The sequence below is a fragment of the Nocardioides marinus genome (assembly GCF_013408145.1).
In the GTDB taxonomy this organism is placed as follows: Bacteria; Actinomycetota; Actinomycetes; order Propionibacteriales; family Nocardioidaceae; genus Nocardioides; species Nocardioides marinus.
This window is the reverse complement of the sequence record NZ_JACBZI010000001.1, coordinates 2,632,655-2,745,025: the sequence shown is the minus strand read 5'-3', so window position 1 is coordinate 2,745,025 and position 112,371 is coordinate 2,632,655. Positions and strand designations below refer to the sequence as shown.

Sequence of the window (112,371 nt, the reverse complement as noted above, 5' to 3'; positions counted from 1 at the left end):
GCGCGAGCTGGTCGCGCGCATCGTGTCGCGGCCGCTGGACCGCTCCAAGCCGCTGTGGGAGGTCTACTTCGTCGAGGGGCTCGCCGAGGGTCGCGTCGCGCTGCTCTCCAAGTCCCACCAGGCACTGGTGGACGGGGTGAGCACCGTCGACCTGGGTCAGGTCCTGCTCGACAAGAGCCCCGAGGTCAAGAGCCTCGGCGGCGACCAGTGGGCCCCCCGGCGGGCGCCGTCGCCCGGTGGGCTCGCGGTCGGCGCGGTGCGCGACACCCTGCGCTCGCGCCAGGTCGCCTCCGACTCCGTGCGGGCCCGCGCGGCCTCGCTCCTGCGCACCGCCGACGCCGCGGCCGAGACCACCGGTCGGGTCCTCGGGGGAGTCACCGGCCGGCGTGCCGCCCACGAGGGACCGCTGGTCGGCACCCACGGCCAGCAGCGACGCGTGGTCTCCGTGCACACCGACCTCGCCGACCACCGGGCGATCCGCGACGTCCACGGTGGCACCGTCAACGACGTCATCCTCGCGACCGTCGCCGGCGGGCTGCGCGGGTGGCTGATGACCCGGCACGAGTCGCTGGGCGGCCTGCGCCGGGTGCGTGCGGTGGTGCCGGTCTCGGTGATCGACTCCGAGCTCGAGGCCACCTCGCTCGGCAGCCAGATCGCGCCGCACTTCGTGGACCTGCCCATCGGCGAGCCCAGCCCGGTCGTGCGGCTGCACCAGGTCTCCTACTCCTTCAAGGTGCACAAGGAGACCGGCCGCGGCGTCGCCGCCAACCGGCTCGCCGGCATCGCCGGCTTCGCGCCGGCCACCTTCCACGCCATCGGCTCACGGGTCGCCGCGGCCGAGGTGGGACGGGGCATGCAGCTCAGCGTCACCAACGTCCCCGGGCCGCAGTCGCCGCTCTACGCCGCGGGCGCCCGGATGGAGGCGACCTTCCCGGTCCCCCCGCTGCCGCCCCACCACCTCCTGGCGATCGGGGTGACGTCGTACGACGGTGGCGTGGCGTACGCCATCACCGCCGACCGTGACGCCGTGCCCGACGTCGACGTCCTGGGGCAGTGCCTCTCCGAGGCGCTGGCCGAGCTGCTCGACACGGTGTCCGGCTCGCGCCCCCGCGTGCCCCGGGGCCGCAAGGGCGGATCTGCCCGGGCCAAGCCCCGGACCACCAAGAAGACCACCTCGTCCGGCTCGAAGAACGGCTCGACGACCGGCGCCAGGACCGGCTCGGGCGCCGGCAAGGGCACCGGCGGGAGGACCTCATGACCGTGCGCGCCTACGTGCCCGCGACCTTCGACCTGCTCGCGCGCTTCCATGCCGAGGGCGAGGTGCCCACCGCGGGTGCGGTCGTCGCCGTCGACGAGTCCGAGGACGCCGAGTACGCCGCCCTGGTCGAGGCCGCCGAGGTCTCCGCCGAGATGAGCGGGGGCGGGCGCCGCGTGGTCGTCGTCGCGGAGGTGCCCCACGAGGGCGCGGTGGCCCCGCTGCGTGACGTCGCCTCCGTCCACGTCGACACCCAGGACGGCGCGGACCCCGACGACGAGCTCGCGTGGTTCGCCACGCAGGAGATCCCCCACCTGCTCGAGTAGGCGCCGGAGGCGGACGGCCGGCCCGGATGAGTACTCGTGCTCTACCCGGTCGCGCCCCGAGGGCGCGACGATGCGGGCATGAGCGCCTCCGAAGTCCTGTGCCCTGCCTGCCGGGCGCCGTTCGCCCCCGGTGCTGCCGCCTGCCCCGCCTGCGGCATCCGACTCGTCGGGCCCGACGCGGTGCGGCTGTGGCAGGTGGACCAGCAGATCGCCGCCCTCCGCGCCGAGGCCGCCGGGCTCCTGGAGTCGATGCGCGCCCCGCTGCCTGCCGGGTCGGTAGGGGCTAGCGCTGCCGCGCACGGTGCGGCACAGCCGGAACGGCGTGCCGCGACCCTCACCGGTCAGGGCCTGCTGCTCGGCTTCGGCGCGCTCCTGCTGCTCTCCGCGGTCTCGGTCTTCGTGCTGGTCGCCTGGACGCTCATCGGGGTCGTCGGCCAGGCCGTGCTCCTCACCGGCGCCACCGTCACGGCGGCGCTCGCGTCGCGGGCCGCCTCGACCCGGGGGCTGCGGGCCGCGGCCCACACCTCGGCCGTCATCGCGGTCGGGGTCTCCGTGCTGATGGCCCAGGGGGCCTACTCGCTCGACGTCGCGGGCCTCGCCGACCTCACCGGCACGCGGTACGCCGCCGTCGCCGCCCTCGTGCTCGCCGGCCTCTGGTGCGGCTACGACGCCCTGACGGGGCGGTCGTGGTCACCGACAGGATGGACGTCGGCGTACCTCCCGGCCGCCGTGCTGGCCGTCGCGGTGGCCGCTGTCTCGCTGCTGGTCTCCATCGAGCCCGGCGGCCTGGTGCTCGGCGTCGGCCTGCTCGCCGTGGCGGCGCTGATGGGCGGCCTGGCGGTCGTGCTCCACGCGGTCCTGGACACGCGGCGCCGGCGGCAGCCGGTCGGCGTCGCGGTGCTGCTCGCCGTCTCGTCGGGCGTGCTCGGGGCCGTGGTGCTGGTGCTCACCGCCTACGACCTCGACCTCGGGCGGCCGGAGCGCTACGTCTCGGGCGCGGTGCTGGTCCTGCTCGCGGTGGTGCTGTCCGGCGCACCGGCGTACGTCGCCGAGCGGCTCGGTCGCAGCAACGCGAGGCCGGACCTGTGGACGACCGGCACCCGGCTCCCGGCCGCCCTCGCGGCCTCGCTCGGGGCGGGCACGGTGCTGCTCGACGTGCCCGGGTGGGGCTGGGCGGTCGCCTCGGTCGCCGCCTCGCTCCTCCTGGCCGCGTCCGCGCGGACGTTGCCCCGGCTCGTCGCCCGAGCCGCGGCCCTCGTCGCGCCGCTGGCCGCGACCCTCGTGGTGCTCACCGTGGAGACCAGCACCCGCAGCGTGGCCGCCCTGGTCCGTGGTGGTGCAGGTGTGGTCGACACCGTCCCGGTCCCGGTCGAGGTCGCGCTGCTGGGGCTGTGGGCGCTGGCCTGCCTGGTGCTCCTCGTCCTCACTCCCAGCTGCGGGTACGCGCGGGCCGGACTGTCGCTCGGCGGGACGGCGGCACTCCTGCTCGCCGTGGCCCACGGCCCCTGGGAGGCCACGGTGCCCGCGGGCATCGCCTGGGTGGTGCTCGCGCTGGCCGCCGCCCGTGCCGCAGCGGTCCGCGGCCGGGCCACCGACCACCTGGTCGCCGGTCTCACCGCCTGCTACGGCGTCGTGCCGCTGGCCCAGCTCCTGGTTGAGGGGGCCGACCCGGTGCTCCAGGCCGCCGGTGCGTGGGCCCTCGCGGGCGGGGTCGCCTGGTACGCCTCGGCGCCGGGCCGGCTCGCCGTCGGGCACCTCGCCGCACTGCTCGTCTCACTGGGCCACGTGCTGCTGGTCAGCCGCTGGGACGGTGCGGTGCTGGAGGCCTACACGCTGCCGGCGGCTGCCGCCTTCGCGGTCCTCGGCGTCCTGCAGCACCGGGCGGGCCGGCCGGCGCCGGGGTCGGTGCTCACCATGGGCCCGGCCCTCTCCATCGCGCTGACCCCGACGCTGGTGCTCGCCGTGGGCACCGACGACCTGCCCCGGCTCGCGCTGGTGCTCGTGGCCGGCATCGCCTGTCTCGTGGTCGGAGCGGGCCGCGGTCTGCGGGCGCCGCTGTTGGCAGGGGCGGCGACGCTCGGTGTGGTCGCGCTGATGCAGGGCAGCCCCTACCTGGCCTACGTGCCGACGTGGCTGCTGCTGGGCCTCGCCGGGGCCGTGCTCCTGACCCTGGGGGTGGCGTGGGAGTCGGCGCTGAACGCGGGTCGCCAGGTGGGGCGCTGGGCGCACGCCCTGCGGTGAGTCCCGCAGGCTTTCGCCCGGCGCGGTCCGGCTCGCTATCGTCGCAGGCATGGACGCCATCAGCTTCCCCCCGGCTCCCACGAACGAGCCCAACCTGACCTATGCGCCCGGCACCCCGGAGCGCGAGTCGCTGCTCACCGAGATCGCCGCGCTCGAGTCCGAGTCGCGCGACCTCCCGGCGTACGTCGGAGGGGAGTGGCGGGCCTGCGGCGGCGAGGAGATCCAGGTCGTCCAGCCCCACGACCACCAGCACGTGCTGGGGGTGACCCGCAACGCCACGACCGCGGACGCCCAGGCCGCCGTCGACGCGGCGCTCGACGCGGCGCCGGCCTGGCGGGCCATGTCCATCGACGACCGGTGCGCGATCCTGCTCAAGGCCGCCGACCTGCTCGCCGGCCCGTGGCGCCAGCGGCTCAACGCCGCGACGGTCCTCGGCCAGTCCAAGACGGCGTTCCAGGCCGAGATCGACGCCGCCTGCGAGCTGATCGACTTCTGGCGCTTCAACGTCCACTACGCCAAGCAGATCCTCACCGACCAGCCGATCGCCAACAGCCCCGGCATCTGGAACCGCACCGACCACCGCCCGCTCGAGGGCTTCGTCTACGCGATCACGCCGTTCAACTTCACCGCGATCGCCGGCAACCTGCCCACCGCCCCGGCGCTGATGGGCAACACCGTGGTCTGGAAGCCCAGCCCCACCCAGCAGCTGGCCGCCTCGCTGACCATGGAGCTGCTGATCGAGGCCGGCATGCCGCCGGGCGTGATCAACATGGTCCCCGGCGACGGCCTCGCGGTCTCCGAGGTGGCGCTGCCGCACCGCGACCTCGCCGGCATCCACTTCACCGGCTCGACCCCGACCTTCCAGCACCTGTGGCGCTCGGTCGGCGAGAACATCACCGGCTACCGCTCCTACCCGCGGATCGTCGGCGAGACCGGCGGCAAGGACTTCATCGTCGCCCACCCCTCCGCCGACCCGGCCGTGCTCACCACCGCGATGATCCGCGGCGCCTTCGAGTTCCAGGGCCAGAAGTGCTCGGCCGCCTCGCGGGCCTACGTGCCGCGCTCGGTGTGGAACGTCATCAAGGACGACCTGGTCGCGCAGACCGAGGCGATCTCGATGGGCGACCCGACCGACCTGTCGCACTTCATGGGCGCGGTCATCGACGCCCGCGCCTTCGCCAAGCACAAGGCCGCGATCGAGCGGGCGCAGGCGACCGACGGCCTCGAGGTGATCGCGGGCGGTCAGGTCGACGACTCGGTCGGCTACTTCGTGCGGCCGACGATCGTGGAGATCGCCGACCCGACCGACGAGATGTTCGCGACCGAGTACTTCGGTCCGATCCTGGCCGTCCACGTCTACGACGACCGGGTCGAGGGGGCCTTCGAGTCGGTCGTGCGGCAGATGGAGTCGTTCGCGCCGTACGCCCTGACCGGCGCGATCATCAGCCAGGACCGCGCGGCCGTCGCCTGGGCGCGCGAGGAGCTGCGCTTCGCGGCCGGCAACTTCTACATCAACGACAAGCCGACCGGTGCGGTCGTCGGGCAGCAGCCCTTCGGCGGTGGTCGCGCGTCGGGCACCAACGACAAGGCCGGTGCCGCGGTCAACCTGCTGCGCTGGACCAGCCCGCGCTCGATCAAGGAGACGTTCGTCCCGCCGACGGACTACCGCTACCCCTACATGGGCTGAGCGTGGCCCCGACGCTGCTGACGGTCCTCCTCCACCTCGGTGCCCTGCACCCGGCGGAGAAGGGCCTGACGCTGCTGCTGGCCTTCGGGCCGTTCGTGGTGCTCGCCGTCGTCGTCGCCGTACGACGCCGGCAGGACGCCGCGGCGCAGGCCACCTCCCACGAGCCCACAGATCCCACAGACCCCCACCGCGACTGATCGACTCGCCGAGCCGGCGTATTGATGCGCCGGTTCGGCGGGGGTGGTGGGTCGAGCCGGCGTATTGATGCGCCGGTTCGGCGGGCGGGGTGGGTCGAGCCGGCGTATTGATGCGCCGGTTCGGCGGGGCGGTGGGTCAGCCGAGGGCGGCCCAGGCGCGGCGGAGCTCGCCCTCGATCGGGGCCCAGCCGGTGTCGACGGCACTGCCGACGACGTCGCCGAGCCGCTGGGGCAGGGCGCCGCCGTCGATGCCGACGGTGCTGCACAGGGTGTCGGTCAGGTCGGGGGACCCAGCCGCGACGCCGTGGTCGAGGCACCACCGGAGGCCGTCGACCCGGTCGTAGGCGGCATCGCTGAGCAGCGCGAACGCCGGCACGGCCATCAGGCCGAGCAGCAGACGCATCCAGTGGTGGAGTGGCACGCCCTGCTCAACGAGCCACCCACCGCCGGGTCACTGGGCCGACCGGGTGAGGAGGACCTCAGCCGACCGGGACCGGTCAGCGGGCGAGGTACTGCTGACCCACCTTGTGCTCGGCCTTGAGCGCCTTGAGCAGCAGGTCGGCGATCAGGCCCTCGATCTTGCCGCCGACCAGCGGGATGTTGACCTTGATCGTGAGGTCCACGGTCTCCACGCAGGTCTCGCCGGAGCCGGCGACGGCGGCCGTGCCGGACATCTCGCCGGGCTTGCCGGGGATGGTCACCGTGACGTCGCCGGTGGGGCCGTGCCAGGACTCGGTCTGGACGATGTTGATCTCGTCGCCGACGAACTTCTTGGCGAAGGACGGGATGCCTTGGGCCGCCTGGTACTGGTCGATGGTGACCTCGAACCCGTCGGCGGTCTCCGTCGCGGTGACCTCACGACGCAGCACCCGCTGGTAGTCGCAGACCTCCTCGCGGAACGCCGGGTCCGCCAGCATGGCAAGGACCTTCTCCGCGGGGGCGTCGTAGGCCATCTCGTGCACGAGCCGCTTGCTCATCGCTCTCCTCCGAGCCAGGCGGTGCCGATGGTCTGCTCGACCTCGAGACCGCTCTTGATGTTGTCGGCCATCAGGCCCTCCAGCTTGCCGCCGATGACCGGCACCTTGACCTTGACGTCGAGCTCGACGACCTCGGCGGTCCCGGCGCCGCGGGCCTCGAGCCGGACGGTCCCGGTCGCGGTGGTCGGCTTGCCGGGGGCGGTCACCGAGACGGTGCCGCCCGTGTGGGAGGTCCAGTGCTCCTCGATGATCGCCCTGGTGGTGTCCCCGGCGATCTTCTTCGCGATCGCCGGCAGGCCGGCGGTGTTCTGCACCTGGTCGTTGACGAGGGTGAAGCCCTCGTCGGTGGGGGTCAGGTCGATGTCGTGGGAGACCACGCCCTGGGCGTCGCAGACTTTCGCGCGGAAGGCCGGGTCGGCCAGCATCGCGAAGACCTCGTCGGGTGGGGCGTCGTAGGTCAGCTCGTGTCGAAACTTCACGGCGCTCATCATGCCGTGCCGCACCCACGGGGTGGCGCGTGTGGGACGTTGTGGACATGAGTGGCGAGAACTTCGTGTCCTTCGGCGAGCAGGGTGCACAGCTGACCTACGGCTCCTACCTCCAGCTCCCGAAGCTGCTCGACGCCCAGCGCTGCGAGTCCGGCGGCGACGGCGCCCCGCCGGCGCACGACGAGCTGCTCTTCATCACCATCCACCAGGTCTACGAGCTGTGGTTCCAGCAGCTGCTGCACGAGGTCGGGGCGGCGCGCGACGCGATGCTGGCCGGGCCGGGCGGTCAGGGGCGCGGTCGCCTCTGGTGGGCCCAGCACCTGTTGCAGCGGGTGCACGTCATCGAGCGCACCCTGGTCCAGCAGGTCGACGTGCTGGAGACGATGACGCCACAGGACTTCCTGCAGTTCCGCCAGCGGCTGGCGCCGGCCAGCGGCTTCCAGTCGGTGCAGTTCCGCGAGCTCGAGTTCGTCTCCGGTGCCAAGGACGCGGGGTACGTCGAGCGGTTCCGCGGGCTCACCGCCGAGGAGCAGGCCCGGCTCGCGCGCCGGCTCGAGGAGCCGACCCTGTGGGACGCCTTCCTCGCCGCGCTCGCCTCCGCCGGCCTGGCGGTCGGCTCCGACGAGGAGATCTCGGCCTCCCTGCGGACCGTCGCGCACGACCGGGACCAGCACGCCGCGCTGTGGGCGCTGGCCGAGGCGCTGCTGCAGCACGACGAGCTCGCGGCCTCCTGGCGCGCGCGGCACGTCGTGATGGTCGAGCGGATGATCGGCGCGAAGTCCGGCACGGGGGGCAGCTCGGGGTCGACGTACCTGCGCTCGCGGCTGCCGCTGCAGTACTACCCGCTGCTGTGGGAGCTGCGCAGCAGCCTCTAGGTCGGTGGGTCCGGGGGCCCCTCCGTCCGGGCGCCCGGGCGTGGCGTGGGCGCGCCCGGTTGGCCCGGGCGTGACGTGGGTCCTAGTGTCGGAGACGTGTCAACGACGACGCACGACAGTGAGCTGAAGGACCTGATCGCGAAGGCGACCGAGCTGGCGAGAGCCGGGAAGGGGACGGGAGGGCCGCCGCACGACGAGGTGGGCGCGCTCCTGACGGCCTACTACCGTCACGTCGCCCCCGAGGACGTCTCCGGCCGGGCCGACGTGGACGTCTACGGCGCCCTCGCGAGCCACTACCGGCTGGCGGCCGAGCGCCCCCAGGGCACCGCCCGGGTGCGGGTGCTGACCCCGACGCTGGCCGAGGACGGCTGGTCGGCCGGCGGGCACAGCGTCGTGGAGGTCGTCACCGACGACATGCCCTTCCTCGTGGACAGCCTCACGATGGAGCTGTCCCGCGAGCTGCGCGACGTGCACGTGGTGGTGCACCCGCACTTCGACGTACGCCGTGACATCACCGGGTCGCTGCTGCACGTCGCACCCGTCGACGACGGCGCGCTCGAGCCCGACGACGACTCGGTGCGCGAGTCGTGGATGCACGTGGAGATCGACCGGATCGCCGACGGGGACGCCGCGGCGATCGTCGACGACGTCCAGCGGGTGCTGCGCGACGTGCGCGAGGCCGTCGAGGACTGGCCGCGCACCCGGCAGCGGATGCTCGACGTGGTGGGCGAGCTGCGCGGGCAGGTGCCGGCCGGCCTGGACCCGGAGGAGGTCCGGCAGGGCGCCGAGCTGCTGGAGTGGCTGACCGACGACCACTTCACCTTCCTCGGCTTCCGGGAGTACGCCCTGGAGCAGCACGACGGCGAGGACGTCCTGCGTGCGGTGCCCGGCACCGGGCTGGGCATCCTGCGTGCCGACCAGGACACCTCCGAGGCCTTCGCCCGGCTGCCCGAGCCGGTCAAGGCCAAGGCCCGCGAGAAGACGTTGCTGGTGCTGGCCAAGGCCAACTCCCGCGCGACCGTGCACCGCCCGGCGTACCTCGACTACGTCGGGGTGAAGACCTTCGACGCCGACGGCGAGGTGACGGGGGAGCGGCGCTTCCTCGGGCTCTTCTCCTCCTCGGCGTACGCCGAGTCGCTCATCCGCATCCCGCTGCTGCGCGAGAAGGCCCGCGAGGTGCTGCGCCGCAGCGGCTTCGACCCCCGCAGCTACGCCGGGCGGGCGCTGATGGACACCCTCGAGGGCTACCCCCGCGACGAGCTGTTCCACACCACCGTCGACGAGCTGGCGCCGATGGCCGAGGCCGCGATGCACGCCCGCGAGCGCCGCGCCGTCCGCGCCATCACCCGCGCCGACACCTACGGCCGCTACGTCAGCGTGCTGGTCTACCTGCCGCGCGACCGCTACAACACCGCGGTCCGTGAGAAGTTCAGCGAGATCCTGCTGGACCAGCTCGGCGGGGAGTCGGTCGAGTTCACCGTCCGCATCAACGAGTCGACCACGGCGCGCGTGCACTTCGTCGTGCACCTGCCCCGGCAGGTCGGCGACCCGACGGTGACCGGCACCCTGCGCGCCCTCGACACCACCGACCTCGAGCGGCGCCTCGCCGACGCCTCCCGGTCCTGGCGCGACGACTTCCTGGCCGCGGTGCTCTCGGAGTACGGCGAGCAGGTCGGCGCCACGCTGGGCCGGCGCTACGTCGACTCCTTCCCGGAGGCCTACAAGGAGGACTTCCTGCCCCGGGCGGCGGCGGTGGACGTCGGGCGCCTGGAGGGCATCGAGGGGGAGGAGGGGCTGGACCTCTCGCTGGCCCAGCACCTCGACGCCGGGCGCGGCGAGGCCCGCCTCAAGGTGTTCCGGGTCGGCAGCCCGCTCTCGCTCTCGGCGGTGCTGCCGATGCTGAGCAGCCTGGGGGTCGAGGTCGTGGACGAGCGGCCCTACGAGCTCGACGACCTCGACCGCCCGACCTACGTCTACGAGTTCGGCCTGCGCTACGGCACCGCGCTGCCCGACGACGCACGCGAGCTGTTCGTCGACGCGCTGCGGGCGGTGTGGGACGGCCGCGCCGAGGTCGACGGCTTCAACCGGCTGGTGCTCGGGGTGGGGCTGGGCTGGCGCCAGGCGATGCTGCTGCGCGCGTACGCCAAGTACATGCGCCAGGGCGCCTCCCCGTTCGCCGTCGACACCATCGAGGAGGCGCTGGCCGCCAACGTCGACATCACCCGGATGCTCGTGCGGCTCTTCGAGGTGCGCTTCGACCCGGCCGTGACCGACCGCGAGCAGCAGACCGAGACGCTGGAGGCCCGGCTGGGTGCTGCGCTGGACGACGTGGCCAGCCTCGACCACGACCGCATCCTGCGCGGCTACCTCACCCTGATCCGCGCGACGCTGCGGACCAACCACTTCCAGCGCGCCGCGGACGGCAGCCCGAAGGACTACCTCAGCCTCAAGCTGGAGCCCTCGGCGATCCCGGACCTGCCCTCGCCACGGCCGAAGTTCGAGATCTTCGTCTACTCCCCGCGGGTGGAGGGCGTGCACCTGCGCTTCGGCTCTGTCGCGCGCGGTGGCCTGCGGTGGAGCGACCGCCGCGACGACTTCCGCACCGAGGTGCTGGGCCTGGTCAAGGCGCAGATGGTGAAGAACACCGTCATCGTCCCGGTCGGCGCCAAGGGCGGCTTCTACGCCAAGAACCTCCCCGACCCGGGCGACCGCGAGGCGTGGATGGCCGAGGGCATCGCCTGCTACCGCACCTTCATCTCCGGGTTGCTCGACATCACCGACAACCTCGTCGAGGGGAGCACCGTGCCGCCGGCCGACGTGGTGCGCCACGACGGCGACGACGCCTACCTCGTCGTGGCCGCCGACAAGGGCACCGCGACGTTCAGCGACATCGCCAACGAGGTCGCGATGTCCTACGGCTTCTGGCTCGGTGACGCCTTCGCCTCCGGCGGGTCGGTGGGCTACGACCACAAGGCGATGGGCATCACCGCCCGCGGCGCCTGGGTCTCGGTCCAGCGGCACTTCCGCGAGCGCGGCATCGACTGCCAGGCCGAGGACTTCACCTGCGTGGGCATCGGTGACATGTCCGGCGACGTCTTCGGCAACGGGATGCTCTGCTCCGAGCACACCCGGCTCGTGGCCGCCTTCGACCACCGCGACATCTTCCTCGACCCCGACCCGGACGCCGCCACGTCGTACGCCGAGCGCAGGCGGCTCTTCGAGCTGCCGCGCTCCTCCTGGCAGGACTACGACACCGCGCTGATCTCCGAGGGCGGCGGCGTGTGGTCGCGCTCGCGCAAGTCGATCCCGCTCAACGACCACGTGCGCCGCGCGCTGGGCATCGACGCCGGGGTCGAGCAGATGACGCCGAACGAGCTGATGCGCGCGATCCTGACCGCACCGGTCGACCTGCTGTGGAACGGCGGCATCGGCACCTACGTCAAGGGCAGCGAGGAGACCCACGCCGACGTCGGTGACAAGGCCAACGACGCGATCCGCGTCGACGGCGGCCAGCTGCGCGCCGCGTGCGTCGGCGAGGGCGGCAACCTCGGCCTCACCCAGGCCGGTCGCATCGAGTACGCGCGGGGCGGCGGTCGGCTCGACACCGACTTCATCGACAACTCCGCGGGCGTGGACACCTCCGACCACGAGGTCAACATCAAGATCCTCCTCGACCGCGTCGTCGCCGACGGGGACCTGACGCACAAGCAGCGCAACACGCTGCTGGCGGAGATGACCGACGAGGTCGCCGCGCTGGTGCTGCGCGACAACTACGAGCAGAACCTCGCGCTGGCCAACGCCCTGCACCACGCGCCGTCGATGCTCCACGTGCACGAGGCGCAGATCAAGAAGCTGGAGGCCGACGGCGTGCTCGACCGCGAGGTCGAGGGGCTGCCGTCGGCGAAGGTGATCAAGCGTCGCGCCGAGCGCGGGGAGGGGCTGAGCGCCCCCGAGCTGTCGGTGCTGATGGCGTGGACCAAGATCGTGCTCGCCGACGAGCTGGTCGCCTGCGACCTGCCCGACGACCCCTACCTCGTCCAGGACCTCACGGCCTACTTCCCCTCCGCGATGCGCGAGCGGTTCCGCACCCAGATCGGCGACCACCCGCTGCGGCGCGAGATCATCGTGACCCAGGTGGTCAACGACCTGGTCAACGGCGCGGGCATCACCTTCCTCGCGCGACTCGGCGGCGAGACCGGGGCCAGCGCCCCCGAGCTCGTGGGGGCCAACTTCGTGGCGCGCGAGGTGTTCGCCTCGCTCCCGCTGCGCCAGGAGCTGAGCGCCTGGGACAACCGGATCGACGCCGCCGTGCAGACGCGGATGCGACTGGAGATGCGCACGCTGGTCGAGCGGGCCAGCCGGTGGTTCGTCGCGAACCGGCGGCCGCCGATGGAGAGCCAGGCCGTGGTCGACCAGTTCGCCGGGCCGGTCCAGGCGACGATGGCGCAGCTGCCCTCGCTGATGAGCGGGTACGAGCTCGCCGCCTTCGAGGAGCGCCGCGAGCGCCTGCTCGCCCAGGGGGTCCCCGAGGAGCTCGCGGAGCGGGTGGCGGTGCTGCCACCGGCGTACATGGTGCTCGGCGTGGTGGACACCGCGCAGCGCGACGGCCTGAAGCCGGCCGACGTGGCGCGGGTGCACTTCGCGCTCGGGGAGCGGCTCGGGCTGCCGGTGCTGGTCCAGCGGATCCTCGCCCTGCCGCGCGACGACCGGTGGCAGACCATGGCGCGCGCGGCGCTGCGCGACGACCTGCACCAGGTCCACCTCCAGCTCACCGGGCAGGTGCTCGCCGGCACGGACTCCGAGGAGAGCGCCACGGCACGGATCCAGGCATGGGAGGACGCCGATGCCGTGCAGGTCGACCGGGCAGCCCGGACGCTGCAGGACATCTGCTCCGACGACGCCACCGACCTGGCCCGGCTCTCGGTCGGGCTGCGGGTGGTCCGGGGGTTGCTGGCCACGGGGTAGTCGTCGGACCTAGAGGGCCGCGGGGCGCGCGACGACGCTCCCGTCCGCCGGCACCCCCGGCGGAGGGGAACCACCCCTTCCGCTCCTTCGTCGCTCCAGGGGGGCCAGGCCCATCCACCCTCCGCCGGGGGTGCCGCCGGCCGTGCGCGGCCTCGCGCGGGGCCTCGAGGCTCCTCGCTGGCGCCGTCGCACCTCGACCAGCGGTGGGCTCAGCCGGCTGGGTCGCGCAGGGTGACCTCGAGCAGGGCGCGGACCAGCCGCATGGCGCGGTCCAGCGGGGGCGGGTCGCCGATGATGACCGGCGCCCACTCGAGGGCGGTGCCGACCTGGACGAGGATGTCGACGATCTCGTCGCTGATCCGGTCGTGCTGGTCCGGCAGGGTCTCGCGCAGTGCCGCGGCGACGCCGTCGCGCAGGCTCCCGGCCACCGGGCCGTCGGGCTGCATGAGCAGCTTGAGCGCGAGCGCCGGCTCGCGACGGGCGAAGTCTCGCAGTGCGGGGAACTGCGAGGTGTGGTCCATGAAGCGGCGAAAGGTGTCCAGCGCGCGCTCGACGCCCTCGCCCGTGGCGTGCGCCTGGCAGCCCGCCCAGACCTCGCGGGACAGCGAGGCGAGCACGTCGCCGAGCACCTCCTCGCGGCCGCCGACCCAGCGGTAGAGCGTGGTGCGGCCGACGCCGAGGGCAGCGGCGAGGGTCTGCATGTCCAGCCGCTCGCCCGACACGAAGATCCGGGTGGCGTACTCCATGGCCATCTCGGGGTCGGGGCGTCGAAGGGGAGCGGGGAATGGCACGGAGCCGGCCGTGCGGGCCGCGCTGGAACCGGTGGTGGGGTCGGGGGAAGAAGTCATCGTCAGGCCGTAACCCTGGTGACGGTCGCCTCGTTGTGGAACATTGTACGAAGATGTTCCATCTGCCACACCATGGCTCAGTGTCCCACGCGGAGGTCCCGTGCGCCGAACGATCCGTCCCCTGCTCGCTGCTGCATCCGTGCTCGTCGCGGGTCTCCCGGTCGGGCTGGGCGCGCTCGCGCCGACCCCGATCGCACCGCCCGCCGCGGCGGCCGGTGTCGACCTCACGTGCAGCTTGGCGCTGACCAAGACCGACCCGGACACGATCAACCTCGCCTACCCCGACGAGGCGGCTGACTACTACAGCGTCGTCTTCCCGAACCTGCCGGGCATGCGCCTGCGGATCACCGGGGAGTTCCCGCACGCGCGCTACGCCTCGTTCAACGTCTACGACCCCCAGCTCCGCCCGATCGACGCGATCGCGGACGTCGACATCACACCCGACCCCGGGTCGAGGAACCCGTTCGAGGCCGGCGCCCGCCGCGGCGCCAAGGCACGGACCTACACGGCGTACGTCGACTTCGGCGCAGCCCCGGACCGCCGTCGCGACCGCGAGCCGAACACCATCTACTCCGGGGAGATGGCCGACGGGACCCCGCTGCCCGGCAGCGGCCTGATCTACCGGATCTACACACCCGATCGCGGGCGCGACGACTTCGGGGACGTCCCCATCCCCACGGTGACCCTGGAGCGGGTCGACTCCACCGATCCCGTCACCCCGTCGATGTGCGAGCAGGTGACCAAGCCCGCCGTCACCTTCCTCACCGCGCTCACCCAGGAGAGCGAGGCACTGTCGGAGCACGTTGACTCGGCGCTCCCGTTCGGCTACGAGACGCCGCGGTGGCGGCGGTTCGAGAACCTGCCGGCCGCCGTGGCGGACAACGCATTGGAGAACCCCACACTGGAGCAGGTCCGTCCGCTGCTCGACCCGCTGACGCCGTACTTCGGCCAGGGAGGCTTCCTCTCCAACATCCACAACTCCTACGTGTACGCCGCCACCAACCGTGCATACGGGAAGGTGCTGGTCACCCGCTTCCGGACCCCGACCTTCCCCGACACCCGTGAGGGGGCCCGACGGATGGACGCGGCGCAGGTGCGCTACTGGTCGATCTGCCAGACCGAGTTCTACTCCCAGCGCTACATCGCCTGCCGCCAGGACGACCAGGTTGTCGGCCGCGGCGGGTGGGCGACCGTCGTCGTGAGCACCCCCAGCCAGCGACCCGCGCGGGCGACGCGTCGCTGCGGGGTCACGTGGATGCCCTGGGGGCCGGTGCCGGAGGGTGCGCTGCTGCTGCGCCACATGCTGCCCTCCGACGACTTCGAGCAGACGGTGGCCGTGGCGGAGTACCGCAAGGAGCGGCGCACGATGAGGGGCTACCTGCCCCGGTCGACGTACTTCGCCGACGCGGAGGACTTCGACGCGCACGCGAAGGTGCGCTGCCGCTGACCGGCGCCTCGCTGGGCGAGGTGCGAGGCCGGTTGACGGGGAGGTCCGAGACCTCCCCGTTATCGGTTTTACCGTTGTCGTAGGGCCGACCTAGGCTGCTTGACGATGACAACGGAATCTCGGGAAGCGCCACAGGCGGCGGGCGTGCACTCGCTGTGGCGGTTGCGCGGCTACCTGCGGCCCTACGTGTGGTCGCTCTCGCTCATGCTGGTCGCGTCCCTGGGCGGGGTGGCGCTGGCCATCGGCATCCCGCTGGTGACCCGGGCGATCATCGACGGCCCGATCGCCGAGCGCGACCTCTCGGCGCTGTGGCCGCTGGCCGGCCTGGCGCTGCTGCTCGGCGTCACCGAGGCCTTCCTCGTGTGGATGCGCCGATGGGTCCAGTCGGCTGCCGTGCTGGGGCTGGAGACCACGATGCGGCGCGACCTCTACGCGCGGCTGCAGGAGCTGCCGATGGCCTTCCACGGGCACTGGCAGTCCGGCCAGCTGCTCTCGCGGGCGACCACCGACCTCTCCGCGATCCGACGCTTCTCCGGCTTCGGGCTGCTCTTCCTGCTCATCAACGTCGTGCAGCTGACCGCGACCACCGTGGTGCTGCTGCACATGTACTGGCCGCTCGGGCTGGTCGTCGCGGCTGCCTCTGCGCCGATCGTGTGGCTCTCGATGCGCTTCGAGAAGCGCTACGTCGTGATCTCCCGGCGGGTGCAGGACGAGCAGGGCGACCTCGCGACCTACGCCGAGGAGGGCGCCGTCGGCATCCGCGTCATCAAGTCCTTCGGCCGCAGCGAGCACGTCTCCCAGGGCTACGAGCGGGCCGCCGACCGGCTGCACGCCACCAGCATGGAGAAGGTGCGGCTCTCGGCCCGCTTCTGGACCTTCCTCGAGGTCATCCCCAACGTCGCGGTCGTCATCGTGCTGGCCCTCGGCGCGTACGGCGTGGGCCGCGGCGCGCTGACCCCCGGCGAGCTGGTCGCCTTCATCACCTTGATGCTCAGCCTCGTGTGGCCGGTCTCCTCGCTCGGCGTCATCCTGGCGATGGCCCAGGAGGCGATGACCGCCTCCGCGCGCATCCTGGAGATCTTCGACACCGAGCCCTCCATCGTCGGTGGCGACAAGACCATCGAGGCCCCCCGCGGTCACGTGCGCTTCGAGGCCGTCGACTTCGCCTTCCCCGACACCCCGGACCAGCCGGTGCTCTGCGGGCTCGACCTCGACATCGCCCCCGGTGAGACCGTCGCCCTCGTGGGCGCCACCGGGTCGGGCAAGACCGTGCTCACCGCCCTGGTGCCGCGGCTGTGGGACGTCACCGGTGGGCGGGTCACCATCGACGGGGTCGACGTGCGCGAGCTGCGCCTGGAGCACCTGCGCTCCCTGGTCGCGACCGCCTTCGAGGACCCGACCCTGTTCTCGATGAGCGCCCGGGAGAACCTCACCCTCGGGCGCGCCGACGCCACCGACGAGGAGGTCGCCGAGGCGCTGGAGATCGCGCAGGCGCAGTTCGTGCACGAGCTGCCGTGGGGGCTGGACACCCGCATCGGCGAGCAGGGCATGGCGCTCTCCGGCGGTCAGCGTCAGCGCCTCGCCCTGGCCCGCGCCGTGCTGACCCGCCCCACCGTCCTGGTCCTCGACGACACCCTCTCCGCCCTGGACGTGCACACCGAGAAGCTCGTCGAGGACGCCCTGCGCCGCGTGCTGGCCGACACCACCGGCGTCGTCGTCGCCCACCGTGCCTCCACCGTGCTGCTGGCCGACAAGGTCGCCCTGCTCCAGGACGGCCGGATCACCCACGTGGGCCAGCACAGCGAGCTGCTCGCCACCGTGCCCGCCTACCGGGAGCTGCTGGCCGCGGAGGCCGGGTCGGTGGCCGGGTCGGTGGGCGAGGAGGTGTCGGCATGAGCGGCACGCCCGACCCCAGGACCTGGCGCGGCGAGGCCGCGGTCGACGCCGACGAGGCAGCCGAGCGGCTGACCGCCGGCCGGCTCGGCGGAGGCTCCCGCCGCCTCCTGCGCGAGCTGCTGGCGCCGTACTCAGGAGCGCTGAAGCTGCTCCTGCTCGTCGTGGTCGTCGAGAACGCCGCCCGGCTCTCGATCCCCTACCTCGTCAAGGTCGGCATCGACTCCGGCATCCCGCCGATCCGCACCGACGACGACCTCACCCCGCTGATCACCGTGGTCGCCCTGGTGCTGGGCGCCACGCTGACCCAGGCCGTCGCGCGGAACCGGTTCCTGGTGATGCAGGGCCTCATCGGCCAGGACGTCCTGCACGCCCTGCGGCGCCGGGTGTTCCGGCACTTCCAGGCGCTGGACCCGCAGTTCCACGACACCTACACCTCCGGTCGCGTCATCTCGCGGCAGACCTCCGACGTCGACGCGATCTACGAGATGCTCGAGACCGGGTTCGACGGGCTGGTCACGGCAGCGCTCACGCTGGTCGGCACGGCCGGGATCCTGCTGTTCCTCGACGTCGAGCTCGGGCTGGTCGCCCTGCTCTGCTTCCCGTTCCTGGCGCTGCTGACCAACTGGTTCCGCAAGGCCTCGGCGTCCTCCTACCGCGTGACGCGGGAGAAGGTCGCGCTGGTGATCGTGCACTTCGTGGAGTCCATGGGCGGTATCCGTGCGGTGCAGGCGTTCCGTCGCGAGGACCGCAACCAGGCGATCTTCGACGACGTCAACGACCAGTACCGCCGGGCCAACCTGGTGGCCTTCCGCCTCGTCGCGTGGTTCATGCCCGGTATCCGGCTGATCGGCAACGTCACCATCGCCGGGGTGCTGCTCTACGGCGGCTACCTCGCCTACAACGGCGACGTCACCGTCGGCGTGCTGGCCGCGTTCCTGCTCTACCTGCGGCAGTTCTTCGAGCCGATGATGGAGATCAGCCAGTTCTACAACACCTTCCAGTCCGCCTCGGCGGCGCTGGAGAAGCTCGCCGGCGTGCTGGAGCAGGAGCCCGGCGTGCCCGAGCCCACCGAGCCCACGCCGCTGGGCCGCGCGACCGGGGAGGTGCGCCTCGACCACGTCGGGTTCGCCTACGTCGAGGGGCGCCCGGTCCTGCCGGACCTCGACCTGGTGATCCCCGCCGGTCAGACCGTCGCGCTAGTCGGCACCACGGGTGCCGGCAAGACGACGATCGCCAAGCTCGCCACCCGCTTCTACGACCCGACGTCGGGGCGTGTCCTCCTCGACGGCATCGACCTGCGCGAGCTGGCCGGTGACACGCTGCGCGACAACGTGGTGATGGTGACCCAGGAGAACTACCTCTTCTCCGGCAGCGTCGCCGACAACATCCGCTTCGGCCGCCCCGACGCCTCCCTGGACGAGGTGGTCGCGGCGGCCCGGGCGCTGGGGGCGCACGAGTTCATCGAGGCGATGCCGCAGGGCTACGACACCGAGGTGACCAACTCCGGTGGTCGGCTCTCGGCCGGCCAGCGGCAGCTGGTGGCGTTCGCCCGGGCGTTCCTGGCCGACCCGGCTGTGCTGATCCTCGACGAGGCGACGTCGTCGCTCGACATCCCGTCGGAGCGGCTGGTGCAGCGGGCGCTGCGCACGGTGCTGGCCGGCCGGACGGCCGTGATCATCGCCCACCGGCTCTCGACGGTGGAGATCGCCGACCGGGTGCTCGTCCTCGAGCACGGCCGGATCGTCGAGGACGGCAGCCCCGCCGAGCTGGTGGCCGGGGGAGAGGGCCGCTTCGCAGGTCTCCACCAGGCGTGGGCCGACTCGCTGGCCTGAGTGGTCGAGGTGGGCCTCGGGGCGGCCGGGGGCTGAGGCGGGGCGCGGAACGGCCCCCGCGCCCCCTTCGTCGGAACCAGCCCCCTCGCTCGTCCCTCACGAGGGGGCGGCCAGGCCCATCCACCCTCCTCCGGGGGCGCCCGGGCCGTCCCGCGCCCCGCCGGCGGCCCCCGGCCGCCCCTCCGTCGGAACCAGCCCCCTCGCTCGTCCCTCACGAGGGGGCGGCCAGGCCCATCCACCCTCGTCCGGGGGCGCCCGGGCCGTCCCGCGCCCCGCCGGCGGCCCCCGGCCGCCCCTCCGTCGTCGCCAGCCCCCTCGCTCGTCCCTCACGAGGGGGCGGCCAGGCCCATCCACCCTCCTCCCGGGCCGTCCCGCCACCCGCGAGCACCGAGCTGCGCCCGGCGGCTAGGGTCGGCGCCATGAGCGAGCTGCACCTCCTCGACGCTGCCGAGACCGCCCGCCGCACGAGTGCGGGGGAGGTGAGCGCGGTCGAGGTCGCGCGGGCATCCCTGGAGCGGATCGCCGCCCTCGACCCGGGGCTCAACGCGATGTCGCAGGTGGTGGCGACCGAGGCACTGGCCGAGGCCGAGAGCCGGGACACCGCGCTGGCGGCGGGCGAGCCGTGCGGCCCGCTCCACGGCGTACCCGTCGTCATCAAGGAGGAGGTCGACGTCGCCGGTACGGTGACGACCTTCGGCGGCGAGGGCAACAGCACCCCGGCCGCCGCCGACGCCGAGGTGGTGCGCCGGCTTCGCGCGGCCGGCGCGGTCGTCGTGGGCAAGACGACGATGCCCGAGTTCGGGGCGTGGCCCTACACGGAGGGCACCTCGCGCGGCCTGACGCGCAACCCGTGGGACCCCTCGCGCACGCCGGGCGGCTCCAGTGGCGGCACCGCCGTCGCGGTGGCGACCGGCATGGTGCCGGTCGGCCTGGGGGGCGACGGCGGTGGCTCGATCCGCATCCCCAGCGCGATGTGCGGTCTCTTCGGTCTCAAGCCGCAGCGCGGCCGCGTGACGACGGCCCCGCACCCGCACCTATGGTGGGCCCTGGGCACCGCCGGCCCGTTGACCCGCACCGTGCTGGACAGCGCGATCTTCTACGACGCCGTGCGCGGCAACGTCGCGACCGACCTGTACGCCGCCGGCGACACCGGGTCGTTCACCGAGGCGGCGCGCACCGACCCGGGCCGCCTGCGGATCGGCTGGTCCACCGAGCCGGTCACCCTCGGCGTACGCCCCGACCCCGCACACGTACGCGCGGTCGAGGCCACCGCCCGCCTGCTCGCCGACCTCGGCCACGACGTGCGCGAGGTCGACCCGCGCTACCCCGACCCCACGCTGGCGTTCGTGCCGCAGTTCTTCGCCGGCATCCGTGACGAGGCCGCGATGGTCGAGCACCCCGAGCGGCTCGAGCGGCGCACCCGGGAGACCCGCCGCCTCGGGGCGTGGGTGACCCCGCGGGTCCGCGACTGGGCGCTGCGGCAGACCGAGGAGATCTCCGGGCTCGCCAACCGGGTCTTCGACGACGTGGACGTGCTGCTCACACCCACCGTGGCCCACCGCCCGCCCCGGGTCGGGGTGATCGACGGCCGCGGCACGGTCGGCTCGACCCTCAAGGCGATGCCCGCGATCGCGTACTGCGCGCTCTGGAACGTCGCCGGCAACCCCGCCGCCAACGTCCCCGCGGGCCTGGCCGACGACGGCCTCCCGATCGGCGTGCAGCTGGTCGGTCGCAGCAACGACGAGACGACGCTGCTCAGCCTGTCCGCCCAGCTCGAGCAGGCGCGTCCGTGGTCCTTCCCGCGATGGTGAGCGACGTGGCGGCTGCTCGGCTGTTCCGCTGGGAGACGGTGTGATCGCGCCGACGCTGGCCACCGCCGCCCGGCTCCGCCGCCGGCTCACCGGTGCCCCGAGCCCGCTGGCCGGCCGGGTCGTGCTGGTCACGGGTGCCTCCTCCGGCATCGGTGAGCACACGGCGTACGCCGCCGCGCGGGCCGGCGCCCGGCTGCTGCTCGTCGCGCGCCGTGCCGACGAGCTCGAGCGGGTCGCGGAGGCGGTGCGGGGACTGGGGGCGGAGGCCTCGACGTACACCTGCGACCTGACCGACGGCGACGCGATCGACGCGCTGGTCGTGCAGGTGCTCGCCGAGCACGGGCACGTCGACCACCTGGTCAACAACGCCGGTCGTTCCATCCGCCGCTCCCTGGCGGCCAGTGCCGACCGCTTCCACGACGTGGAGCGGACGATGGCGATCAACTACTTCGGGCCGGTGCGGCTGACCATGGGCCTGCTGCCGGCGATGCGCTCGCAGGGCTTCGGGCACGTCGTCAACGTCGTGTCGTGGGGCGTGCAGCTCAAGGCGCCGAAGTTCTCCGCCTACCTCGCCTCCAAGGCCGCGATCGACACGTGGGGCCGCATCCTGGCCCGCGAGGCGCGCTCGGACGGGGTGCACGTGACCAACATGCGCTTCGGGCTGGTGAAGACGCCGATGATCGCCCCGACCAAGGAGTACGAGAACCAGCGGGCGATGACCGCCGAGCAGGCCGGCGAGCAGGTGCGACGGGTGATGGAGGACCTCCCACCCACCTGGGGCCACCCCGTGGGCTACGTCGGTGAGGCCTTCGGCCTGCTGGCGCCGCGCATCACCGACGCGGTGATGCACCGGCTGCACCAGAAGATTCCCGACGCCCGCTGACCGCGGGGTCGGTGGCGGGTCGCCGGGTCAGGAGGCCTTCTTGGCCGCGGTCTTCTTGCTCGTCGACCTCTTGGTCGTGGTCTTCTTGGCAGCGGACTTCTTCGCCGGAGCCTTCTTGGCCGGAGCCTTCTTGGTGGCCGTCTTCTTCTCGGGAGCCTTCTTCGCGGTCGTCTTCCTGGCCGGTGCCTTCTTGGCCGGCTTCTCCTCTGCCGCCTCGGAGGTGTCCTCGCCGCGGCCCTTCTTGGCCGCGTCGACCGAGCGCTGCAGGGCGGCGAGCAGGTCGACCACCTCGCCGGAGGTCTTGGTGGAGGTGGGGGTGCGCTCGACCTCGCCGCCCTCGATCTTGGCCCTGACCAGGGTCTCGACCGCGTCGGCGTAGTCGTCGGAGAACTCGCTGGCGTCGAAGTCGCCCGACAGCGTCTCGACGAGCATGTGGGCCATCTTGACCTCGGCGTCCTTGACCTCGCCGACCTCGACGCTGAAGTCGGGCACGCGGATCTCGTCGGGCCACATCATCGTCTGCAGCACGATCACGTCGCCGGCCTCGGTCTCGCGCACGCGCAGCACCGCCACGGTGGTGCGCTGGCGCAGCGCGACGGTGACCACGGCCATCCGGTCGGCGTCCTGCAGGGCCTGGCGCAGCAGGGCGTAGGGCTTGGCGCCGGACTTCTCCGGCTCGAGGTAGTAGGACTTCTCGAACAGCAGCGGGTCGATCTGGTCGCTGGGCACGAACTTCTCGACCGCGATCTCGCGCGAGGACGTCACCGGCAGCTCGGCGAGGTCGTCGTCGGTGAGGATGACCATCTCGCCGTCCTCGGTCTCGTAGCCCTTGGCGATGTCGGCGTAGGCCACCTCCTCGCCGTCGAGGGAGCAGATGCGCTGGTAGCGGATGCGTCCGCCGTCCTTGGCGTGCACCTGACGGAAGGAGACGTCGTGGGACTCCGTCGCGGAGTACAGCTTCACGGGGACGTTGACCAGGCCGAACGACACCGAGCCCTTCCAGATGGCACGCATGGTGCCCAGTGTGACCGCTGGGGCGGGTGAAAGTCATCGCCCCGGCGGTCACAATGCGTGGGTGCCCGTGCCCCGCCCGATGCTCGCGACCAAGACCGACGCCGTCCCCGTCGGTGAGGAGTGGTCCCACGAGGTGAAGTGGGACGGGGTGCGGATCCTGGCCGACGTGGCCGACGGTCGGGTGCGGCTGTGGAGCCGCAACGGCAACGACGTGACGGTCGCCTGGCCCGACGTCGCCCTGCCGCACGAGGGCCTGGTGCCGGGGTCGGCCCGGCCCCGCGACCTGCTCGTGGACGGCGAGATCATCGCGCTCAACGACCGCGGTCTGCCGGACTTCCGGGTCCTGCAGGACCGGATGCACGTGCGCCGCGCGAGCACCGCGACCCGGCTGGCGGCCGGGCTGCCGGCCACCTACATGGTCTTCGACCTGCTCCGCGTCGACGGGGAGGACCTGACCGACCTGCCGCTGGTCGAGCGCCGCGCGCGGCTCGCCGGGTTGGACCTGGCGCCCTGGCAGGTCCCCGAGCCGTACGACGACGGACAGATGCTCCTGGAGGCCACCCGCGCCCAGGGGCTGGAGGGCGTCGTGAGCAAGCGGCTGTCCTCGCGCTACACCTTCGACGCCCGCTCGCCGCACTGGCGCAAGCTGGCCCACCGCCACCGTCGCTCCTACGTCGTGGGTGGCTGGCGTCCCCAGGAGGGCACCTCGGACCGGTTGGCCGCGCTGCTCGTGGGGGAGCCGACCGCGGACGGGCTGGTCTACCGCGGGCGGGTCGGCAGCGGCATCGGGGGCAAGGTGTCACGCCGGCTCACCGAGGCGGTCGCCGGGCTGACCCGGGCGAGCAGCCCGTTCGCGGACGAGGTGCCGCGCGTGGACGCCGCGGGTACCACCTGGGTGGAGCCGGTCCTGGTGGTCGACGTGGACACGCACGGGGTCGGCTACGAGCGGTTGCGCCAACCGTCGTACCGCGGGTTGCGCGAGGACCTCGATCCCGCCGACCTCGAGGGCCAGTCATGAGCCCGGCCAGGGAGGAGGTGCACGTCGACGTCGAGGGGCGCACGCTGCGGCTGAGCAACCTCGACAAGGTGCTCTTCCCGCGCACCGGCACCACCAAGGGGGAGGTGCTGCACTACTACGCGCAGGTGGCACCCACCCTGCTGCCGCACCTCGCGGACCGCGCGGTGACGCGCATCCGCTGGCCGCACGGGGTGGCGGAGGGCAGCTTCTTCGAGAAGAACGTCCCGCAGGGCACCCCGGCGTGGGTGAGGACCGTCAGCGTCCCCACCACCGGGTCCCGCGGGGAGAGCCGGCACGGTGACCGGCTGGTCTTCCCCGTGGTCGACGACCTCGCGACGCTGACCTGGTTGGTCAACCTCGCCGCGCTGGAGCTGCACGTCCACCAGTGGCGGGTGGGGCGCAACGGCCGTCCCCGCAACGCCGACCGGATCGTCATCGACCTCGACCCCGGCGAGCCCGCCACGCTGCACGAGTGCTGCCAGGTGGCGCTGATGGTGCGGGAGAAGCTCGCCGAGCGCGACCTCGAGGCGCGGCCGGTGACCAGCGGCAGCAAGGGCCTGCACCTCTACGCCGAGCTGTCGCGCCGGCTGCCGGGGGAGGAGTCCACGGCGCTGGCCCGCGAGGTGGCCGAAGAGCTGCAGGGCGAGCACCCGCGGCTGGTGACCGCGACGATGACCAAGGCGCGTCGCAGCGGCAAGGTCTTCCTGGACTGGTCGCAGAACGCCTCGTCGAAGACGACGATCACCCCCTACTCCCTGCGCGGGCGTGACAAGCCGTTCGTCGCCACGCCCGTCTCCTGGGCGGAGGTCGAGGCGGGCGCCGAGGACCCCCTGGGGCTGGAGCAGGTACGGATGGAGGAGGTCCTGGACCGGGTGGCCGACCTCGGGGACCTGTTCGCCTGAGCCCGGGCCGGCCCCGGACCCCGTCGGGACGCTTTCGGGACCCTGTGGAACCCCTTCGGGACCCGGGGGTGGGGTGGGTGACGGGCTGTTACCCAACCGTGGAACCCATGTGCACGCTGCGAGAACACCTCGTGCCCGCGCGCTCGTAGCGTGGAGGACATGAAGTCGGAGAACATGAGGCTCGCGGTCGTGCCGGTCGGTGCTGCCGTCCTGGGGGGCGTGCTGTGGCTCTCGGGCATCCCGCTGAGCAACGCGAACGGCTCGTCGGACGGTGTGCTCCTGGAGTCCGACGGGGCGCAGGCCTCCTTGGTGGTCTCGGACCTGGCCGCGGGCGACGCGGTCACGCGGTCGATCTCGATCTCCAACCCCGGCTCCGCCCCGGCCCGCCTCACGATGACCGAGTCCGGCGACGCGGCCTCCTACGACGCCGACGGGGTCAACCTGGTGATCGAGCGCGAGGGCGTGCGCCTCTACAACGGCCGCCTGGGCGCCATGAGCGACGTGACGACCGACCAGGGCTGGGTCCCGGCCGGTGGCCGGGTCAGCTTCACCTTCACCGTCTCGCTGCCTGAGGACGCACCGTCGCTGAGCGCGAGCGAGAGCGTCTCCTACGCCTGGGAGATCCAGTCCTGACCCTGCGCGTCAGGCTTCCGCGCGCAGACACACGAAGGTAAAGGGCGGCATGGTCCCCCTCCCCGGAGGGGCGGGTGTCCTATTGTTCGGGCCATGGAGCAACGGGTGCTGGTCGTGGAGGACGAGGAGGACATCGCCTTCCCCCTCGTGCGCACCCTGGAGCGTGAGGGCTACGAGGTGTCCTGGGTCGACAGCGGCGAGAAGGCGCTGGCCGACGTGGCCGGCACCCCCACCGACGTGATGATCCTCGACCTCGGCCTGCCCGACATGGACGGCCTGGAGGTCTGCAAGAAGGCGCGCGAGGCCGGCTTCGGCGGGGCGATCATGATCGTCACCGCCCGCGCGGGCGAGCTCGACCGCGTCGTCGGGCTCGACACCGGTGCCGACGACTACCTCTCCAAGCCCTTCGGTCTCGCCGAGCTGCAGGCCCGCGTGCGGGCCCTGCTGCGCCGCACCCACGGCGTGCCGCGCGAGGAGATGAACGGTGACCCGGAGGGCCTGCACATCGACGTCGCCGCCCGCCGGGTCTTCGCCGGCGAGACCGAGGTCCCGTTGACGGGCAAGGAGTTCGACGTCCTCAACATCCTGGTCGCCAACCGCGACAAGGTGGTCTCCCGCGGGCGGCTGATGGCCGACGTGTGGGACGAGAACTGGTACGGCTCGACGAAGACCCTCGACGTGACCATCGGGCGGCTGCGCCAGAAGCTGGACACCGCCGGCGTCATCGAGAAGGTCGTCGCCGTGCGCGGTGTCGGCTTCCGTCTGGAGATGCCCTCCGCCTGAGGCCACACACCCCGGCTCGTGTGGCTGAGCGCGGCCCGTGGACCGCGCTGGACCACACGAGGCGGTCCGATCCGTCCCGGTCAGCGCACCACCGCGAGCACCGCACGGCCGAGCGCGTCGGCCAACGCGCCCGAGGCGAGCGGCGTGGGTGAGATCGCGTCGTCCTCGAAGAGCGCCCGGCTCGCGCCGAGGGCGAAGAGCAGCCGCCACGCCGACTGCGCCGCGGGTACGCCGCAGGAGAAGCGCTGCTCGAGCCAGCCGGTCACGGTGCCGGCCAGCCGGTGGGTGAACGCGGTCGAGGCGGCCTGCACCTCCTCGGAGTCCGCGGCGTCGACCAGGAACGCGCGCAGGCTGCCCCGGTGCCGCACGAAGAGGTCGACCGCGGCCGCCGCCAGCAGCGCCACGGCCTGCTCGTCGTCGGGCTCGGTGTCGGCCTCCGCGAAGGCGGTGGCGGTCTCGAGCTCGATGGTGCCCAGGGCCCGGGCCTGAGCGGCCAGCAGCAGCCCGTGCCGGTCGCCGAAGCGGTGGTAGAGCGAGCCGTTGGACGTGCCGGCGGCGCGGGCCACGGCGGCCACCGTCACCGCACCCGGACCGCCCTCGTCGAGCAGCGCCAGCGTCGCGGCCAGCATCCGGTCCGCGGAGGACTCCGAGCGGGTCTGCAGCGGCCTACGCATGGGGGGACTGTAGTCCGACCCTGGACAGGAATGGAGCGCTTGCTCTAATTTGGGCGTCATGGAGCTACGTGTGCGGGGCAAGCGGTTCGGTGGGGTGCCGAGGGACCACTGGCGGCGGGTCAACGACCGGCTCGACCCCGAGACCGACTACCGCGAGATCTACCGCAACGCGGTGGCCCACGAGTTCCCCTGGGACATGAACCAGGCGCTCTCGTTCGCGCTGTTCCGCACCTACGCCGTGCCGGGCATCGGGGCCCTGCTCGACGCCACGGGTCAGTTCACCGGCAACTGCCAGAAGCGCTACGACGACACCGCGTTGCTGCTGGAGGTGCCGGCGGAGAAGGGCTTCGACGACCCCGACGCGCGGGCCGCGATCCGGCGGATCAACCAGATGCACCGGGCCTACGACATCCCCGCCCACGAGATGCTCTACGTGCTCTCGACGTTCGTGGTGGTGCCCAAGCGCTGGCTCGACGACTACGGCAAGCGGCCGTTCACCGACCACGAGCTGGTCGCCTCGGTGAACTACTACCGCGCGCTCGGCAGGCACATGAACATCCCCGACATCCCGGAGACCTACGCCGGCTTCGAGCGGGTGATGGACGACTACGAGCGCGAGCACTTCGCCTACGACGAGGGCGGCCGGCGGGTCGCCGACTCGACACTCGCCCTGATGCTCACGTGGTACCCCAGGCTCGCCGGGCCCGCCGTGGAGCTGTTCTCCCGTGCGCTGATGGACCAGCCGCTGCGCGACGCCCTCGGGTACGACGCCCCGTCCCCGCGCGTGGAGGTCCTCTCCCGCGCCGTGCTGCGGATGCGCGGGAAGCTGCTGCGCGCCTTCCCGGCGCGGATGACCGAGCAGGCCGTCGCCGACCTGCCCTGGGTCCGGTCCTACCCCGACGGCTTCCGGATCGAGGAGCTCGGCACCTTCCCGGTGCCCGGGGTCGCCGGCTGCCCGGTACGCCACAACGAGTCCGCCCCCGCCTGAGACGGCCCCTGCCGGGCTCGCGGGGGTCAGCCCTCGGCGAGCAGCTCGCGCACCCGGGGGACGACCTCGGTGCCGTAGAGCCGGATCGACTCCAGGCGCTGCTCGTGGGGCAGCGAGCCGACGGCGTACTTCAGCTGGAAGCGGGAGAGGCCGAGCGAGCGCACCGCCCAGGCGATCTTCTGCGCCACGGTCTCGGGTGAGCCGACGAAGATCGAGCCTTCGGGCGAGGCGCCCTGGTCGAAGGTGGCTCGGGAGTAGGGGCCCCAGCCGCGCTCGCGGCCGATCTTGCCGAACGCCTCGGCCTGGTGGGGGAACATCTGCTCGCGCGCGAGCTCGTCGGTGGCCGCGACGTGGCCTGGGGAGTGCATGCCGATGGGGAGCTCCGGGCGGCCGTACTCGCCCAGCGCGCGGCGGTAGAGGTCGGCGAACTGCACGAACGCCGCCGGCGAGCCGCCGATGACGGCGAGCACGAGCGGAAAGCCGTACGCGGCCGCGCGGATCACCGACTGCGGGGTGCCGCCGACCGCGATCCAGGCGGGCAGACCGGCCTCGGTGCGGGGGAAGACCTGCTGCTCCTCCAGGGGCGGGCGGACGCTGCCGCGCCAGGTGAGCGGCTGCTCCTGCTGGAGGTGGGCGAAGAGGTCGAGCTTCTCGTGGAAGAGCACCTCGTAGTCGGACAGGTCGAGGCCGAAGAGCGGGAAGGACTCGGTGAACGACCCGCGCCCGAGTTGCACCTCGGCGCGGCCGCGGCTGATCGCGGCCAGGGTGGAGAAGCGCTGGAAGACCCGGATCGGGTCGTCGGAGGACAGCACCGTGACGCCGGTCCCGAGGCGGATGCGCTCGGTCTGCCCGGCGATGGCCGACAGCACCACGTCGGGCGCGCTGATCGCGTAGTCCTCGCGGTGGTGCTCGCCGAGGCCGAGGTAGTCCACGCCGACCTCGTCGGCCAGCACGCCCTCGGCGACGACCTCGCGGATCGCCTCCGCCTGGGGTCGGGGCCCGCCGTCGGGCCCGGTGCCGGTGTCGCCGAAGGTGTCCAGCCCGAAGGTGGGTCGCTGCGGCGTGCCGAGGACGGCGGGGTCGAAGACGGGCTCGGTCGGGGTCGGCGGCGTGGTCGTCACATCTTCAACTTTACGGGTGGGAGCCGAGCCTCGGACCCGCGAGGACGCCCGGCGCCGGTCAGGACGTGCCGGCGCCCATGTTGCTGGTGAGGATCACCATGGTCAGCAGGAGGAGGAACGAGAGCACGAGGAGGGTGGCCGCGAGCCGGGACTGTCGTCGCGCCTGGCGGGCGGTGGTGTGGGGCATGTCGGGGAGCCCTTTCTGAGCCGAGATCGAGTCAAGGATCAGGTACCGGCAGGGGTATCGCCAACCGTTCGTGCGGCCTCCGAACAAGTCCGAACAAAGTCGACTGGGCTGCTCGGTGGGCTGCCCGGGCGGGCGGCCCGGGCACCGGAGTTATCCACAGATCCGGGCCGATTGAGGTCGGCCGGACCTGGGTATGCGTCTGCGCACCTACCCTCGACGGGCCAGCACTCTTTCATCTCGGGACGGAGCGGCCATGGCGGTGAGCCCTGCCTCGGCGTACGCCGACACACGTGCGCCACACCCTCGGCGCACCAGCGCCCACAGCAGCCACGACGCGCTGGTCGACGGCCTCGACGCGACCCTGCGCGAGCTGGTGCGTCGCGAGGGCGTCGACCCCCAGCGCGACGCCGACGTGGTGCGCCGCCTCGCCGAGCGCGTCGTACGCCGCCACGACGACCACTCCCTGACCGGTGCCGTCGCCCCGCTGGCCGACCCCGACGCGGTCGTCGGCGAGCTGCTCGCCCGGGTCAGCGGCTTCGGGCCGCTCCAGCCGCTGCTGGAGGACCCGACGGTCGAGGAGATCTGGATCAACGACCCCACCCGGGTCTTCGTGGCCCGTCGCGGTCGCCACGAGCTCACCAACCTGGTGCTGACCCGGGCGCAGGTCGATGAGCTCGTCGAGCGGATGCTGAAGTCGTCGGGTCGCCGCATCGACCTGTCGCGTCCCTTCGTCGACGCGATGCTGCCCGAGGGCCACCGGCTCCACGTCGTGCTCGAGGGCATCTCGCGGGGCTTCTCGGCCGTCAACATCCGCAAGTTCGTGCTGCGGGCCGCACGCCTCTCCGACCTCGTCGAGCTCGGCAGCCTGACCGCCCAGGGGGCGTCGTTCCTGGAAGGCTCGGTCCGCGCCGGGCTCAACATCCTGGTGACCGGCGGGACACAGGCCGGCAAGACCACGATGCTCAACTGCCTGGCCGCCGCGGTGCCCGGGGGTGAGCGCATCGTCTCCGCGGAGGAGGTCTACGAGCTGCGGTTCCCCCACCCCGACCACGTCGCCCTGCAGACCCGGCAGGCCGGGCTCGAGGGCACCGGCGAGATCCGGCTGCGCGACCTGGTCAAGGAGAGCCTTCGCATGCGGCCCTCCCGCCTCATCGTCGGCGAGGTCCGCTCCGAGGAGTGCCTCGACCTGGTCCTCGCCCTCAACTCGGGCCTGCCCGGGATGTGCACGCTGCACGCCAACTCCGCGCGCGAGGCGCTGGTCAAGATGTGCACGCTGCCGCTGCTCGCCGGGGAGAACATCTCCGACAGGTTCGTCGTCCCCACCGTCGCCACCTCGGTCGACCTGGTCGTCCACCTCGGCCTCGACCCCCGCGGCCAGCGGCGCGTCGAGGAGGTCGTCGCGGTGCCGGGCCGGGTCGAGAACGGCGTCATCGAGTGCGAGCCGGTCTTCGTGCGCCGTGACGGCGAGCTGCGCCGAGCCCACGGCACCCCGCCCCGCCCCGAGCGCTACGAGCGGGTCGGCCTCGACCTGCGACGGCTGCTGGGCGAGGCCGGCTGATGGGCGCCCTCGTCGGGCTCGGGGTCGGGACCGGGCTGCTGCTGATCTGGTCGGCCTTCGCCGTCCCGCGTCCCGCGCGTCCCACCGAGCGCGGCCCGGGGCGGCTGGAGCGCATGCTGGCCTCGGCCGGGATCGGGAGCGTCAGCCCGGCCGCCCTGGTGGCCCTGTGCTCGGTGAGCGGCCTGCTGGCCACGCTGGTGGTCCAGGTCGCCTCGGGCACCGCCACGGTCGCCCTGGCCTTCGGAGTGATCGCCGCCTACCTGCCGCTCGCGGTGGTCCGCGGCCGCGCCGTACGCCGGCAGCGGGAGCTGGCCGAGGTCTGGCCCGATGCCGTGGACAACCTCGCCTCCGCCGTACGAGCCGGCATGTCGCTGCCCGACGCCCTGGCCGGCCTGGGCGTCCGCGGCCCCGCGCCGCTCCGGGCGGCGTTCACGGCCTTCGGGCTGGACTACCAGGTCAGCGGCCGCTTCGGGGACTGCCTCGACCGGCTCAAGGCCCGGCTGGCCGACCCGGTCGGGGACCGGGTCTGCGAGAGCCTGCGCGTGGCGCGCGACGTCGGTGGCGGGGACCTCGGGCGGTTGTTGCGCAACCTGTCGGGCTACCTGCGCGACGACGCCCGCACCCGCTCCGAGCTCGAGGCGCGGCAGGCCTGGACCGTCAACGGCGCCCGGCTCGCCGTGGCGGCGCCCTGGGTCGTGCTGCTGCTGATGTCCTTCCAGACCGAGGTCATCGGGCGCTACGCCTCCGGCGCCGGGGTGGTCGTGCTCGCGGTGGGCGCCGGGCTGTGCCTGGTGGCCTACCGGCTGATGATGCGCATCGGCCGGCTCCCGGTGGAGCGGAGGATCCTGTCGTGACCACCGTCATGTGGGGTGCGGTGCTCGGGGGCGCGCTCGGAGCCGGTCTGCTGCTGGTGGTCACGCGGCTGCGCGTGCTGGGGCGTGCCCAGCTCTCGGACCGGGTGCTGCCCTACGTCCGCGACCTGCCGCAGGTGGCGCCGACCGCCGCACCGAGCCGGCACCCGGCGCCCCCTCTGGTGGGCGCTGCCGTGGCTGTCTACGGCCCCGTGCTGCGGGCCCTGGCCGACGCGGTCGAGCGCGTCCTCGGGGGCGCCACCTCCGTGCGTCGGCGACTCGAGCGTGCCGGCCTCGACCTCACCGTGCACGACATCCGGGTCGAGCAGGTGGTGTGGGGTCTGGTCGGCTTCGGCGTCACCGCCGCCTGGGGCCTGCTGCGCACCCTCGGTGGGGGAGGCAACGTCGTCGGGCACCTGCTGATCTGCGCGGTGGCCTTCACCCTCGGGGTGCTGGCCCGCGACACCTACCTCACCTCCCAGGTCCGGGCCCGTGAGCGCCGGATCCTCGCCGACTTCCCGACCGTCGCCGAGCTGCTCGCCCTCTCCGTCGCGGCCGGTGAGAGCCCCGTCGGTGCGTTGGACCGCGTGGTCCGGCGCTGCCGCGGCGAGCTGAGCCGCGACCTGGGGCGCGTGCTGGCCGAGATCCGCACCGGCGACCCCGTGGGAGTCGCCTTCGACCGGTTGGCCGCCACCACCGGTGTCCCCGTCGTCGCGCGGTTCGCCCAGGGCGTCGCGGTCGCGGTCGAGCGCGGTACGCCGCTGGCCGACGTCCTCCACGCCCAGGCCGCCGACGTGCGCGAGGCGGCCCGCCGCGAGCTCATCGAGTCCGCGGCCCGTCGCGAGGTGCTGATGATGGTCCCGGTGGTCTTCCTCGTCCTTCCCGTGACCGTGCTCTTCGCCTTCTGGCCCGGTGTCGTCGGGCTGAGTCTCAGCGCTCCCTGATCCCCCCACCGCCCCGCGCGGGCGGACCCGCGAAAGGAACCACCATGACCGCTCTCCACCTCCTGGCCCTGACCCTGGTCGGCGCCCTGCCGCTGACCGAGCGACCCCGCGACCAGCGCGGCGACGTACCCGGCTGGGTGCTCGTCACCGTGATGTCGGCCGGGATCGTCGGCGTCCTGACGATCGTGGCCCAGGACGAGCTCTCCTCGCTGCTGCGTCGGGCACTGCGCCAGGTCCAGTAGTGCTCCGCTGCCGGGGCCGCGCCCGCACCCAGGGGGGTGCGGCCGTCGTCGACTTCGTGCTCGTCGTGGTGGTCCTCGTCCCGCTCGTGCTGGGCGTCCTCCAGGTGTCGCTGGTGCTCCTGGTGCGCAACACCCTGACCGCGGCGGCCTCCGACGGTGCCCGCTACGCCGCCACCGTCGGCCGAGGGCCGTCCGACGGCGTCGCTCGCACCCGCGACCAGATCGCCGGGGCGCTGGCCGCTCGGTTCGCCGACGACGTCTCGGCCCGTGTGGTCTCCGTGGACGGCGCGCCGACGGTCGTAGTGACGGTGCGCGCAAGCGTGCCCGCGCTGGGTCTCGGTGGCCCGGGTGTGGACCTCGAGGTGGCCGGGCACGCAGTGCAGGAGCTCCAGCCATGACCGGGGCAACGGCTCGTGTGGTCCAGCGAGGCCCATGGACCGCGCTGGACCACACGAGGCGGGGCGAGCAGGGCAGCGCGCTGGTCGAGGTTGTCTGGCTGGGGGTGCTGCTCCTGCTGCCGATGCTCTGGATCGTGCTGAGCGTCTTCGAGGTGCAGCGCGGCGCGTTCGGCGTGGAGGCAGCCGCCCGGTCCGCGGCGCGCGCCTACGTGCTCGCCGGCGACGACACCACCGGTCGGCAGCGGGCCGAGGCGGCGGCTCGCCAGGCACTGGCCGACCAGGGCCTCGAAGGCGCGCCCCTGCAGGTCCGCGTCGACTGCACGATCCCGGCCGACTGCCACAGCGGCACCTCGGTCGTCACCGTCGTCATCGGCACCCGGGTCGACCTGCCCTTCCTGCCCGACCTGCTCGGGGCGGGGGAGCCGAGCTTCGCCCTCGACGCCGCCCACAGCGTGCCGGTGGGTCGCTACCAAGAGGTGGGCGCCCCGTGAGCCGTCATCAGCGGGACGACCGCGGGCAGCGCGGCTCGGTGACGCCGCTGATCGTCGGCTTCGCCACCGTCCTGGCGCTGGGCATCGCGCTGGTCACCGACGCGACCGCGGCCTACCTGCAGCGCTCCGGCCTCAGCACCCTCGCCGACGGGGCCGCGCTGTCCGGGGCCGACGCCGGCGCCACCGGCCGGGCGACGTACACCCAGGGGGTCCCCACCGACGACCTTCCGGTGGACGCGGCGGCCGCCCGCGCGGGGGTGGAGGCCTACCTGCGCCAGGTGCGCGCCCACCAGGAGTACCCCGGCCTGCGCGTCAGCGTCCGCGTCGACCGCGCCACCAGCAGCGTGCACGTCCGTCTCACCGCCCCGCTCGACCTCCCGCTCGCGATTCCCGGCGCTGCTGACGAGACCATCGTGGCGGCGGAGGGGGAGGCCAGCTCCCTGGTCGGGGAGTGACCTGCCCCACCGTGGGTCGTGCCCCTGAGCGGGCGCCAGGGCGCCCGCTCAGGGGCACGACTCCAGCGCGGCCGGCGGGGTGAACTGCACGGGCGCCGAGTCGGTCATCCTCGGGCCATGAGCGCCGACCTCGTCTACCTCGTCGCCGGGCTCTGCCTGATCCTCTCGGTGCTGCTGCCCGCGGTGCTGCGCGGCGCCCCGGTGACCACGCCGATGCTGCTCATCGGCACCGGGATGCTGATCGGGCTGACCCCGCTGCCCGAGGACCTGCCCCTGGGCCACGACGACAACCGCGCCCTCATCGAGCACGCCACCGAGCTGACCGTCATCGTCGCGCTGATGGGGGTGGGGCTGGCCATCGACCGGCCCCTCGACCTGCGCCGGCTCTCGTCGTGGAGGACGTGGTCGCCAGCGTGGCGGTTGCTCGGGGTCGCGATGCCGCTCTCCATCGCCTCGGTCGCCCTGCTCGGCTGGGCCCTCGGTGCCGCACCCGCCGTGGCGCTGCTCCTCGGTGCGGTCCTGGCGCCCACCGACCCGGTGCTCGCCTCCGACGTCCAGGTCGGGGGCCCCACCGTCTCCGACGACGAGGAGGACGTGGAGTCGGAGACCGAGGACGACGAGGTCCGCTTCGCGCTCACCTCCGAGGCCGGGCTCAACGACGGGCTGGCCTTCCCGTTCGTGTACGCCGCGATCCTGCTCGCCACCGAGGGCGCGGTCTCCGACTGGGGTGCCCGGTGGGTCGCGTGGGAGCTGCTCGGGAAGACCGCCATCGGGGTCGCCGCGGGCATGCTCGTGGGCCACCTGCTCGCCAGGGTCGCCTTCCGGGCCGACAACCCGGCGCTGCGCGTGGCCGAGCGCGGGGAGCCCCTGCTCGCCGTGGCGGCTCTGTTCACGGCGTACGGCGTCGGCGAGGTCGCCCAGGGCTACGGCTTCCTCGCGGTCTTCGCCTGCGCCATGACCTTCCGCGCCGCCGAGCGACGGCACAGCTACCACCGCGACATGCACCAGGTGGTGGAGCGCCTCGAGAGGCTGCTGACCCTCTTCGTGCTCCTGGCGCTCGGCATCGCGCTGACCCGGGGTCTCCTGGAGGACCTCGACTGGCGCTCGGTGGCCGTGGCGGTCGCGGTGGTCGGTCTGATCCGTCCGGCGGCGGCCTGGGTGGCGCTCGCAGTCCGGGCGCCGACCGAGGGGCCCGGGACGCTCACCCGGCGCGAACGGGTCGCGACCGCCTTCTTCGGCGTGCGGGGTGTGGGATCGCTGTACTACCTGGCCTACGCGGGGGCCGACGTCGCCGACTTCAGGTCCGGCTGGCTGTGGTCGACCGTCGGCCTGACGATCGTGGTGTCGGTGGTGGTCCACGGGGCCACCGCGGGACCGGTCATGAGCCGGCTCGAGTGCCGCCGCGCGCAGTGGGCCCAGCAGCAGGAGGACGAGGACGAGCAGCGCGACCAGCGGCGGGGTCGGACGGCGGTCTAGTGAGCCGTCTTACCCGACCGGGTGGTTAGACCGGTCCGGGGCGGGGGACATCAAGGGCACGCGACGCTGCGCCACCCGGCGCCGTCGCCGTGGCCACCGGGCCACGTCCCGAGTCCCGATCCCACAGGAGATCCCCCATGTCTCGACGCGTCCTCGCGCGCCCTCTTGCCGCCGCCACCCTGGCGTCGGCACTCGTCCTCACCGCCCCGGTCGCGGCCCTCGCCGGCGGCCAGGGGAACGATCAGGGCAACGGCCAGGGGAACGGCCAGGGCAAGGCCGGCACCTCCCAGGCTGACAGCTCCGCCGGCAAGGCGAACGGCAAGGCGAACGGCAAGGCCAAGGGCAAGGCCAAGGACAAGGCGAAGACCAAGGGCAAGGCGCAGGGCACGAGTGGGAACGCCGCCGCCGGCCAGCCGAACGGCAAGGCCAAGGGCCAGAGCGAGGCCAAGGCCAATGGCCAGAACGACGGCAAGGCCAAGGGCAAGAGCAAGGACAAGACCCAGGGGAAGAGCCAGGACCCGGCCGGCAACAACGGCACCGTCAAGATCGCGCCGTACGGCGAGATGGACGGGATCCCCAACAACACCCCGCACCCGGGCTGCACGTTCCAGGTCGAGTGGTACGGCTTCGACGAGGGCGACGACGTGGTCTCGCAGGTCTCCTTCGCCATGCACGCCCCCACCACCGACGTGGGGCTCTCGGTCGACGGCCCCGCCGAGGTCTTCGTGGGCGGCGACAGCGCGACCGGCGCCGGCACCGAGACCGGCCTCGACGGCCGTGAGACCTACACCCTCTCCTTCGACGGCGAGCCGCACCCGAAGCAGGGCTACCACGTGAAGCTGACCGTGGCGACGCCGCACAGCAAGGGCAACGACACCAAGACCAAGGTCTTCTGGGTCGAGGAGTGCGACACCGCCGGCACGGCCGACGACGACTCCACGACCGGTGACTCCGACTCCGGCACCGACGGCGGCAGCGAGTCCGGCGACGAGTCCGGCGAGGACTCCGGTGTGGCCGGCACGTCGCAGGACGCTGACGACGACGGCACCGACCGTGAGGCCGGCCAGGACAGCGGCGTGCTGGGCACCAGCCTCTCGGTCGACAGCAGCAGCGACGCCGAGGCCGCCGCGACCGGCGCCGACGGCTCGGCCGTCCCGACCGGTGTGGACGCCGGTGCCGAGGGCTCGGCGCTGGAGCGTGCCGGTGACCTCGCCCGCTCCCCGTGGGCACTGCTCGTCCTCGCCCTCGGCCTGGTCGCCGGTGCGGCCGCCGTGGTGACCCGCCGTGCCGGCCGCTGACGCCGAGCAGCGTGGGGGGCAGCGTGGGGGACAGCGTGCGGGGCGACACCGGCAGCCGGGGCCGGTCCTGGCTCTCGGCAGCGCTGGGCCTGGTCGCCGTGTCGCTCGTCGCCCTCGGACTCGTCTGGTGGTGGCAGCAGCCGGGCTCGTCCTCGGACCGGTCCGTGAACGACCCGGCCCCGACCAGCACCTCCGGAGCCGCAGCGGGCTCCGCCACGGCGACCCCGCCGCCGCCTGCGAAGAGCCTGCGCTCCAGGCCGGGTGACCCCACCCGGCTGAGGATCCCGGCGCTCGACGTCGCCGCCCCGATCGACGCGGTGGGCACCCGCCGCGACGTGCTCGTCCCGCCGGCCGACCCGCAGCGGGTCGGCTGGTGGGGCGAGGGGGCCGCGCCCGGCGAGCCCGGCCGGGCCCTGCTGGCCGGCCACACCGTGCACACCGGTGGTGGAGCTCTCGACGACCTCGAGATGCTCGAGCCCGGCGACCGGGTGGTCGTCTCCTCGGAGGAGCGCCGCACCCGCTGGGTGGTCGAGTCGGTCCGGGTCCTCGGCAAGGGCGAGCTGGCCCGGCGCGCGGAGCAGGTCTTCGCCCAGGACGGCCCGCCGCGGCTGGTCCTGCTGACCTGCGAGGACTGGGACGGAGCGACGTACCTCAGCAACGTCGTGGTGGTCGCCCACCCCGCCTGAGCGTGTCGCGATGACGTAAAGAATCCGTCGAGAACTCGGAATCCTCGGCCCGTTCTTCCTACCGTGGAGGACATGCGTCATCTCTCGGGCCTCCTCACCGTCCTCGTGGTCCTGCCGCTGCTGGCAGTCGGCCTGGGCGCCGCTCCCGCGAGCGCGCGCACCGCCTCGAACTTCCAGACCGGCATCCACCGGTTGACCAACGAGATCCGCGAGCAGCACGACGAGGACAAGCTCGCCAAGCGCAAGTGCGTCAAGCGCTTCGCGAAGAAGCAGGCCCGACGGATGGCGCGCCAGGAGCGGATGTTCCACCAGGACCTGACGCCGATCCTGAAGAAGTGCGACCTGTCGGGCGTGGGGGAGAACGTCGCCTACGGCTTCACCGCACCCCAGGGCGTCCTGGACGCCTGGATGGACTCCGAGGGCCACCGCAAGAACATCCTCGACGGCTCCTTCACCATGCTGGGCGTGGGTGCCAAGCAGAGCGAGGACGGCACCTGGTACCTCGCGCAGGTCTTCGGCAGGAAGTGACCCGCCGCGGATCGCGGGGCGGGCGCTCGGGACGCGAGTAGGTCCGGCGTACGCCGGGGCCGTAGTGTTGCCCTTTGTGGCAGGCCCCGATTACGACGTCGAGATCAAGCAGCTCCAGGCGACCATGCGCACCATCGAGCAGGTGCTCGACCTGGAGGCGATGAAGTCCGAGATCGCCGACCTCGGTGAGCAGGTGGCGGCGCCCGACCTGTGGGACGACCAGGCCAACGCGACCCGCGTGACCGGCCGGCTCTCCGACCTGCAGGGCCAGGTCGAGCGGTTCGAGGCGCTCAGCGGCCGCATCGAGGACCTCGGCATCCTGGTCGAGCTGGGCCAGGAGGAGGGCGACGCGGACTCGCTCGCCGAGGCCGAGCGCGAGCTGGGCAAGATCAAGGCCGCCGTCGAGAGCCTCGAGGTCCGCACCCTGCTCTCGGGTGAGTACGACTCCCGCGAGGCGATCGTGACGATCCGCTCCGGGGCCGGTGGCGTCGACGCCGCCGACTTCGCCGAGATGCTGATGCGGATGTACACCCGCTGGGCCGAGCGCAACAAGTACCCCGTCGAGGTCTACGACGTCTCCTACGCCGAGGAGGCCGGCATCAAGTCGGCCGAGTTCGCGATCCACGCGCCCTACGCCTACGGCACCCTCTCGGTCGAGGTCGGCACCCACCGCCTGGTGCGGATCAGCCCCTTCGACAACCAGGGGCGCCGCCAGACCTCCTTCGCCGCCGTCGAGGTCGTCCCGCAGCTGGAGCAGACCGACGAGATCGAGATCGACGAGAACGAGGTCCGCACCGACGTCTTCCGCTCCGGCGGCCCGGGCGGCCAGTCGGTCAACACCACCGACTCCGCGGTCCGCCTCACGCACATCCCCACCGGCATCGTCGTGTCCTGCCAGAACGAGAAGAGCCAGCTGCAGAACAAGGCCGCGGCGATGATCGTCCTCAAGGCCAAGCTGCTGGCGAAGAAGAAGGCCGAGGAGGCCGCGCTCAAGAAGGACCTCAAGGGCGACGTCGCCGCCAGCTGGGGCGACCAGATGCGCAACTACGTGCTGAACCCGTACCAGATCGTCAAGGACCTGCGCACCGGCTACGAGACCGGCAACCCGCAGCCGGTCTTCGACGGCGAGATCGACGGCTTCCTCGAGGCCGGCATCCGCTGGCGCCGTGGTGCTGAGAAGACCGACGCCTGAGGGGTCCTCCCGCTCAGGTGGGGCCCGGCCCAGCAGGTACGCCGCTGGGCCGGTCTTGTGGGCGCGGTCTAGTGGGCGCTGTCCTACTGGGCGCGGTCTACTGGGCCGCTCGGCTCAGAGCCGCCAGCGCTTGCCGTAGTCGCCGATGTTCCCGTCGAGGTCGTAGGCCACCATCTGCACGAACCTGGCCTTCTTCGAGACCTTGCGCATCGCGACGCGCCCCCTGGTCCTCTGGCCCTGGTCGAAGAAGTCCATGACCTTCCCGCGCCTGTTGGTGAAGACCACGACGTAGCCGGCGGCGTCGTCCACGGGCGCCCACTTCAAGGTGAGCTTGGTGCCCCTGCGGTTGTAGGAGCCCTTGGTGATCTTCGGCCCGGCCAGCGGGTCGGTGGGCTCGACGACCTCGTCGGCCTGCGTGGTGACCTGGGTGCTGGAGGTCGGGCCGTCGCCCTCGGCGTTCACCGCAGCGACCTGCACGGTGTAGGTCGTGTCGGGGGAGAGGCCGGTGAAGGTGTGGCTGGTGGTGCCGGCGGAGACCAGCGTGGTGCCGCCACCGGCGAGGCTGACGTGGTAGCCGGTGATGCTCGAGCCGCCGTCGTCGGCGGGTGCTGACCAGGTGGCGGTCGCCGAGGTGGGCGCCGATGAGCTCGCGGACAGGCCGGTCACCGCGCCGGGCGCCTCGGCCGTGGAGCCACCGCCCTCGCAGGTGACGTCGAGCGTGTAGTGCCCGATCGAGCCGTAGTCGTCGTACCCCGTGTCGACGCTGCCGGTGCCGACGCCGTCGACCCGCACGAACAGCGAGCGACCCGCGCCGTCGGTGATCGAGACCGTGGCGCCCATGCCGCCGGCGGTGCTGCCGTCGCCGAAGTCGGAGGTCGGGTCGTCGGTGTCGAGGACGCTCCCGCCGGCGTCGAGCAGGTCCAGCGAGATGTCGAGGTTGGGGCTGACCGGAGCCGGCGAGGCGGTGACGGCGACCGGCCCCGTGCACGTGCCCAGGGCGAAGACGTCCTTGTCGGTGCGGGAGGTGATGATCGCCCCGCTGCTCGGGAGGCTGCCGGCGGCCGTCGCCACGGTGCTGCCGGCCTCGTCGGCGACGAGCGAGAGACCGCCGGCGAAGGTGTGGGGGTTGGTGTCGGTGATCAACGCCAGGTCGTCCTGGTCGGGGCTCGTGGCGTTCGAGTAGTCGCCGTTGCTCCACTGGATCACCGGCTTCAGGCCGGAGCCCATGATCGGCGCCCAGTTGGCGTGCCCGGCGTAGTAGGCGTCCCCGCCCCTGCCGTGGTGGTCGAGGCCGAGGTTGTGGCCGACCTCGTGGCTGACGGTCTCGGCGATGGAGGACACGTCGTCGAAGTAGCGGGTGAAGGCCCACGCCGGCTGCAGGCTGGCGTGCTGGTTGGGCTCGTCGAAGACCCCGATGTAGGCGATGCCGGTGCAGTACTGGTTGCCGCACAGGTCGGCGTGCGCCTCGGCGTCGCCGGTGATCTGCGCGCGGGTGCCGTAGACCTGGTCGTTGCTGCCGCTGCGGGTGATCGCCGCCTGGCCGGGGTCCTCGGTGGTGACGTCGACGTCGAAGGGCGCGTAGTCCTCCGCCACCCGCTGCCACACCTCCTGGATCGTGGCGTGCTCCTCGGCGTTGAAGGCGGGGTCGCCGTCGAGGGAGAAACCGTCGACCGTGCCGGTGTCGGTGCTCCATTGCGACCCGTAGGACGTGGCGCCGTCGAAGTCGAGGAAGATCGTGCGCTTGCTGCCCGGCCGGCTGTGGAGGGTGAAGGTCTGCGAGGTCGGGTACGTCGCGCGGGCGGGTGCGCTGCCGGGCTCGGACCTCGCGGTGAGGTCGTCTCGGTAGGCCAGTCGTCCCGCGGGCGTCAGCACGAGGCTGGCGTCCTCGAGCAGCAGCGAGCGCAGCTCCGACTCCGTGCGTCCGTTGAGCGCGGCGACGGCGGCGAGGTCCTCGCCCACCACCCGCAGCGCCTCGCGGCCGGCGACGGTGCGCGGGAGCAGGTCGGTCGCGCCGGGCCGGGTCGTGCTCGGACCGTCCGGCGCCGGGAGCGACACCGACGGAGCACCGCTGACGCCGAGCGCCAGGACGGTGCTGAGCAGCGCGGTGGACAGGGCGCCCCGGGCGACCCTCGAGCCTGTCGACGACATCGGTGTTCCCTTCGAGCAGCGTGCGCGCCCGTGGGAGCCGGGGCGCGCGGCCCCCAGGCTATCGAGGCCGTCGGCGCGACGGGCCCGCTTCACGAGGTCTTCACCTGGGCCTGATCGTCCGGGAGAGCGTCGACGGCTCGCTGCGACCGTGCTCGTTGACGGCCACGACCTGGAAGGCCCACCGGCCCCGGGGCAGCCGCAGCACCGTGCGGGTCGGGCCCGGGCGCAGCACCCTGGAGCCCTTGGACCGCGCGAGCGGCTCGGCGCCGCGCATCTTGCGGGCGAGGACGACGTAGCCGGTCACGGGGGCGCCGCCGTCGGTCGCGGGTGCCCGCCACACGACCCGGGCCGTGCGCTGTCCACCCCGTCGTCCGGGCCTGGCCTTCTTCACCGTGGGGCTGTCGGGGACGGTGGTGGAGGTGCCCGCGCCCCCGTCGCAGCCGCTGGCGGACAGGGTGTAGCGACCCAGGCTGCCGTAGTCGTCGTACGCCGTGGTGGGGTCGCCCGTGCCGACGCCGTCGACGCGGGCGTAGAGCTCGCCCTCGGCCTCGACGCGCACCGTGGCACCCATCCCGCCGGCCGTCACACCGTCGCCCGTCGTCGAGGGCGGGTCGTCGCGGCCCAGCACGGCCCCGGAGGCGTCGCGGAGCTGGAGCTCGACGTCGAGGTTCGGGCTCACACGGGCGGGCGCCGCGCTCACGGTGACCGTGCCGGAGCACGAGCCCAGGGCGTACACGTCCACGTCCTCGCGGTGGGTGATGAGGCCACCCGAGATCGGCACGAAGGGGGCGGCCGAGGCGATCGTGCCGCCGGCCTCGTCGGGCACCAGCGACAGGCCGCCCTCAGGGGTGCCGGAGTCGCTGTCGACCATCAGGGCGAGGTCGTCCTGGGTGTTCCGCGAGCCCTCGAAGGCGCCGTTGCTCCACTGGCTGACGGGGCCCGGGCCGGAGCCCATGATGGGGGTCCAGTTCGCGTGCCCGGGGTAGTAGCCCGCGACGTCGTCGTCGGCCTTGTCGTCGTGGTCGAGGCCCAGGGTGTGGCCGACCTCGTGGCTGACCGTCCCGGCGATGGTGGAGGAGTCGTTGTAGTAGGCGGTGAACACCCACGCCGGCTGCAGCTCCTCGTGGTCCCGGGGCTCGTCGAAGACCCCGACGAACGCCACGCCGGTGCAGTAGCGGCTGCTGCACAGGTCGCCCTGGACCGGTACGTCGCTGGTGATCTGGGCGCGGGTGCCGAACACCCGGTCGTTCGCGCCGTTGCGGGCGAGCGCGGCACGGCCCGGGTCCTCGGTGGTGACGTCGACGTCGAACGGGGCGAAGTCCTCCGCGACCCGCAACCAGACCTGCTGGGCCACCGCGTGCTCGCGAGCGCTGAAGGCCGGGTCGTCGTCGAGGGAGAAGGGGGCGACGGCGGTCGCGTCGGTGTGCCACCGGCTCCCGATCGAGGTGGTCCCGTCGAAGTCCAGGAAGATCGTGCGCTCGGCGCCGGGGCGGCTGTGCAGCTGGAAGGTCTGCGAGGTGGGGAAGACCGCCTCGTCGCTGGTGGGCGGCGGGTCCGTCCCGGCCTCGTCCTCGCCGGTCGTGTGCTCCGCACCGGTCAGGTGGCCGTGCGGGTCGCCGAGCCGGTCCTCGTAGGCGATCCGCCCCGAGGGCGTCAGCACGAGCGTGTCGTCCTCCAGCAGCAGCCGCCGCAGCTCCTGCGGGGTGCGGCCGTTGAGCCGGGCGACGGCCTCCAGGCGGTCACCCACGGCCCGCAGCGCCGCACGCCCCCCGACCGGGCGGGGTACGAGGCCGGCCGGGTCGATCAGCACCGCGTCGACCGGCTTCTCGAGGGTCCAGCCGCGGGCGTCGTACGTCGTGGTGCGGGTCGTTTCCGGAGCCGACGACGTCGTCGAGGCGGCCGCGAGCGGCGCCAGGGCCAGGCTCAGCAGGGCCCCGACGGGGACGAGGTTCCGGAGGTGCACCCCTGCAGTGAAGGACGATGTGGGGAAGCAGTGGAACAGCCCTGACCCAAACGTTCCCCGGGTGTGGACGAACTGTGGACCAGAAGCGCTCAGGTGGCCCGGGAGCGGTCCTGGGACGGCCCGGGACGCGACGTGACCGAGCAGACGCGGCCGGGGAGCCGGGTCCGGCTGGGGCGAGCCCGTAGTCTCGCTCGGGTGATTCGCTTCGAGAAGGTCACCAAGACCTACCCCGGCGCCGGGGCCCCGGCGCTGGACGAGGTGTCGGTCGACGTCGAGAAGGGCGAGTTCGTCTTCCTCGTCGGCGCGTCCGGCTCCGGGAAGTCCACGGCGCTGCGGCTGGTCCTGCGGGAGTACCGCGCGACCTCCGGGCGCGTCTACGTGGCCGGCAAGGAGATCAACCGGCTCGCCGGCTGGAAGGTCCCCCGGCTGCGCCGCCAGATCGGCACGGTCTTCCAGGACTTCCGGCTGCTGCAGTCCAAGACGGTCGCCGAGAACGTCGCCTTCGCGCTCCAGGTCACCGGCAAGTCCCCGCGCGAGATCAAGCGGCTGGTGCCCGAGACGCTGGAGCTGGTCGGGCTCGAGGACCGCGCCGACCGGCTGCCCGACGAGCTCTCCGGTGGCGAGCAGCAGCGCGTCGCGATCGCCCGGGCGTACGTCGGACGGCCGATGATCCTCATCGCCGACGAGCCCACCGGCAACCTCGACCCCGCCACGTCGGTGGGGATCATGAAGCTGCTGGACCGCATCAACCGGACCGGCACGACCGTCGTGATGGCCACCCACGACCACGGCATCGTCGACCAGATGCGCAAGCGCGTCATCGAGCTCGACCACGGCCGCGTCGTGCGCGACGAGGCCCGCGGCGTCTACGGCTTCTCGCACTGACCCACGGTCGAGAGACCCCCACCCGGACCACCAGCACCCGCCCAGACCCAGGAGCTCCCGCCCTCCATGCGCTACGTCCTCTCCAACCTCGGCCAGGGGCTGCGTCGCAACACCTCGATGCACCTCGCGGTGGTGCTGACGCTGTTCGTGTCGCTGAGCCTCGTCGGCTTCGGTGCGCTGCTGAACAAGCAGACCGACCACATCAACGACCAGCTCGGCAGCGAGCTGGAGATCACGGCCTACCTGTGCCGCAAGAACGACAACAACCCCGACTGCCTCGGTGAGGTCACCGACGCGCAGAAGAAGGCGATCGTGAAGGTCGTCGAGGCCAGCCCCGAGGTCGCGGGCTACCGCTTCGAGTCCCAGGAGACCGCCTTCGAGAAGACCAAGGAGCTCTACGGCCCCGAGGAGGCCGACCGCTTCGAGGGGCCCAACGCGATCCTGCGTCCGGAGGACCTGCCGGAGTCGATCTGGATCACGCTGAAGGACCCGCGCGAGTTCGAGGGCATCACCAGCGCGGTGGTGGGCCTCGACGGCGTCGCCCGCCTGGTCGACCAGCGCGAGACCGTCGGGCAGATCACCGGCATCGTGGACTGGCTGCAGCGCGCCGCCCTCATCGTCGCCGGGGTGCTGGGGCTGGCGGCGCTGCTGCTGGTGGCCAACACCATCCGGCTCGCGGCCTTCGCGCGACGCAAGGAGATCGGCATCATGCGGCTGGTGGGCGCCTCGACGCTCTACATCGCGCTGCCGTTCCTCCTCGAGGCGCTGGTCACCGCGGTCATCGGTGTCGCGCTCGCGGCCGGCTCCCTGGTGGCCTTCCAGCACTTCGTGGTGGTCGAGCGCTACTCCGGGTTCACCGTGTTCCCGCTCGTCGACTGGGCCGACCTGGCCTACGCGGTCAGCGTGGTCGGGATCGCCGGCCCGGTCATCACGCTGGTCCCGACACTCCTGCTGACCCGCAAATACGTCAAAGTCTGAGCTGAGGGCCGTACCGTCGAGGGGCAGTCCCACCTCTTCCCCGAAGCTCGAAGGCAGACCACGGTGCGCTTCTTCCCCAGCGCCTCCCGTCAGCGCCTGGCAGCGGCCGCAGCGGCCGGTGCCCTGGCGCTGGGCGCCATGTCCGTTCCCACCTCCCCGTTCTCGCTCGCCGCTGACGACCTGAAGGACCAGCAGAAGAAGGTCCAGAAGAAGATCCACGGCGCGGCGGAGGACCTGGAGCACTCCAGCGCGGCCGCCCGCAAGGCGCTGGCCAAGGCGGAGGCCGCGCGCGCGGACCTCGACCGCGCGAAGGGCCGGCTCAGCCGGGTCCGCGTCCGGCTGGAGTCCGCCCGCACCCGCGACGAGCGGATGGCCGAGAAGCTGCAGCAGGCCGAGGACCGGCTCGAGCAGGCCCGCATCGACCTCGCGGCCGGCCGGGAGGCCCTGGCCGAGCAGCGCCGGGTCGTGCGCGACCGGGTCGCGGACTCCTACATGCAGGGCAGCCCCGAGCTCGCCACGATCACCAGCCTGCTGCGCACCCGCTCCACCGAGGACCTCACCCGTCAGCAGACGGCCACCGGCGCGATCATGAGCCGCGAGACCGGCATGTACGACGACCTCGAGGCCGCCGAGCTGGTGCTGCAGACCCGTGAGACCGAGGTGCAGACGGCCAAGCAGGAGGTCGCCGCCGACCGGCGCAAGGCCGCCCAGCACCTGGAGAAGATCCGTCGGCTCACCGCGCAGGCCGTCTCCCGGCGCGACGACGTGCGGGATCTGGCCGCCACCCGCGCCGATGCCCGCCGCGCGGCGTTCGCGGCGAAGCTGAAGGACCGCAAGGCGCTGAACCGGCTCAAGAAGCAGGAGGCGCGGATCAAGCAGCGCATCCTGGCCGCCGCCCGTGCGTCGCGGGGCAGCTCGATCAGCGCGCAGCCCTCCGGCTTCCTGCAGCGCCCGGTCTCCGGCCCGGTCACCTCCTCCTTCGGCTACCGGACCCACCCGATCTACAAGTACTGGGGCATGCACGACGGCACCGACTTCGGTGTCGCCTGCCGCGAGCCCCTCAAGGCCTCGGGCACCGGCACCGTGATCGCGAAGTACTACTCCGAGGTCTACGGCAACCGGCTCTACCTCTCGCTGGGGCGCGTCAACGGCAAGTCGCTGACGGTCGTCTACAACCACGCCTACGGCTACCGGTACGACGTCGGCGACCGGGTCGCCCGCGGCGCCGTCGTCGGCACGGTCGGCTCGACCGGCTGGTCCACCGGCTGCCACCTGCACTTCACCGTCCTGGTGGCAGGCAAGGCCGTGGACCCGATGAACTGGCTGTAGCTGTCCCGTCCTCGGCGTGTGGTTGGTCGAGCAGCGAGCGCCAGCGAGCGGGCGTCGAGACCCCTGCCCACCCCAAACCCCTTGAGCACCTTTGCGAGAATGGCGGGATGGCCAGGGAGCAGGGGCAGAAGATGATCGCGCAGAACAAGAAGGCGCGACACGACTACGCCATCGAGGACACCTACGAGGCCGGCCTGGTCCTGCAGGGGACCGAGGTGAAGTCCCTGCGGATGGGCCGCGCCAGCCTCGTCGACGGCTTCGTCGACCTCGACCGCGGGGAGGCCTGGCTGCACGGCGTGCACATCCCGGAGTACTCCCAGGGCACCTGGACGAACCACTCCGCGCGCCGCAAGCGCAAGTTGCTGCTGCACCGCGAGGAGATCGACAAGATCGAGCGCCGGGTCAACGAGAAGGGCCTCACGGTGGTCCCGCTGTCGCTGTACTTCAAGGACGGCCGCGCCAAGGTCGAGATCGCCCTGGCACGAGGCAAGAAGTCGTGGGACAAGCGGCAGTCGATCGCCGAGCGCACCGCCAAGCGCGAGGTGGAGGTCGAGGTCGGGCGCCGGCTGAAGGGCATGCGTGACTGAGCGTGGCTGAGCCGGACCTCACCTGGGAGCAGGAGGTCGAGCGCACCACCGCGTTCTGGCAGCGCCTGGGCCTGCCCGGGCTGCTCGACGTGCACACCCACTTCCTGCCGCCGCCGGTGCAGGCGAAGGTCTGGGAGCAGTTCGACCAGGCCGGCCCGAAGCTCGGTCGCGAGTGGCCGATCCGCTACCGCGGCAGCGTCGAGGAGCGGGTGGCCCAGCTGCGCGCGCTCGGGGTACGCCGGTTCTCGACGCTGCCCTACGCCCACCGGCCGGGCATCGCGCGCTACCTCAACGAGTGGGCGGCGGGCTTCAAGCGGGACGTCCCCGAGTCGCTGTGGTCGGCGACGCTCTACCCGGAGGACGACGTGGCGGCGTACGTCGCCGAGGGCATCGCCGCCGGGGTGGAGATCTGGAAGGTGCACGTGCAGGTGGGGGAGTTCCACCTCGACGACCCGGCGCTGGACGCGGCGTGGGCGCTGCTCGCCGAGGCCGGCACCCCCGTGGTCGTGCACGCGGGGCATGCGCCGGTCGGCAACGACTACACCGGGCACGCGTCGTCGGCGCGGGTGCTCGAGCGGCACCCGGGGCTGACGATGGTCGTGGCACACATGGGCGCGCCGGACTTCACCGAGTTCCTCGACCTGGCCGACCGCTACGAGCGGGTGCGGCTGGACACGACGATGGTGTTCACCGACTTCGAGCTCGGCGACGCGCCCGGCGGCCCACCGGCGTACGCCGACGGGCTGCTGGACCGGCTGGACCGGCAGCGCGACCGGCTGCTGCTGGGCACCGACTTCCCGACGATCCCGTACCCCTACGTGCACCAGCTGGAGTCCCTGGAGCGGCTCGGACTGGGCGACGACTGGCTGCGGGCGGTCTGCTGGCACAACGCCGAGGCGCTGGTGGGGGCCGGGGCGGAATACCCGCTGGACCCGGGCCGTTAGGATGGACAGCACAACTCAAGAGGGGCTGATCGGTTTCGACTTGGGACGTTAGTCCGAAGAGAAGCGGGTCGAGGAGCCAGCGTCATCTCGTAAACGATCGCTGGGAACCAATAACTGCCAACGCTAAGCGCAGTTCCTTCGCTCTCGCCGCCTGAGCGGTGATCGAAGCGTCAGACCGGGCATCCGTCTCCGTCCCGGATCCTGACGTCATCTAGGAGACTTGCTCGTCAGCTGCTGTCAGGGTGGCTGACCGGGACTCAAACCTGACTGAGCCCGTCGGGGAGGTGTTCGTGCCAGCCCCGGGGCCGAGAAAAGCGATCTCACGAACTGCACCCGGAGAAGACTTCGTTCGACGCTCGAGGACCGGGGTTCGATTCCCCGCAGCTCCACCAAAGTGCTCGGAGGGCAACCCTGCCCCTGAGCAACACCAGTAGTGAACGCATCTCCTCCCGTCCGGGGTTCCGGGCGGGAGGTTTGCTTTTCGACCTCCAGTTGCCGGTGGACATGGGCTGGTACGAGGCGTGAGAGCAGGTCGTCGAACGGCTGGTTGTAGTCGACCCGGACGCTCCGCTCCCGCGTCTCGTCGTCTTCGTCGATGTAGATCTTGGTGAAGAACGCCTGGTTGAACAGGCGCCGGGTGTTCCCGTCGGCTTCGCGGTAGGCGGCGTAGCAGTCGCGGGTCAGGTCGAGCGTGTCAGCCAGCATGACGCGCGCCTCCTCGAAGTTGGCATCCGCCGCGGCGAACTGGTCCTGGATGCGATTGAGCTGGCTGCCGATGCGGTCTTGTTCGGTCGTGAGCAGGTCGATCGGGATCGCACCGGCGTAGTGGGCGTCGAGCAGCTTCTGTCGCTGGGCGGTCAGCTCGATACGCTGCTGCTCGAGGGTCTTCCGCTCGCCTACGGAGGCGGCTTGGAGGGTGTCGAAGTCTTCGAGAATCAGGCTCTCGACGCTTTCCCGCAGTACGGGGGTGAGGGCGATGGCGCGGTACTCCTCCTCAATAAGCTCCTCGACGACCTCGGCCTGCATGGCCTGCCGCTGGCAGGGCGTGGTCTTGCGCTTGCGTCCGGAGCACGTCAGGTAGGTATAGGTGGTGCCCCAGCGGTTCTTGGCATAGATGACCATCAGCCGGGAGCCACAGTCGCCGCAGTAGAGGCTGCCGCGCAGGTAGTGCAGGTTCCGTCGCTGGTAGACCGCAGCGTTGTTGTTGGCGGCCAGCAGGTCTTGGACCTGCTGGGTCTTGGACCTGCTGCCAGGTCTGCGGGTCGACGAGCGGCTCGTGGGCGCCGGGGTAGATGACGCCTCTGTAGTGGATCTCGCCCTTGTAGTACGGGTTCTTCAGCACCTTGTGCAGCGCCGTGATCGACAGCGGTTTGCTCGGCCATTTGGGTGTCGCCCGGGTGATGAGCCCGCGGTCGGTGAGCTGGTCGAGCAGGATCGAGAGTGAGCAGTCGCCTTCGGCGTAGCGGTAGAACGCCCACGTGATGTGGGTTGAGCGTTCGGTGTCGATCTCGACGGTCCGGTTGATCCGTCCGAGGTCGTCGGTGACGTGGACGTTCTTGTAGCCCAAGGGTGCTCTGGTGACGGTGCCCCCGAGGCTGGCCTTTTGGACCAGCCCCTTGGTGACCTTGTTGGCGAGGTTGCGGGAGTAGAACTCCGCAATGGACGACATGATCCCGTGCATCAGCATCCCGGACGGCGTCTCGTCGATGTCTCAGTCCGCCCAACACTTCACCCCCACGGGCCGGTCTCGGGACAGTCGGCAGGAACGAGTCGGCGTCGTCATGGTGCCGGTTGTTGCTATTGCGCCTTACAAGTCTTCGCATCAAGACTGTCGCCATGCTCTTCAGAACAGCCAGCCTGCGTAGGCTTGTAACCCGCCTGCAATTGTTGACTTTGGCGGCGGCTCTCGGTTGGCTCGGCACGCTTCCTTTCGCGGATCCAGCAAGCGCGACCTGCTATCCGGGAACTGGCCATTGGTATGTCTCTGGCGGCAACGGCAATAGCAACGTGAAGTCCGTTCGAACAAAAATAGAGTGGCGGAATCCTCAGGACCTCTGCTCTAGCTCCACCAGTTACTCGATTTCGGTCGTCAACTCGCCGGGATGGGTCCAAGTTGGCTGGTTGAAGAGAAATGGATATTCCAACGGAATGGGGTAATGCGAGCGCAATCCCACGCCAACCGGCAGTGGTTGGGAAACTCGACTTGGTCGAACATGAGCGTGACTGGAGTGGGTTCTAGCGATCCCGTGTGGAACTTTGACACCAATGGCGTAACTCGAGGATTCAAGGTGAATACGGATGTCAACCACTAATTTATGGCGAGCAGCACTCGCCAGCTGTGCCTTGATCCTGGTGTGTTCGTGCGGCACCGAGGGTGATGCTGAACGAGTCGCATCTGACGGCTTCGGTGCTAGCGAAACCGGAGACTGGGTCCCGGCGGAGGTGCAAGAACTCCTGAGGCAGAATGGAATCGCGATTTCTCGGCCACCGGACGGACAGATGGGCAATTCTGCTGCGGCCTTGAAATCGTTCTACACCTTGTACGACCCGTCTACGTTCGATCGCGAGCCTGAAGTGTACTTTGTGCAGATCGTTGAATCTGTTGACACCTCACTGAGGGAACAGCAGTACAGCGAGCTTGTGCTTATGACGGATTACCCTATGACCTTTCCAGTGCCAACGCCTGCGCCAGGTACTGAGTCAACACTAAAAGGTGCAAGTACCAACACCGAGATGATCGCCTTCTTCGACTCGGAGTCAGGCGACCATCTGGTGACCGAGTACATAGCTTCACCCGCGTAAGGCTAAAGTGGCGATTCGTACCTGCGGTGGGGCAGTGAGCAACTTGGCATGACGCGGTCGTGGTGAATGGGGTCGAGGCCCTCCAGGATCGTGAGCGACCACGTGCCCCAACCGGAAGGCCTCGACGATGCTCGAGCCCACGGCTGCGAGCGTGCACGCCCACGCTCTGACCTGAGTCCGGACATTCGGCTTTAGCCTCGATCCACCCACGACGTTGGTCGGGTGAGCGCGTTGTGAAGTGAGGATGCCCTTGCGTGCTGGAAATTCTGTCTTCTCTAGGGTCCGAGGCGAGAGGTAGCGCTGTTCGTCGGCGATCCGCTCGTCCTGCATGTCGAGCAGAGGATCGCGCCGAGTAGCCTGATCAACGTGAAGTCGCCAGGCTTTCCGCCGCTTCTATGCGGGTTGCGGCTCTAGGTTGAGAATCGCGAAGTGGGCATGCTCGAACTCGACTGGGGTCATCATCCCAAGGGTCGAGTGCAGGCGCCGATTGTTGTACGAGTCGACCGAGTCGACGGTGGCGAACTCTACGTCGCCGAGGTTGCGGTGAGATAGGAAGTTCACCGTCAAGGCTGTAGCTCGTCCGGAAGTCGACGTGCACAAGTTGGCTCGCGCCTACATCTGGTTGGCACGTGATCTTGCGAAGAAGCGTGCCGCCGGAGAGCGACCGGATCACGAATCACGCACCCGGCCGTGAGTGTCGCGTCGTTCGATGCCGGCGGCTTTGAGCGCTCTCCAGATGGCAGCGTGGTCGCGACCGAGTTCCTTGCCGACGGTAACGAGGGACAGACCCTCGATGTAGAGCTCGATGGCTTGAGCGATCTCTTCTGCGCTGAGTGAGCCGCATCGCAAAGTGACTCCAGCAGCTTTCAGGTGCTTGGAAGCGGTGCCGCGGGCGATTGAGAACTCCCGTGCCAGCTCGTAGACGGTGGCGCCGGCCTGGTAGCGCGCCACCATATGGGCTCGTTCGGCGTCATTCAGTCGGCGTGCGCGCTTGGTTGCCTGACGTCGGTCCGGTCGAACAACACCGGTCTGGCCGAGCCTGCGGTACGCCTCCAGCGCCCGCACCAGCGAGGGGGACGAGTTCGACAACCATCCGCCGAGGACCACTCTTCACGACTAGCGCGTGATCTCGATGCACCAGGTGGATCGAGATCACGCGCTAGTGCGTTCACGGCATGATTCCGACCCGGGCGGCCGGGAGGCACCTCGCGGAAGGGGTCGGCGCCTCCCCCCGCGTACCTGAGTACTGGCCGTTCACCAGCACCCCTCATGCTGTCCCCGTGACAGCCGAGCAGGCGGGTGCCCGCCCCGACGTGGTCCCCCTCCGCGAGGCGGCCCGGACCTGGTTCCGCATCTCGCTGCAGACCTTCGGCGGCCCGGCGGGGCAGATCGCGATGATGCAGCGCGAGCTCGTGGACGAGCGTCGCTGGATCGGTCAGCGCCGCTTCCTGCACGCGCTGTCGTTCTGCACGCTGCTGCCCGGACCCGAGGCGCAGCAGCTGTCGATCTACATCGGCTGGCTGCTCAACGGGATCAAGGGCGGGCTGATCGCCGGCACGCTGTTCGTGCTGCCCGGGATCGTCGCGCTCCTCACCCTCTCCGCCCTGTACGTCGGAGCAGGCGACACCACCGTCGTCGAGGCCCTGTTCGCGGGGCTGGCGCCCGCCGTGCTCGCGGTCGTCGCGCAGGCCGTGTGGCGGCTCTCGGGCCGGGCCCTGGGCCACCCTGCGCTGGTGGGGCTGGCCGTGGCCGCGTTCGTGTCGCTGGTGGCCCTCGACGTCCCGTTCCCCGCGGTCGTGGCCGGCGCGGCGGTGGTCGGCTGGCTCCTGGGCCGGTGGCTCCCCGAGGCGCTGCCGCACCGGCGTACCGCACCGGACGGGGACGGCCCCGCGCCGCTCATCCCCGACGACGCCCTGCACTCCGCACCCGCCTCCCGACGGCACAGCCTCGTGGTGCTGTCGGTGGGGCTGGTGCTGTGGGTGGCGCCGGTCCTGGGATTCGTGGTCCTCCTGGGGCGGGACACGGTGTTCGTCGACCAGGCGGTCTTCTTCTCCGGGGCGGCGCTGGTGACCTTCGGCGGGGCCTACGCGGTGCTGGCGTTCGTGGCGCAGCAGGCCGTCGACGTCTACGGCTGGCTGGCCCCGGGGGAGATGGTGCGCGGGCTGGCGCTGGCCGAGTCCACGCCGGGACCGTTGATCATGGTGGTGCAGTTCGTGGCGTTCCTGGGGGCCTACCGCGACCCCGGCACGCTCGACCCCTGGGTCGCCGGCGTGCTCGCCTCGCTGCTCACGGTGTGGGTGACGTTCGTGCCGTGCTTCGTCTTCATCTTCCTCGGCGCCCCCTACCTCGAGCGGCTGCGCGGGCACGCGGGGCTCTCGGCGGCGCTGAGCGGCATCACCGCCGCCGTGGTCGGCGTCATCGCCAACCTCGCGGTGCTCTTCGCGCTGGCGACGCTCTTCGACCGGACCCGGGAGGTCGGGGCCGGGCCGGTCGCCGTCGACGTGCCGGTCCTCGGCTCGCTCGACCCGGTCGCAGTCGGCCTGCTCGCGCTGGCGGCGCTGCTGCTCGGACGCGGGTGGACGGTGCTGCGGGTGCTGGGAGCGTGCGCCGTGGTCGGCGTGGTGCTGGGCCTGCTCGGCGCGCCGGTCTGAGCAGGGGTGGTCTCGACGCCCGCTCCTCGCTGGCGCTCGTCGCTGCTCGACCGCCTGGGTGGGGGTTTGGCCTCGAGACGGCGCTGACGCGTCTCCTCGACCGGGGGACGGCGGCGCTCGTCGCTGCTCGACCGCCCGAGGGTCGAGCGGCTACAGCGAAGCCAAGAAGGCCAGGACGCGCTCGTCGACGAGCGCGGCGGCCCCGGGGTCGTGGGCCGGGAGCGAGCTGTCGACGAACAGGTGGGCGTCGCCGGGGTAGGTGAAGACCTCCACGTCGTCGCGGGTCGCGGCGAACTCGCGCGCGGGCTCGAGGTCCTCCAGGCCGAAGAACGCATCGCGCTCCATGCCGTGGATCTGCACCGGCGCGCCGGTCGGCCACTCGCCGACGTGCTCGGGCGCCACGAACGACTCCAGGAACACCCCCGCCACCGCGCCGGGCCGCTGCGCCGCGACGTGCTGGGCCGCGACGACGCCCATCGAGATGCCGGCGTACACGACCTGCTCGGGCAGGTCGGCGACCGCTGCCAGCGCCCGCGCCCGGACCTCGTCGAAGCCACCGGACGACTGCACGAACGCGAAGCCCTCCTCGACCGAGCCGAAGGTGCGCCCCTCGAAGAGGTCGGGGGTGGTGACCTCGTGGCCGGCGGCGCGCCAGCGGTCGGCGAGGGCGGTCACGCCCGGGGTCAGGCCGGCGACGTGATGGAAGAGGACGACGTGTGTCATGAGCGTCACGCTAGGGCGGCGTACCGACAACGCGGAAGGTGACCTAGCGTCGCTTCGTGCGCACACGCCGACTGCGGCTCTTCCGGCACCCGGCCCAGGTGGTCGTCGCCGGGTTCGGTCTCGCCGTCGCGGTCGGGACGCTGCTGCTGATGCTCCCGGTCGCGCGCACCGGCACGGACTGGACCGACCCGGTCACCGCGCTGTTCACCTCCACCAGCGCGGTCTGCGTGACCGGCCTGGTCGTCGTCGACACCGGCACCTACTGGTCGACCTTCGGCGAGGTCGTGATCCTGGCGCTCATCCAGGTCGGCGGCCTCGGCACCATGACCCTGGCCAGCCTGCTGGGCCTGGCCATCTCGCGCAGGCTCGGACTTCGTGCCCGGGTCACCGCCGCGGCGGAGACCAAGGCGGTCGGCCTGGGCGACGTCCGCGGTGTCGTGCTCGGCGTCGCGCGCACCAGCCTGGTCATCGAGGCCGCGGTGGCGGTGGTGCTCGGGCTGCGCTTCTGGGCGGCGTACGACGTCTCGCCCGGGCGTGCGGCCTACCTGGGTGTCTTTCACTCGGTCTCGGCGTTCAACAACGCCGGCTTCGCCCTGTGGTCCGACAGCCTGGTCAGGTTCGCGACGGACCCGTGGATCTGCCTGCCGATCGCGGCGTCGGTGATCGTCGGCGGCATCGGCTTCCCGGTGATCCTGGAGCTCCGCAAGCGGCTGCGCACCCCGCGGGCCTGGTCGATGCACACCAAGATGACCCTGTGGGCCACCGGCGTCCTGCTGGTGCTCGGCACGGTCCTCATCACCGCCAACGAGTGGCGCAACCCCGCCACCCTCGGCCAGCTCGACACCCCCGGCCGGCTCCTGGCCGGCTTCTTCCAGGCGGTGATGCCGCGCACGGCCGGCTTCAACTCCGTCGACACAGGAGCGATGTACGAGGGCTCGCTGCTGGTCACCGTGGTGCTGATGTTCATCGGCGGCGGCTCGGCCGGGACCGCGGGCGGCATCAAGGTCACGACGTTCGTGCTGCTGTTCTTCGTCATCTGGGCCGAGGTCCGCGGCGAGCGCGACGTGCAGGCCTTCGAGCGCCGCATCGGCGAGCGGGTCGTGCGCCAGGCGCTGACCGTCGCCCTCCTCTCGGTCGGGCTGGTCATGGCGGCGACCGTCGTGCTGGTCGAGATCACCCGCATGTCGACGCACCTGGTGCTCTTCGAGGTCGTCTCCGCCTTCGCCACGGTCGGGCTCTCCACCGGCATCACCGCCGACGTCGGGACCGCCGGCCACCTCGTGCTCGTGCTGCTCATGTTCGTCGGTCGCCTCGGCCCGATCACACTGGTCTCGGCGCTCGCCCTGCGCGAGCGCCAGCGGCTCTACCACCACCCGGAAGGCAGGCCCCTCATTGGCTAGGAACACCCCCAGGAGCACGAGTCGCCCCAAGGGCGCGGTCGCCGTCATCGGCCTGGGCCGCTTCGGCAAGTCCCTGGCGCTGGAGCTGATGGCCGGCGGCACCGAGGTGCTCGGCGTCGACGCCGACCCCCGCACCGTCCAGTCCTTGGCCGGGCGGCTCACCCACGTCGTGGAGGCCGACTCCACCAACGAGGAGGCGATGCGCCAGCTCGGCGTGCACGAGCTCGAGCGGGCCGTCGTCGGCGTCGGCACGGACCTCGAGGCGAGCATCCTGTCGACGTCGGTCGCGGTGAACCTCGGCGTCCGCGAGGTGTGGGCCAAGGCGATCAGCCAGGCGCACGCGCGGATCCTCACCCAGGTCGGTGCGCACCACGTCGTACGCCCCGAGCACGACATGGGCAAGCGGGTCGCGCACCTGGTGAGCGGGCGGATGCTGGACTACATCGAGCTCGACGACGGCTACGCCTTCGTCAAGACCAAGCCCCCCAAGCAGATCCTGGGCAAGCCGCTGCGCGAGACCGAGATCCGCTCCGCCTTCGGCATCACCGTCGTCGGCATCAAGCGCGGCACCCGGGCCTTCACCTACGCCACGCCCGACACCGTGGTCGTCCCCGGCGACGTCATCATCGTCTCCGGCGAGCGCGAGGCCGTGGAGCGCTTCAGCGACCTGCCCTGAGGCGTGTGGCCACCGTGACGGGTGGGGCGTGAACCGCGCCACGGTGGGCATGGTGGGCAGGTGGTCCTCGGGAAGCCTCTGGTCGTCGTCAGCACCCTCCTCGCGCTCGTGGCCGGGGTGGTGCCCGCGGCGGCCGCGCTGGCCGAACGGGCGCCCAGCAGGGAGGTCCCGCCCGGCCTCACGCTGAGCGCGCCGCCCACCTACGCCGGGGCACAGGCCCCGGTCACCGTGACCCTCGCCGACGAGGCGGGTGAGCCGGTCGCCGGGGCGTCGCTGCGCGTCGAGCGGCGCACCGGTGACACGTGGGCCGAGGCCGCCGTCGTGACGACCGCCGAGGACGGGACCGCCTCCCTGCCGCTCACCCTGACCCGCCGCCCCGAGGACAACGTCGTGCGCGCGACCTGGGCCGGTGACGAGACCCGCGAGCCGCAGGCGACGGGGCCGGTCACCCTGCCGCTGCGGCGGCGCAACGCCCGGCTGCGGGTGAAGGGCCCCGACGAGGTCGTGGACGAGACCAGTGTCCGCGTGGCCGTGCTATGGACCACCGGTGCCGGGGAGCCGCTCGCGGGCGAGGTCACCCTGCAGCACAAGCGCAAGGGGCGCTGGCGCGACGCCGAGGTGCTCGACACCGACGACCGCGGACGAGCCCACACCCGGATCGCCCCGCGGGACGACTCGCGCTGGCGGCTCCGCACGGCGAGGCAGCCGTGGCTGGAGCGGGGGAGGAGCCCCGTGCACCGGGTGGACAACGTGCCGCCGGGCAGCGTCGTACGACTCGGCGGGCCGGATCCGCGCCGTAGCCTGCCGCGGGCCTCGCGCGCCGAGGGTGACGGAGCCTCTCCGGTCATCACCCGCGTCCCCGGGAGGGTCTGGCGCTCGATGCAGGGCCGCACCTGGCACCGCGGCTGCCCCGTGGGCCGCCCGCAGCTGCGGCTGCTGCGCATCAACTACTGGGGCTACGACGGCTACCGCTACCGCGGCGAGCTGGTCGTGGCCGCCCCGGTCGTCGGGCAGATGTCGGCGGCGCTGCGCGACATGTACGACGCCGGGCTGCCGATCCGCTCGATGGTCCGCGCCGACCGGTTCGGCTGGTCCGCCCGGCTCAGGGGCGCCGACGACTACGCCTCGATGGCGGCCGGCAACACCAGCGCCTTCAACTGCCGCCAGGTCGTGGGGCGCACCGGGGTCCGCTCGCCGCACGCCTGGGGCAGGTCGCTGGACATCAACACCTGGGAGAACCCCTACCGCTCCTCCCACGGCCTGGTCCCCAACTCCTGGTGGGCCTCCCGCAGCCACCCGCGGGTGGCGTGGCGCTCGAGCCAGCACCGGGTCGTGTCGATCATGCGCAGGCACGGCCTGCGCTGGACCTACGGCACCGCCGACAGCCACCACTTCGACGCGGTGCCGCGATCGGGCAAGCGCGGGAGAGACGTGCACGACGAGCACGCCCCCGTCCTGCCCCCCGAGTGCAAGACCGAGGTCTGCGACTGAGCGCGTGCCCCCTGACAGGTGTCGGTGCCCCGGGTTAGGTTGCCGGGGCGCCGGCGCCCCGGCCGGCGCCTGTCTCGGGAGGACCCTCCACATGCACGTGCGCAGCACCCGCCCCACGCGGACCGCCCCGCTGGCCGCCACCCTGGCCGCCGCCGTCGGCTCCCTCGCCCTGGGCGCCCTCGCCATCGGCTCGCCCGCGACGGCCGTCCCCGTCGACGACGCCGGCTCGGCGCTCCTCGCGTCCCCGGCCGCGGCCGAGTGCGAAGACGCACCCTCGGCGGCGCGCGAGAAGCCGGGCGCCGCCGCGGCCGAGCCGGCGCTCTACGCCAAGAAGGACGCCAAGAAGTACGGCGTGCTCCCCGACGAGCCCACCCTGCCCGTGGGCTCGGTCGAGATCGACACCGTCTTCCACGTGCTCACCGCCGAGGCGCCGAGCGCGGCGGACCGGGAGCGCACCGAGCAGATGATCACCGACCAGATGCAGGTGCTCAACGACGCCTACTCCGGGGCGACCTCGCCGTTCGCGGCCGACACCCCGTTCCGCTTCGCGCTCGACCACACCACGTGGACCGTCGACGCCGAGTGGGCGCAGGTCACCCCCGGCAAGAGCGAGAAGGACATGAAGGCCGCGCTGCACGAGGGCGACTCCGAGACGCTCAACGTCTACGTCGCCGACATCGGCGGCGGGCTCCTGGGCTGGGCCTACTTCCCCAAGGGCTACAACAACGGCCGCGACTACATCGACGGCGTCGTGGTCCTCGACGAGTCGATGCCCGGCGGCACCGTCGACCCCTACGCCGAGGGCGACACCCTGGTCCACGAGGTCGGCCACTGGCTGATGCTCGAGCACACCTTCGCCGGTGCCTGCTCGGCGTCGGGCGACGGCGTCGCCGACACCCCGCGCGAGGCCTACCCGCAGTTCGGCTGCCCCGAGGGCGCCGACTCCTGCCCGACCCCAGGCCTCGACCCGGTCCACAACTTCATGGACTACACCGTCGACGACTGCATGGACATGTTCACCGCCGGTCAGGCCGACCGGATGAGCGACGCCTGGCTGGCCTTCCGCGCCGGCGGGAACGGCTGAGCCACCCGATGGCGGGCGAGGGGTGCGTCTTCTGCTCCATCGTTGCCGGTGACGTGCCGGCCGACGTGGTCCTCGAGACCGACGCGCTCCTCGCCTTCCTCGACCAGCGGCCGGTCTTCAAGGGCCACGTGCTCCTGGTCCCGCGCGAGCACGTGGTGACCCTGCCCGAGCTGCCGGCCGACCTGCGCGACCCCTTCCTGGCCGCCGCGCAGCGCATCGCCACCGCCGTGGTCGACGAGCTCGGCGCGCAGGGCTCCTTCGTGGCGATCAACAACACCGTCAGCCAGTCCGTGCCCCACCTGCACCTCCACGTCGTGCCCCGCACGAAGGGCGACGGCCTGCGCGGCTTCTTCTGGCCCCGGCAGAAGTACGCCGACGGCGAGCGGGCGGCGTACGCCGAGCGCCTCCGCGCCGCGCTGGCCTGACCAGGCCGCCCACACCAGCGGACCACGACGTTCTGCAGGGATTCGGGCCCCTCAACCTGCAGAACGTCGTTCTCCGGGTCGGACCGTGCGTGGCCGGACTCCCGACGGCGTCCTCAGGCGGCCCGTCTAAGGTGCTGGAGGCCCCGCCGGGCCTCCACAGTCCCCTCCACGAAGGAGCACCACCACCATGGGTCGTTTCGACGGTCGCGTCGTCATCGTCACCGGAGCCGCGCGCGGCATCGGCTTCGGCACCGCCAACCGCTTCGCCGAGGAGGGCGCCTCGGTCGCGATCATCGACCTCGACGAGGCCGCTGCCGCCGAGGCCGCCGGCAAGCTGTCGCTGGTCGACGGCGCGAAGTCCGTGGGCGTGGGCTGCGACGTCAGCAACCCCGAGAGCGTCGACGCCGCCGTCGAGCGGGTCGTCAGCGAGCTCGGCGGCCTGCACGTGCTGGTCAACAACGCCGGCATCACCCGCGACAACCTGCTGTTCAAGATGACCGAGCAGGACTGGGACATGGTCATGGGCGTCCACCTCAAGGGCGCGTTCCTCATGACCAAGGCCGCGCAGAAGCACTTCGTCGAGCAGCGCTACGGCAAGGTCGTCAACATCTCCTCGACCTCGGCGCTGGGCAATCGCGGCCAGGCCAACTACTCCGCGGCGAAGATGGGCGTGCAGGGCTTCACCCGCACCCTCGGCATCGAGCTCGGCCCCTTCGGCATCAACGCCAACGCCGTCGCCCCCGGCTTCATCGCCACCGAGATGACCGACGCCACCGCGGCGCGCCTCAAGCTCGACGTCGAGGAGTTCCGGAAGATGAACGCGGACGCCAACCCGGTCAAGCGGGTCGGCTTCCCCGAGGACATCGCCGCCGCGGTGACGTTCCTGGCCTCCGACGAGTCGTCGTACATCACCGGCCAGACCCTGTACGTCGACGGCGGCATCAGCCTCGGCGTCTGAGCGACCCTCGCTCGACCCAGCACCACCCCGCACGACCCGCACCACCTCTGGAGGACCTGCCGTGCCGATCCGTCACCGTCGCCGGGCAGGCGCGGCCACCGCCGCGCTGCTCACCGCCTCGCTCGTCCTGGGCGCCTGCAGCGGAGACGGTGACGGGCCGGCCCCGGAGGCCGCGCCGTCGACGGCCCCCACGCAGCAGGTCACCAAGGGCGAGCAGGTCGCGCCGGAGACCTGGCCGCTGACCGGTCTGCCCGTCAAGGGCGGCCGGTCGGCGGCGGCCCGGCACCCGGTGATGGTGCTGAAGATGGACAACACCTCCTCCAGCGCCCCGCAGCGCGGCCTCGGCAGCGCCGACCTGGTCGTGGAGGAGCTGGTCGAGGGCGGACTGACCCGGCTGGCGGCGTTCTTCTACTCCGACATCCCCGGCACCGTCGGACCGGTGCGCTCGATGCGCGCCAGCGACATCGGCATCGTCTCGCCTGTCGACGCCGCGGTCGTCACCAGCGGCGCCGCCCCCATCACGATCCGGCGGATCCAGGAGGCCGGGATCCGGTTCTTCGGGGAGGGGGCCAAGGGGTTCTTCCGGGACTCCTCCCGCTCCGCGCCGTACAACCTGATGACCGACCTCGCCGAGACCGCGACGCTGGTCAAGCGTGCCGCGACCCGTCCCGACGACTACCTGCCGTGGGGCGACGCCGCCGACCTGCCCAAGGGCAAGCCCGGGCGTGACCTGCAGGCGCGCTTCTCCTACGGGCACACCACGACCTGGACCTTCGAGAACGGTCGCTACCGCAACGTCAACACCTACGCCGCCGCCGACGACCAGTTCCTCGCTGACTCGGTGCTGGTCCTGCGGGTGAGGGTCGGCGACGCCGGTTACAAGGACCCCGCCGGCAACCCGGTGCCGGAGACCTTCCTCGAGGGGCGCGGCCAGGCGTTGCTGCTGCACGGCGGGCGGGCCATCACCGGCACCTGGACCAAGGCCGGGCTGAACGCCCCCATCGAGCTGCGCAACCGGTTCGGCACGCTGCGGGTGCCCGCCGGCAACACCTGGATCGAGCTGGTCCCCGAGGCGACCGGCTCGGTCACCGTCGGCTGAGCCGCGTGAGGTTCAGCGGTGAGCTCGAAGGTTCATCGGCCCGCCGATGAACCTCACGCAGCGCCGCTGGAGGTGCAGCGGTGAGCTGCAAGGTCCAGCGGCCCGCCGATGAACCTCACGCGGTCCGCCCGACCCCTACTCGTCGACGGCGGTGGGGACCTCGAGGATCGCGGCGCCAGGGTCGGGCAGGGGGACGCCGGCGTCGGCGAGGGACTGGAAGCCGGCGATGATGAAGCCGATGGCGGCCTCGACGCGGGTGGCGGCGACGATCGCGTCGTCGGCGGAGGCCACGGACTCACCGGCGGCCGACATGGCCCCGAAGAAGATCCGCGCGAAGGTCTGGATCATCGGCTCGTCGAGCTCCCACGTGCCGGCGCTGAGCACGGCGCGGACGATGTCGACCACGTTGGCGAAGGTCGAGCGCTCCTCCTGCTCACGGAAGCGCTCGTAGCCGAGCACCGAGGGGCCCTCCTGCACCACGATGCGCCGGTAGCGCGGCTCCTGGACCACGGCGAGGAACGCCTCGAGGCCGGCGCGGGCCTTCTCCCAAGGGTCCTTCTTGCCCTTGAGCGCCTTCTGGATCGCACGGGACGCATCGGACTCCACCCGCTCGAAGACGGCCTCGAAGAGCGCCTGCTTGCCGCTGAAGTGGTGGTAGAGCGCGCCCTTGGTCACCCGGGCGCCGCTGACGATCGCGTCCAGCGAGGTGGCGGCGTAGCCGTGCTCGGTGAAGAGCTCCTCGGCGACGTCGACCAGCCCGCGCTTGGTCGAGGCGGAGTACTGCTGGCGCAGGGTCGCGCCGGGGACGCCGGACACCCCGGGCACCTTGGGCACCAGCTTGGACACGCTCGACCTGGGCATACCGGCAGTCTAGTGACCTGCGTCTCAGTGGCCGGGAGGTGTCCGTCACGCCGCGTCGCAGGCGCCGACGGTCGGGTGTGCGGGATCACCTGTGCGACCACCCCCAGGTGTTTGCATACCGTCAGTATGTCTCCGTACTCTCGGTACGTACTCGCGGTATGCGAATGCCGCGACCGAGCTGTACCGATGAGAAGGGCACACCTCCCCATGACCTGGACCTCGTACCGCAACCGTGGAGAGATCCTCCGCACCGTGATCGCCACCGCCGACGCCCGTCGGGACGGCCTGCTCCCGTGGGACCTCGACGGCGTCGCCGAGTCCTTCGGCGACGAGCTGAACCTGCTCGGCGCCCTGCAGCTGCGCTGGCACACCCGGCTCGCCGGGCGCATCGAGCGCGAGCTGATGGCCCGCCCGATGGCCTTCGAGGCCGCCGTCGTCGACGCCTGGCGCGCCACCGCTGCCGAGCTGCCCGGCATCCGGGCGATCGTCGACCACCACCGTGCCGAGCCCCTCGACGAGCAGATGGCCGCCGCGATGGACAAGGCCACCGCCAAGGAGCGCATCCTGCTGGCCGTGATGGCCGGGCAGGCCAGCGCCCACGACTCCGGTGCCGCCGCCGTCGGCGCACGCATCGAGGAGAAGGCCCGGGCCGGCTGGGTCCTCGCCCCGGTGCCCGACGAGCCGACCGGCCACACCGGCCTGCACGCCAGCATCCTCGGCCGCCTGCGGGCCGTGCGGGCTGCCTTCGCCGCCTGAGGCCCGGCTCCACCGACCCGGCACGACCCCGCCCGACGCTCCCTCCCTCGCGGCCCCCGTGGCCGCACCCTCCCCGCGTCGGGTCGGGGTCGTGCCGCATCATGGGGCCATGAGCGGTACGACGGCAGGCGGGCTCCCTCCGGCCCCGGGCATGCTCCTGGTCGCCGCCCCCACGCTGCTCGACCCGAACTTCGCCGACACCGTCGTGCTGCTGCTCGACGCCGACGACGAGGGCGCCATCGGGGTGGTGCTCAACCGCCCCACCCCGGTCCCGGTGGAGGAGGTCCTCCCGGACTGGGGCGCGATCGTCGCCGAGCCCGAGGTGCTCTTCCAGGGCGGGCCGGTCAGCACGGAGGGGGCGCTGGCCGTGGCGCTGCTCGAGGACGGCGTGGTCGTGCCCGAGGCCGGCTTCCGTCCGGTCGCCGGGCCCTTCGGCCTGGTCGACCTCGACGTGCCCGTCGACGCGCTGGCGGGCCGGCTGGCCGCCGTGCGCATCTTCGCGGGCTACGCCGGCTGGGGCGCCGGGCAGCTGGAGGACGAGATCGACGAGGGCGCCTGGTACGTCGTCCCCGCGGAGGCCGGCGACCTGTGCCGCGAGGACGCGGTCGACCTCGCGCGCGACGTGCTGCGCCGCCAGCCGGGCGAGCTGGCGTGGCACTCCACACGTCCGGCCGATCCGGACCTGAACTGACGCGCCGACTCACGTAGAGTCACGCCCCGTGAGTGGATTCGGATTCGGCAGCGGCACGGCCCTCGACGAGCGGGTCGAGCAGGACCGTCGTACCGTCCCGACCGACGAGGGCGACCACGAGCGGTTCAGCCACTACGTCGACAAGGACAAGCTCACCGAGGCGATGGTCATGGGCACGCCGGTCGTGGCCCTGTGCGGCAAGGTCTGGGTGCCCAGCCGCACCCCGGAGAAGTACCCCGTCTGCCCGGACTGCAAAGAGGTCTGGGAGTCCCTGAACGACGACAGCGGCTCCGACGCGTGAGCGCCGCGTCGCGGCCCGACGACGAGTCGGGGCCCTCGCTCACGCCTGCCCTCACCCCGGCCTTCCCGCACCGGGCCGCGTGGGGCACCGCGCCGTCGCTGCGCGCGTGGCAGCAGGCGGCGATGGAGAGGTACTTCGCCGACCTGCCGCGTGACTTCCTCGCCGTCGCGACGCCGGGCGCCGGCAAGACGACCTTCGCCCTGTCCGTGGCCTCCGAGCTGCTGGGGCGCCGGCTGATCGACCGCGTCATCGTGGTCGCGCCCACCGAGCACCTCAAGCTGCAGTGGGCCGAGGCGGCCGCCCGCGCCGGCATCCCGATCGACCCGACCTTCTCGGCCGGCAAGGGCCGTACCTCCGGCGACTTCGTCGGCGTCGCGGTGACCTACGCCGGCGTCGCGGTCAACCCGCTGGCGATGCGCATCCGCACCGAGCGGTTCAAGACGCTGGTGATCCTCGACGAGGTCCACCACGCCGGCGACGCGCTGTCGTGGGGCGAGGGCGTGCGGGAGGCGTTCGAGCCCGCCGCCCGCCGGCTGTGCCTGACCGGCACACCGTTCCGCTCCGACGTCAACCCGATCCCGTTCGTCACCTACGAGCCCGGGCCCGACGGCATCCCGCGCTCGGCGGCCGACTACACCTACGGCTACTCCCACGCACTGGCCGACCACGTGGTGCGCCCGGTGCTGTTCCTGGCCTACTCCGGGGAGATGAGCTGGCGCACCCGGGCCGGCGACGAGGTCGCCGCCCGGCTCGGCGAGCCGCTCACCAAGGACCTCACCAACCAGGCGCTGCGCACCGCGCTCGACCCGACCGGCTCGTGGATCCCGTCGGTCCTGGCGGCGGCCGACAAGCGGCTCTCCGAGGTGCGCCGCCACGTCCCGGACGCCGGGGGACTGGTGATCGCCACCGACCAGGACTCCGCCCGCGCGTACGCCAAGATCCTGCGCCAGGTCAGCGGCGAGGCGGCGACCGTCGTGCTGTCGGACGAGAAGGCCGCCTCGAAGAAGATCAGTGCCTTCGCCGAGGACACCTCGCGCTGGATGGTCGCGGTGCGGATGGTCTCCGAGGGCGTCGACGTGCCGCGGCTGGCCGTCGGGGTCTGGGCGACCACGACCTCGACGCCGCTGTTCTTCGCCCAGGCCGTCGGCCGCTTCGTCCGCGCCCGCAACCGGGGCGAGGTCGCGTCGGTCTTCCTGCCCTCGGTGCCCAACCTGCTCGGCTTCGCCTCCGAGATGGAGGTCCAGCGCGACCACGTCCTGGGCAGGAAGGTGCAGGACGAGGACGACATCTTCGCCGCCGAGAACGACCTGCTCGCCGCGGCCAACGCCGCCGACGGCGCCTCCGACGACCTGCTCGGCACCTTCGAGGCGATCGGCTCGGAGGCGCGCTTCGACCACGTGCTCTACGACGGTGCGACCTTCGGGCACGAGGGCGAGGTGCAGGTCGGCTCGGAGGAGGAGATGGACTTCCTCGGCATCCCCGGCCTGCTCGAGCCCGACCAGATGCGCGACCTGCTGCGCCAGCGGCAGGCCGACCGCGCGAAGTCGTCGAAGCGTGCGGCGCCCGGCGCGGACGCCGCCGCCGAGCCCGCCCGGGAGACGGTCCAGGAGACCGCGACCCACGAGCAGCTCGCCGTGCTGCGACGTGAGCTCAACGGCCTCGTCGGGGCGTGGTTCCATCGCACCGGCCAGCCCCACGGCGTCACCCACGCCGCGCTGCGCAAGGAGTGCGGCGGCCCGGCGGCCGCCGTCGCCAACGCCGACCAGCTGCGCGCCCGGATCGACCGGGTCCGCGACTGGGCGACCCGCAAGACCTCCTGATCCGCGGCCTCGGCTGGTCGAGTGGGTCCGGTGTGGTGGTCGAGCAGCGAGGAGCGCCAGCGACGAGCGGGCGTCGAGACCACCGGTCCTGCGGTGGTCGAGCGGGCGTCGAGACCGCCCCTCGCCGAGACCCCTACCCCGCGAACGGCTTGGCGCCCGGACCGGGCCGGCTGACGACGTCGCGGGGGCGCTCGACCCGGTGGCCGGCGGCGCACTCGACGACGGGGTGCACCTGCTCGCCGCAGTCGCGATGGACGAACTCCACCGGCGGTCCCTCGGGGTCGGCGAGGTAGCGGTCGCCCCACTCGGCCACGGCCACCATCACGAGGTAGAGGTCCAGGCCCTTGGCAGTGGGCCGGTACTCGTGGCGGGTGCGGCCGCCACCCTCGGGGCGGTACGGCTCGCGACGCAGGATGCCCTCGTCGACCAGCGAGGCGAGCCGGTTGCTCAGGACCTGGCGGGGGATGCCGCTGTGGCGCCGGATGTCGTCGAAGCGGCGTACGCCGTTGAAGACCTCGCGCAGGACGACCACCGTCCACCGCTCGCCCAGGATAGCCATCGTGCGGCCGACGGTGCAGTTGTCGGTGCTCCACGCCATCGCCGGCGGGCTCGTGGGGTGGACGGGGGATGTGGGCATGCCCACAGCGTAGCGACGCTGAGTCTCGTTGACAGACCCAACTCGCGCCACCGATGCTGGGTCCATGACCGAGACCCAGATGCCCGACCTCGCCTCGATGAGCGGGATGGAGCAGCTCCAGGCCATGAGCGACGGTCTGCTCCCGCCGGCGCCGATCGCCGAGACACTGGGGATGGTCAACTTCGGCGGCGAGCTCGGCTCCATCTCCGTCGAGCTGGTGCCCGAGCGGCGGCACTACAACCCGCTCGGCACCGTCCACGGGGGCGTGCTCTCCACGTTGCTGGACACCGCCGCGGCCTGCTCGGTCCACTCGACCCTGGCGCCGGGGGAGGGCTACACCTCCCTCGACCTGACGGTGAAGTTCCTGCGGCCCGCCACCGAGGCCTCGGGTCGCCTCCGGGCGGTCGGGCGCGTGGTCTCCCGCGGTCGGCGGACGGCGCTCGCCGAGGCCCAGCTCGTCGACGAGGCCGGCAAGCTGGTCGCCCACGCCACGTCGAGCTGCATGATCTTCCCCGCCTGAGAAACCTCCCGGACACGCCGCATCCCTAGACTGCGGCTCATGTCCGCCGAGACCTCCCAGACCCTCGACCGCGGCCTGCGCGTGCTCGAGGTGCTGGCCGGCTCACCCGGCGGGCTCACCGTCACCGAGCTCGCCGCCCGGCTCGAGGTCAACCGCACCGTCGTCTACCGGCTGGTCAGCACCCTGGAGCAGCACGCGCTGCTGCGCCGCGACGTCAAGGGGCGCCTGCACATCGGCCTGGGCATCCTGCACCTGGCCGGGGCGGTCCAGCCGGTGCTGCGCGACCTCGCCCAGCCGGTGCTGCGCCGACTGGCCGAGAAGGTGGGCTGCACCGCGCACCTGACCGTCGTGGAGGGCGCCGAGGCGCTGGCCCTCGCGGTCGTCGAGCCGTCGTGGACCGACTTCCACGTCTCCTACCGCGTCGGCACCCGCCACCCGCTCGCCCAGGGCGCGGCCGGCAAGGCCGTGCTGCTCGGGCGATCCGCCGGCGGTCGGGCTCCGGCGTACGTCACGACGACGGGGGAGCTGCAGACCGGTGCCCGCGGCCTCGCCGCCCCCGTCCGCGACGTCGGCGGCCTCGAAGCCTCCGTCGGCATCGTCACCCTCGGCGTGCTCGACGAGTCCGTGGTGGCCCCCCAGGTCGTCGCCGCCGCCGACGAGGTGGCCGCGCTGCTGGCATCGACAGGGACGGCGGGGGTCGCGGAATAGTCCGCATCAGATCTCACCCTTACTGATCGGCGGCGTCCAGCGGTCTAAGTGACGCTCATGCTGCTGCCTGGTTGGCGAGCAGTTCTGCCAGCGCTTGGGCTGGGGTCTTCATCTCCAGGGTAGGGCGGGGTCGTGCGTTGAGCTTGGCGGCGATGACGTCGAGGTCTTGGGCGGTGAACCGGGAGAGGTCGGTGCCCTTGGTCAGCCAGTGCCGCAGGAGCCGGTTGGTGTTCTCGTTCGAGCCGCGTTGCCAGGGCGAGTGGGGGTCGCAGAAGTAGACCGGCATGTCGAGCTTCATGGTGATCTCGCGGTAGCGGGCCAGCTCGGTCCCGCGGTCCCAGGTCAGCGACTGCCGTAGGTGTTCGGGCAGCTTGCTCATCTGGTTGATCATCTCTGCGGCCACGGAGTCGGCGTCGTGACGACCGGGCAGGTGCAGCAGCATCACGAACCTGGTGGTCCGCTCGACCAGCGTCCCGACCGCTGAGGTGCTGCCGGCGCCGATGACCAGGTCACCTTCCCAGTGACCGGGTACCGCACGATCCTCGACCTCAGCAGGGCGCTGGGAGATCTTGAACGCCTCCCGGTACAGGCTCGTGCCGCGTGCATCGACACTGCCGCGGGGTTTACGGGCGATACGGCCGGTGGAGAGGTCTTTGGCCAGGTCACGACGCAGACTGCCGCGGCCCTGGACGTAGAGCGCCTGGTAGATCGTCTCGTGGCTCACGCGGTCCATCTTCGACCGCCCGGGCTCCTCACGCAGCACCGCCGCGATCAGCTGAGGGGACCACCCATCACCCATCCAGCCCTCGATCGCACGACACAGCCGGGGGTTCACGGCGAGCTTGAACGTCTTGGGGCGGCGTCGTCGTTCGTGCGCGGCACGGTGCGCGACCTTGGGGTGATAGTCCCCGGACGGGCCGGCGTTGCGGTCCAGTTCGCGGCCGACCACCGAGTGGTGACGCCCGATCAGTGTCCCGATCTCACGCAGCGACATGCCCTTGGACCGGCACGCCGCCATCACAGCCCGGTCGGCCTCACTCAGTGGTCGACGAACAGGCTCGACCACCGTGCCCGGGGTAGCTGGTGCTGGCGAGCCACGCAGACCACCAGGACGGCCGCGATGGAACGAGCCCTTGGGAAAGTCCATGGGAGCGAACTTGGTCCACCACCGCAGCCCCGGACCGAACGACACTCCCAACCGCGAGTTGGCGTCGGTGTAACCCACGCCCTGTGCGATGAGCCCCACGTACTCCTCGACCACCAACGGGTCATACGTCCTTCGTGCCACGACACCATCTCCTCGGTGTCGCTTCGACCACTCGAGTCCGCCATCAGTAAGGGTGAGATTTCATGCGGACTATCCCGATCCCACGCTCGCCCGCGCCAGCGGCAGCACCCGGTAAGGCACCTGGGTGGCGAGCGCGATGACGGTCGAGGAGCGCGTGATCAGGGCGTGGGCCAGGACCCGGTCGATGACGCGCTGCAGGTCGTCGTTGGAGCGGGCGACGACGCGGGCCAGCAGGTCGCCGGCGCCGGTGATGGTGTGCACCTCGAGGACCTCGGGGATACCGGCGAGGTGGGTGCCCACCACGTCGTGGCCACGCTCGCCGCCCTCGGCGGCGGCCTGACGGATCTCCAGGGTCAGGAACGCCGTCACCGGGTGGCCGAGCGCCTCGGGCGAGAGGTCGGGGCCCCAGCCGGTCACGATCCCGCGGTCGGCGAGCCGGTCCAGGCGCGCCTGCACCGTCCCGCGCGCCACGCCCAGGCGGCGCGACGCCTCCAGCACCCCCACCCGCGGCTCGGCGGTGAACAGGTCGATCAACCTGACGTCCAGGTCGTCCATGCGCTCGCCCCTCACTGTGCAGGTTGTCCAGCGTGTCGGGTGACTGTTGCACACTCTGCGTGATGACAGCCACCATCCGGGCATGACGCTGACCCCTGATGAGCTCAAGGCCGACCTCTCCCTCGAGCAGCTCAAGGAGCTGGTCGGGCTCGTGGAGTACGACGCCAGCCGCGACCCGTTCCCGGTGACCGCCATGGATGCCATCTGCTTCGTGGTCGGCAACGCCACCCAGACCGCGACCTTCTACCAGCTCGCCCTGGGGATGGAGCTCGAGGCCTACCGCGGCCCCGAGACCGGCCACCGCGACGCCAAGGTCTACGTGCTGCGCTCGGGCAGCGCCCGCTTCGTCTTCGCCGGCGGCGTCACCCCCGACAGCCCCCTGCTGGAGCACCACCGCAAGCACGGCGACGGTGTCGTCGACCTGGCGCTCGAGGTCCCCGACGTCGACCGCTGCATCGAGCACGCCCGCTCGGTCGGCGCCACCATCCTCGACGAGCCCTACGAGATCTCCGACGAGCACGGCACCGTCCGGATGGCCGCCATCGCGACGTACGGCGAGACCCGACACACCCTGGTCGACCGCTCGCGCTACTCCGGCCCCTACCTGCCCGGGTTCGAGGCCCGCTCGACCACCGTCACCCGCCGCGAGGGCCACCCCAAGCGGCTCTTCCAGGCCGTCGACCACTGTGTCGGCAACGTCGAGCTCGGCCGGATGGATGAGTGGGTGGAGTTCTACAACAAGGTCATGGGCTTCACGAACATGGCCGAGTTCATCGGCGACGACATCGCCACCGACTACTCGGCACTGATGAGCAAGGTCGTCGCGAGCGGCAACCACCGGGTGAAGTTCCCCCTCAACGAGCCGGCGATCGCGAAGAAGAAGTCGCAGATCGACGAGTACCTCGAGTTCTACGACGGCGCCGGCTGCCAGCACATCGCGCTCGCGACCGGCGACATCCTGCGCACCGTGGACGTCCTGCGCGACCACGGCATCGAGTTCCTCGAGACCCCCGACTCCTACTACGACGACCCCGAGCTGCGCGCGCGGATCGGCCAGGTGCGGGTCCCGATCGAGGAGCTGAAGAAGCGCAAGATCCTCGTGGACCGCGACGAGGACGGCTACCTGCTGCAGATCTTCACCAAGCCGATGGGCGACCGGCCCACGGTCTTCTTCGAGTTCATCGAGCGGCACGGCTCCCTGGGCTTCGGCAAGGGCAACTTCAAGGCGCTGTTCGAGGCGATCGAGCGCGAGCAGGAGCGCCGCGGCAATCTCTGAGGCAGTCGTGCCCCTCAGCGGGCGCCATGGCGCCCGCTGAGGGGCACGACTGTCTCCGCGGTGGGGCAGGATCGGGGCCATGGCGACCTACGTGGCGTTCCTGCGCGCGATCAACCTCGGCGCGACGCGAAAGTTCCCCAAGGACGACATCGTCGCGGCCACGCGGGCGGCCGGCTTCGAGGACGTCGCCACCCACATCAACACCGGCAACGTGCGGATCTCGACCCGCATGCGCTCCCGGGCCCGCATCGAGCAGGCGCTGGAGTCGGCCTACCTCGCCGACCGCGGCTTCGAGGTCCCCACGATCGTGTACGCCGGCAGCGAGCTGCGCGAGGTCCACGAGCACGCCTCCACGGTCGACCACGCCGGCCAGCACTACGTGGCGCTGCTGCGAGACGAGCCGACCGACGAGGGCGTGCAGCGTCTGCGCGAGAAGGCGCAGCCCGGGGAGCGGATCGAGGTCGGCGGCCGTGCGCTGCACCTGCTGGTGAGCGCGGACGGAGTCCACGGGACGAAGCTGACCAACCCGCTGGTCGAGAAGTGCCTGGGCACCACCTCGACCTGGCGCAACCCGACGGTGGTCGCGGCCGTGGTCGGGAAGTGGTGCTGAGCGCCGGTCAGGCCGCGGCGGGGGAGGGCTGCTCCTCGGGTGCACGGGCGAGCCGGCGTACCTCCGGGGAGAGCAGGACCAGCCCGCACACCACGACGTAGACGATGCCGCTGACGACCAGCACGTCGGTGAACCCGAAGGCCACCGCCAGCGGCCCGAAGAGCACCTGGCCGACCGGCATCGCGGCGAACGAGCCGAGCGCGTCGTAGGAGTAGGCGCGCGAGAGCATCTCGTCGGGGACCTGCTCCTGCATGGCGAGGTTCCAGCCCATGTTGAACAGCTCGGTGCCGGCGCCGGCGATGAACGTCGCCAGCACCAGCCACAGCAGGTGCGGGTGCGCGCCGAGCATGAAGATCGGCAGGCCGAGCGCCATGATGCCGACCATCCCGACCAGCAGCGGCCGCTCGAGCCGCACGCGCAGCAGGACCAGCGTCATCAGCAGCAGGCCCACGGCCTCGGCGGAGAGCACCAGCCCCCAGCCCTGCTCGCCGATGGTCTCCTTGGCCCGGGCCGGGCCGAGGGTGAACCACGCGCCGGCGTGGATGGCGTTGAGCACCGAGAAGCCCAGCACCACGACCCACAGCCACTGCGTGCGCCGCACGTAGGACCAGCCCTCGCGCAGCTCGGTGAACGTGCTCGCGCCGGCACTGCGTCGTGCGACGGCGGGCAGCCGGACCAGGCCGAGCAGCAGCCCGCTCACGAGCCAGGTGGTGGCGTCGACCGCCAGCGCCCAGCCGGGGCCGACGGTGACGACGAGCAGCGCGGCGACGGTGGGCCCGATGATGACGATGCCGGAGCGGGCGAGGGAGACCAGGGCGTTGGCGGGCTGCAGGTGCTCCTTGGCGACGACCGAGGGCAGCATGCTGGCCATCGCGGGGAACCCGACGCCGGACACGATGCCGTGCACGAGGCTGAGCGCGACCAGCGACCAGAGCTCGGCGGTGCCGGTGATGACCAGGGCCGCGATGAGGCCCTGGCTGACCGCCGAGGCGAGGTTGGAGAACTGCAGCACGGCCACGCGACCGAACCGGTCGGCCACCACGCCGCCCCACAGGAGCAGCAGCACCATCGGGACGGTGTGGGCGGCCAGCACGTAGCCCACCGCGGCCGGGTCGTCGTCGGTGACCTTCAGCACCGCGAACGCCAGCGCGAGGGAGGCCATCGCGTTGCCGATCATGTTCACCAGGCGGGAGAGGTAGTAGTAGCGGAAGTTGGCCTCCCGCAGCGGCGCCAGGCTGGCCGACCAGGTCATGACTGCTCCTCGGTGTGCTCGGGCTCCTCGGGGGAGGGGGTGGGCGGCCGCATCGCGAACGCGAGGGCCGTGAAGCTGATGTGGACGGTGCCCTCGGTGCGGGGCGGGCGGTTGGCGTCGTGGAGCAGCCGGGAGGCCGCCTGCAGGTGCTCGAGCGCCTCCGCCCAGACGGCGGGGTCGACCCAGCCGTCGAGGTCGGAGAGCCAGCCGCCCGGGACCCTGGTGGCGACCCGGCGCTCGAGCTCGGTGAAGGTCGCCCGCAGGTGCAGGGCGTCGTCGGCCGGGCTGTGCTCGGAGGGAGGAACGACGTGGCGGCCCTCGTGCTCGTGGGGGTAGCGGTACCTCTTGGCGGTCCCGCCGCGGACCTTCTCCTCGCCGTCGACCACGAGCTCCCCGGCGTCGGCGAGGACCCGCAGGTGGTAGCTGGCGTTGGCGTGGGTCAGCTCGAGCTCGCGCGCCACCTCGGCGGCACTCATCGCCGTACCTGTGAGCAGCGAGAGCATCCGCAGCCGCACCGGGTGCGCCAGCGCGCGCATCTCGCCGATCTTCTCGCCGTGTCCGGGCTGGGTGTCTGCCATTGACCCTCCAAGAGTTCTTGGGGAGTAGTGCACACCCTGGTGGCCGCGACTGTCAAACAGTTCTTTGGGGGTTGGCGTGAAAGGTCTGACTGATGTCAGTCCAACCTGGCGGATGGCGGTCGAACCTTCGACCGCGAACCGAAAGGTCTGACTGACATCAGTCGAACCTTCCGGCCCGCCGACCGTCCCGCCGACCGCCCGCCGCTACTCCCCGCGGAACACCGGCCTGCGCCGCTCGGAGAACGCGCGCATCCCCTCGGCGACGTCGGCGGTGCGCATGAGGACGACCTGGCCGGTGCGCTCCCGCTCGAGGGCGTCGTCGAGGGGGAGCAGGGTGGCTGCGTTGACGGCCTTCTTGGTGGCGGCGAAGGCCAGCGGGGGGCCCGAGGCCAGCCGCCGGACGAGCGTGTCGACCAGCGTCGGGAACTCCTCGTCGCCGGCCACGTGGGTGACCAGCCCCGCGTCGTACGCCTCCTGGGCGCTCAGGGGCTCCGCGAGCAGCGCCATCCGCATCGCCCGGGCCCGGCCGACCGAGGCCGCCACGGTGGCCGACGTGCCGCCGTCGGGCATGAAGCCGATGCGGGTGAAGGCCAGCAGGTACGACGACGACGCCGCCGCCACGACGATGTCGCACGCCAGCGCGATCCCGCAGCCGACGCCGGCCGCGACCCCGTTGACCGCGGCGAGCACGGGTCGGTCGCACGCGACGATCGCGCGGATGATCCGGTTGGTGACGTCCATCGCCCGCACGTCGAAGTTCTCGTGGGCGTCGTCCCCGGAGATGTCGGCGCCCGCGTTGAAGGCGGCGCCGACGCCGGTCAGCACCACGACCCTGACGTCGTCGCGCGAGGGCACGGACTCCAGGAGGTCGGCCAGGGCGAGGGCGACCTCCCCCGACAGCGCGTTGAAGACCTCCGGGCGGTTGAAGGTCAGGCGCAGCACCCCGTCGGTCAGGTCGACGTCGAGGCCGGGCACGGAGTCAGGGGTCGTCATGCCAGGACCCTACGGCCGCACCGTGGGCAGCACCGGCTCGCCGCGCAGGAGGGAGCGGGAGGCCATCGGCAGCGCGTCGCGGGAGCGCGCGTGCCGCTCACGGGCCGCCTCCAGGGGCTCGCGGCCCACCACCTCGCCGGCCCGCACCAGCGGCACCAGCAGGTCCCGTTCGTCGTCGGCCGGCGGAGGGGGCGTGCCCGTCCCGACCACCTCGGCGGTGGCGGTGCCCGCGGCGTCGTGGCGGCGGCGCGCCCAGTGCCGGCCGGGCCAGGACTCCTTGGCGGTGCTGCGCTTGGCCACGCCGACGAGCTCACCGTCCGCGCCCTCACGGGCGACCAGCTTGTAGACCAGCCCCACGGTCGGGTGCCCGCTGCCGGTCACCAGCTGGGTCCCCACGCCGTAGCTGTCGACCGGAGCAGACCCCAGCGCAGCGATGGCGTGCTCGTCGAGGTCGGAGGTGACCACGATGCGGGTGCGATCGGCACCGAGCCGGTCCAGCTGGGCCCGCACCTGGTGCGCGAGGTCGGCGAGGTCCCCGGAGTCCAGGCGCACGGCGCCCAGCTCGGGGCCCGCGACCTCGACCGCCAGCCGCACCGCCTCGGCGACGTCGTAGGTGTCGACGAGGAGCGTCGTGCCGGCCCCCAGTGAGGCGACCTGCGCCCGGAACGCGTCGGTCTCCGAGTCGTGCAGCAGGGTGAAGGCGTGCGCGGAGGTGCCGGTCGTGGGCACGCCGTACCGCTGCCGGGCCGCGAGGTTCGAGGAGCCCGCGAACCCCGCGACGTACGCCGCCCGCGCGGCGGCGACCGCGGCCTCCTCGTGGGTGCGCCGCGACCCCATCTCGATGCAGGCCCGCCCACCGGCGGCCCGGGTCATCCGGGAGGCTGCCGAGGCGATGGCCGAGTCGTGGTTGTAGATCGAGAGCAGCAGCGTCTCCAGCAGCACCGCCTCGGCGAAGGGCGCCTCCACCACCAGCAGCGGCGAGCCCGGGACGTAGGTCTCGCCCTCGGCGTACCCCCACACGTCGCCGGTGAAGCGCCAGCGCGCCAGCCGCTCCAGCGTCGGCTCGTCCACCACCTCGGCCAGCACCGCCAGCGTCGGCTCGTCGAAGCAGAAGCGCTCCAACGTGTCGAGGGCACGACCGACCCCTGCGACCACGCCGTAGCGCCGCCCCTCGGGCAGCCGCCGGCCGAAGAGCTCGAAGACCGTGCGCCGCTCGGCGGTCCCGGAGGCCAGGGACGCCTGCAGCATGGTGAGCTCGTAGTGGTCGGTCAGCAGGGCCGTCGACGGCGGGTGGTCGGCACTCACCCCTGCGAGCCTAGGCCGACGCCCCGCGTGTGGAAGCATGGGTGGCGTGACCGCGCCCAGCCCCGTCGAGGTCGAGCCGACCCTCGACTCCGACCTGCTCACCAGGCCGGCGACCCCGTGGGTGACGATCGTCTGGAACGACCCGGTCAACCTGATGTCGTACGTCACCTACGTCTTCCGCACCTACTTCGGCTACGACAAGCGCAAGGCCGAGAAGCTGATGATGGAGGTCCACGAGGACGGCCGCTCGGTGGTCTCCTCGGGCTCGCGCGAGGAGATGGAGCGCGACGTCCAGGCGATGCACGAGTACGGCCTGTGGGCCACCATGCAGCGCGAGGACCAGCCGTGAGGGCCGCCCGGTGAGCGCCTTCACCCGCCACCGCCGCAGCGGTGCGGTGATCGCCACCTTCTCCGGGTTCGAGGCCGACCTGCTGCGCTCGCTGGCCTCCCAGATCGTCGAGCTGCTCCACCACGAGGCGGCCGTGCCCGACGACCGGGACCCGCTCGAGGTGCTGATGGACTTCTCCGGCCCCACCACCGCCCCGGAGGACCCCGTCCTCGCCCGGCTCTTCCCGACCGCGTACGTCGAGGACGAGGAGGCGGCTGCAGAGTTCCGCCGCTTCACCGAGGGCACGCTGCGCGAGGGCAAGGCCAGGGCGGCCGGCACCATCATCGACACCCTCGAGGAGGCCGGGCTGCCCGACGAGCTGGACGAGGACGGCCTGACCATCGACGTCGAGATGGACGAGGCGACCGCCCAGACCTGGATGCGCTCCTTCACCGACATCCGGCTGGCCCTGGCCACGCGCCTGGGTGTCGAGGACGGCGACGAGGAGTACTGGTACTCCCTGCCCGACGACGACCCCCGCGCCCAGGCCCACGACATCTACGAGTGGGTCGGCTGGCTCCAGGAGACCCTGATCGGCGCGCTGAGCTGAACCTGCTCGTGCGGGCCGCTGAGGGACGCCCAGCACAGTGAGGTACGCCGCAGCCGACCCGGTCCGCTTCCCGGGCGGGTATGGGGTCCGACCGCCCCGCGCCCTAGTCTGGCGGGCGTGCTGACCATCGACCAGGCGACGTACGACGCGATCGTCGCGCACGCCAAGCGGGACCACCCCGACGAGTGCTGCGGCATCGTGGCGGGCCCCGAGGGCAGCGACCGTCCCGAGCGGCACGTGGAGATGGTCAACGCCGCGGGCAGCCCGACGTTCTACGAGTTCGACTCCACCGAGCTGCTCGAGCTGTACAAGCAGATGTGGGACCGCGACGAGGAGCCGGTGGTGATCTACCACTCGCACACGGCCACCGAGGCCTACCCGAGCCGCACCGACATCGGCCTGGCCAGCGAGCCGGGCGCGCACTACGTGCTCGTCTCCACCCGGGACTGGGCAGAATCTCGGGGAGGGAATAACGAGGGCCCTGTGGAGTTCAGGTCCTATCGGATCGTCGACGGCGAGGTGACCGAGGAAGAGGTCACCGTCGTCCCCACGCTCGCCTGATCCCTGAGCCTGATTTCCTGAGCATCGCGAAGAAGAGGAGCAGCATGTCCATCGAGGTCCGGATCCCCACCATCCTGCGCACCTACACCGGCGGCGAGAAGGCCGTGTCCGGCGAGGGCGGCAGCCTGAGTGCCCTGATCGACGACCTCGAGGCCAAGCACCCCGGCCTCAAGGACCGCCTGGTCGAGGAGAAGAACGGCGCCGACGACCTGCGCCGCTTCGTCAACATCTACATCAACGACGAGGACGTCCGCTTCATGGGCGGCCTCGAGGCCCCGCTCTCCGACGGCGACCAGGTCGTCGTGCTGCCGGCCGTCGCCGGCGGAGCGGAGACGCGCCAGCGGATCCGCTGATGCTGGTCGAGCGAGCGGCGCGGCTGAGCCTGCGAAGCCGCGACCCGCGTGTCGAGACCCAGTGACTTATCCGGAGACCTGATCAACAGTGCGGTACGACAACCTGCTCGCCTCGGTCGGCGGCACCCCCCTCGTGGGGCTGCCCCGGCTCTCGCCGAGCCCTGACGTCCGCCTGTGGGCCAAGCTCGAGGACCGCAACCCGACCGGCTCCATCAAGGACCGGCCAGCGCTGCGGATGATCGAGGAGGCCGAGAAGGACGGCACCCTGCGACCGGGGTGCACGATCCTCGAGCCGACCTCCGGCAACACCGGCATCTCGCTGGCGATGGCGGCCAAGCTCAAGGGCTACCGCATCGTGTGCGTGATGCCGGAGAACACCTCCGAGGAGCGCCGCCAGCTGCTGCGGATGTGGGGCGCCGAGATCGTCTCCAGCCCGGCCGCCGGCGGCTCCAACGAGGCCGTGCGCGTGGCCAAGCGGGTCTCCGAGGAGCACCCCGACTGGGTGATGCTCTACCAGTACGGCAACGCCGCCAACGCCCTCGCCCACGAGGAGGGCACCGGCCCCGAGCTGCTCGAGGACCTGCCCTCGATCACCCACTTCGTGGCCGGCCTCGGCACCACCGGCACCCTGATGGGCGTCAGCCGCTACTTCCGTCGCGCCAAGCCCGACGTCAGGATCGTGGCCGCCGAGCCGCGCTACGGCGAGCTGGTCTACGGCCTGCGCAACCTCGACGAGGGCTTCGTCCCCGAGCTGTACGACGCCTCGCTGATCGACTCGCGGTTCTCGGTCGGTCCGCGCGACGCCGTGCGGCGGGTCCGCGAGCTGCTGGAGCTCGAGGGCATCTTCGCCGGCGTCTCCACCGGCGCGATCCTGCACGCCGCGATGGGACAGGCCGCGAAGGCTGTCAAGGCGGGCGAGTCGGCTGACATAGCCTTCGTCGTGTGCGACGGCGGCTGGAAGTACCTCTCGACCGGGGCCTACGAGGGCACCGTGGACGAGGCCGAGGACCGGCTCGAGGGGCAGCTCTGGGCGTAGGCCCAGCCCTGGGCCTGAGCCTCGCGCTCGCCCTCCTGTCCGTCCTGCCGGTCGCTCCCGCCTCCGCGGAGGACCCGCTCCCGCCGGTGAGCCCGACGAGTCCGCCCGTCGTGACGGGGGAGACCACCTTCGGCGAGACCCTCACCGCCTCGGCCGGCGAGTGGGAGACCGACGAGCCGGGCGAGGCGCTGACCCACAGCTACCGGTGGTTCCGCGACGGCGAGCCGGTCCGTGGGGCCCGCGAGCAGGCCTACACCCTCGACCTCGACGACCTGCGGCACCGACTGCAGGTCGAGGTCACGGCCACCGACGCCGACGGCTACTCCGAGACGGCTCTCTCCGAACCGACCGACAAGGTCGGTCGTGCCCGACTGGTGCTGCGCGGCGACCCGAAGGTCCGCGGTGAGCAGAGGTTCACCCGCACGGTCCGCGCGACCCCCGGTCGCTGGCGGACCGAGCCGACGAAGGTGCGCTTCCGGTGGCTGCGGGACGGCGAGCCGATCCGGGGCGCGCGCGAGGCGTCGTACCGCATCGGCGTGGCCGACGTCGGCCACCGGCTGCGCGTGGAGGTCGTCGGCACCGCCCCCGGCCACACCCGCGAGCGGGCCCGCTCCGAGCGCACGGAGAAGGTGGCGCACCGCGTGGGGGTGCAGCGCTCGGTCACCTACAGCGTCGCCACCCGGGGACCGGTCACCGCGAGCGTGAAGGAGTTCGCCCGGCTGGCGCAGCAGACCTTCGAGGACCCCCGCGGCTGGCGAGGGGGAGGAGTCGCCTTCCGCCGGGTGGCCAGGGGCGGTTCGTTCACCCTCGTGCTCGCCACCGCCGCGCAAGTGCCGTCGTTCTCCTCCCAGTGCTCCTCGACCTGGTCGTGCCGGGTGGGCCGCTACGTGGTCATCAACCAGACCCGCTGGCAGCACGCGTCGCCGGCGTGGAACGCCGCCGGGCGCTCGCTGCGCGACTACCGCCACATGGTCGTCAACCACGAGACCGGCCACTGGCTGGGCCTGGGGCACTCCGGCTGCCCCGGCGCGGGGAAGCCGGCGCCGGTGATGATGCAGCAGTCCAAGGGCCGCGACGGCTGCAGGTTCAACCCGTTCCCCACGCTCGCGGAGCAGGGCCGGGTCTGAGACCCCTCCTCATCTGCTCGTGACCGAGCAGTAACCACCGTCACACTCGGCCGTTAGGCCCACGTGCGCCTCTCCACGACCCTCGGAACCGCCCTCGCCACCGGCCTCGGTGCCCTGCTGGTGGCGGTGCCCACCGGACCCGCCTCCTCGGCGGTCGGTGCCGCTCCCTCCGCCCGCGTCTCCGTGCCGGCGGCCACGACGCAGGCGGCCGCGGCGCCGGCTGCGCGGAAGGCCGACCGCTACCGCGCCGACATCACCTGGACCGAGCACGGCATCCCGCACATCAAGGCCGAGGACTTCGTCGGCCTGGGCTACGGCAGCGGGTACGCCGCGGCCGAGATGAGCCTGTGCACGCTGTTCGACACCCTGGTGACCGGTCGCGGTGAGCGGTCGCGGTGGTTCGGCCCCGACGAGGTCTACGACGACCAGGTGACCCTGCGTGCCACCAACCTCCAGGTCGACACCGTCGTCACGGACCTGCACGACCGCAAGGTCGTGGAGGGCCTGCTGAAGGACGAGACCCGCGGCCCCGGGCGACAGGCCCGCCAGATGGTCGACGGCTACGTCGCCGGCATCAACCGCTGGGTCCGGGAGAACCAGGTCACCGACCCCGCCTGCAAGGGCGCGGCGTACATCAAGCCGAACGTCACCACGCTCGACCTCTGGTACGGCGTCTACCTGGCCAACCTGCTGGCCTCCACCGGCGTCTTCGTGGGCGCCATCGCCGACGCGGCCCCGCCGAGCCCGACCGATCCGGGGCTGCCCGAGCTGCCCGTGAAGGCCGCCGACGTCGACCGCGACGCCCTGCTCGCCGGCCTCGGTCGCGACCCCGAGCGGCCCTTCGGCTCCAACGCCACCGCGGTCGGCAGCGACAACACCTCCACCGGCAGCGCGATGCTGCTGGGGAACCCGCACTTCCCGTGGCGCGGTCGCTACCACTTCACCCAGCAGCACCTGACCATCCCCGGCGAGTACGACGTCGCGGGGGCCTCGCTGGTCGGGTCGCCGGCGGTCAACATCGGTTTCAACGACCACGTGGCCTGGTCGCACACGGTCTCCACGGCGTACCGCTTCACGCCGTACGAGTACGTCACCCCGATCGCGCTCAGCCCCACGACGTACCTCACCGACTCGGGCCCCGCCGAGCTCGACCACCGCGAGGTCGAGGTCACGGTGCGCACCGGCGGCGGCAAGCTGGAGACCGTCACCGAGGACGTCTACCGCACCGCGGAGGGCTACGTCATCGACGCCCCCGACCTGCTGATGCCGTGGGGCCTGGCCAGCGTGTGGGCGATCCGCGACGCCAACGCCGAGCACCTGCGCACGATCGACACGTTCCTCGAGATGGGCAAGGCCACGGACGTCCAGGACCTGCTGCGCCGCCAGGACCGCGCCGCGGGCATGCCGTGGGTCAACACGACCGCCGCAGACCGCAAGGGGCAGGTCCTGTACGCCGACCACTCGGTCGTCCCGCACGTCACCGACGAGATGGCGGCCACCTGCATGACCGCCGTCGGGCGGGTCCTCGACGAGGTCGCCGGGCTGCCGGGTCTCGACGGCACCCGCGCGGGCAGCTCCTGCGCGTGGGGCGCCGACGAGGACGCGTCGCGGCCCGGCATCCTGGGCCCCGCCAACCTGCCGTCGGTCGTCACCCGCGACTGGGTGATGAACGCCAACGACTCCTACTGGACCCCCAACGACGAGATCCGGCTCGAGGGCTACGACTCGATCATCGGCTGCGAGGACTGCAGCCGCACGATGCGCACCCGCGTGGTCGCGGCGTACGTCGCCGACCGGCTGGCGGCCGGGAAGAAGGAGACGCCCCGCAGCCTGGCCGGGCACCAGCACGAGAACCGCGTCATGGCCGCGGAGGTCATGCGGGAGGACGGCGCGCTCGACGCCGTGTGCGAGGCGACCGGCGAGACCGAGGCGTGCGAGGCGCTCGCGGCCTGGGACGGCCGCTCGGACAAGGGGTCGCGTGGCGTGCACCTCTTCGAGGCGTTCGTGGAGAAGCTGCCCTCCGCGCTGCCGGTGGTGGGCGTGGACCCGGTGTGGACGACACCGTTCGACCCCAGCGACCCGTTCCACACCCCGGCCGGGCTGAACACGGCCAACCCGCAGGTGGTGCAGGCGCTGCAGGACGCCATCGACGAGGTCCGCGACGCCGGGGTCGCCTTCGACGCCCGGTGGGGTTCGCTGCAGGTCGCCGGCGACCGGGGTGCCCCGGCGATCCCGCTCGGCGGTGGGCTCGGCGACTCCGCCGGCAACGCCAACGCCCTGAAGTCCTACCTGCCCGAGGAGAACGACGACCGGTACCAGCCGATCACCTACGGCTCCTCGCACATCCAGGCGATCGCGTTCCGCAAGAAGGGCGCGCCGATCGCCCGGACGATCCTGACCTACAGCCAGTCCGAGGACCCGACCTCGCGTTTCCACGCCGACCAGACCCGGTTGTTCTCCCAGGAGAAGTGGGTGCGCTTCGCCTGGACGGGCAAGCAGGTGCGGCGCGCGAAGATCGGCGTCACCCGCCTGCGCTGACCCTCACCCGTCCTGCCGAGCCGGCGTATTGATACGCCGGTTCGGCGGGCGGGGTGGGTCGAGTCGGCGTATTGATACGCCGGTTCGGCGGGCGGGGTGGGTCGAGTCGGCGTATTGATACGCCGGTTCGGCGGGGTGGGGTGGGTCAGGTGGGGTCGCCCAGGCGGGCGGCGTCCTGACGGGTGAGGTCGGGGTCACCACCGGCGAGCATGAGGTCGTCGAGCATCTTCGAGGCCTTGGCGAGCGTCTCGGCGACGTAGGCCTTGGTGCGTTCCAGGTCGCCCAGCTCGGCGGCGTACGACGCGGCGGTGAGGCCCTGGACGACGTTGTCGTTGAGCTCGGCGGCCTGGCGGCGCGCCTGCAGCTCCTCGGCCAGGCGGACGGCGGTCTCCTCCTGGGCCTGCTCGGCGCGCACCCGGTCGGTGATGTCGATGCAGGTGCCGCGCATGCGCAGCGGGGTGCCGTTGGCGTCGGTGACGACCTGGCCGTTGGAGGCGAGGTAGCGCAGCTCGCCGTCGGGTCGCAGGATCCGCTCGATCATCTGGTACGGCTCGCCCGTGGCATAGGCGTGCTGGTGCACCGACTGGATGCGTTCGCGGTCCTCGGGGTGGATGTGCTGCAGGAACACCTCATAGGAGGCCATGATCTGGCCCGGCTCGTAGCCGTAGATGCGGAAGAGCTGGTCGGACCAGGTGTTGGTGTCGGTCTCGATGTGCCAGTCGTAGTCGCCCATGTTCGCGAGCATCTGCGCGTTGTCCACCCGCGCCCTCAGGTCGGCGAGCTCAGCGAGCGCGTCGGCGAGGGTCTGGGGTTCCTCCCGGGTTCCCATGCCCTTCACTGTCCTCCCGCGGCCACATCCGCGCAGGAGGATGGCTGTCTGAGCCGGTAAAGATTGCGTGAGGGTCAGCCGCCCCCGTCGGCGGTGAGCACGAGGTCCTGGGCCGTGCCGATGGTCGACCCGGGCACGGCGTGGAGGCCGAGCAGGTCCAGGGCGAGGTTGGCGACGTCGCCGTTGCGCACGGGCTGGCGCTCGGCCGCGTATCCGGGGCGCTTGCGGCGCGGCTTCTTGTAGTCCGGGTTGAGCGCGTAGAGGTCGGCCGCCTCGACCCCCTTGCCCCAGGTCAGGAACGGCACGCGGTGGTGCTCGAGCACGGTCGGGTCGGTGTGTCCCTGGCCCGAGCCGCCGTGGTCCGCGGTGAGCACGATCGTGAGGTGCTTGCGCAGGACGGGCTTGCTCTCGACGGTGGCCAGGACGTCGGCCAGCCAGCCGTCGACGGTGCGTACGGCGTCGGCGTACCGGCTCGAGGTCCACCCGTGCGCGTGGCCGGCCAGGTCGGGGGCGGCCAGGTGCAGGAAGGTGAGGGTGCGGGTCTCGCGGCGCAGGTCCGTGCGTGTCTTGCGCACCAGTCGCGCGCCGCGGGAGTCGAGGGTGAAGCGGTCCAGCGCCTTGGGCCAGGAGCGGTGGAAGAGGGAGAACTTCGACTTGCCGGTGAACAGCGCCGTCGTGCCGCCGGCGCGGTGCACCCGGGCGAAGACCGAGCCGACCTGCTCGCCGGCGGCCTCGTGGACGGTGGTGCCGGGCTCGTCGGTGTTCCAGGTGACGCCGTGCCCGCCGTGGTCGGTGTCGATGCGACGGCCGGTGATCATGCTGGTGTGGTCGGGCAGGGTCTCGGTCTGCTCCACGACCGTGCGGGCGTCGAGGGTCCCGGCCCCCTCCTCCCGCAACCGGGTGAAGGTCGGGAGCTCGGAGGCGTCGAGCTCGTCGAGGACCGAGGAGCGCAGCCCGTCGACGCTGATGACGAGGACGCGCCGCTTGGTGTCGAGCACTTCGGCCCGACGCTGCGCCGGCGAACCGGGGGAGGAGGGGGAGGCGGCCGCGGCGGGCACCGCCGTCGCCGCGTCGTATGACCGGTCCGAGCCGCACCCGGCCGGCACGAGTGCGAGGGCAAGCAGCGGGACGAGGGCGCGCAGGCGCGTGGGTCGCGACACGTCCGCGACGCTACCCCGGGTCCGCGGACTAGGGTGAGCCTCGTGACGCGCTCGACGACGAGGGACGCCCCGCTGGGCATCTTCGACTCCGGTTTCGGCGGGCTGACGGTCGCGCGCTCGGTGATCGATCAGCTGCCGCACGAGTCGGTGGTCTACGTCGGCGACACCGCCCGCCAGCCCTACGGGCCCAAGCCGATCGGCGAGGTGCGGGAGTACGCCCTGGAGTGCCTCGACCACCTGGTCGACCAGGGCGTCAAGGCGCTGGTGATCGCCTGCAACTCCGCCTCGGCCGCGATGCTGCGCGACGCGCGCGAGCGCTACGACGTCCCCGTGGTCGAGGTGATCTTCCCCGCGACCCGGCGCGCCGTGCAGGCCACCCGCAACGGCCGCATCGGCGTCATCTGCACCCGCGCCACCGCGGAGTCGATGGCCTACGACGACGCGTTCGCCGCCGCGCCCCACCTCACGTTGCAGACCCAGGTCTGCCCGCGCTTCGTGGAGTTCGTCGAGGCGGGCGTCACCGGCGGCGAGGAGCTCCTCGAGGTCGCCCACGAGTACCTCGACCCGCTGGTCGAGGCCGGCGTCGACACCCTGGTGCTGGGCTGCACCCACTACCCGTTGCTGACCGGCGTCATCTCCTACGTCATGGGCGACGGCGTCACGCTCGTCTCCTCGGCCGAGGAGTGCGCCAAGGACGTCTACAAGATGCTGGCGACCACCGACCTGATGCGCGAGGGCGGCGATCCGTCGTACACCTTCCTCACCACGGGTGCGCCCCAGGAGTTCGAGGCGATCGGCCGCCGGTTCCTGGGGCCGGAGATGATCGCCGCCAGCCAGTTCGCGGGCGGCCTGGTGGCCGGAGGCCGCTGAGCGGGATGGTCCGGACGGGGCGGAGGGGCAGATGAGTACGTCGGCAGGGGAGAGCCACATGCAGCTGACCGTCGTGGGGTGCAGCGGGTCCTACCCGGGCCCGGACTCGCCCGCGTCGTGCTACCTGGTACAGGCCGAGCACGAGGGCCGCACCTGGAACATCCTGATGGACCTCGGCAACGGCGCCCTGGGGGCGCTGCACCGCTACGTCGACCCGCTCGACATCGACGCGGTGTTCCTCTCGCACCTGCACGCCGACCACTGCATCGACATGACCAGCTACTACGTGCTGCGCAAATACCACCCCACCGGGGAGCAGGAGCCGCTGCCGGTGTGGGGCCCGCGCCGCACCGCGCGCCGACTGGCACGGGCCTACGACCTGCCCAAGAAGCCGGGCATGCGCGAGGAGTTCGTGTTCCACCGGCTGCGTCCCGAGGAGGACCCGGTCGAGGTCGGCCCGTTCTCGGTGACGCCGTACGCCGTCGACCACCCGGTCGAGGCCTACGCGTTCCGGGTGCAGGTCGGGGACCGGGTGCTGGCCTACAGCGGCGACACCGGCCCGTGCACGGGGTTCGACCAGGTGGCCGCGGAGGCGGACCTGCTGCTGGCCGAGGCGTCCTTCGTCAGCGCCGAGGAGAACCCGCCCTCACTGCACCTCACCGGCGCCGAGGTGGGGGAGACCGCCACCCGCGCCGGCGCCGCCCGCGTCGTGCTCACCCACGTCCCCCCGTGGCACGACCCCTTCGACGCGCTGGCCGAGGCGAAGTCGACCTACGACGGTCCGCTGGAGCTGGCCAGCGCCGGCGCCGTCTACGACGTGTGACCCGGCCGGGAGGGCCCTCCGCCCGAGCAGCCGCTGAATTCTCCGGGACCCCGCCGTGTCGATCCGGGTTCCGGGATGCCGCTGTCGTCGGCGTAGGGCAGGGTGAGAGCCATGATCACAGTCGAAGGACTCACCAAGACCTACGGAGGGTTCCGCGCGGTCGACGACGTCAGCTTCGTCGCGCAGCCCGGCCGGGTCACCGGCTTCCTGGGACCCAACGGTGCCGGCAAGACCACCACGATGCGCATCATGGTCGGGCTCACCCCGCCCAGCCACGGTCGCGTCACCATCGGCGGGCACGCCTACCGCGACATCCCCAACCCCGGACGCCACGTGGGCGTCCTGCTCGACGCCTCGGCCCAGCACGCCGGCCGCACCGGCCGTGAGGTGCTCACGATCGGTGCCCGCACCATGGGTCTGCCCGACTCCCGGGTCGACGAGATCCTCGAGATGGTGTCCCTGACCCCGGCCGAGGCCAAGCGCCGGGTGCGCAACTACTCCCTCGGCATGCGGCAGCGGCTCGGTGTCGCGCACGCACTGCTCGGCGACCCGTCGGTGCTGATCCTCGACGAGCCCGCCAACGGCCTGGACCCGGCCGGCATCCGCTGGATGCGCGGCCTGCTCAAGGAGTACGCCGACCGAGGCGGCACGGTGCTGCTCTCCAGCCACCTGCTGCACGAGGTCGAGCAGATCGCCGACGAGATGATCCTCATCGGCCGTGGCCGCATCGTCGCCCAGGGCGACAAGAAGTCCCTGCTCTCCGGTCAGTCGGCCTCCTCGCTGGTGACCTCGCTGGACAACGACGCGCTCGCGCGCGCCCTCTCCGACGCCGGTCACAGCGCCACCCCGGCGGGCGAGGGCCTGCGGGTGGACTGCGAGACCGCCGAGGTCGGCCGGGCCGCGCTCGCGGCCGGCGTCGTCCTCACCGACCTCCGCTCCGGCGCCGCCGGCCTGGAGGACCTCTTCCTCGAACTCACCGCCGACACCCAGCGCGAGGGCCACCCGGCCGCCGCGACCGACCAGGGAGGCGCCGCATGAGCACCACCACCCCGCCCGTCCAGCCCGCCTCCACGCCCGCGGGCACCCTCGACGTCTCCGCGACCCCGCGGGTGCCCTTCGGGCGCCTGGTGCGGGTGGAGCTGCGCAAGTCCCTCGACACCCGTGCCGGGCGATGGTTCGCCGGGTCGATCATCGCGCTGTGCCTGGCGATCGTGCTGATCACCGCGTTCGCCGCCCCCGACGCGGCTCAGGACTTCGGCTTCTTCCTCAGCGTCTCCGGCGCCACGCTGGGCTACTTCCTGCCCATCCTGCTGATCCTGATGGTCACCAGCGAGTGGAGCCAGCGCACCGGCCTGGTGACCTTCACCCTCGAGCCGCACCGCGCCCGCGTGGTCGGTGCGAAGTTCTGCGCCGGTCTGCTGCTCGGCCTCGGCCTCATCGTGGTGGCCTTCGCGATCGGCGCGCTGGGCAACGTCATCGCCGGCGGCACGTGGGACGTCGAGACCGGCGTGCTGGTCAACGGCTTCATCGTGGCCAACCTCATCGGCATCCTGCTGGGCTTCGCGATCGGGATGCTGCTGATGAACAGCCCGGCCGCGATCGTGGCCTACTTCATCTACACCCTGGTGCTGCCGATCGCGGTGGGCATCCTGGGTGCCTTCCAGGAGTGGTTCGCCGACCTCGCGCCGTGGATCGAGTTCAACACCGCCCAGGCATCGCTGTTCGAGGGCGACGCGGTGCCGACCGGTGAGGAGCTCGGCCAGCTGCTGGTCTCCGGCTTCATCTGGCTGGTGGTCCCGTTCGCCGTCGGCCTGTGGCGGCTGCTGCGCGCCGAGCCGAAGTAACTCTTCACCGGCACGTCGCCGACACGTCAGCCAGCCACGGCCCCAGCGTTCCCCGTCACGGGAGCCTGGGGCCGTGGCTCTGGAGGGCGTGTCTCCCAACTCCATGGCCTGCTGCGCGCCGCCCTGCGGGCACCTCGCCGCGTTGTCGTCAGTCGTCGATGCTGGCGCATCGCCTCCCTCCTCCGCCTTGCGAGGCACTCCGCAGGACGACGCTCGCGACGGCCGAGAGTCGAGAGACACGCACTACCTGCGGTTCGCTTCGCTCGGTGACAGCACGACCTACGGCATCGGTGACCCGGTGTCCGCCCAGGTGTCGCCCTCGGGGTGGCGCGGCTGGGCCCGGCTGCTGTCCGGCTCGCTGGCCTCGGCGTACGACGTGAGCTTCTGCAACCTCGCCGTCTCCGGCGCCACGTCGCGCTGCGTCGTCGAGGGCCAGCTCGCCGACGCCGTGGCGCACCGCCCCGACGTGGCCTCGCTCGTCGTCGGCGTCAACGACACGATGCGCTCGTCGTGGGACGTCGCCCGGGTCCGCGCGGACCTGATGGGCGCCGCCGAGGCCCTCCACAGCACCGGCGCGCTGCTGCTGACCGCCCGCTTCCACGACCACGGCCGGGTCTTCGGCCTGCCGGGAGTGCTGCGGCGGCCGCTGGCGGCCCGCATCGAGGCGGTCAACGGTGTCTACGACGAGGTGCACGCGACGTACGGCGGGCTGCGGGTCGACCTGGCGACCTTCCCCGAGGTCCTGGACCGCTCGTTCTGGTCCGTGGACCGGCTGCACCCCTCCGAGCTGGGGCACCGGCTCTTCGCGCGACGCTTCGCCGACCTGTTGAGGGCGGAGGGGTTCGACTTCGAGCCGGTCTCCGTGGTGCCGGAGGGCGGGGTGACCACCTCGTGGCGCACCGACGTGCGCTGGATGGTCGCCGAGGGCGCTCCGTGGGTGGGTCGGCGCGCCCGCGACCTGGGGCCGTGGGCGGTACGACTGGCGTGGACCGAGGCGCGGGGTGTGCGCGAGAGGGCGAGTGAGCCCGTCGGCCTCGGTGTCGGGGCGGGCCAGTAGCCTGCCGGGCATGACGACTCCCCGCGAGGACGGCCGCGCCGACGACGAGCTCCGACCGATCACGATCACCCGTGGGTGGCTCGACCACGCCGCCGGCTCGGTGCTGGTGGAGTTCGGCAAGACCAAGGTGCTCTGCGTCGCCTCTGCCTCCGAGGGCGTCCCGCGCTGGCGCAAGGGCTCGGGCCTGGGCTGGGTGACGGCGGAGTACGCCATGCTCCCGGGCTCCACCCACACCCGCTCGGACCGCGAGTCGGTCAAGGGCAGGATCGGTGGCCGCACCCATGAGATCAGCCGGCTCATCGGCCGCTCGCTGCGTGCCGTCATCGACTACGAGGCGATGGGGGAGAACACCATCCAGCTCGACTGCGACGTGCTCCAGGCCGACGGCGGCACCCGCACCGCCGCGATCACCGGTGCCTACGTCGCCCTGGCCGACGCGTGCGCGTCGCTGGACCGCATGCAGACCCTGACCGGCTCGGTCGCCGCGGTCTCCGTCGGCATCATCGACGGTCTCCCGCGCCTGGACCTGCCCTACGTCGAGGACGTCCGCGCCGAGACCGACATGAACGTCGTGATGACCGGCACCGGCTCCTTCGTCGAGGTGCAGGGCACCGCCGAGGGCGCGGCGTTCTCCCGCAGCGAGCTCGACGCGCTGCTCGGCCTGGCCGAGAAGGGCTGCGCCGACCTCACCCGCCTCCAGCAGGAGGCGCTGGCTCGGTGAGCACCGTGCAGGTCTTCCTCGCCTCGCGCAACGCCAAGAAGATCGCGGAGATGGAGCGCATCCTGGCCGAGCACGCCCCGGGCGTGCGGGTGCTCGGGCTCGACGACGTGTCGGCGTACGACGAGCCCGTCGAGGACGCCCCCGACTTCGTCGGCAACGCGCTGCTCAAGGCCCGCGCCGGCTGGCGCGAGACCGGGCTGCCGTCGGTGGCCGACGACTCGGGGCTCTGCGTGGACGCGCTCAACGGGATGCCCGGCGTGCTCTCGGCGCGCTGGTCGGGCAGGCCCAAGGATGACCATCGCAACAACCGGCTGCTGCTCGAGCAGCTCGAGGACGTGCCCGACGAGCGGCGCACCGCCCACTTCACCTGCGCCGTGGCACTGGTGACCGGCGACGGCCCCGACCACGAGGTCGTGGTGACCGGGGAGATGCCGGGCCGGGTGGTCCGCGAGGTCCGCGGCGACGGCGGGTTCGGCTACGACGTGGTCTTCGAGGCCGACGAGCGGCCGGGCGTCACGACCGCCGAGCTCTCGCGCGAGGACAAGGACGCCATCTCCCACCGCGGCCACGCACTGCGCGAGCTCGGGCCGGTGCTCGCTGAGCGTCTGGGCAGCCGCTCGTGAGCCCGCTGGCGCGGCTGCGCTGGCTGGTCGCCCAGGTGCTGCTGCGGCTCTCGCGGTGGCGCACCACGGGCGAGGTGCCCCGCAAGGGCGTGCTGGTCGGGGCCCCGCACACCTCCAACTGGGACTGGGTCCTCACCATGCTGCTCGCGTGGGACTCCGGGGTCACGATCCGGCTGCTGGTGAAGAAGGAGTTCTTCAAGGGCCCGATCGGCTGGATCCTGCTCAGGACCGGCGCCGTCCCGCTGGACCGGGAGAACCCCGGCGAGACGATCCGGCGACTGATCGCCGACGCCGAGACCGACGAGACCTTCCTGCTCGGCATCGCCGCCGAGGGCACCCGCAGCAAGGTCGAGCACTGGAAGTCCGGCTTCTACCGGATCTCCCAGCAGACCGGTCTGCCGATCACGCTGGCCTTCCTCGACGGCCCCTCGCGCACCGTGGGCTGGGGCCCGACCTTCCCGCTCACCGGCGACATCGGCACCGACATGGACCGCATCCGCGCCTTCTACGCCGACAAGACCGGCATCCGGCCCGAGCTCGCGGGCACCCCGCGGCTGCGGGAGGAGGACGACGCCTGAGGCTCGCGGCCGTGGGACGTCATACGGACGGGACGTCCGCTGACGCGGGACGTATGACGTCCCGGGTGTGCGCTCGGAGAGATTCGAACTCTCACTGGTCAGGACCTAAACCTGATGCCTCTGCCGTTGGGCTACGAGCGCGATGCCGCGCTCCGGCGGCCACAGGAGTCTAGAGTCCGCGACATGAGCGTGCCGTCGGCCCCCGTGGAGGTCCGGGGAGAGGGTGTGCTGCTGCGTGCGTCGCGGGAGAGCGACGCGGACCGGCTGCTGGAGGCGTTCGGCGACTCCGGCACCCAGCTGTGGAACCCCGGGCCGTCGGACCCCGCCGGGGTGCTGGCGTGGATCGCCGAGCGAGCCGACTGGTCGGCCGGCACCCACACCTCGTGGCTGATCACGCAGCCCCACGACGGCGACGTGCTCGGCTCGGTGTCGGTGTGGAAGATCGACCTCGACCAGGGCGACGGGGAGGTCGGCTACTGGGTCGCCCCGTGGGGTCGCGGCAGGGGCGTCGCCTCGAGCGCGGTGCGGGCCGCGGCGGCGTACGCCTTCGAGGAGGTGGGCCTGCACCGCCTGCACCTGTTCCACGCGGTGGAGAACCCGGCCTCGTGCGGGGTCGCGCGCAAGGCGGGGTTCCTGTTGGAGGGGACGCTGCGCCAGTCCTACCGGTACGCCGACGGCAGGCGGCACGACGAGCACCTGCACGCCCGGCTCGCCACCGACTGAGCCGGGCGCCCCGGAGGTCTCGACGCCCGCTCGCTGGCGCTCGCTGCTCGACCACCGGGACGCCCGGTCGCTGCTCGACCACCGGTCCGGTGGCCGGGCACCCTCAGGCGTCGAGGCCCAGGTCGCGGCGCAGCTTGGCGACGTGGCCGGTGGCCTTGACGTTGTACTGCGCCAGCTCGACCGCGCCCTGCTCGTCGACGACGAAGGTGGAGCGGATGACGCCCTGGACGACCTTGCCGTAGAGCTTCTTCTCGCCGAACGCGCCGTAGGAGGTCATGACCGACTTGTCGGGGTCGGAGAGCAGGGTGATGCCCAGCGACTCCTTCTCGCGGAACTTCCCGAGCTTCTCCGGCTTGTCCGGGGAGATCCCGAGCACCTCGTAGCCGGCCCCGCGCAGTGACTCCAGCGACTCGGTGAAGTCGCAGGCCTGCTTGGTGCAACCGGGGGTCATGGCGGCGGGGTAGAAGTACACGATCACCTTGCGGCCGCGCAGGCCCGACAGGCTCACCTCGGTGCCGGTGTCGTCGGTGAGGGTGAAGTCGGGGGCGGTGTCGCCGGGGGACAGGCGCGGGGTCTCGCTCACGGTGGGTGCTCCTCCTCGGGGTCGGGGTGCTGACGACCCTAGCCAGCCCCGAGGGGTGGGGCGGAGGGGACCTCGCGTCCGAGCGTGGCCGGGGTTGGTCCCGGGTACCGACGGGGTGACGGCGCCCGGGGGAACGACATTGGTAGCGTGGCCGCCGTGACTGCCGACCCCACCGCCCTCGAGCGCGAGATCGAGGAGACCCGCGAGCGCCTGGCGGGGACCATCGACCAGCTCCTGCACCGCGCCAGCCCCAAGACGATCGTCGGCCGCGAGGTGTGGACCATCAAGGCCCACTACGTCGACGTCGAGACCGGCGCGCCGCGCACCGACAACATCCTCAAGAGCGTCGGCGTCGTGGCTGGTGTCGTGGCCGCCTTCGTGCTGGTCCGCAAGCTCACCAGCTGAGCCGGGTCGGTTCGAAGGTGGCCGACAAGACGCCGATCAAGATGCTGCACGACCGCGTGCTCGTCGAGGTCGACAAGGAGGCCGGGGAGCGTCGCTCCACCGGCGGCATCGTCATCCCCGCCACCGCCGCGATGGGCGCCAGCCGCCTGGCGTGGGCCCGGGTGGTGGCCGTCGGGCCGCACGCCCGCGCGGTGCAGAAGGACGACCGGGTGCTCTTCGAGCCCGACGACAAGTCCGAGGTCGAGGTGCACGGCGAGCTGTACGTCGTCATGCGCGAGCGCGACGTCCACGCTGTCGCGGCGGACCGGGTCGGCGACGACGCCACCGGCCTCTACCTCTGACCCACCTCTGGCTGCCGTGGCCTGCGCGGCCGGCGTCGGCCCGTGCCGCGGCGGGCGGGGTGGGGACGCGAACGAGCCCCGACCGACACAGGTGTCGACCGGGGCCCGCTCTGCCGCACTCCCTCCCCAGAGGTGCGTCTGGTGCCGCCTCGCTCAGCGGACCTTCACGGTCAGCACGTCGCTGACGTAGTCGCCGGCGGTGAGGCGGTAGCTGTAGGTCCCCTTCTTGCGCTGCTTGGGGTAGGTGACGATGGCGTTGCCGTCCTTCGCCGTCACGGTCCGGATGCTCTTCCAGCCGCGCTTGGTCTGCTTCTGCAGCTCCACGTCGCAGTCGTCCAGGCCGCGGACCACGACGATGTCGCTGCCGACGCGCTGGCCCTTGGAGACCGTGGTGCGGCCGGTGCGGTAGCCCTCGACCACGTCGGGGGCCTCGGAGCCGTCCTCGGCCCCGGTGTCCGTGCCCGGCGTGCTGGGGGTGCGGACGACGGCGTACCCGTTGCGGGTGCCGGTCTCGGGCGAGACCTCACCCAGGGCGCACTCGACAGCGCCCTGCCAGTGGTAGTTGCTGCCACCGACCTGGGTCCAGGTGACGGTGTACTCGGTGACGCCGGCCGGCCACAGGCGGTGCTGGCTGTAGACGAAGGCGGTCGTCCCGGACCAGGTGCCCTGGTCGAGGTGGTAGTTGAGCGTGACCTGGCCCTGGTCGGTCTCCAGGCGGATGTTGACGTCGTTGGACTGACCCGAGGGGATGTTGCTGGGGTAGGCGACGACCAGGCCGTCGCACTGCGGGGTCTCGTAGGTCCAGTCCCAGTCGAAGCTGCCGTTCTTGATCGCCGGCGGGTTCGGGGTGCTCTCGGGCTCCGGGTCGGGCGTGGGCTCCGGGTCGGGCGTGGGCTCGGGGTCCGGGGTGGGCTCGGGGTCCGGGGTGGGCTCGGGGTCCGGGGTGGGTTCGGGGTCGGGCGTCGGCACGGTGGCGGCCTTGAGCACCAGCGAGTAGTGCGTGAGGTTCCCGCCGTCGGTGTGGCGCAGCACGATCGAGGTCACCGGCGCGGCCAGGGTGACGTACTCCGGCTCGCCCTGGGTGCCCCTGAGACCGGCCGCCTTCACGCAGTAGCCGGCGATGACCTGGCCCGCGGGAGCGGACACGGTCAGCGAGTCGGCGTTGCCGGGGACGACGACGGCGTCGGGGCAGTTGCCGACGGGGGTGGCCTCGGCCGCGGTGGCGCCGGCGACGAGGCTCGCGGCGAGGATGCCGGCGACGGCGGCGGCGGAGAGGGCGTTGCGGGGGGTCATGGGGAGACCGTGACAGTGCCCCGACCCGGGCGGAAGGGACTTGTGGAGACCTTGAGCCAACCTGCGGCAATCTTGAGGATTCCTTGAGCAAAGGCCCGCGGCGGGCGCTCCTGACAGGATGGTCGCATGAGCCCGAAGACTCCCCGCCAGGCCACCGTGGACCTCGTCCGTACGCCCGAGGAGCGCTTCGCGGCGATCAGCGACTACCCCTGGACGCCCCAGTACGCCGAGGTCGGCTCGCCCGGCGACGACACCTGCCCGGGGCCGCTGCGGATGGCCTACGTCGACGAGGGCCCGCGTGACGCGCCGGTCGTGCTGCTGCTGCACGGCGAGCCCACCTGGGGCTACCTCTACCGTCACATGGTCCCGGTCCTGCTCGACGCCGGGCTGCGCGTGGTCGTGCCGGACCTGGTCGGGTTCGGCCGCTCCGACAAGCCGACCGACCCCGCGGCGTACTCCTACGCCCGGCACGTCGCCTGGACCCGCGCCCTGTGCGACGAGCTCGGCCTCGCGGACATCACGCTGTTCTGCCAGGACTGGGGCTCGCTGATCGGGCTGCGGATGGTCGGTGAGCAGCCCGAGCGCTTCGCCCGGGTCGTCGTCGGCAACGGCTTCCTGCCGGCCGGGGAGCAGGCGCCCACCACGGCCTTCCGTGTCTGGCGGGCCTTCGCTCGGTGGACGCCGGTGCTGCCGATCTCCCGCATCGTCGCCGTCGGGACGCACCGCACGCTCTCCAAGGCCGAGCGGGCGGCGTACGACGCGCCCTTCCCGACCCGCCGGCACCTGGCCGGCGCCCGGGTCTTCCCGAAGCTGGTCCCGACCGACCCCGACGACCCGGCGATGCCCGCGCAGCGCGCGGCCTGGGCGGCGCTGGGGCGCTACGACCGGCCGTTCCTGTGCCTGTTCGGCAAGCTCGACCCCATCCTCGGCCGGGGTGACGGGCCATTGATCGCGCACGTCCCCGGCGCGAAGGGCCAGCCGCACGCCCGGCTCGTGGGCGGGCACTTCGTGCAGGAGGACGTCGGCCCCGAGCTGGCCCGCGGCATCGTGGACCTGGTGGCGCGCACCTCCTGAGCCCGGGGCGGGGCGCCGGCTCACAGGCGCCGCACAGGCCGGGCACACGGGCCCGCCAGCCTGGGCGGCCACGGTGCTGTCATGAGTGCCAGCACCCTCGACCACGCCGACTCCACCCCGGACCCGACCCGGGACCCGACTCCCGACCCGCAGGGCGACCCGGCCGGACCCGGGCCTGACCACTACCGCCCCGCCCTGGTGGCGCTGCTCGCGGCCACGGCCTTGCTCTACCTGTGGGGTCTCGGGGCCTCCGGGTGGGCCAACAGCTTCTACTCCGCGGCGGTCCAGGCGGGCTCGGAGTCGTGGACGGCGTTCTTCTTCGGCTCCTCCGACGCCGCCAACGCCATCACCGTCGACAAGACCCCCCTCTCGCTGTGGCCGATGGCGCTCTCGGTGCGGGTCTTCGGCCTGTCGTCGTGGGCGATCCTCGTGCCTCAGGCGATCGAGGGGGTGCTCGCCGTCTGGTTGCTGACGGCGTCCGTCCGCCGGTCGACCGGCTCGGGGACCGCCGGCCTGGTGGCGGGAGCCGCGCTGGCCACGACGCCCGTGGCGGCGCTGATGTTCCGCTTCAACAATCCCGACGCCATGCTCGTGCTGCTGCTGGTCGCGGCGGCCTACGCCGTGCTGCGGGCGGTCGAGGACGGCGTCCGGCACCCGGTGCGGTGGCTCGCCCTGGCCGGTGCCCTGGTGGGACTGGCGTTCCTCGCCAAGATGCTGCAGGCCTTCCTGGTGCTCCCGGCCTTCGCGTTGGTCTACCTCGTGGCCGCGCGCAGCGACCTGCCGCGGCGGGTCGGTCACCTGCTGGTCGCCTTCGGCTCGATGGTCGCGGCCGCCGGGTGGTGGATCGCGATCGTGACCCTGTGGCCGGCCGCGAGCCGCCCCTACATCGGCGGCTCGCAGACCAACTCCGTCCTGGAGCTCACCCTCGGGTACAACGGGCTGGGCCGTCTCACCGGTGAGCAGACCGGGGCCGTCGTCGGTGGCGGGGGCCAAGGCGGCGCGGGCGGGACCGGTGGGCGCTGGGGCGAGACCGGGCTGACCCGGCTGCTGGATGCCGAGATCGGCGGGCAGGTCGCCTGGCTGCTGCCGCTCGCGCTGCTGCTCCTCGTCGCGGGCCTGTGGTGGACCCGTCGCGCCCCGCGCACCGACGGCGTGCGCGCCGCCCTGCTGCTGTGGGGAGGGTGGCTGGTCGTCACCGCCCTCACCTTCAGCCTGATGGCCGGCATCTTCCACAGCTACTACACCGTCGCCCTCGCGCCGGCGATCGCGGCGCTCGTCGGCATCGGTGGTCGGCTGGCCTGGGAGCGGCGTCGCACGGTGGACGGCTCGGCGGTCGGTGCCGTGGCCGTCGGCGTCGTCACGGTCACGGCCGTCGTCCTGCTCGGTCGCAGCGCTGACTTCGTGCCGTGGCTGCGCTGGGCCGTGCTGGCCCTGGGGCTGCTGGCCGCGGTCGCGGTCGCCGGGGCCCGCTGGCTGCCGCGGCGCGCGACGGTGGCGGTCGCCCTCGCGACGGTCGTCGTCGCGCTCGCCGGCCCCACGGCGTACGCCGTGCAGACGGCCGCGACCCCGCACACCGGATCGATCCCGACGGCCGGCCCGGCGGTGGACGTCGGCACCGGCGCCGGCCGAGGTGGGCGTCCCGGTGGTATCGGCGCGCCGGGAGCCCTGCCCGGTGGTGTGCCCGGTGGTGTGCCCGGTGGTGTGCCCGGTGGTGTGCCCGGTGGTGTGCCCGGTGGCGCGTTCGGCGGGAGACCGGGCGGCCAGGGGGGTGCCGGCGGTCTGCTGACGGGCAGCGAGCCCAGCGCGGCACTCAGCGACCTGCTGCTGCAGGACGCCGACGACTACACCTGGATCGCCGCCGCGGTCGGCTCGAACTCCGCCTCGGGCTACCAGCTGGCCACCGAGGAGCCGGTGATGGCCGTCGGCGGCTTCAACGGCTCGGACCCCTCGCCGACGGTGGAGGAGTTCCAGGCCCTGGTCGATGCCGGGGAGATCCACTGGTTCATCGGCGGCGGCGGTGGCGGGCGGGGGACCCAGCTCGGCGGCAGCGAGGCGAGCAGCGAGATCTCCGCGTGGGTGGCGCAGACCTTCGCCGCCACCACGGTCGACGGGGTGACGCTCTACGACCTGACGGCGCCGTCGGCAACCGCCGACGTGCTCGCTCCCAGCGATGGGACGGTGCGGTCGTGAGTGCCGGGCAGCCGCTGGTCGGCAGCGGTCACTCAGCGTCCGTACCGCCCGGTGCCGCCGCGGCCGTGACCACCGTGCTGGACGTGGTCATCCCGGTCTACAACGAGGAGCGCGTCCTGGCCTCCTCGGTGGAGCGGGTGCTCGCCCACCTGGCGACCCTCCCGTGGCGCTCGCGGGTCACCATCGCCGACAACGCCAGCACCGACGGCACCGCGGTGGTGGCGCGGCGCCTGGCCCACCAGCACGCCGCCGTGCACGTGGTGCACCTCGCGGAGAAGGGCCGCGGCCGGGCGCTGAAGCGGGTGTGGAGCGCGTCGGACGCCGACGTGCTGGTCTACATGGACGTGGACCTGTCCACCGACCTCAACGCGCTGCTGCCGCTGGTCGCCCCGCTGGTCAGCGGCCACTCCGACGTCGCGATCGGCAGCCGGCTGCGCCGCGGGTCGCGCGTCGAGCGCGGCGCGAAGCGGGAGGTCATCTCCAGGGGCTACAACCTGCTGCTGCGCGGCGCGCTGCGGGCCCGCTTCAGCGACGCGCAGTGCGGGTTCAAGGCGATCCGTGCCGACGTGGCGCGCGAGGTGCTGCCGCTGGTCGAGGACCACGCGTGGTTCTTCGACACCGAGCTGCTGGTGCTCGCCGAGCGCGCCGGGCTGCGGATCCACGAGGTGCCGGTGGACTGGGTCGACGACCCCGACAGCCGCGTCGACCTGTGGCGTACGGCGGTGGACGACGTGCGCGGCATCGCGCGGCTGGGCCGGGGGCTGGTCACCGGGCGGGTGCCGGTCGCGGAGGTGGGGGAGCGGCTGGGGCGGGTCTCGGCCGAGGCCGGGGGCGGGCGCCTGGGCATGCAGGTGGGCGTGTTCGGGCTCGTGGGTGTGGGCTCGACGGTCCTCTACGCGCTGCTGTACCTGCTGCTGCGCGGCCCGTTGGACGCCTTCGCCGCCAACGTCGGGGCGCTGCTGCTGTCGGCGGTGGCGAACACCGCGGCCAACCGGCGGCTCACCTTCGGCGTGCGCGGCCGCGAGGGGCTGGTGCGCCACCACGCGGGCGGGTTGGTGCTCCTGGGCCTCGGGCTGGCCGCCACGACCGGCTCGTTGTGGGCCCTGCACGCCCTCGGGGGCTCGGGCCACCGCGCCGAGGTGGTGGTGCTCACCGGGGCCAACCTGGCGGTCACCGTGGTGCGGTTCGCCTCGATGCGGACCTGGGTGTTCGCCCGGACCCACCGGCGCCGGGGGCAGCCCGCTCCCTGACCCGACGTCGCGGGCCGGCCGGCACGTCCTCGCGGGCAGCAGGCACGGAAGGATGCGCCGGCTCGGCGTCACGGCCGCCCGTCCGGTCGTGACCGGGCCGTGACCTCCCGGCGGTGTGCTCGTTGAGACGAGCACACCGCACCAGTGCCTGGAGGGAGGCCCGCGATGACCAGCTGCACCGTCACCGAGACGGGCCACCCCGTGCCCGGCGTGCGGGTCGGCACCCGCACCGTCGAGGTCAGCGGCGCCTGGGCCGGTGGCACCTGGATCGACGCCACGGTCCTCGCGCAGGCCGAGCGGTCCGCGCTGGGTGGGTTCGACTTCACCGTGCGCTCCGCCGAGGTCGCCGACGCCCTCGTGCGCCACGGCCTGGCCACCCGCTCCGGTGACCGGTCACTGCGCGGGTCCACGGTCGTCTCCGTCGTACGCCGGCAGGAGGCGCCCGCACCGCGTCCCGAGGTGCGTGGCTGGTGCGCCTCGACCCACCACGTCGAGCCCGTGCGCGCCGTCGTCGAGGGCCGTCGCGGCCGCTCGCAGCACGACCCGTGGGCCGAGGACGTCCGCCTGTGCGGTCGGTGCGCCGACCTGCTGGGTGAGGCCGGGTTCTTCACCGCAGCCTGAAGATCGTCGTAGAGGAGGAGCCGCCATGCTGCCCACGATGTCGTTGGACTCGTTCCACACCGCGCACCTGGACCCTGCCAGCGGCTACGGCCTGGTCGTATGCCCCCGGCCCGAGGACGACGTGCTGCTCGACGGGCACTCGGTCTTCACCGCCGCCTGGGACACCGCGTGCGAGTCGCTCGCCTCGCTGGGCTGGACGCCCGTCCGTGACGACGCCGGCTTCCTGACCTACCTCGGCGCCACGGTCGAGGGCGGTCTCGTCGTGGAGGCCCGGTCCTTCCGGTCCGCGCGGACCGTGCCGGACGCCGAGACGGTGCGTGCGCTGTTCGCCCAGGTGCGCCTGGTCACGCAGGTCGTGCGGCCTCGGCGCGGCTGAGGACCCGAGCCGGGGACCGCGGAGTAGTCCGGCTGGGTCCGGTCAGTCCCGCCGGCGCAGGACCTCACCGGTCCACAGCGCCCAGGCCACCAGCACGGGCTGGAAGAACAACCGCACCAGTCGCTTGGTGTCGGTGTCGAGCCCGAAGGCGTCCTTGTGCTCGACGTACTGCGCGATGTTGCCGGGGAAGATCGCCACGAAGAACGCCGCCAGCAGGCCGCCGACGAGCGGGCGGCGCGCCCTCGGGGCGGCGACGAGGGCGGCCCCGAGGCTGATCTCGACGATCCCGGACCCCAGGACGGTGAGGTCCTCGTCCAGCGGGAACCAGTCGGGGACCTGGGCCTGGAACTCCTCGCGGGCGAAGGTCAGGTGGGCGGTGCCGGCGAAGACCATCGCCGAGCCGAGGGCCAGGCGCGCCATGGTGCGTACGAACGACATGGCCCGAGCATGCTCGGCCGGGAGGTGCCCGGCCACCCCCGACCGGTGCGCGGACGGGGGAGGGCCCGGTGGTCGGGCGGGGCTCAGCGGCGCTTGCGCTTCTTCTTGATCCTGGGCGGGGGGAAAAGGGGGCTGGGGGACCAGTCGGTCCCACGGTGAGGCACCTGAGGCCTCCGTGGTGCATCACGGCCAAGACGACGAAGGGCCCCAGGTCATCGACCTGGGGCCCTTCGATCTGTACGCCATCAGGGACTCGAACCCCGAACCCGCTGATTAAGAGTCAGCTGCTCTGCCAATTGAGCTAATGGCGCCCGGTGAAGCGACGTGAACGTTACCAGCGAGGGGCCGTCGCGAAAAATCGAGGGCGTACGTCGGGGCCACGGCCCGCCGGGAGCGCGGTCATCGCGACTCGAGGACCGCCTGCGCGGCGTTGTGACCGCCCAGGCCGGAGACGGCGCCGCCGCGTCGAGCGCCGGAGCCGCACAGCAGCACCCGCTCGTGACCGGTCTGCACTCCCCACCGCGCGGCGGGGGTGTCCAGCAGCGCCCGGTTGGCCGCCCAGGGCCACTCCAGGTCGCCGTGGAAGATGTGCCCGCCCGGCATGGCGAGGTCGGCCTCGATCTCCTGGGGGATCTTCGCCTCGATGCAGGGGCGTCCGTGCGCGTCGGTGGCGATGCAGGAGGCGATTCGCTCCGCGAGGTGCTTGTCGAGCTCGGCCAGCGCCCGCTCCACGGCGAGCGCCTTGCGGGCCTCACGGTCGGTCTCGAAGAGGGTCGCGGGGGTGTGCAGGCCGAAGTAGGTCAGGGTGTGCGTCCCCTCGGGGGCGTCGCCGAGGATCGAGGGATCGGTCAGGGAGTGGCAGTAGACCTCGCCCGGCATCGTCGTGGGCACCTGCCCGGCCGCGGCCTCGGCGTACGCGCGCTCGATCTGGGAGTGGTCCTCGCCGAGGTGCAGGGTGCCGGCGAAGGCCTCGGTGGGGTCCACGCCGCTGCGCAGCCGGGGCAGGCGGTCGAGCAGCATGTTGATCTTCAGCTGGGAGCCCACCGGCTTGTCGGGGTGCTCGCCCTCGCCGAGCAGGATCCGCAGCACCCAGGGCGCCACCCCCGACAGCACCTGGCCGGCGGTGACCGAGCGCGAGCCCGAGGCGCCGTCCCAGACGACCTCCACGCCGTCCGCGCCCGGGATGATGCGCGAGACCCCGGCTCCGGTGAGCACTTCGGCGCCGGCGGTGACGGCGGCCTTGAGCAGGCCGTCGGTCACGGCGCCCATGCCCCCGACCGGGACCCGCCACTCGCCGGTCCCGTTGCCGACGAGGTGGTAGAGGAAGCACTTGTTCTGCACCAGCGAGGCGTCGTGCAGCGAGGCGAAGGTGCCGATCAGGCCGTCGGTGCCGACGACCCCGCGCACGGTGTCGTCGCGGAAGCGCCGCTCGACCGCCTCGCCCAGAGGGCGCTCGACGACGTCGCGCCAGATCGTCTCGCCCACCTGGGCCTGCAGCTCGCGCTCGGTCGGCAGCGGGGAGAGGAACGTCGGTGCGAGCACGCCGGCCATCTGCTCGAGCTCGCCGTAGAACTGCTGCCACGCGGCGTACTCGTCCGTGCCGCCGGTCAGTGCTGCGAACGACTCCGCCGTCCGGCGTCCCTCGGGTCGTTCGACGAGCAGCCCGGAGGCGGCACCGCCGCGCAGGGTGGGGGTGTAGGACGCGGTGCGGCGCGAGGTCAGGGTGACGTCGAGGTCCAGGTCGGCCATCAGTGCGTCCGGCATGACCGAGACGAGGTAGGAGTAGCGCGAGAGCCGCACCGGGTGCCCCTCGAAGGCACGCGCGGAGACCGCGGCGCCGCCGGTGTGGTCGAGGCGCTCGAGGACGAGGGTCGAGAGGCCGGCCCGGGCGAGGTACGCCGCGGCGACCAAGCCGTTGTGACCGCCCCCGACCACCACGGTGTCGTAGTGGCTGCGGCTGGCTGTGTCGGTGCTCACGCGGCCAACCTAGCCATCGGATCCGCCCGGACGGGTAGGAGGGAGGGCGCGCCGACGATGGTGCCGGACCCGCCGGGGTGGTCTGATGGATGCTGCCGCAGTGGACCGTGAGGTCACGGTGAGGAGGGGGGTGCGCGTGCTGCGCTGGTCGTCGACGTCCTGGCAGGTCAGGGTGTCCGCGCTGCTCGCCGTGACGGCGCTGGCCGGCTTCGCCGCCGTCTCGGCCGCCCCCGACGACGGGAAGGTCATCGGGATCTGGCCGGTCGGGGCCGCGGTCGGTGCGCTGCTGCTCGCTCCGCGACGCCGGGTCCCGGCGATGCTGGCGGCGGTCGTGGTGCTCGCGCTGCTCACGGTCGGCCTCGGCGGTCGTCCCTGGGCCGTCGCCGCGGGGTACGCCGTCACCATCGGCGTCGAGGTCGCGCTGGTGTGGTGGCTGCTGGCCCGGGGCCGAGAGCGCAGCTGGCTGCTGCAGCGCGACGCGGACCTGCGTCGGTGGTTCGTGGCCTGCCTGCTCGGCGGGGCGGTGGCTGCCGCTGGGAGTGCCGCGACCTCGCTGGTCACCGGCTTCGGGCACCCCTCCTTCGTGGCGCTGGCGCTCGGCACCGCTCACCTGAGCTCCCTGCTCGTGCTCACCCCGCTCTGGGCGACGCTGCCGGCCCACCACTCCGTCGCGGGACGCGGTGAGTACGCACTGCAGTGGCTGCTCATCACGGTCGCGGCGCCGCTGGTCTTCATCGCCGAGGACACCCCGCCGCTGGTCTACCTCCTGATCCCGCTGCTCGCGTGGAGCGCTCTGCGCATCTCCGCGCGCGAGGCGATCGCCCAGATGCTCCTCCTGCTGTCCCTCGCGATCGTGCTGACGACCGCGGACCGCGGCCCGTTCGCGGCGGCGCCGGAGATCTACGGCCTCGACCGTGACGTGCGTGGCGTGCTGCTGGCGTTGTTCGCCGCCGTCTGCGCGCTGATCGTGGTGCCGCTGATCCTGCGGGTGGGGGAGAGCGTGGAGATGGCCAAGGAGGCCCGGGCCGAGCGGGACACCCTGGACCGGATCGTCGGCAGCGCCACGGGCGTGGCGATCATCGTGACCGACGAGCGGAGCCGTATCTCGCTGTTCAACCCCGGAGCCGAGCGGATGCTGGGCTACCGGGCGGAGGAGGTCCTGGGTCGAAGCACCGAGATGCTGCACAGCCGTGCGGCGGTCGAGGCGAAGGCGGCGGAGCTGGGGGTGGCCCCCGACTTCCGCAGCGTCGCGGGGGAGCTGCTGCGTCGCGGTGCCGTCGCCGTCGAGATGGCCTTCACCCGGGCCGACGGGGTCGATCGCACGCACTCGATGACGCTGAGCCGGGTGACCGACGACCAGGGCAGGGTGGTCGGCTACGTCAGCACCTCCGAGGACGTCACGGACCGCGTCGAGTCCGAGGAGGCGCTGCGCCAGGCGCTGCAGCGCATGCAGGAGGTGGACACGGTCAAGGACGCCTTCGTCTCCTCGGTGAGCCACGAGCTGCGCACCCCCATCACGAGCATCCACGGCTACCTCGAGATGCTCCAGGACGAGACGCTCGGTGAGCTCTCCCCGCCCCAGCGCTCCGCGGTCGAGAAGGTCGCCTCCAACGCCCGACGTCTGCTCGGCCTCATCGACGACCTGCTGACGCTGTCGCGGCTGCAGGAGGACGGGCTCAACCTCGCCCCGCGGCTGGTCGACCTGCGCAAGGTCGTGGAGGACGCCTGTGCCGTCGTGCAGCCGGCCGCCGAGACCGGTGGGCTGCGGCTGCACGTGCGGGTGCCCGACGAGCCGATGCCCTTCCTGGGGGACCGCGACATGCTCGAGCGGGCGTTGGTCAACCTGGTCGGCAACGCGGTGAAGTTCACACCCTCCGGCGGCGAGGTCGAGGTCTCGCTGGTGCCTCGCGACGAGGGCAGTCTCGTCGTGGTCCGCGACACCGGCATCGGCATCCCGCTCAGCGAGCAGGAGCACCTGTTCACCCGGTTCTTCCGCTCCTCACTGGCCCAGCGCCAGGCCATCCCGGGTAGTGGGCTGGGGCTGTCGATCGCGCACGCTGTGGTCCACCAGCACGGCGGCTCGGTGCGCGTCGAGAGCACCGAGGGCGTCGGCACGACGTTCTACGTCGAGCTGCCCGCACTGGTCTGAGCCAGCCGGACGACTCGCGGCGAGTCGGCCCGCTCGCGCGCCGGATCTGGCAGGCTCGATGCTCACCTGGCATGGGGCCGGGTGGGGATCGGAGCATGGGGATGCTGCGCATCGAGCGCATCGGGGTCGGACTCGCCGTCCTGGCTGCGGTCACGAGCTTCTCCAACCTCCAGGTGGCCCCGCACCCCGACCACGTCCTGGCGGTGTGGTCGGTCGGTCCCGCGGTCATCGCCGCCTCGCTGCTGCCGCGATCGTGGGGGGTGTGCCTGGCGGTCGCCCTGCCGATCGGGCTCGCGGTCGCGGCGGCGTACTGGACGGCCGGCTACCCGCCCGCGGCCGTGCTGGCCGGTGGGGCCGGCGCCCTCGTGCTCACCGGCTGGGGCGGGGCGTTGCTGCGCCGGGAGGTGGGGTTGCGGCTCCACGACGCCGGCGACCTCGGCCACCTGCTGTCCGTGACGGGCAAGGTGGGCCTGGCCAGCGCCGTCCAGGGCGTGCTCGTCGAGCTGGCCGTGACCGGTGGAGTGGTCGGGCTGATGCCCCTCAGCTACGCCGTCACGGGCGCCTCGTCCCTGCTGACCCTGGTCCCGCTGGTCGCCGACCTGCCGAGCCATGCCCCGCTCGGCAGGAGGCGCGAGCGCGTGGTCCAGCGCACGCTGGCGGCCCTGCTCATCGTCCTGGCGCTGCTCCCGGCCGGTGCCCAGGTGCTCTCGTTGCTGCTGCTGCCCACGGTCATCGCCTGGGGGGCACTGCGGGTCTCGGCCCGCGAGTCGCTCGCCCAGATGTACGGAGCCCTGGTCTCGTTGATGGCCGCGACCCTGCTGGGCACCGGCGCCTTCGTCGATGCGGGCCGGGCCTTCGCCCTCGACGACGACGGCATCGCCTACGTCGTGACCGGCTACGCCTTCGTGCTCGCCCTGACCGCCTGCGGGGCCCTGCTCTTCGCCGCGGACCAGGTCGAGCGCACCGAGGCGGCCGCCCGGCAGCGGGACCTGCTCCAGCAGGTCCTCGACGCCACGCCCGGGGCGGCCATCGTCGGCATCGACGCCGACGGCGACATCACCGACGTGAACGTCGGCGTCCGCCGGCTGCTCGGCCACGACGCGGCCGACCTGCTCGGTGGGCCCGCCGACATCCTGTACGCCGACGGCGAGCTGGAACGGCTGGCCGGTGAGCTCGGCGTGCGGGCCGACGTCTCCTCGGTGGCAGCGGCCCTGGCCGAGCGGCCGGGGGCGGTGGCGGTCTCCCTCCGGCGCGCCGACGGCGCCGTACGGCAGCACCAGCTCACCTTCGCCCCGCTCCGCGACTCCGCTGGGCGGCCGCGTGGACACCTGGCGACCTCGGAGGACGTCACCGAGCTGCTGGCCGCGACCAGAGCACTGGAGGAGTCGCTGGCCCGCCAGGTCGCGGTCGACCGGGCCAAGGACGCCTTCGTCTCCACGGTCAGCCACGAGCTGCGGACCCCGCTCACCAGCATCCTGGGCAACGCCGAGCTGGTGGCGGACATGCTCGAGGAGCCCGTGGACCAGGAGAGCCAGGAGGTGCTCCGCGGGGCCGTGGCCCGCATCGGACGCGGCGGTGACCGTCTGCTCGCGCTGGTCGACGACCTCCTCGCCCACTCGGCGGTCGAGGACCCGGTGCCCCGGGAGGTGGTCGACGTCGCTGACGTGGTGCGCGACGCCTGTGCCCGGCTGAGCCGGGGGACCGACCTGCGGGCCATCCGGCTGGACCTCCCCGACCGGGCGATGCACGTCGTCGGACGGCGCGGTCACCTGGCCGACGCGCTGGGGCACGTCCTCGAGAACGCCGTGAAGTTCAGCGCCGGGCGCCCGGACGTCCGGGTACGCACCGAGCAGGACGCCACCCAGGTGTCGATCCTCGTGCAGGACTCGGGCATCGGGATCCCGGCGGACGAGGTCGACCGGGTGGTCGAGCCGTTCGTCCGGGGGAGCAACGCGATGCGACGCCAGATCCAGGGTGCCGGCCTCGGGCTCGGTCTGGCACGCACCATCCTGACGGGCTACGGCGGCAGCCTGCGGCTGGAGTCCACCGAGGGGGCGGGCACCCGTGTCCGCCTGGCCCTGCCGGTGCCCGGGCTGGGGGACAGTGCCGGGTAGCCCGACCGGAGCCCCGCGTCTCCGCAGCGGCCGGGTGCGGCGGTTGCGGGGCACCGGAGCGACGGAATAGTTCGACTTTCAACGATGTTCTGCGTTCCACCATCCCCGAGGAGGAACCCATGCCTGCCATCACCGTCGACGACCTCACCGTCCTGCCCCGCCTGCGCACCCCCGGCCTCGGCGACCAGCCGCGCCCGGTGTGGCAGCTGACCACCGCCCCCCAGGGTTACGAGGGGGAGGGCTTCCCGGTGCGCCGGGCCTTCGCCGGCCTCGACCTGCGCGCGCTGGACCCGTTCATCATGATGGACCAGATGGGCGAGGTGGAGTACGCGCCCGGGGAGCCCAAGGGCACCTCCTGGCACCCGCACCGCGGCTTCGAGACCGTCACCTACATCATCGACGGCACCTTCGACCACCAGGACTCCCACGGTGGTGGCGGGACCATCACCAACGGCGACACCCAGTGGATGACCGCGGGCAGCGGCCTGCTGCACATCGAGGCCCCGCCGGAGTGGATGGTCACCCAGGGCGGTCTCTTCCACGGCATCCAGTTGTGGGTGAACCTCCCGCGCGACGCCAAGATGAGCGCCCCGAAGTACCAGGACATCCGCTCCGGCGAGGTCCAGCTGCTCACCACCCCCGACGCCGGGGCCCTCGTGCGCGTGATCGCGGGCTCGGTCGACGGGCACGCGGGGCCGGGGTCGACGTACACCCCGATGACGCTGGTGCACGCCACCCTCGAGCCCGGCGCGCGCCTCGAGCTCCCCTGGGAGGTCGAGCACAACGCACTGGTCTACGTCCTCAACGGCCACGGCACCGTGGGCAACGACGCCCGCCCGATCCGCACCGGCCAGGCGGCCGCGATGGGCGCGGGCGACTACCTCACCCTGACCGCCGACGGCAGCCAGGAGAGCCGCAGCCCGCGGATGGACGTGATCGTCGTGGGTGGGCAGCCGATCCGCGAGCCGCTGGCCTGGGCCGGGCCGTTCGTGATGAACACCAAGGCCGAGGTGCTCGAGGCCTACCAGGACTTCCAGCGCGGGTCGTTCGGGCAGATCCCCGGCTGAGCCCCGGCTGATCCCGGGAGAGGGGTCACAGCTCCTTGCGGAAGAACGCCTCGGCATAGGGGTTGTCGTTGTAGCGCTCGACCTCGCGGTAGCCCGCGGCGGCGTACATCGACAGCGCCTCGCCGAGCGTGCGGTTGGTGTCGAGCACGACCGTGCGGTGGCCGTGCTCGACGGCGAGCTCCTCGAGGGCGGTGAGCATGCGGCGCCCCAGGCCCAGGCCGCGGTACGCCGGGTCGACCCACATCCGCTTGACCTCGGCCGCCCCCTCGGGGCTGGCGACCGCGCGGACGCCACCCACCGCGGCGGGTGCGCCGTCGACGGTGGCGAGCAGGTAGTGGCCGCCGGGGTCGACCAGGTCGTCGGGCCCGGAGACGGCAAAGCCTCCCGGGAAGCGCTCGTCGAGCTCGGCGACGTAACGACCGACCAGCGCGACGACCTGCGGGTCGTCCGACGTACGCCGCTCGAGCCGCACCGAGGACGCGGGGGACCGGTCGGGCGCTGCCATGGCACGACCCTAGCGATCCTCGCGGACGGGGGCGGGGCCGCAGATGCGACGAGCCCCTGACCAGGAGGTCAGGGGCTCGTGCTCGTGGGGTGAGCGACGGGGCTTGAACCCGCGACCCTCGCGACCACAACGCGATGCTCTACCAGCTGAGCTACGCCCACCACGGACCCGGCGCAGCCGGACCGGGGACGAGTGTAGGGGACTAGGACGCGGGCGCCGAATCCGAGGCCGCCACCGGCGAGGAGGGGGCCGCACCGGTCAGCCCGGTCAGGGATCCACCGTGCCGGCCGGCGATCTCGCGGGCCGTGTCGGTGTCCGGCCCGGGGCGGGGCACGAAGACGGCCTCCCGGTAGTAGCGCAGCTCCTCGATGCTCTCCTGGATGTCGGCCAGGGCGCGGTGGTTGCCGCGCTTGTCGGGGGCGGCGAAGTAGGCCCGGGGGAACCACCGGCGCGAGAGCTCCTTGATGGAGGAGACGTCCACGATCCGGTAGTGCAGGAAGGCCTCGAGGGTCGCCATGTCGCGCGCCAGGAACGACCGGTCGGTCGCGACGGTGTTGCCCGCCAGCGGGGGGCGGCTGCCGTCGGGGCAGTGGGTGCGGATGTAGTCCAGCACCTGACGCTCCGCGGCGGCCATGTCCACGCCATCGGCGAGCTCCTCGAGCAGCCCGGACTTCTCGTGCATCTCCCGCACGAAGGGCACCATCTGCTCCAGGGCCGCGTCCGGGGGCTTGATGATCACGTCGATGCCCTCGCCGAGGACGTTGAGCTCGAAGTCCGTGACCAGGGCGGCGACCTCGATCAGGGCGTCGGCTCCCAGGTCCAGGCCGGTCATCTCGCAGTCGATCCACACGAGTCGGTCCGTCATGGGGCGACACCCTACGCTCAGCCCGCCGCGCTCTCAGCGCTCCCTCAGCCCCGACCCCTAGGCTTCCACCTCGTGGAGGGGCGCGTCGTGGGGTGGCTCGGGCTGCTGGCCCGCTTGGCGACCGGTGGTGTGTGGGTCGTCGCGGGGGCGCTGAAGATCCCCGAGCCCGCCGCCAGCGTCCAGGCCGTGCGCGCCTACCCCCTGCTGCCGGAGGCCGTGGTCCCCACCGTGGGCCAGCTGCTGCCGGTCGTGGAGGTCGTGGTCGGGCTCGCGCTGGTCGTGGGCCTGCTGACGCGCACCATGGCCGTGGTGTCGGCCGTGCTGTTCGTCGCGTTCATCATCGCGATCGCGAGCGCCTGGGCGCGTGGGCTGACCATCGACTGCGGCTGCTTCGGCGGTGGGGGCTACGACCCCGACGCCGCCGACAAGTACCCCTGGGAGATCGCCCGCGACGTCGCCCTGCTGGCAGGGTCGGTCTTCGTGGCGGCCTTCGGCCACCGGAGCCGGTGGGCCCTGGACCACGTGCTGTTCCGTCGTACGCCGCTGGAGAGCTGAGGAGAACCATGTCGAAGACGAACCGAGCCGAGGACCGGGCGTCGCGTGCCGCCGAGGCGCGTGCCGCCCAGCAGCGCGCCGAGCGGCGCCGCACGATCCGGATGGCCACCATCGTGGCGGTCGGGATGGCGCTGGTGATCCTCGCCGGGTTCCTCCTCACCCGCGCCCTCGACACCAGCAAGGACGTCTCCGCCACCCCGGCCGGGACGAGCGAGCACGGCGTCACGGTCGGCGACCCCGACGCCCCGCACTCGGTCATCGTCTACGAGGACTTCCTCTGCCCGTTCTGCGGCGAGCTCGAGGGGGCGACGCGCGACGACTTCGAGCGCCTCGCCGAGGAGGGCAGCCTGCTGGTGGAGTACCGCCCGTTCAACCTGCTGGAGCGGATCAGCGACTACAGCCCCCGGGCGGTCAACGCCTTCGCCGTCGTGCTGGAGGAGTCCGGCCCCGAGGTCGCCAAGCGCTACCACGACCTGCTCTTCGACAACCAGCCCTCGGAGTCCGGGCCGTTCCCCGACAACCAGGACCTGCTCGACCTCGCCGTCGAGGCCGGTGCCGAGGAGGACGCGGTGTCCGAGGGCATCCTCGAGGTCACCCACCGTGACTGGGTCGACGACGCCACCGCCGCGGCGATCGAGGCGGGCGTGCAGGGCACCCCGACCGTGATCCTCGACGGCGAGGTCGTCCAGGGTGGCCCGCAGGACATCCTGGACGCCGTGCTCGAGGCGACGGCCTGATCCCCGTGCGCGTCGACCCAGCCTTCATCGCCGGCCTGCCGAAGGCCGAGCTGCACGTCCACCACGTCGGCTCGGCCTCCCCGCGGATCGTCTCCGAGCTCGCCCGACGCCACCCCGGCACCGTGCCCGACGACCCCGAGGAGCTGCGGCGCTTCTTCGAGTTCCGCGACTTCGCCCACTTCATCGAGGTCTACCTCGCGGTCGTCGACCTGGTCCGCACTCCCGAGGACGTGCGGGTGCTGACCTACGAGGTCGCGCGCGAGATGGCGACCGAGCAGTCGCTGCGCTACGCCGAGCTGACCTGCACCCCCTACACCTCGGTGCGTCCGCACGAGGACGGCGTCGGGATGCCCATCGAGGCCTACACCGAGGCGCTGGAGGACGCCCGGGTCGCGGCTGAGCGCGACTTCGGGCTGGTGCTGCGCTGGATCTACGACATCCCCGGTGAGGCCGGGCTCCCGGCGGCCGACGCCACCCTCGACTACGCCCTGCACCACGCCTGCGACGGGCTCGTCGGCTTCGGTCTGGGCGGACCAGAGATCGGCGTGCCGCGACCGCAGTTCCAGCCGCACTTCGACGCGGCGCGCGCCGCCGGGCTGCGCTCGGTGCCGCACGCCGGGGAGACCACCGGGCCGCAGACCGTGTGGGACGCGCTGCAGCTGCTGGGCGCCGAACGGATCGGCCACGGCACGAGCGCCGCGCAGGACCCCGCGCTGCTCGAGCACCTCGCGGCCACCGGCGTACCCCTCGAGGTGTGCCCGTCCTCGAACCTCGCCACCCGCGCGGTCGCCACCCTCGAGGAGCACCCGCTCCCGCGCTTCGTCGAGGCCGGTGTCACGGTCGCGATCGCCTCCGACGACCCGCCGATGTTCGGCACGACCCTCAACCGGGAGTACGAGCTGGCCGCCGACCTGCTCGACCTCGACGAGGAGGGCGTGCGTGAGCTGGCGCGGACCTCGGTGCAGGCGTCGTTCGCGCCCGACGGGGTACGCCGCAGCCTGCTCGCCGCGATCGACGACCACGCCTGAGGGCCCTCGGGCGGTCCGTGGGCGTCGCTCAGTGGCGCCCGGCGAGCCGGTAGCCGACGCCGCGCACGTCCTCGACGAACCGCGCCTGCGGGCCGGTGTCGCCGAGCTTGCGGCGCAACGAGGCGACGTGCGCCTCGACGGTGCGCTTGTCGGCGTCGTTGACGAAGTAGGCGGTCACGTGCCCCTGGCCGCGCACGGCCAGGACCAGGTCGGCCTTGCTGCGGACCCGACTGCCGGAGCCCAGGAGTGCGGCCAGCAGGTCGAACTCCGTCGCGGTGAGGTCGATCGGGCGTTCGTCGAGCACCACGCTGCGGGTCGGCGGGTGCAGGGCGAGCCCGTCGTGGGTGAGCCAGGCGCTGGTCGGGGAGGCCGTCTCCGCCGTTGCGGGGATGGGGCTGGCCGGGATGGGGCTGGCCGGTGCAGCCACCACCGGTGAGGGGACCACCGGCGCCGACGGCGTGGTGGTGCTGGCCACGGTGGGTGTGGCCTGTCCGGGTAGGGGAGCGCCGCGCAGCCAGGGTCGTTCGGGTGCCGACGGCGCGGGGACGACGGGCGTCGGGGCCGGCGCGGCGGTCTCGGTGTCCCGGGTGCCCTGGGCGGCGGAGCCCCGCGGCGGGCCGATGTCGAGCCGACGCAACATGGCGTCGACACGGGCCCGCAGCTCGCGAGGGCTGAAGGGCTTGACGAGGTAGTCGTCGGCGCCCGCCTCCAGGCCCTGCACCACGTCGATCTCCTCAGCCATGGCCGTGATCATGATGAGGTAGGTGTCGTGCGAGCGGCGGATGCGTCGCGCGACGGCGAACCCGTCCATGCCGGGCATCTGCACGTCACAGGTGGTGAGCAGTGGACGATGGGCCCCGATGGCCGCCAGCCCGCTCTGCCCGTCGGCGCAGAGCACGACGGAGAAGCCGTTCTGCTGCAGGACCATGTCGAGGATCTCGCGGATGGCGGGGTCGTCCTCGATCACGACGGCGACCCACGGCTGCATCCGGTGCCTCCTCCTCGACTGCGGCGATCTTAACCATGAGGAGGGGTGTTTCGGGCAGGATGGTCTCGCCGCTCGGGCCGGCGCCCCCCCCCTTGATCCTCCCCGTCCCCCCCCTGCGCCGCCCGCGCACGTGCTCCAGGAGGTCCCGTGCCTGACGCACCGAGCTCTCCCGACCCCTCGAGTCCTTGGTTCGCCCGGCTGCGTCCGGTCGTCGACGACGACACGGTGCTCGACTCGCTCCTCGGCGACGTGACCGCACGGCTGGGCTTCGGGACCGCTGCCGTGCTGCTCTTGCGCGAGGACATCGAGGAGATGGAGTACGTCGCGGTGCGGGGCTCGGGGCAGGCGCGCAGCAGGTTGGGTCGCCACGTGTCGCTGGAGCGGGTGCTGGCCCAGCTCGCGGAGTCCGACATGCTCGGGATGGTGCGCTACCTGCCCGCGGAGCGCCGGGTCGCGGGTGGTTTCCTGCAGGGACTCGTGCCGAGGGCCGCGCCGGGGGCCTGGCACCCCGACGACCTGCTCGTCGCCGTGGTCAAGGACGAGGACCGGTTGCGCGGGCTGATCCTGCTCGAC

The 112,371-nt window shown here is 72.4% G+C and carries 109 protein-coding genes, 3 tRNA genes, 1 other RNA gene and 2 pseudogenes (2 of these 115 only partly in view); 81 read left to right on the top strand and 34 right to left on the bottom strand.

What is annotated here, in order from left to right; all coding sequences use genetic code 11:
* From BKA05_RS13010 to BKA05_RS12990, 5 genes are all read left to right on the top strand, one after another.
* Positions 1–1,258: the 3' portion of a WS/DGAT/MGAT family O-acyltransferase gene (locus BKA05_RS13010; protein WP_179531805.1), read on the top strand. 293 nt of this gene lie to the left of the window's left edge; the window shows 1,258 of its 1,551 coding nt (coding positions 294–1,551); the start codon falls outside the window, past its left edge; its stop codon occupies positions 1,256–1,258.
* Positions 1,255–1,581 (top strand): DUF6912 family protein, encoded by a 327-nt coding sequence (locus BKA05_RS13005; RefSeq protein ID WP_218842403.1) that lies wholly within the window; start codon positions 1,255–1,257, stop codon positions 1,579–1,581. Before BKA05_RS13010 ends, BKA05_RS13005 begins: the two co-directional genes overlap by 4 nt.
* A gap of 78 nt (positions 1,582–1,659) precedes the next feature.
* On the top strand, positions 1,660–3,822 hold the full coding sequence (locus tag BKA05_RS13000) for an SCO7613 C-terminal domain-containing membrane protein (RefSeq protein WP_179531804.1): 2,163 nt from the start codon (positions 1,660–1,662) through the stop codon (positions 3,820–3,822).
* A gap of 49 nt (positions 3,823–3,871) precedes the next feature.
* Entirely contained in the window at positions 3,872–5,509 is a 1,638-nt protein-coding gene (gene pruA, locus BKA05_RS12995) for an L-glutamate gamma-semialdehyde dehydrogenase (protein WP_179531803.1), read from the top strand.
* A 2-nt stretch (positions 5,510–5,511) separates the two neighbouring features.
* The gene (locus BKA05_RS12990; protein WP_179531802.1) at positions 5,512–5,706 is read left to right on the top strand and encodes a hypothetical protein; all 195 of its coding nucleotides are present in this window, start codon (positions 5,512–5,514) and stop codon (positions 5,704–5,706) included.
* 136 nt (positions 5,707–5,842) lie between these two features.
* On the opposite strand, the gene BKA05_RS12985 is transcribed toward BKA05_RS12990, so the two are convergent.
* The 3 genes from BKA05_RS12985 to BKA05_RS12975 form a co-directional block, all read right to left on the bottom strand.
* Entirely contained in the window at positions 5,843–6,127 is a 285-nt protein-coding gene (locus tag BKA05_RS12985) for a hypothetical protein (protein WP_179531801.1), read from the bottom strand.
* 76 nt (positions 6,128–6,203) lie between these two features.
* Positions 6,204–6,683, bottom strand: coding sequence for a DUF2505 domain-containing protein (locus BKA05_RS12980; protein ID WP_179531800.1), 480 nt, complete (start codon positions 6,681–6,683; stop codon positions 6,204–6,206).
* Positions 6,680–7,162 (bottom strand): DUF2505 family protein, encoded by a 483-nt coding sequence (locus BKA05_RS12975; RefSeq protein ID WP_179531799.1) that lies wholly within the window; start codon positions 7,160–7,162, stop codon positions 6,680–6,682. The genes BKA05_RS12980 and BKA05_RS12975 overlap by 4 nt, the downstream gene beginning before the upstream one ends.
* A 56-nt stretch (positions 7,163–7,218) precedes the next feature.
* Between BKA05_RS12975 and BKA05_RS12970 the strand changes: the two genes are divergently transcribed.
* Both BKA05_RS12970 and BKA05_RS12965 read left to right on the top strand, forming a co-directional pair.
* Positions 7,219–8,046, top strand: coding sequence for a tryptophan 2,3-dioxygenase family protein (locus BKA05_RS12970; RefSeq protein WP_179531798.1), 828 nt, complete (start codon positions 7,219–7,221; stop codon positions 8,044–8,046).
* Between the two features lie 96 nt (positions 8,047–8,142).
* Positions 8,143–13,011, top strand: a complete 4,869-nt coding sequence (locus BKA05_RS12965) for an NAD-glutamate dehydrogenase (RefSeq protein WP_343045667.1) — start codon at positions 8,143–8,145, stop codon at positions 13,009–13,011.
* Between the two features lie 209 nt (positions 13,012–13,220).
* Here the strand turns inward: BKA05_RS12965 and BKA05_RS12960 are convergent, their stop codons facing one another.
* Entirely contained in the window at positions 13,221–13,859 is a 639-nt protein-coding gene (locus tag BKA05_RS12960; RefSeq protein ID WP_179531796.1) for a QsdR family transcriptional regulator, read from the bottom strand.
* A 100-nt stretch (positions 13,860–13,959) separates the two neighbouring features.
* Between BKA05_RS12960 and BKA05_RS12955 the strand changes: the two genes are divergently transcribed.
* The 5 genes from BKA05_RS12955 to BKA05_RS12935 all read left to right on the top strand — a co-directional run bounded on the left by BKA05_RS12955 (position 13,960) and on the right by BKA05_RS12935 (position 21,728).
* Positions 13,960–15,306, top strand: coding sequence for a hypothetical protein (locus BKA05_RS12955; RefSeq protein WP_179531795.1), 1,347 nt, complete (start codon positions 13,960–13,962; stop codon positions 15,304–15,306).
* 144 nt (positions 15,307–15,450) lie between these two features.
* On the top strand, positions 15,451–17,202 hold the full coding sequence (locus BKA05_RS12950) for an ABC transporter ATP-binding protein (RefSeq protein ID WP_343045666.1): 1,752 nt from the start codon (positions 15,451–15,453) through the stop codon (positions 17,200–17,202).
* The gene (locus BKA05_RS12945) at positions 17,199–19,034 is read left to right on the top strand and encodes an ABC transporter ATP-binding protein (RefSeq protein WP_179531793.1); all 1,836 of its coding nucleotides are present in this window, start codon (positions 17,199–17,201) and stop codon (positions 19,032–19,034) included. The genes BKA05_RS12950 and BKA05_RS12945 overlap by 4 nt, the downstream gene beginning before the upstream one ends.
* 419 nt (positions 19,035–19,453) lie before the next feature.
* Complete coding sequence (locus BKA05_RS12940) at positions 19,454–20,845, top strand: amidase (protein WP_179531792.1); 1,392 nt, start codon at positions 19,454–19,456, stop codon at positions 20,843–20,845.
* A 40-nt stretch (positions 20,846–20,885) separates the two neighbouring features.
* A complete protein-coding gene (locus BKA05_RS12935) occupies positions 20,886–21,728 on the top strand; it encodes an SDR family NAD(P)-dependent oxidoreductase (RefSeq protein WP_343045665.1) in 843 nt (280 codons plus the stop codon).
* Between the two features lie 27 nt (positions 21,729–21,755).
* Here the strand turns inward: BKA05_RS12935 and ku are convergent, their stop codons facing one another.
* A complete protein-coding gene (gene ku / locus BKA05_RS12930; RefSeq protein WP_179531791.1) occupies positions 21,756–22,742 on the bottom strand; it encodes a non-homologous end joining protein Ku in 987 nt (328 codons plus the stop codon).
* Positions 22,743–22,803: 61 nt separating this feature from the next.
* Here ku and ligD (BKA05_RS12925) point away from each other — a divergent pair, with 61 nt between their 5' ends.
* From ligD (BKA05_RS12925) to BKA05_RS12910, 4 genes are all read left to right on the top strand, one after another.
* A complete protein-coding gene (gene ligD, locus BKA05_RS12925; protein WP_343045664.1) occupies positions 22,804–23,760 on the top strand; it encodes a non-homologous end-joining DNA ligase in 957 nt (318 codons plus the stop codon).
* Positions 23,757–24,662 carry a non-homologous end-joining DNA ligase gene (gene ligD, locus BKA05_RS12920; RefSeq protein ID WP_179531790.1) on the top strand — a complete coding sequence of 302 codons (906 nt, stop codon included), beginning with the start codon at positions 23,757–23,759 and terminating at the stop codon, positions 24,660–24,662. The genes ligD (BKA05_RS12925) and ligD (BKA05_RS12920) overlap by 4 nt, the downstream gene beginning before the upstream one ends.
* Before the next feature lie 159 nt (positions 24,663–24,821).
* Positions 24,822–25,295, top strand: a complete 474-nt coding sequence (locus BKA05_RS12915) for a hypothetical protein (protein ID WP_179531789.1) — start codon at positions 24,822–24,824, stop codon at positions 25,293–25,295.
* Between the two features lie 93 nt (positions 25,296–25,388).
* Positions 25,389–26,078 (top strand): response regulator transcription factor, encoded by a 690-nt coding sequence (locus BKA05_RS12910; protein ID WP_179531788.1) that lies wholly within the window; start codon positions 25,389–25,391, stop codon positions 26,076–26,078.
* 80 nt (positions 26,079–26,158) lie between these two features.
* Here BKA05_RS12910 and BKA05_RS12905 read toward each other — a convergent pair whose 3' ends face one another.
* A complete protein-coding gene (locus BKA05_RS12905) occupies positions 26,159–26,752 on the bottom strand; it encodes a TetR family transcriptional regulator (protein WP_179531787.1) in 594 nt (197 codons plus the stop codon).
* A 58-nt stretch (positions 26,753–26,810) separates the two neighbouring features.
* Here BKA05_RS12905 and BKA05_RS12900 point away from each other — a divergent pair, with 58 nt between their 5' ends.
* Positions 26,811–27,740, top strand: coding sequence for an oxygenase MpaB family protein (locus tag BKA05_RS12900; protein ID WP_179531786.1), 930 nt, complete (start codon positions 26,811–26,813; stop codon positions 27,738–27,740).
* Positions 27,741–27,766: 26 nt separating this feature from the next.
* Here the strand turns inward: BKA05_RS12900 and BKA05_RS12895 are convergent, their stop codons facing one another.
* Together BKA05_RS12895 and BKA05_RS20080 are read right to left on the bottom strand one after the other, a co-directional pair.
* A complete protein-coding gene (locus BKA05_RS12895) occupies positions 27,767–28,861 on the bottom strand; it encodes an Atu2307/SP_0267 family LLM class monooxygenase (protein ID WP_179531785.1) in 1,095 nt (364 codons plus the stop codon).
* A 58-nt stretch (positions 28,862–28,919) separates the two neighbouring features.
* On the bottom strand, positions 28,920–29,048 hold the full coding sequence (locus BKA05_RS20080) for a hypothetical protein (RefSeq protein WP_281364585.1): 129 nt from the start codon (positions 29,046–29,048) through the stop codon (positions 28,920–28,922).
* Positions 29,049–29,301: 253 nt separating this feature from the next.
* Between BKA05_RS20080 and BKA05_RS12890 the strand changes: the two genes are divergently transcribed.
* From BKA05_RS12890 to prfB, 12 genes are all read left to right on the top strand, one after another.
* Positions 29,302–30,606, top strand: a complete 1,305-nt coding sequence (locus BKA05_RS12890) for a TadA family conjugal transfer-associated ATPase (protein ID WP_179531784.1) — start codon at positions 29,302–29,304, stop codon at positions 30,604–30,606.
* Positions 30,606–31,460 carry a type II secretion system F family protein gene (locus tag BKA05_RS12885; protein WP_179531783.1) on the top strand — a complete coding sequence of 285 codons (855 nt, stop codon included), beginning with the start codon at positions 30,606–30,608 and terminating at the stop codon, positions 31,458–31,460. The genes BKA05_RS12890 and BKA05_RS12885 overlap by 1 nt, the downstream gene beginning before the upstream one ends.
* Entirely contained in the window at positions 31,457–32,401 is a 945-nt protein-coding gene (locus BKA05_RS12880; protein WP_179531782.1) for a type II secretion system F family protein, read from the top strand. Before BKA05_RS12885 ends, BKA05_RS12880 begins: the two co-directional genes overlap by 4 nt.
* A gap of 44 nt (positions 32,402–32,445) precedes the next feature.
* Positions 32,446–32,643, top strand: a complete 198-nt coding sequence (locus BKA05_RS12875; RefSeq protein ID WP_179531781.1) for a hypothetical protein — start codon at positions 32,446–32,448, stop codon at positions 32,641–32,643.
* On the top strand, positions 32,643–33,041 hold the full coding sequence (locus BKA05_RS12870) for a TadE/TadG family type IV pilus assembly protein (RefSeq protein ID WP_179531780.1): 399 nt from the start codon (positions 32,643–32,645) through the stop codon (positions 33,039–33,041). Before BKA05_RS12875 ends, BKA05_RS12870 begins: the two co-directional genes overlap by 1 nt.
* Positions 33,038–33,532, top strand: coding sequence for a hypothetical protein (locus tag BKA05_RS12865; RefSeq protein ID WP_179531779.1), 495 nt, complete (start codon positions 33,038–33,040; stop codon positions 33,530–33,532). The genes BKA05_RS12870 and BKA05_RS12865 overlap by 4 nt, the downstream gene beginning before the upstream one ends.
* Complete coding sequence (locus tag BKA05_RS12860; RefSeq protein WP_179531778.1) at positions 33,529–33,987, top strand: pilus assembly protein TadG-related protein; 459 nt, start codon at positions 33,529–33,531, stop codon at positions 33,985–33,987. The genes BKA05_RS12865 and BKA05_RS12860 overlap by 4 nt, the downstream gene beginning before the upstream one ends.
* Before the next feature lie 117 nt (positions 33,988–34,104).
* Complete coding sequence (locus tag BKA05_RS12855; RefSeq protein WP_179531777.1) at positions 34,105–35,463, top strand: cation:proton antiporter; 1,359 nt, start codon at positions 34,105–34,107, stop codon at positions 35,461–35,463.
* A gap of 137 nt (positions 35,464–35,600) precedes the next feature.
* Positions 35,601–36,761 (top strand): hypothetical protein, encoded by a 1,161-nt coding sequence (locus tag BKA05_RS12850; RefSeq protein ID WP_179531776.1) that lies wholly within the window; start codon positions 35,601–35,603, stop codon positions 36,759–36,761.
* Positions 36,762–36,784: 23 nt separating this feature from the next.
* Complete coding sequence (locus BKA05_RS20355) at positions 36,785–37,447, top strand: class F sortase (RefSeq protein ID WP_343045663.1); 663 nt, start codon at positions 36,785–36,787, stop codon at positions 37,445–37,447.
* 72 nt (positions 37,448–37,519) lie between these two features.
* Positions 37,520–37,975 (top strand): CAP domain-containing protein, encoded by a 456-nt coding sequence (locus tag BKA05_RS12840; RefSeq protein WP_179531775.1) that lies wholly within the window; start codon positions 37,520–37,522, stop codon positions 37,973–37,975.
* A 76-nt stretch (positions 37,976–38,051) separates the two neighbouring features.
* Positions 38,052–39,167 carry a peptide chain release factor 2 gene (gene prfB, locus BKA05_RS12835; RefSeq protein WP_179531774.1) on the top strand — a complete coding sequence of 372 codons (1,116 nt, stop codon included), beginning with the start codon at positions 38,052–38,054 and terminating at the stop codon, positions 39,165–39,167.
* A gap of 114 nt (positions 39,168–39,281) precedes the next feature.
* On the opposite strand, the gene BKA05_RS12830 is transcribed toward prfB, so the two are convergent.
* Positions 39,282–41,315 (bottom strand): fibronectin type III domain-containing protein, encoded by a 2,034-nt coding sequence (locus tag BKA05_RS12830; protein ID WP_179531773.1) that lies wholly within the window; start codon positions 41,313–41,315, stop codon positions 39,282–39,284.
* Between the two features lie 100 nt (positions 41,316–41,415).
* Positions 41,416–43,278 (bottom strand): fibronectin type III domain-containing protein, encoded by a 1,863-nt coding sequence (locus BKA05_RS12825; protein ID WP_179531772.1) that lies wholly within the window; start codon positions 43,276–43,278, stop codon positions 41,416–41,418.
* Between the two features lie 195 nt (positions 43,279–43,473).
* Here BKA05_RS12825 and ftsE point away from each other — a divergent pair, with 195 nt between their 5' ends.
* The 6 genes from ftsE (at position 43,474) to ssrA (ending at position 48,393) form a co-directional block, all read left to right on the top strand.
* A complete protein-coding gene (gene ftsE, locus BKA05_RS12820; RefSeq protein WP_179531771.1) occupies positions 43,474–44,163 on the top strand; it encodes a cell division ATP-binding protein FtsE in 690 nt (229 codons plus the stop codon).
* 66 nt (positions 44,164–44,229) lie between these two features.
* Positions 44,230–45,141 (top strand): permease-like cell division protein FtsX, encoded by a 912-nt coding sequence (gene ftsX / locus BKA05_RS12815; RefSeq protein WP_179531770.1) that lies wholly within the window; start codon positions 44,230–44,232, stop codon positions 45,139–45,141.
* Between the two features lie 63 nt (positions 45,142–45,204).
* Positions 45,205–46,470, top strand: a complete 1,266-nt coding sequence (locus tag BKA05_RS20350) for a peptidoglycan DD-metalloendopeptidase family protein (RefSeq protein ID WP_179531769.1) — start codon at positions 45,205–45,207, stop codon at positions 46,468–46,470.
* A gap of 107 nt (positions 46,471–46,577) precedes the next feature.
* On the top strand, positions 46,578–47,057 hold the full coding sequence (gene smpB, locus BKA05_RS12805) for an SsrA-binding protein SmpB (protein WP_179531768.1): 480 nt from the start codon (positions 46,578–46,580) through the stop codon (positions 47,055–47,057).
* A 2-nt stretch (positions 47,058–47,059) separates the two neighbouring features.
* Positions 47,060–48,001 (top strand): amidohydrolase family protein, encoded by a 942-nt coding sequence (locus BKA05_RS12800; protein WP_179531767.1) that lies wholly within the window; start codon positions 47,060–47,062, stop codon positions 47,999–48,001.
* Between the two features lie 21 nt (positions 48,002–48,022).
* Positions 48,023–48,393, top strand: a transfer-messenger RNA (tmRNA) gene (gene ssrA, locus BKA05_RS12795).
* A gap of 649 nt (positions 48,394–49,042) precedes the next feature.
* Here the strand turns inward: ssrA and BKA05_RS20495 are convergent.
* The 3 genes and pseudogenes from BKA05_RS20495 to BKA05_RS12785 all read right to left on the bottom strand — a co-directional run.
* Positions 49,043–49,123, bottom strand: a pseudogene (locus tag BKA05_RS20495) (hypothetical protein); the annotation flags it as partial.
* Between the two features lie 124 nt (positions 49,124–49,247).
* Positions 49,248–49,670: pseudogene (locus tag BKA05_RS20490) on the bottom strand (recombinase family protein); the annotation flags it as partial.
* A gap of 1,802 nt (positions 49,671–51,472) precedes the next feature.
* Entirely contained in the window at positions 51,473–51,910 is a 438-nt protein-coding gene (locus BKA05_RS12785; protein WP_179531765.1) for a hypothetical protein, read from the bottom strand.
* Between the two features lie 173 nt (positions 51,911–52,083).
* On the opposite strand from BKA05_RS12785, the gene chrA reads away from it, so the two are divergent.
* On the top strand, positions 52,084–53,454 hold the full coding sequence (gene chrA, locus BKA05_RS12780) for a chromate efflux transporter (protein WP_343045662.1): 1,371 nt from the start codon (positions 52,084–52,086) through the stop codon (positions 53,452–53,454).
* Between the two features lie 150 nt (positions 53,455–53,604).
* On the opposite strand, the gene BKA05_RS12775 is transcribed toward chrA, so the two are convergent.
* Positions 53,605–54,177: a dienelactone hydrolase family protein gene (locus BKA05_RS12775; protein ID WP_179531763.1), complete on the bottom strand. Its 573-nt coding sequence runs from the start codon at positions 54,175–54,177 to the stop codon at positions 53,605–53,607.
* A gap of 56 nt (positions 54,178–54,233) precedes the next feature.
* Here BKA05_RS12775 and BKA05_RS12770 point away from each other — a divergent pair, with 56 nt between their 5' ends.
* The 7 genes from BKA05_RS12770 (at position 54,234) to BKA05_RS12740 (ending at position 61,310) form a co-directional block, all read left to right on the top strand.
* The gene (locus tag BKA05_RS12770; protein ID WP_343045661.1) at positions 54,234–55,577 is read left to right on the top strand and encodes a TrkH family potassium uptake protein; all 1,344 of its coding nucleotides are present in this window, start codon (positions 54,234–54,236) and stop codon (positions 55,575–55,577) included.
* Positions 55,570–56,253 (top strand): potassium channel family protein, encoded by a 684-nt coding sequence (locus BKA05_RS12765; protein ID WP_246289799.1) that lies wholly within the window; start codon positions 55,570–55,572, stop codon positions 56,251–56,253. Before BKA05_RS12770 ends, BKA05_RS12765 begins: the two co-directional genes overlap by 8 nt.
* Before the next feature lie 60 nt (positions 56,254–56,313).
* Positions 56,314–57,744: a M15 family metallopeptidase gene (locus tag BKA05_RS20345; RefSeq protein WP_179531762.1), complete on the top strand. Its 1,431-nt coding sequence runs from the start codon at positions 56,314–56,316 to the stop codon at positions 57,742–57,744.
* A 91-nt stretch (positions 57,745–57,835) separates the two neighbouring features.
* Positions 57,836–58,828, top strand: coding sequence for a zinc metalloprotease (locus BKA05_RS19750; protein ID WP_179531761.1), 993 nt, complete (start codon positions 57,836–57,838; stop codon positions 58,826–58,828).
* An 8-nt stretch (positions 58,829–58,836) separates the two neighbouring features.
* Positions 58,837–59,253, top strand: a complete 417-nt coding sequence (locus tag BKA05_RS12750; protein WP_179531760.1) for an HIT family protein — start codon at positions 58,837–58,839, stop codon at positions 59,251–59,253.
* 187 nt (positions 59,254–59,440) lie between these two features.
* Positions 59,441–60,211, top strand: a complete 771-nt coding sequence (locus tag BKA05_RS12745; protein ID WP_179531759.1) for an SDR family NAD(P)-dependent oxidoreductase — start codon at positions 59,441–59,443, stop codon at positions 60,209–60,211.
* 61 nt (positions 60,212–60,272) lie between these two features.
* Positions 60,273–61,310: a DUF3048 domain-containing protein gene (locus BKA05_RS12740; protein WP_179531758.1), complete on the top strand. Its 1,038-nt coding sequence runs from the start codon at positions 60,273–60,275 to the stop codon at positions 61,308–61,310.
* A gap of 135 nt (positions 61,311–61,445) precedes the next feature.
* Here BKA05_RS12740 and BKA05_RS12735 read toward each other — a convergent pair whose 3' ends face one another.
* On the bottom strand, positions 61,446–62,171 hold the full coding sequence (locus BKA05_RS12735) for a TetR/AcrR family transcriptional regulator (RefSeq protein ID WP_179531757.1): 726 nt from the start codon (positions 62,169–62,171) through the stop codon (positions 61,446–61,448).
* A 207-nt stretch (positions 62,172–62,378) separates the two neighbouring features.
* Between BKA05_RS12735 and BKA05_RS12730 the strand changes: the two genes are divergently transcribed.
* From BKA05_RS12730 to BKA05_RS12715, 4 genes are all read left to right on the top strand, one after another.
* A complete protein-coding gene (locus tag BKA05_RS12730) occupies positions 62,379–62,927 on the top strand; it encodes a hypothetical protein (RefSeq protein WP_179531756.1) in 549 nt (182 codons plus the stop codon).
* A gap of 109 nt (positions 62,928–63,036) precedes the next feature.
* Entirely contained in the window at positions 63,037–63,618 is a 582-nt protein-coding gene (locus BKA05_RS12725) for a YqgE/AlgH family protein (RefSeq protein ID WP_179531755.1), read from the top strand.
* A 28-nt stretch (positions 63,619–63,646) separates the two neighbouring features.
* On the top strand, positions 63,647–63,919 hold the full coding sequence (locus BKA05_RS12720) for a DUF3039 domain-containing protein (protein ID WP_179531754.1): 273 nt from the start codon (positions 63,647–63,649) through the stop codon (positions 63,917–63,919).
* Positions 63,920–64,041: 122 nt separating this feature from the next.
* Positions 64,042–65,739 (top strand): DEAD/DEAH box helicase, encoded by a 1,698-nt coding sequence (locus BKA05_RS12715; protein ID WP_246290274.1) that lies wholly within the window; start codon positions 64,042–64,044, stop codon positions 65,737–65,739.
* A gap of 133 nt (positions 65,740–65,872) precedes the next feature.
* Here the strand turns inward: BKA05_RS12715 and BKA05_RS12710 are convergent, their stop codons facing one another.
* A complete protein-coding gene (locus BKA05_RS12710; RefSeq protein ID WP_218842401.1) occupies positions 65,873–66,376 on the bottom strand; it encodes a winged helix-turn-helix transcriptional regulator in 504 nt (167 codons plus the stop codon).
* Positions 66,377–66,440: 64 nt separating this feature from the next.
* Between BKA05_RS12710 and BKA05_RS12705 the strand changes: the two genes are divergently transcribed.
* Positions 66,441–66,896, top strand: a complete 456-nt coding sequence (locus BKA05_RS12705) for a PaaI family thioesterase (RefSeq protein WP_179531752.1) — start codon at positions 66,441–66,443, stop codon at positions 66,894–66,896.
* Positions 66,897–66,935: 39 nt separating this feature from the next.
* Positions 66,936–67,604: an IclR family transcriptional regulator gene (locus tag BKA05_RS12700; protein ID WP_179531751.1), complete on the top strand. Its 669-nt coding sequence runs from the start codon at positions 66,936–66,938 to the stop codon at positions 67,602–67,604.
* A 55-nt stretch (positions 67,605–67,659) separates the two neighbouring features.
* Here the strand turns inward: BKA05_RS12700 and BKA05_RS12695 are convergent, their stop codons facing one another.
* Positions 67,660–68,892, bottom strand: a complete 1,233-nt coding sequence (locus BKA05_RS12695; RefSeq protein ID WP_179531750.1) for an IS30 family transposase — start codon at positions 68,890–68,892, stop codon at positions 67,660–67,662.
* A 69-nt stretch (positions 68,893–68,961) separates the two neighbouring features.
* Positions 68,962–69,447 (bottom strand): Lrp/AsnC family transcriptional regulator, encoded by a 486-nt coding sequence (locus BKA05_RS12690; protein WP_179531749.1) that lies wholly within the window; start codon positions 69,445–69,447, stop codon positions 68,962–68,964.
* A gap of 82 nt (positions 69,448–69,529) precedes the next feature.
* Between BKA05_RS12690 and hppD the strand changes: the two genes are divergently transcribed.
* Positions 69,530–70,723, top strand: a complete 1,194-nt coding sequence (gene hppD / locus BKA05_RS12685) for a 4-hydroxyphenylpyruvate dioxygenase (protein ID WP_179531748.1) — start codon at positions 69,530–69,532, stop codon at positions 70,721–70,723.
* A gap of 79 nt (positions 70,724–70,802) precedes the next feature.
* Positions 70,803–71,333, top strand: a complete 531-nt coding sequence (locus tag BKA05_RS12680; RefSeq protein WP_179531747.1) for a DUF1697 domain-containing protein — start codon at positions 70,803–70,805, stop codon at positions 71,331–71,333.
* 7 nt (positions 71,334–71,340) lie between these two features.
* Here the strand turns inward: BKA05_RS12680 and BKA05_RS12675 are convergent, their stop codons facing one another.
* The 4 genes from BKA05_RS12675 to BKA05_RS12660 form a co-directional block, all read right to left on the bottom strand.
* Complete coding sequence (locus tag BKA05_RS12675) at positions 71,341–72,585, bottom strand: MFS transporter (protein WP_179531746.1); 1,245 nt, start codon at positions 72,583–72,585, stop codon at positions 71,341–71,343.
* Positions 72,582–73,163, bottom strand: coding sequence for an ArsR/SmtB family transcription factor (locus BKA05_RS12670; protein WP_179531745.1), 582 nt, complete (start codon positions 73,161–73,163; stop codon positions 72,582–72,584). The genes BKA05_RS12675 and BKA05_RS12670 overlap by 4 nt, the downstream gene beginning before the upstream one ends.
* A 204-nt stretch (positions 73,164–73,367) precedes the next feature.
* On the bottom strand, positions 73,368–74,156 hold the full coding sequence (locus tag BKA05_RS12665) for an enoyl-CoA hydratase (RefSeq protein WP_179531744.1): 789 nt from the start codon (positions 74,154–74,156) through the stop codon (positions 73,368–73,370).
* 9 nt (positions 74,157–74,165) lie between these two features.
* A complete protein-coding gene (locus BKA05_RS12660) occupies positions 74,166–75,461 on the bottom strand; it encodes a nicotinate phosphoribosyltransferase (protein ID WP_343045660.1) in 1,296 nt (431 codons plus the stop codon).
* Between the two features lie 37 nt (positions 75,462–75,498).
* Here BKA05_RS12660 and clpS point away from each other — a divergent pair, with 37 nt between their 5' ends.
* The 7 genes from clpS to BKA05_RS12625 all read left to right on the top strand — a co-directional run bounded on the left by clpS (position 75,499) and on the right by BKA05_RS12625 (position 82,014).
* Complete coding sequence (clpS, locus tag BKA05_RS12655; RefSeq protein WP_179531742.1) at positions 75,499–75,810, top strand: ATP-dependent Clp protease adapter ClpS; 312 nt, start codon at positions 75,499–75,501, stop codon at positions 75,808–75,810.
* 10 nt (positions 75,811–75,820) lie between these two features.
* On the top strand, positions 75,821–76,399 hold the full coding sequence (locus BKA05_RS12650; RefSeq protein ID WP_179531741.1) for a DUF2017 domain-containing protein: 579 nt from the start codon (positions 75,821–75,823) through the stop codon (positions 76,397–76,399).
* Positions 76,400–76,516: 117 nt separating this feature from the next.
* Positions 76,517–76,960: a Mov34/MPN/PAD-1 family protein gene (locus BKA05_RS12645; RefSeq protein ID WP_179531740.1), complete on the top strand. Its 444-nt coding sequence runs from the start codon at positions 76,517–76,519 to the stop codon at positions 76,958–76,960.
* A gap of 44 nt (positions 76,961–77,004) precedes the next feature.
* Positions 77,005–77,313, top strand: a complete 309-nt coding sequence (locus BKA05_RS12640; RefSeq protein WP_179531739.1) for a MoaD/ThiS family protein — start codon at positions 77,005–77,007, stop codon at positions 77,311–77,313.
* 88 nt (positions 77,314–77,401) lie between these two features.
* Positions 77,402–78,349 carry a pyridoxal-phosphate dependent enzyme gene (locus tag BKA05_RS12635; protein ID WP_179531738.1) on the top strand — a complete coding sequence of 316 codons (948 nt, stop codon included), beginning with the start codon at positions 77,402–77,404 and terminating at the stop codon, positions 78,347–78,349.
* A 110-nt stretch (positions 78,350–78,459) separates the two neighbouring features.
* Entirely contained in the window at positions 78,460–79,476 is a 1,017-nt protein-coding gene (locus BKA05_RS20340; protein WP_179531737.1) for a DUF3152 domain-containing protein, read from the top strand.
* A 63-nt stretch (positions 79,477–79,539) separates the two neighbouring features.
* Positions 79,540–82,014 carry a penicillin acylase family protein gene (locus BKA05_RS12625; RefSeq protein ID WP_179531736.1) on the top strand — a complete coding sequence of 825 codons (2,475 nt, stop codon included), beginning with the start codon at positions 79,540–79,542 and terminating at the stop codon, positions 82,012–82,014.
* 145 nt (positions 82,015–82,159) lie between these two features.
* Here BKA05_RS12625 and BKA05_RS12620 read toward each other — a convergent pair whose 3' ends face one another.
* Positions 82,160–82,843 (bottom strand): PAS domain-containing protein, encoded by a 684-nt coding sequence (locus BKA05_RS12620; protein ID WP_179531735.1) that lies wholly within the window; start codon positions 82,841–82,843, stop codon positions 82,160–82,162.
* Between the two features lie 74 nt (positions 82,844–82,917).
* A complete protein-coding gene (locus tag BKA05_RS12615; protein WP_179531734.1) occupies positions 82,918–84,003 on the bottom strand; it encodes an alkaline phosphatase family protein in 1,086 nt (361 codons plus the stop codon).
* 42 nt (positions 84,004–84,045) lie between these two features.
* Between BKA05_RS12615 and murI the strand changes: the two genes are divergently transcribed.
* The 8 genes from murI to BKA05_RS12575 all read left to right on the top strand — a co-directional run bounded on the left by murI (position 84,046) and on the right by BKA05_RS12575 (position 90,519).
* Entirely contained in the window at positions 84,046–84,873 is an 828-nt protein-coding gene (murI, locus tag BKA05_RS12610; RefSeq protein ID WP_343045659.1) for a glutamate racemase, read from the top strand.
* A gap of 31 nt (positions 84,874–84,904) precedes the next feature.
* Positions 84,905–85,696, top strand: coding sequence for an MBL fold metallo-hydrolase (locus BKA05_RS12605; protein ID WP_246289798.1), 792 nt, complete (start codon positions 84,905–84,907; stop codon positions 85,694–85,696).
* A gap of 111 nt (positions 85,697–85,807) precedes the next feature.
* Positions 85,808–86,734: an ABC transporter ATP-binding protein gene (locus BKA05_RS12600; RefSeq protein WP_179531732.1), complete on the top strand. Its 927-nt coding sequence runs from the start codon at positions 85,808–85,810 to the stop codon at positions 86,732–86,734.
* A complete protein-coding gene (locus tag BKA05_RS12595) occupies positions 86,731–87,540 on the top strand; it encodes an ABC transporter permease (protein ID WP_179531731.1) in 810 nt (269 codons plus the stop codon). Before BKA05_RS12600 ends, BKA05_RS12595 begins: the two co-directional genes overlap by 4 nt.
* 187 nt (positions 87,541–87,727) lie before the next feature.
* Positions 87,728–88,597 carry an SGNH/GDSL hydrolase family protein gene (locus BKA05_RS12590; RefSeq protein ID WP_246289797.1) on the top strand — a complete coding sequence of 290 codons (870 nt, stop codon included), beginning with the start codon at positions 87,728–87,730 and terminating at the stop codon, positions 88,595–88,597.
* Positions 88,560–89,318, top strand: coding sequence for a ribonuclease PH (gene rph / locus BKA05_RS12585; protein WP_415836777.1), 759 nt, complete (start codon positions 88,560–88,562; stop codon positions 89,316–89,318). Before BKA05_RS12590 ends, rph begins: the two co-directional genes overlap by 38 nt.
* Entirely contained in the window at positions 89,315–89,941 is a 627-nt protein-coding gene (gene rdgB / locus BKA05_RS12580; protein ID WP_343045658.1) for an RdgB/HAM1 family non-canonical purine NTP pyrophosphatase, read from the top strand. The genes rph and rdgB overlap by 4 nt, the downstream gene beginning before the upstream one ends.
* Positions 89,938–90,519, top strand: coding sequence for a lysophospholipid acyltransferase family protein (locus tag BKA05_RS12575; protein WP_298757750.1), 582 nt, complete (start codon positions 89,938–89,940; stop codon positions 90,517–90,519). The genes rdgB and BKA05_RS12575 overlap by 4 nt, the downstream gene beginning before the upstream one ends.
* Positions 90,520–90,587: 68 nt before the next feature.
* Here the strand turns inward: BKA05_RS12575 and BKA05_RS12570 are convergent.
* A tRNA-Leu gene (locus BKA05_RS12570) sits at positions 90,588–90,660 on the bottom strand.
* Between the two features lie 42 nt (positions 90,661–90,702).
* Between BKA05_RS12570 and BKA05_RS12565 the strand changes: the two genes are divergently transcribed.
* Positions 90,703–91,242: a GNAT family N-acetyltransferase gene (locus BKA05_RS12565; RefSeq protein ID WP_179531729.1), complete on the top strand. Its 540-nt coding sequence runs from the start codon at positions 90,703–90,705 to the stop codon at positions 91,240–91,242.
* 103 nt (positions 91,243–91,345) lie between these two features.
* Here the strand turns inward: BKA05_RS12565 and bcp are convergent, their stop codons facing one another.
* Positions 91,346–91,825 carry a thioredoxin-dependent thiol peroxidase gene (bcp, locus tag BKA05_RS12560; protein WP_179531728.1) on the bottom strand — a complete coding sequence of 160 codons (480 nt, stop codon included), beginning with the start codon at positions 91,823–91,825 and terminating at the stop codon, positions 91,346–91,348.
* 156 nt (positions 91,826–91,981) lie between these two features.
* Here bcp and BKA05_RS12555 point away from each other — a divergent pair, with 156 nt between their 5' ends.
* A complete protein-coding gene (locus BKA05_RS12555; protein WP_179531727.1) occupies positions 91,982–92,230 on the top strand; it encodes a DUF3618 domain-containing protein in 249 nt (82 codons plus the stop codon).
* Between the two features lie 17 nt (positions 92,231–92,247).
* Positions 92,248–92,571: a GroES family chaperonin gene (locus BKA05_RS12550; protein ID WP_425489720.1), complete on the top strand. Its 324-nt coding sequence runs from the start codon at positions 92,248–92,250 to the stop codon at positions 92,569–92,571.
* A 153-nt stretch (positions 92,572–92,724) separates the two neighbouring features.
* Here the strand turns inward: BKA05_RS12550 and BKA05_RS12545 are convergent, their stop codons facing one another.
* Positions 92,725–93,864, bottom strand: a complete 1,140-nt coding sequence (locus tag BKA05_RS12545) for a hypothetical protein (protein WP_179531726.1) — start codon at positions 93,862–93,864, stop codon at positions 92,725–92,727.
* A gap of 126 nt (positions 93,865–93,990) precedes the next feature.
* Between BKA05_RS12545 and BKA05_RS12540 the strand changes: the two genes are divergently transcribed.
* From BKA05_RS12540 to BKA05_RS12520, 5 genes are all read left to right on the top strand, one after another.
* Entirely contained in the window at positions 93,991–94,938 is a 948-nt protein-coding gene (locus BKA05_RS12540; protein WP_218842399.1) for a haloalkane dehalogenase, read from the top strand.
* An 81-nt stretch (positions 94,939–95,019) separates the two neighbouring features.
* Entirely contained in the window at positions 95,020–97,128 is a 2,109-nt protein-coding gene (locus tag BKA05_RS12535; RefSeq protein ID WP_179531725.1) for a glycosyltransferase family 39 protein, read from the top strand.
* Positions 97,125–98,378, top strand: a complete 1,254-nt coding sequence (locus tag BKA05_RS12530; protein ID WP_343045657.1) for a bifunctional glycosyltransferase family 2/GtrA family protein — start codon at positions 97,125–97,127, stop codon at positions 98,376–98,378. Before BKA05_RS12535 ends, BKA05_RS12530 begins: the two co-directional genes overlap by 4 nt.
* A gap of 165 nt (positions 98,379–98,543) precedes the next feature.
* The gene (locus BKA05_RS12525) at positions 98,544–98,999 is read left to right on the top strand and encodes a hypothetical protein (RefSeq protein ID WP_179531724.1); all 456 of its coding nucleotides are present in this window, start codon (positions 98,544–98,546) and stop codon (positions 98,997–98,999) included.
* A 25-nt stretch (positions 99,000–99,024) separates the two neighbouring features.
* A complete protein-coding gene (locus tag BKA05_RS12520) occupies positions 99,025–99,375 on the top strand; it encodes a hypothetical protein (RefSeq protein WP_179531723.1) in 351 nt (116 codons plus the stop codon).
* 42 nt (positions 99,376–99,417) lie between these two features.
* Here the strand turns inward: BKA05_RS12520 and BKA05_RS12515 are convergent, their stop codons facing one another.
* From BKA05_RS12515 to BKA05_RS12505, 3 genes are all read right to left on the bottom strand, one after another.
* Positions 99,418–99,795 carry a DoxX family protein gene (locus BKA05_RS12515; protein WP_218842919.1) on the bottom strand — a complete coding sequence of 126 codons (378 nt, stop codon included), beginning with the start codon at positions 99,793–99,795 and terminating at the stop codon, positions 99,418–99,420.
* 256 nt (positions 99,796–100,051) lie between these two features.
* Positions 100,052–100,124: transfer RNA gene (locus BKA05_RS12510), tRNA-Lys, on the bottom strand.
* Positions 100,125–100,212: 88 nt separating this feature from the next.
* Entirely contained in the window at positions 100,213–101,790 is a 1,578-nt protein-coding gene (locus tag BKA05_RS12505; protein ID WP_179531721.1) for an FAD-dependent oxidoreductase, read from the bottom strand.
* Between the two features lie 136 nt (positions 101,791–101,926).
* Here BKA05_RS12505 and BKA05_RS12500 point away from each other — a divergent pair, with 136 nt between their 5' ends.
* From BKA05_RS12500 to BKA05_RS12490, 3 genes are all read left to right on the top strand, one after another.
* The gene (locus BKA05_RS12500) at positions 101,927–103,939 is read left to right on the top strand and encodes an ATP-binding protein (protein ID WP_179531720.1); all 2,013 of its coding nucleotides are present in this window, start codon (positions 101,927–101,929) and stop codon (positions 103,937–103,939) included.
* Between the two features lie 95 nt (positions 103,940–104,034).
* The gene (locus BKA05_RS12495; protein ID WP_179531719.1) at positions 104,035–106,053 is read left to right on the top strand and encodes a sensor histidine kinase; all 2,019 of its coding nucleotides are present in this window, start codon (positions 104,035–104,037) and stop codon (positions 106,051–106,053) included.
* Positions 106,054–106,172: 119 nt separating this feature from the next.
* Positions 106,173–107,120, top strand: a complete 948-nt coding sequence (locus BKA05_RS12490) for a pirin family protein (protein ID WP_179531718.1) — start codon at positions 106,173–106,175, stop codon at positions 107,118–107,120.
* A 25-nt stretch (positions 107,121–107,145) separates the two neighbouring features.
* Here BKA05_RS12490 and BKA05_RS12485 read toward each other — a convergent pair whose 3' ends face one another.
* The 3 genes from BKA05_RS12485 to orn all read right to left on the bottom strand — a co-directional run bounded on the left by BKA05_RS12485 (position 107,146) and on the right by orn (position 108,490).
* Positions 107,146–107,625 carry a GNAT family N-acetyltransferase gene (locus tag BKA05_RS12485; RefSeq protein ID WP_179531717.1) on the bottom strand — a complete coding sequence of 160 codons (480 nt, stop codon included), beginning with the start codon at positions 107,623–107,625 and terminating at the stop codon, positions 107,146–107,148.
* An 85-nt stretch (positions 107,626–107,710) separates the two neighbouring features.
* Positions 107,711–107,786 (bottom strand) — tRNA-His (locus BKA05_RS12480).
* Between the two features lie 41 nt (positions 107,787–107,827).
* Positions 107,828–108,490, bottom strand: coding sequence for an oligoribonuclease (orn, locus tag BKA05_RS12475; protein WP_179531716.1), 663 nt, complete (start codon positions 108,488–108,490; stop codon positions 107,828–107,830).
* Between the two features lie 72 nt (positions 108,491–108,562).
* Here orn and BKA05_RS12470 point away from each other — a divergent pair, with 72 nt between their 5' ends.
* Genes BKA05_RS12470 through BKA05_RS12460 form a run of 3 tightly spaced genes read left to right on the top strand, consistent with a single transcriptional unit; the run spans position 108,563 to position 110,810 of the window.
* Positions 108,563–109,045: a MauE/DoxX family redox-associated membrane protein gene (locus BKA05_RS12470; protein WP_179531715.1), complete on the top strand. Its 483-nt coding sequence runs from the start codon at positions 108,563–108,565 to the stop codon at positions 109,043–109,045.
* An 8-nt stretch (positions 109,046–109,053) separates the two neighbouring features.
* Positions 109,054–109,782: a DsbA family protein gene (locus BKA05_RS12465; protein ID WP_179531714.1), complete on the top strand. Its 729-nt coding sequence runs from the start codon at positions 109,054–109,056 to the stop codon at positions 109,780–109,782.
* Between the two features lie 5 nt (positions 109,783–109,787).
* Positions 109,788–110,810 (top strand): adenosine deaminase, encoded by a 1,023-nt coding sequence (locus tag BKA05_RS12460; protein WP_179531713.1) that lies wholly within the window; start codon positions 109,788–109,790, stop codon positions 110,808–110,810.
* Positions 110,811–110,838: 28 nt separating this feature from the next.
* On the opposite strand, the gene BKA05_RS12455 is transcribed toward BKA05_RS12460, so the two are convergent.
* Positions 110,839–111,798, bottom strand: a complete 960-nt coding sequence (locus tag BKA05_RS12455) for a response regulator transcription factor (RefSeq protein ID WP_179531712.1) — start codon at positions 111,796–111,798, stop codon at positions 110,839–110,841.
* Positions 111,799–111,945: 147 nt separating this feature from the next.
* On the opposite strand from BKA05_RS12455, the gene BKA05_RS20335 reads away from it, so the two are divergent.
* On the top strand, positions 111,946–112,371 hold the 5' end (the start) of the coding sequence (locus tag BKA05_RS20335) for an ATP-binding protein (RefSeq protein WP_179531711.1). Its footprint extends 1,407 nt past the window's final position; 426 of the gene's 1,833 nt are visible here — the first part of the coding sequence; the start codon lies at positions 111,946–111,948; its stop codon lies off the right edge, out of view.

Bases quoted from the DNA above. Each gene is read 5' to 3' on its own strand.
- BKA05_RS13005 (WP_218842403.1), top strand. From the start codon at position 1,255: ATGACCGTGCGCGCCTACGTGCCCGCGACCTTCGACCTGCTCGCGCGC.
- BKA05_RS13000 (WP_179531804.1), top strand. From the start codon at position 1,660: ATGAGCGCCTCCGAAGTCCTGTGCCCTGCCTGCCGGGCGCCGTTCGCC.
- pruA (WP_179531803.1), top strand. From the start codon at position 3,872: ATGGACGCCATCAGCTTCCCCCCGGCTCCCACGAACGAGCCCAACCTG.
- BKA05_RS12980 (WP_179531800.1), bottom strand. From the start codon at position 6,683: ATGAGCAAGCGGCTCGTGCACGAGATGGCCTACGACGCCCCCGCGGAG.
- BKA05_RS12970 (WP_179531798.1), top strand. From the start codon at position 7,219: ATGAGTGGCGAGAACTTCGTGTCCTTCGGCGAGCAGGGTGCACAGCTG.
- BKA05_RS12960 (WP_179531796.1), bottom strand. From the start codon at position 13,859: ATGACTTCTTCCCCCGACCCCACCACCGGTTCCAGCGCGGCCCGCACG.
- BKA05_RS12945 (WP_179531793.1), top strand. From the start codon at position 17,199: ATGAGCGGCACGCCCGACCCCAGGACCTGGCGCGGCGAGGCCGCGGTC.
- BKA05_RS12940 (WP_179531792.1), top strand. From the start codon at position 19,454: ATGAGCGAGCTGCACCTCCTCGACGCTGCCGAGACCGCCCGCCGCACG.
- ku (WP_179531791.1), bottom strand. From the start codon at position 22,742: ATGCGTGCCATCTGGAAGGGCTCGGTGTCGTTCGGCCTGGTCAACGTC.
- ligD (WP_179531790.1), top strand. From the start codon at position 23,757: ATGAGCCCGGCCAGGGAGGAGGTGCACGTCGACGTCGAGGGGCGCACG.
- BKA05_RS12915 (WP_179531789.1), top strand. From the start codon at position 24,822: ATGAAGTCGGAGAACATGAGGCTCGCGGTCGTGCCGGTCGGTGCTGCC.
- BKA05_RS12910 (WP_179531788.1), top strand. From the start codon at position 25,389: ATGGAGCAACGGGTGCTGGTCGTGGAGGACGAGGAGGACATCGCCTTC.
- BKA05_RS12905 (WP_179531787.1), bottom strand. From the start codon at position 26,752: ATGCGTAGGCCGCTGCAGACCCGCTCGGAGTCCTCCGCGGACCGGATG.
- BKA05_RS12900 (WP_179531786.1), top strand. From the start codon at position 26,811: ATGGAGCTACGTGTGCGGGGCAAGCGGTTCGGTGGGGTGCCGAGGGAC.
- BKA05_RS20080 (WP_281364585.1), bottom strand. From the start codon at position 29,048: ATGCCCCACACCACCGCCCGCCAGGCGCGACGACAGTCCCGGCTCGCG.
- BKA05_RS12890 (WP_179531784.1), top strand. From the start codon at position 29,302: ATGGCGGTGAGCCCTGCCTCGGCGTACGCCGACACACGTGCGCCACAC.
- BKA05_RS12885 (WP_179531783.1), top strand. From the start codon at position 30,606: ATGGGCGCCCTCGTCGGGCTCGGGGTCGGGACCGGGCTGCTGCTGATC.
- BKA05_RS12875 (WP_179531781.1), top strand. From the start codon at position 32,446: ATGACCGCTCTCCACCTCCTGGCCCTGACCCTGGTCGGCGCCCTGCCG.
- BKA05_RS12865 (WP_179531779.1), top strand. From the start codon at position 33,038: ATGACCGGGGCAACGGCTCGTGTGGTCCAGCGAGGCCCATGGACCGCG.
- BKA05_RS12855 (WP_179531777.1), top strand. From the start codon at position 34,105: ATGAGCGCCGACCTCGTCTACCTCGTCGCCGGGCTCTGCCTGATCCTC.
- BKA05_RS12850 (WP_179531776.1), top strand. From the start codon at position 35,601: ATGTCTCGACGCGTCCTCGCGCGCCCTCTTGCCGCCGCCACCCTGGCG.
- BKA05_RS12840 (WP_179531775.1), top strand. From the start codon at position 37,520: ATGCGTCATCTCTCGGGCCTCCTCACCGTCCTCGTGGTCCTGCCGCTG.
- BKA05_RS12830 (WP_179531773.1), bottom strand. From the start codon at position 41,315: ATGTCGTCGACAGGCTCGAGGGTCGCCCGGGGCGCCCTGTCCACCGCG.
- ftsX (WP_179531770.1), top strand. From the start codon at position 44,230: ATGCGCTACGTCCTCTCCAACCTCGGCCAGGGGCTGCGTCGCAACACC.
- smpB (WP_179531768.1), top strand. From the start codon at position 46,578: ATGGCCAGGGAGCAGGGGCAGAAGATGATCGCGCAGAACAAGAAGGCG.
- BKA05_RS12775 (WP_179531763.1), bottom strand. From the start codon at position 54,177: ATGACACACGTCGTCCTCTTCCATCACGTCGCCGGCCTGACCCCGGGC.
- BKA05_RS19750 (WP_179531761.1), top strand. From the start codon at position 57,836: ATGCACGTGCGCAGCACCCGCCCCACGCGGACCGCCCCGCTGGCCGCC.
- BKA05_RS12750 (WP_179531760.1), top strand. From the start codon at position 58,837: ATGGCGGGCGAGGGGTGCGTCTTCTGCTCCATCGTTGCCGGTGACGTG.
- BKA05_RS12745 (WP_179531759.1), top strand. From the start codon at position 59,441: ATGGGTCGTTTCGACGGTCGCGTCGTCATCGTCACCGGAGCCGCGCGC.
- BKA05_RS12735 (WP_179531757.1), bottom strand. From the start codon at position 62,171: ATGCCCAGGTCGAGCGTGTCCAAGCTGGTGCCCAAGGTGCCCGGGGTG.
- BKA05_RS12730 (WP_179531756.1), top strand. From the start codon at position 62,379: ATGACCTGGACCTCGTACCGCAACCGTGGAGAGATCCTCCGCACCGTG.
- BKA05_RS12725 (WP_179531755.1), top strand. From the start codon at position 63,037: ATGAGCGGTACGACGGCAGGCGGGCTCCCTCCGGCCCCGGGCATGCTC.
- BKA05_RS12715 (WP_246290274.1), top strand. From the start codon at position 64,042: ATGGAGAGGTACTTCGCCGACCTGCCGCGTGACTTCCTCGCCGTCGCG.
- BKA05_RS12710 (WP_218842401.1), bottom strand. From the start codon at position 66,376: ATGCCCACATCCCCCGTCCACCCCACGAGCCCGCCGGCGATGGCGTGG.
- BKA05_RS12705 (WP_179531752.1), top strand. From the start codon at position 66,441: ATGACCGAGACCCAGATGCCCGACCTCGCCTCGATGAGCGGGATGGAG.
- BKA05_RS12700 (WP_179531751.1), top strand. From the start codon at position 66,936: ATGTCCGCCGAGACCTCCCAGACCCTCGACCGCGGCCTGCGCGTGCTC.
- BKA05_RS12690 (WP_179531749.1), bottom strand. From the start codon at position 69,447: ATGGACGACCTGGACGTCAGGTTGATCGACCTGTTCACCGCCGAGCCG.
- hppD (WP_179531748.1), top strand. From the start codon at position 69,530: ATGACGCTGACCCCTGATGAGCTCAAGGCCGACCTCTCCCTCGAGCAG.
- BKA05_RS12680 (WP_179531747.1), top strand. From the start codon at position 70,803: ATGGCGACCTACGTGGCGTTCCTGCGCGCGATCAACCTCGGCGCGACG.
- BKA05_RS12675 (WP_179531746.1), bottom strand. From the start codon at position 72,585: ATGACCTGGTCGGCCAGCCTGGCGCCGCTGCGGGAGGCCAACTTCCGC.
- BKA05_RS12670 (WP_179531745.1), bottom strand. From the start codon at position 73,163: ATGGCAGACACCCAGCCCGGACACGGCGAGAAGATCGGCGAGATGCGC.
- BKA05_RS12665 (WP_179531744.1), bottom strand. From the start codon at position 74,156: ATGACGACCCCTGACTCCGTGCCCGGCCTCGACGTCGACCTGACCGAC.
- clpS (WP_179531742.1), top strand. From the start codon at position 75,499: ATGGGTGGCGTGACCGCGCCCAGCCCCGTCGAGGTCGAGCCGACCCTC.
- BKA05_RS12640 (WP_179531739.1), top strand. From the start codon at position 77,005: ATGTCCATCGAGGTCCGGATCCCCACCATCCTGCGCACCTACACCGGC.
- BKA05_RS12620 (WP_179531735.1), bottom strand. From the start codon at position 82,843: ATGGGAACCCGGGAGGAACCCCAGACCCTCGCCGACGCGCTCGCTGAG.
- BKA05_RS12605 (WP_246289798.1), top strand. From the start codon at position 84,905: ATGAGTACGTCGGCAGGGGAGAGCCACATGCAGCTGACCGTCGTGGGG.
- BKA05_RS12600 (WP_179531732.1), top strand. From the start codon at position 85,808: ATGATCACAGTCGAAGGACTCACCAAGACCTACGGAGGGTTCCGCGCG.
- BKA05_RS12595 (WP_179531731.1), top strand. From the start codon at position 86,731: ATGAGCACCACCACCCCGCCCGTCCAGCCCGCCTCCACGCCCGCGGGC.
- BKA05_RS12565 (WP_179531729.1), top strand. From the start codon at position 90,703: ATGAGCGTGCCGTCGGCCCCCGTGGAGGTCCGGGGAGAGGGTGTGCTG.
- BKA05_RS12545 (WP_179531726.1), bottom strand. From the start codon at position 93,864: ATGACCCCCCGCAACGCCCTCTCCGCCGCCGCCGTCGCCGGCATCCTC.
- BKA05_RS12540 (WP_218842399.1), top strand. From the start codon at position 93,991: ATGAGCCCGAAGACTCCCCGCCAGGCCACCGTGGACCTCGTCCGTACG.
- BKA05_RS12535 (WP_179531725.1), top strand. From the start codon at position 95,020: ATGAGTGCCAGCACCCTCGACCACGCCGACTCCACCCCGGACCCGACC.
- BKA05_RS12525 (WP_179531724.1), top strand. From the start codon at position 98,544: ATGACCAGCTGCACCGTCACCGAGACGGGCCACCCCGTGCCCGGCGTG.
- BKA05_RS12520 (WP_179531723.1), top strand. From the start codon at position 99,025: ATGCTGCCCACGATGTCGTTGGACTCGTTCCACACCGCGCACCTGGAC.
- BKA05_RS12515 (WP_218842919.1), bottom strand. From the start codon at position 99,795: ATGGCGCGCCTGGCCCTCGGCTCGGCGATGGTCTTCGCCGGCACCGCC.
- BKA05_RS12495 (WP_179531719.1), top strand. From the start codon at position 104,035: ATGGGGATGCTGCGCATCGAGCGCATCGGGGTCGGACTCGCCGTCCTG.
- BKA05_RS12490 (WP_179531718.1), top strand. From the start codon at position 106,173: ATGCCTGCCATCACCGTCGACGACCTCACCGTCCTGCCCCGCCTGCGC.
- BKA05_RS12485 (WP_179531717.1), bottom strand. From the start codon at position 107,625: ATGGCAGCGCCCGACCGGTCCCCCGCGTCCTCGGTGCGGCTCGAGCGG.
- orn (WP_179531716.1), bottom strand. From the start codon at position 108,490: ATGACGGACCGACTCGTGTGGATCGACTGCGAGATGACCGGCCTGGAC.
- BKA05_RS12465 (WP_179531714.1), top strand. From the start codon at position 109,054: ATGTCGAAGACGAACCGAGCCGAGGACCGGGCGTCGCGTGCCGCCGAG.
- BKA05_RS12455 (WP_179531712.1), bottom strand. From the start codon at position 111,798: ATGCAGCCGTGGGTCGCCGTCGTGATCGAGGACGACCCCGCCATCCGC.